A 115,343-nucleotide genomic window follows, 5' to 3' on the forward strand; every position below is an offset into this window, starting at 1 on the left:
TGTTTTTCGATAAAGACGGCAAGCTGTGGATGGTATACGGTTCGTATTCCGGCGGCATTTTCGTTATGCAGATGGACCCGGCAACTGGCAAGCCATTACCGAATCAGGGTTATGGTAAAAAGCTGATCGGCGGCAATCACAGCCGTATCGAAGGGGCGTATATGCTGTACAGTCCGCAAACAGATTATTACTACATGTTCTTGTCATTTGGCGGTCTGGATGCAGTTGGTGGTTACAATCTGCGCGTCGTTCGCTCGAAAACGCCGGATGGTCCATTTTACGATGCAGCAGGTAACGATATGACGAAGGTGAAAGCCGATCCGTCCAAGCCACTATTCGACGATGCTTCCATCGAGCCATATGGTGTGAAGATGATCGGCAATTACCAGTTTGAACGCCAGATTGGTGATCCCGGTACAGGCAGTGGAGCAGGTGCCGTCTCGCCGGGGCATAACTCTGCGTACTACGACGAGCAGACTGGACGCTATTTCCTCATATTCCATTCCCGTTTCCCAGGACGCGGTGAGGAGCATGAAGTACGTACCCATGAGATGTTTATGAACGCAGATGGCTGGCTAACGGTAGCACCATATCGCTATGCAGGCGAGCAGAATCCGCAGGCAAAGGTTCGTGCCAGTGAGATTGCGGGCGAGTACCAGTGGATTACGCAGGACAAACATATTAGTGCTGACATCCATAAGGCTGTATCGGCAACATTGAATGCGGACGGCACAATTACTGGCGACGTAACGGGAACGTGGAAGCTGCAAGGCAACAACACGGCGCTACTGAGTGTAGATGGAACGCTATATAATGGTGTCTTTTTACATGAAACCAACGCCGATTCTGGCAAAACCGTGCTTACACTAACCGCATTGTCCCGCGATGGGATAGGTGTATGGGGCAGTCAGCGCGAGGTGCAGAAGGACAAGCAGCTCGTCTCGGCGGTAGATGCGGATTTGAGTCTGGGCGAGACGGACGGTGTGTTTTACGATCTGGATCTGCCGCTTACAGGAACACGCGGTGTGCAGATTAGCTGGCATTCCAACAAGCCAGAGATCATTTCCGATACGGGCAAAGTTACTCGTCCGGCAGCAGGCAAAGGCAATGCCCGCGTCACCCTGATAGCCACCATTACCAAAAACGGTGCCAAAAAGAACAAAAACTTTAAAGTCACTGTATTGGAACAGGCGCGTGGACCGCTGCTGAGTCAATATACCTTCAATGAAGCCAGTGGCACAACCGTTGTCGATAGTACGTATAATCATTATGACGGTACGCTGATCAATGGTGTGACTCGTGCTGTATACGGCAAGTCCGGTGCAGGCATTACACTAGACGGCGTGGACGATTATGTACAGCTGCCGGGTACGATTACGGATGCAGAGGATTACACGTTTGCCAGCTGGGTCAAATGGGACGGCGGCGCCGCATGGCAGCGGATTCTGGATTTTGGTGATGGCATGAACGGATTTATGTTCTTGACTCCTTTTCAAGGAACCGGTGTGCAGTTTACGATTCACCGCAACAATACCGACCAGAGCATCATCACACCATCCGCGTTGCCAACCGGTCAATGGGTACATGTAGCAGTCACGCTGTCCGGCAATACGGGCAAGCTATATATTAACGGCAAGCTGGCAGGCAGCAATGACCAGATGACCTTCAATCCACATGATCTGATGACCCGCGAAGCATATCTAGGCAAAAGCCGCTTCGCTGCCGATGCGTATTTGAAAGGCAGTCTGGATGAAGTGAATATGTACAATCGCGCGCTGAGTGAGCAGGAGATTCAGGAGCTGGCGAAGTAAATGAGGGCATCAACATAATGTAGTCTGAACAGTTGTAGGCTCTTATGTTGTTCGTTGTACCGAAGAGATATACCTATTAAAAAAGAAGCATGTTCATCTCACTTGAGCATGCTTCTTTGCTATATCGCAAGCTACATCCTGCCAGCCCTCACCTTTGGTTTAAAATACTGCCAAAACTGCATAATAGACAGTACTCATCTCCGGTATCAGGTGGTATACTCAAGGTGCATGCCAGCAATATGAAACTTTTACATAACTACCCGCGTATTTCCCGGTATACCTGCACAGCACAGCAGTTCAAATTACGAACGAAAGAGGGTAAAACATGTCCAACTATCAAGACCCCTACGGTCAACAGGGCGATCCGAATGATGTACAGGCAAACAAAGTGATGGCGATTCTGGCGTATATTCTGTTCTTCGTCCCACTGCTTGCCGCTCGGAATTCACCGTTTGCGATGTATCATGCCAATCAAGGGCTAGTCCTGTTTCTTGTAGCATTGGCGGCGAACATCTTAGGAATGATTATTCCGTTTATTGGCACTATTTTGCAGTTTGCCATCTCCGTGTTTGTGCTTGTACTTATGATCATCGGTATTATCAATGCTGCGAATGGTGAACGCAAACCGCTTCCTTTCATCGGCACCATTCAACTGATCAAATAAACCGGTATTTCTTCCACTCTACATAATACTCCGGTTTGCCGAACGCACAAAAACAGCCTTCCTTTTCACAGGAAGGCTGTTTTGTTGTTGCATGGGATTGTTCTACAGCATGGATTTCCTAGATACCACTTGCTGTTAGCGTATTCTGGATTGAGCTGTTGGTTACTGTCCCAACTGCTGGAACTGATTCAGCAAACCGTTAATCTGATCGACAGTCTGGAAAATTTGCGAATTGTTCAGGTCGGCTACGGTCAGCTTTCCGGCTTGCACCTGATCGACCAGACTATTCACTTCTGTACCCAGTGTAGCGCTGTATGCAGACAGTTGCTGATGCAAATCTTGGGCAAAGGCGGGCGGTTCCAGCTGATTGAAGTTGTCGATCTGGCTCTGGGTATTCGCTAGTTGCTGAGACAGCTGTTCACGCGCTTGTGGATCGGTGAGCGCTTGCTCGGTCAGCTCCGGCAGATTCTGCGATAGATTCGATGTACTGTTGATATACGAAGTAACTTCACTAACATAGTTAACGGACTGGTTGACCTGATCTAGTGCAGAACAGCCTGACAGCAGACCAGCGAGCATAACAAGCATGAGCATGTATGTTTTCAATAGAGACACTCCTTGTTGAGGGAATACCTATATTACTGCGCAACACCGCATATGGTTTCAACAATTGCCTGTTCTGGGCGCTGGCAGATATGGTACAGTTACATACAGAGGAATCATCATCGGCAACGATGACGGATAGAAAGGAAGTAGAATATGGACAATCACGATGTACAAGCGCAGGAAATTGCCAGCTGGATGGTCGAGCATATTCGCGACCGCGGCATACTGCGGCAGGAAGAAGCGATTGATTATGTGCGAGAGCAGTACGGCGAGCAATTCCTGTTTACGAGCGATAGCGGTAACGTTTCGCTGGATAAAGAGATCAAAAAAGCATTTCGGAAAAAGCACGGTGGGCGCGTTGCCTGGGATCGGGACGGCTTTTTCTGGGCTTGGACGTAAGGCACGTACCATTTGAGATAAAAGGGTAAGCAACAGGATCATCATCCTACTATACACATGTACACAAATACGGGAGAAATGCGGCGTCGAATGACGGATTGCATTTCTCCCGTTTGCATAGGAAAGAGCTGCGTCGTGTTGAAGCAAGCAACAAATGTTATAGATGAAGTAGAGATGAGGCGGTGTTGTCGTGATCAGTAGAGACAGGCTGAATTGGCATCGCGGAAGACTGCTCTGGTTTGTCGGTCATCAGTCGCTGTAGATCGTCCAAATTCTCAATGCGCAGATTGTTGGTCGGTGTCGTCTGGCTATCATGCAAGCCCGGCAACTGATGATTCAGATATACATACATCGCCAGACTGCTGGCAATTAGAAATGACAATAGTCCGTAAATTAAAATTTGTTTTGGTTTCATTATGGATTCCCCACTTTTCGTCCACTCGTTGGTACCTGTTCAAGCAGGTACATTTCTCTATTAATGGAAGTGCCGGTACATTTTCTGCCAGAAAAATGACTGAAATTGAATTATTGTACAGGCATTGTATAGTATAATGGAAAGACAGCCTTTCACGGGCAGTAGCGCTTCAAGCGCGCAATCTCTCTCCTTTACACTATAAAAGCTGCCAGGCAAGCAAACAATGAAAGGAATCTGATGATTCTGTCATTGAGCCTTCGCCAGGAAGGCGCTATGCTGACATGGCAGTGTATTTGTTGTGGAATGAGAATCTACTGGAAAGTGAGCGATGATCCCATGCCGGACATTATTAAAGTGATTGTAGATACCGCCGGCCAGGAAGGCCATGGTTCTTTTATTTATTTGGAAACTCATAAACCGATTCTGATCGGACGTCATACAGGCAGCGCGCAGACGGATCTGCCGCTGTATAACCAGCTCGTATCCAAGCAGCATTGTGTGCTCAAGCGTATCCATAACGACATCTACGTCGAAGACCTCGGCAGCAAAAATGGCACCGAGCTGAACGGTCAGCGTCTGCAACCTTACCAGTCGCGCCGAATTGGGGATGGCGATCAGTTAACGCTGGTGAACGGATTGGTCACACTGCATCTGGAACGAGGTACTGATCTGGAAGAAACGCGCGAGTACCGAGTGAGCGATCTGCTGGAGCATGAAGTACGTCTGAACGATTATTTGCAAAATATTCAGGTAGGCGGCGACAGCATTACGCTATCCAAAAAGGAATATCAGTTGTTCAAGCTGCTGTACAATTGTCTGGATCATTTTGTGACTCGTGAGCAGATTGTACGCGAAGTCTGGCCGGAGCGTTGTGTCGATGATGCAGAGCTGGTCGGTGTGGACGAAGTGAACTCCTTGATCTATCGAACAAATAAAAAGCTGGGCGACCATTTTACGATTCGTTCGGTTTACAAAAAAGGGGTATATATGAAGAAGCAGGATCAGAGCGAAGCACTAGATCGCCATACTTCCTCCTAAGGAACGGAACAGCTATCAGAACATCGACGATTGCTGGATCGTGAGCATACGGCAAGCCATTCAAACATAAGGGGGATCACGATGACGCTATTGCTTTCCTTTTTGAAGAAATACAGGGTTGCGGCAATACTGGCGCTGCTCATGATGCTGATTGAGCTGACGCTGGAATTGCTGCAACCTTTTCTGATCTCCAAAATCATTGATGACGGCGTGAGTGAGCGCCATATTCCTACCGTTCTATTATGGGGCGGCATTCTGACCGGCGGAACGATTATTGCGTTTATCGCCGGTATTTTTAGCTCTTTTTATGCGGCATATGCTAGTCAGGGGCTAGGCTATGATCTGCGGGAGGCGTTGTATCGCAAGGTGCAGTCCTTTTCGTATAGTCTGTTCAATCGGTTTGCTACGTCATCGCTTATTACGAGATTGACGAACGATGTGACCATTTTGCAGGATATGCTGTTTATGGGGCTGCGCTTTATGCTGCGGATTCCACTGCTCGTCGTTGGCAGCAGCATTATGGCGCTAGTTGTTAACGTGAAGCTTGGACTGCTGCTCGTGGTAGGCATACCTGTGCTACTGGTTTTTGTAATCGCCATCATGAAGCGGGCAGCGATTTCGTTTGAAAAGGTACAGCGGCGATTGGACAAGGTCAACAATGTGATGCAGGAAAATCTGACCGGGATGCGGCTCATTCGTGTATTCGTGCGAAGACAGCATGAACGGAATCGATTTGAGCAGCAGAGCGGGGCACTGATGAATGATACAGTATCCGCGCTGCGGCTGACGGAGACGACGATGCCGTTTATTTTGTTCGTCATGAATGTCAGCATTATCGCTGTATTATGGTTTGGACATCGGGATATTCTGTCTGGTAGTACGTCAGTCGGTGAAGTGGTAGCGATTATTAACTATTCGATGCGTACGATGGGGGCGTTGTCGGCATTTTCGATGATCGTGGCGGCATTCTCGCGTGCGCGCGCTTCGGCAGGTCGGATGGATGAAGTGATGAGTTCCACGGAGGAGCAGGCAGGTCAGATGCTGGATATACAGCAGGAGGATGAGGGGGCAATAGCTTCCGATGTTCGTGCAGCAGTGCATCCAGACGCACATAACGGTAACGGGCAAGTTGATCAAACTGCTATGGCAATCGTTGATGATCCTGCGGCAATGGTACATATCGAGCCAGTCGTTGAAACCGTTCAGGAGCGCGACATGACAAGCGGTGCTGCACTGGAATTCCGGCATGTTCAATTCCGTTACCCTGATACTGACCGCGATATATTGAAGGATATTTCATTTACTGCCAACCGCGGTGTTACGACAGCGATTATGGGCGCGACCGGATCGGGCAAATCGTCGCTGATGCAGCTTATTATGCGACTGTATGAAGTGCAGCAAGGTCAGGTGCTGGTCAATCATCAGGATGTGAGCCAGATGAACGAAGTGTCTCTGCGTAGCATGATCGGTTATGTGCCGCAGGAAATTGTGCTATTTACCGGCACGATTCGCGACAATATCGCTTGGGGCAATGAACATGCCAGTTCCGAAGAGATTGAGCAGGCAGCGCGTATTGCCCAGATTCACGATACAATCCTTCATTTGCCGAACGGTTATAATACCCGGCTCGGTCAGCGCGGCGTGAATCTGTCAGGCGGGCAAAAGCAGCGCCTGTCCATCGCCCGCGCATTGGTGCGCAAGTCGAGCATTCTACTGCTAGATGACAGCACAAGTGCGCTGGATGTACGAACCGAAGCCCGCTTGTTAGAAGGGCTGGCAACCTTATCGTGTACGACCATTCTCATTACACAGAAGATTAGCTCTACGATACGCGCGGATAAAGTATTGCTGTTGCAGGATGGCAAACGGATCGCTGAAGGCGGTCATGAGCAGCTGTTACAGCATTCCGAATTGTACCGCCGCATTTACGCATCCCAGTTTGGAGAGGAGGAGTTGCAGCATGTGGAAGGCATTCATTGATCCGTTTCGCGTTGCTAGACCGCCAACGCTTGCTGCGCGCGAGCAGGAGGATACCCCGTCGTCAGACCATTCCGCTGTCACATCCAACAAGAAGCGTGCCAAGAACTGGCGCGGCACCTTATCTCGCATCTGGACGTATCTGGCAGAGCGTCGATTGAAGTTGTTTATGGTGCTGTTTATGGTACTGCTGACATCGGGTTTCACCCTGCTTGGTCCATATCTGGTTGGGATTGCGATTGACGATTTTCTGGAACGCGAAGGCGGTCAGCTATGGATCTGGTTTCTCGTCGGATTGGGTGTTGTGTATCTGTTGAATTCGATCACCTCATGGCTGCAAAATGTCTGGATGATCGAGATCGCGCAGGAAACGGTATATCGGATGCGCTCCGATCTGTTTGCCCATTTGCATCGACTGCCGATTCCGTTCTTCGGTAAACGCCAGCAAGGTGAGCTGATGAGCCGCGTTACGAACGATATTGAAAATGTAAGTGCGACACTCAATAGTTCGGCGATCCAGATTTTCTCCAGTGTGCTAACACTTGTCGGAACACTTGTTGTGATGCTATTGCTCAGTCCGCTGCTGACGCTGCTGACCTTTATCGTGGTGCCGCTGATGGCATTCGGTATGCGCTGGATTACGCGGCGTACCGGTCCACTGTTCCGTGAGCGGCAGCGCAATTTGGGTGAGCTGAATGGTTATATTGAAGAAACGCTGTCCGGCGAAAAGATTATTAAGGCGTTTGGACGCGAGCAGCAGGTAATCGACGAGTTTGCGGAACGCAATGATCGCATCCGCTTCTCCGGTTTCTGGGCGCAGACGATCTCTGGTCTCATTCCGAAGCTGATGAACGGATTGAACAATTTGAGCTTTGCGCTCATTGCCGGAGTTGGTGGCTTGTTAGCGATCAAAGGCAGTATCACGGTCGGCGTGATCGTCATTTTCGTGGAATATGCGCGTCAGTTTACCCGTCCGCTGAATGATCTGGCGAACCAGTGGAATACGCTGTTATCAGCGATTGCCGGGGCAGAGCGTGTATTCGAGATTATGGATGAAGATATTGAGGAAGCGGATGAGCAGCAGGCATCCGAAGTGACACAGATTACGGGCAAAGTAGAATTCCGCGATGTATCGTTTGCGTACGATACTGGTGAAGGCGGCGACACGTTGCAGCATATTTCATTCCAAGCGGAGCCGGGCGAGATGATTGCGCTGGTCGGACCGACTGGCGCAGGCAAGACGACACTCATTCAGCTCATTTCTCGCTTTTACGATGCGGATCAGGGGCAGGTTCTGATTGACGGACAGGATATTCGCAACTTGCGCCGTGCCAGTTTGCGGCAGCATATGGCGTTTGTCTTACAGGATTCGTTTCTATTTGAAGGTACGGTGATGGATAATATCCGTTATGGTCGATTGGAAGCGACGGATGATGAGGTGCGGCAGGCAGCCGAGCTAGCGAATGCACATTCGTTTATCCAGCGATTACCGGATGGATATGAACAAGTATTGAGCCGAGATGGCGGCGGTATCAGTCAGGGGCAGCGCCAATTGCTGACGATTGCTCGCGCGATGCTGGCTGATCCGGCGATTCTCGTACTGGATGAAGCGACCAGCAGTATCGACACAGTGACCGAGATTCGGATTCAGGAAGGATTGCAGCGGTTGATGGAAGGACGTACGAGCTTTGTAATCGCGCACCGACTGAATACGATCCGGTCAGCAGATCAGATTCTAGTATTGCAGGACGGGCAGATTCTGGAGCATGGATCGCATGATCAATTGCTGGAGCAGGGCGGCTTTTACAGTGAGTTGTTCCATAGTCAGTTGAAGGTGTCGTCTTGAGTCGCAATCCGATGTATAAAAAAGACCTTTTCCACTAACGGAAAAGGTCTTTTATGTATCCTGCGTAGGTTTCTGTTCTATTCATAGTTGCTTCTGCAAGACTGTTTTGTTGCTAACGTCGATGGAGAGATTAGCGTTTGCTCAGATCTAGTGGATGGTACGGTGGTGGTTGTACAGATGGCGCGTTAGTCTCTCTCTGACGCGTGGACTGCGGATTGTTACGAATCCTTTCCAGCTGCTGCAAAATCTCCTGTTCCGTCTGCGTGTTCAATTGGCGAACCATACGCGGAATCATGAACAGATCAACCAAGATCCAGATAAACAGTGGCACTCCGGCAATACACATAATAGTCAGTCCCACAAACGTAACATTGCTAGATGGATCGAATCCCGAGCTAATAAGCAAGGTGAAATAGCCAAGCAGTGCGACAACAAACAAAACAAGCTGAGTGACAGCAGTGGCTGTCCGGCGCAAATAAAAACGATGCACACCAAGATGACCGCCGATCAACATGATGTAAGCTAGCGCAAGCGACTTTTCCCGGGGGCGCATTTCCGAGTTAAGCAGCATTAGCTCCTGTGGAGATAGTTCGTATCGTGTCAGCATCTCTTAGTAGTTATAATCCGATGAAATAGGCTTTTGAATTAGAATCTGATCAATAACATTGCTCTCTACATAAGCATTGCGCTCTTTCACCCATGTATGCAGCAAGAACGCATCCACGATCCACCATATCGATGTAACAATAGCGCCGACCAAAGTTAACGTCAGAATCAGTTGTGTAACGGCTGTACCAATTTTGCCCATGTAGAAGCGGTGTGCGCCGAATACACCTAGAAAATACCACAATACGTAAGCGACAACCATGTTCTTGCCGTACGTCTTCACTTCCGATTCCAACAACATCAGCTCGCGTGCGTCAAGCTGGCTTTTACGCTGGAGATTGTAATTCATACCCATAATACCTGTACCCCTCAATTCCTAAAAGTAGTAGTGTTTCCCAACAACAATCATATTTTAACAAGAATGTACATTTTAATCTACCGTATTATACGTGATATGGTAGGGCAGGTTTCTTTTTTGACATATAGAAATCGCCCGGCTTCAGCGGAAACCGGGCGATTTTACATTCATACATATATAGTACGCCAAATGATCAATTTTCGACGATAAACGTTTTGACAAAGGAGGGGCGTGGGAAGATGGACGGTTGCTGTACATCAATACCTTCCTCCGTATGACGCTTGCGGTGTGCATGACTGTATGCCTGCGATTCTTGCCACGCTTTGAACTGCTCCTCGCCATCCCACAGTGTCAAAATCACATACGTATCATCATCAAGCGGACGCAGCACACGAATGCCGACAAAGCCTGGTTCTTCCTCTACCTTACGCGCCCGATTCATAAACCGCTGCTCAAATGCAGAGCGACCATCCGCCGTTACCGGAATATGATTCAACACAGCAAAGCCACCACCGACAATGCCACTACTATCCAATACTTCATAGCTAAACGTATGCTCCGAGCGAATATCGACTGGCAAAATCTCGTCGATTTCCATCACATAGCGCGCATCGCCATCCTGATGCAGATGGATTACATCCGGTAAATGTGCTGCTTCTGGAAACTGCTCATGGATATTATGGGAGCTGATATACATGTACATGACATATTCCTCCAATAGGTTCGATACGATTCTGATAAAAACCTGATATTTGTACCTTAAAATAAATTTCACAGTTTATCAACGCAAAGGAACTGTTATTTACATAACCGGACTGCTGGTCTACTGAATCGTCTGTAAGTCATCTATCCAACACAACAGATATTATCTGCTCCAATACATTTATTTGAAAAGAGGTCATGGAGATGAAGCCACTTTTTCAGCCAGTCGGACAGTATATGGTACGCCTGCCCCTAAGCTCTGTTTCCAATGAGACAGATTCTATGAATAGGAGTGGAGCGGAGGAGCAATTGCAACAATGGTGCGGCGACCCGTTATTTCGCGAACAGATATTGATCGCTAGTCGCACATTGTATGACACGATGAATGTGTATATCAATCATCCAGAGAAGTTAAGTGGAAAAAAGAAGCGCAATTTTGTACAGGCGATGATGAAATATGCAGGACGGCGCGCTCATCGCACCACTCCGTTCGGTCTATTTACTGCTGTAGGTGTTGGGCAGTTTGAGGAGCACAACCAATGGACGTATGATCATCGTCACATCCGCAAATCGGCGCGCGTGGATCTGGAATGGTTATTTTTGTTAATCAAGCGTCTGGAGCAGGAGTGTAGTGTACAACTTGATTTTAAATTAAATCCAGCTTGTTATATCAAGGGAGATCGCGCGTACTTGCTGTATAGTCTGGACGGTCAGTCCGAAGATGTTCAGATTCGCGCGACGCCTGCCTTTCAGATTTTGTATGAGAATAGCCGGGCAGCGGCTTCCTTCCCTGCACTGGTGCAGACGTTGTTGAATTATTATCCCGATACATCGGCAGAACGCATCCAGCAGTATGTGCAGGAGATGGTCAATCAGGAGTTTCTCATTTCCAATCTGCGTCCTCCGCTGAATGTCAGTGATCAGTTTGCTTTTGCCATTCAACAAATGGAACGATGTCATCTGGATGCTGGAATCATTGCACAGCTTCAGCAGATTCAGCGTATGATCTGCGATTACAATGCGACGAAGCCGGGAGAAGGAGAAGCAGCCTATTTGCAGCTCGTAGATGCGATGCAGCATATCCAATCTTCATCCTCGCCGCTACAGATTGATACGAGCATGGATCATGACGAGCATACGTATTCGGGATTGGGTCTGAATCAGGAGCTAGCCGGGCAAATGGCACATCTGGCTTCTATGCTGGCTGCTGTAGCGATACCGCTTGAGCACAGACAAGGTTACTGGGAACAATACAAAAACAAATTTATCGAAGCATACGGCGTGGATCGCGAAGTCCCTTTGCTGGAAATGCTGGATACCGCTACTGGGATCGGGGCACCGTATTCGTATACTCATCCAGCGAATGATTATTTTGAGCAGATTCAGCCGGGTGAATATGTGACACCAGCATTCAAAAGTTTGCTGCTGCTCGATTATACGGAAGCGGTACAGAAGGGAATGCCGATCCAGTGGACGCGGCAGCATTTTGCAAAAGTTATCCATGCAGAGCCAGATCAAGGTGAAGTGCCGGTGTCGCTGGAATTGAACTTCCTGCTGCGTATGAGACAAGGGCAACCGCTGCTGTATTTGGGACCGAATATCGGTTCGAGACAGGCAGGCAAAACATTTGGACGATTTGCTCATCTATCGTCAGGCATGCATACGGTACTTACGCATATTCATGGTCATGAGCATAGAATACGCGGTCAGCAGGCAGAGCAGATGTGTGAACTTAGCTTTATTCCTCATCAGATTCGTTCTGGCAATGTGACGCGCAATGCCAGTGGACGCGCCAAGGAAATGGCTTTATTTACGAACAGTTCGCGCCGCACGGAAGATCAGGTAGGTATAGAGGATATCGGCATCGGTATACACGGCAATCGCTTTTATGCCCGACACCGAATAACGGGGGAGCTGCTCGTGTTTGGTGCGAACAATATGCTCAATCCGTTGATGACTACGAATGCGATTCGGTTTCTACAGGAAATGGAAGAGCATCGCCGCCGTAATTGGAGTTATTTTCCGTGGACAGACGTGTATAAAGCCTTCAAATATATACCGGAAATTCGCTATGAAGGTATTGTGCTGTCCGGTGAACAATGGCAGGTCAATCTGAATGATCTATATGAGCATGACAAGCCGGATGAGAATGAGTTTGCTGAACGATTTGAGCAATTCCGGCTACGATATCGTTTGCCGACAAGCTTTTATATTGCTAATTCGGATCATCGGCTGATCGTCGATACGCAGGATGAACGCTCCTTGCGCATGTTGTTCGCCGAGCTTCGCAAAGCGGGCAACCAGAATATTCAACTCGTCGCTCTGGAAGAAGGAGAACCGGCGATTCATGATGCGGAAGGACGCGGTTATGTTGCGGAAGTGGTCGTACCGCTCGTACGTATCGCAGAAGAGCAGCCGCAGTTCATTCAGCAGAAATTGTGCAGTATGGAGCTGGAACAGCAACGGTTGAAGATGCCGCTGGACGACTGGTTATACATCAAGTTGTATGGCAAACAGGCAAGAGAGGAAGAGCTGATTGCATTTGAGCTGCTGGACTTCTGCCGCGAACTGTCTGCCCATCTGCCGGTTCAGCATTTCTTTATGCGTTATATGGACCCCAAACCGCATCTCCGACTTCGGTTTGCCGCTGATTCCGCTACGTTGTTAACGATGTTACCGGATGTGCTGGATTGGTTGAAAGGGCTGAAGCAGCAAGGATTGATTGCGGATTATACGATCGCTTCGTATGATCGCGAATTGGAGCGTTATGGTGGTGTTGCTGCTATTCAAGCGGCAGAGCGACTGTTCGGTGCAGACAGCTTTGTCGTTGAATCGATATTACGCGGAAGACGCTTAAAACAGTTGAACATGGAGATAGACACGATTGCGATAATCTCCATCATTCGTCTGCTACAGCAATTGAATCTGAATCCGCAACAGCAGCTCGATATTCTGAGCCGTCAAGGTATGACGAATAGCGAATATCGTCAGGAATTTAAGCAGCAGGCAGCGTACTATACGGGGCTTTGCGATCCCGCGGATTACTGGCAGCGTCTCAGTGCAGAAGATGGAGGCAAGGAACTGCTAGATCTGCTTGCGCTTCGGGATGCACATGCGCACGAATATGCACACTATTTGCAGGGCGATATACCGCTGACTGCACATCCGGCTGATATGATCGGCAGCGTACTTCATCTGCATTGCAACCGTCTGCTCGGCACGGATCGCGAACAGGAACGCCGGGTGCTGGCATTGACGGCGCATACGCTTCATGCTCTGCATAGCCGCAATCGGGAAGGACATCTGTCATGGAAGTAAAAGAAACCTTTCGGCTGCATGATTTGTTGTTTACGCTACGCCAGCTTCCGCGAACGTTGCAGCTTGTATTTCGATTGGAAGGCAGACTGTTTACCGTCATTGCCGTACTTAGCTTGATTACGGGATTGGCACCGATTGCTACGCTGTATATTTCCCAAGAACTGATCAACTCTCTCGTGCATATCCAGTCAGGGCTTCAGCCGATCTTATGGCTGTTTGCCACGTATATCGTAGTCACCTTGATCTCGGAATTGATCTCGCAGACGATGGACTTTTACAATACGCGCTTTCAATTCAGTATGAATTACAAATTGAACTATATGATTATGGAGAAAAGTGGACGTCTGGCACTGGAGGACTTTGAGAATCCAGAAGTATACGATCGGTTGGAGCGCATCACGCGCGAGATTTCGTACAAACCGTTTCAGATTTTTCAGTCGTTTATTGCCATGATTACCGCTGCGGTCACATTAGTATCAGCGATTCTCTTCCTGATGACCTGGAATTGGTTTATCGCAGTACTGTTGCTGCTTGTGCCGGTATTGTCGCTGTTTTATTTTCTACGGATTGGTCAGCAGGAATTTTTCATCCAGTGGAAACGGACAGGCGAGGAACGTAGAGCGTGGTATCTGAATTACATTTTGACGCATGATTTCTCATTCAAAGAAGTGAAGCTTTATGGGTTGAAGGGGTATATTCTGGATCATTATTTGCGGATCAAACGCAAATTTTTGGAGCAGGATACCGCTGTGCTGCGGCGCAAGACGGCATTCAATATTATGTACGAGATCATTGTGCAGATCGTTGGTGCGGCTGTGATTCTGATGGCGATTCTGTCCGCTTATGCAGGTCGGATTATGGTCGGTAATGTGCTGAGCTGCATTCGTTCTGTCGGTATGGTGCAGAGCAATTCGCAGGCGATCATTAATCAGATCTATGCGATCTATAACAGCAATCTGTATATGAATCAGCTGTTTGAGTTTTTGGAATATCGGGAGGAAGTGATCCCTGAACATCTGCAAGCAGGTGAATATACGGAAGCTATCCATTCGATTGCAATTGAACATGTGAGCTTTGCCTATCCGGGCAGTGCACAGCGCAGTCTGGAGAATATTAGTCTTACGTTTCGGGCGGGTGAGCGAGTGGCGATTGTAGGGCCGAATGGTTCAGGCAAAAGCACACTGATCAAATTGCTATCCGGTTTATATCGCTTGCAGCACGGAAGTATTCAGATCAACGGTCATTCCATAGAGCATATTCATCCAGCTGACTACAGCAATCAACTGGCAGTATTGTTTCAGGATTATATGAAATACGAGATGACGCTTCAGGAAAATATAGGCTTCGGTCAGGTCAATCGTATGCACGATACGGATCAGATGAAATCTACGCTGGAGCGGATGCAGGCTCATTTTGTCAAAGAGCATGGTGATTACAATCTGAATATGCAGCTCGGATTATGGTTTGACGAAGGACGCCAGCTATCCGGTGGACAATGGCAAAAGATTGCACTTGCGCGCACGTATTTCCGCGACGCTTCGGTCTATATTTTGGATGAACCGAGTGCAGCGCTTGATCCTATCGCAGAAAAAGATACATTCGATACCTTTTTCCGACTGTCTCGGCAAAAGATCGGTATTTTTATCTCGCATCGGCTTATAGCCGCGCAACAGGCTCACCGGATTATCGTGATGGATCAGGGACGCATTGTAGGTGAAGGCGTGCATGAACAGCTATTGCGAGATTGTCCAGTATACCGGCAAATGTATGAATCGGAAAATTACGAGATCGATATGGGAGGCGAAGCCGAATGGAAACAAGTGCAATAAGTGCAACCGGCTTGCCGATCGTTGACCGGATCAAGCAGATCGCGCTAAATATGCAAGATTATGACCGCTTACTGGATGTGGTTACTCATCCGCATAATGATTTGCAGATTGGCAATGAACGCATAAGCCCATGGAATGTTACGTCATTGAGTCACGGGATTCCGGGCATCTGTATGTTATACGCTGAATTGCATGCTCATTTTCCAGAAGAAGGCTGGGATCAGAAAGGGCATCATTATTTATCCATTCTGGTGCAGCATATTGCCAGAGAAGGAATTCATAGCCCGTCTTTATTTTCAGGGGCTGCTGGCATTGGTCTGGCTACTGTCTGTTTATCGCAAAATGGGCAGTTGTACGGCAAGTTTATTCAGCGGATTCATGATTACTTGCTCGTTCACGTTCCTGTCATGCTGGACAATGCCAGAACAGGCGGTGTGCGTAGCGGAGATTATGATGTGATCGAAGGATTGAGCGGCATCGCTGCCTATCTGTTATGGTTCCGGCAAGATGAGCAGATTCGTCCATTGCTGGAACAGGTGGTCGATTATTTGATTGAACTGGCACAGCCGATCAGATGGGGGCACCAATCCATACCCGGCTGGCATATTCCAGCTGCTCATCAGTTTAGCGAGAGCGAGAGTCAACAATATCCAGACGGTAATTTCAATCTTGGTCTGTCTCACGGGATTCCGGGTCCACTGCTGGTCTTATGCAAAGCATGGCAGCAGGGCGTTCGGAGAGCGAACCAGCTCGAAGCGATCCGTGATATGGGAGCGTTCGTGATTCGATTTGCCAGTACGGATCAACAGGGTCATCTATTCTGGAAAGGCTGCATTGGCATGGATGAATTCCAACAGGGGAGAGCGCATGAGCAGACTGAATTTCGGCGTGATGCGTGGTGTTATGGCAGTCCCGGTGTATGTGTAGCACTTTGGCATGCGGGCGAGGTGCTGTCACGAGCGGAGTGGAAGCAACTGGCGCTGGATACATTTCAGCACACGCTGGAGGAGATCCATCATATCTATTCGCCAACCTTTTGCCATGGATTTGCGGGTATCGCCCAGATCGCGAGCCAATTCCAGCAATGGAGCGGATCGCCATTTATGCAGACGCATATTGATCGACTCAAACATACTATGATGGAACATGATAATCCACAATATGTATTTGGATTTTGCAATCTGGAGCATTTTGAGCATAGAGGCATGACTGCTGTGCAATATACCGGATTGCTGGACGGCACAACTGGAACCGCGCTGACATTGCTGCATCTGGAATTAGGGCAGCGTACACCGTGGCAACAGGCATTTTTGTTATAGGGAAAGGAAGTGGAAGTTTTAATTTTACCAATTTGGAAAAATATATAACTTAAATCCATATTCTGATAAAATCCTGATATTTGCCGTATACAATGAACTCATCCCAAAGAGAGGAGTGAGTATCATGGCAAAATTCGATGATTTCGATCTGGATCTGGTGAAAAACCCGCAGCAATCTTCGCTGCAAGTGGAGCCGCAATGGAAAAGCAAAAGTTTCTGTACACCGGGCTGTGTAACAGGTGTATTGCAAACATGTTTTATCCAAACTGCGACTTGCAACTGTCATATCAGTAAGTAATCAAACGGGCCGTATACATACGTACACTATAAATTCAGGGCACGGCCTGTGTATGAAATGATTGCAAGCGGGGGACGAGAGCTACCTTTAGGGTAAGCGGCGTGCTCCGCTTTTTTTATATGGATTGAGATCGGCTATTCATCAAGGAGGCGAAGAAATGAGATCAGTCAAAGTGATATCTTCCGTCGTTTGTATGCTGCTCGTTGTTGTATCTACGGGATGTCAGAGTCTGGATCAATTCAAGAAAAAGGTAATCACTGAAACGGAGAAAACAGCCAGCTATACGGTTGATCCCGATGTGGAGCTTGTGACTATGGCACAATTGATAGATGAAGGGCGTTCGGATTGCTTTGTATTTAACGGCGAGGTATATCAGATGCAGCATGAGGTGAAGTCGGATCAAGTCGGACGCGCACTGGGATCGGTAGGGGAAATGTATATGGTAGATCAATATGGCAAACGGTGGAGCAAGCAGGAGTTGAAGCAACCGTATGTCTATGCAAATCCGCAAGATGTTCGCGAAAAACATCCCCTGCAATATGGAGTCGTTTATCAGCTCAAGTCGACTTCAGCTCATTCTGATCAAGAATCGGTCATTATTCGTTTCAATCATCAATATATGCTAGCTATCAAATCTGAACTATAGAGGATGGATCATATGAGTGAATACATGTTGGAAACACACAAGATCTCCAAAACGTTCGGGCGTGAAATGGCTGTTGCCGATGTCAGTCTGCAAGTTCGTCGCAATAGCATATACGGTCTGCTCGGACCGAATGGCGCTGGCAAATCAACAACCCTCAAAATGCTGACGGGGTTGGTATCGCCCACTTCCGGTAACATTGTGTTTGATAATCATCCGTGGAGCCGCCGCGATCTGAGTTCCATTGGAGCGTTAATCGAATCGCCACCACTCTATGCGAACCTGACAGCGCGCGAGAATCTGAAAGTGCACAGCATTTTGTTAGGGCTAGATGATCAACGCATTACTGAAGTGCTGGATATGGTGACATTGAGCCATACGGGTCGTAAACGAGCAGGGCAATTTTCGATGGGGATGAAACAGCGACTCGGAATCGCGATCGCCTTACTCAATCATCCACAACTGCTTATTCTGGATGAACCGACCAACGGTCTGGACCCGATTGGCATTCAGGAGCTACGTGAATTGATTCGTTCATTTCCGCAAGCAGGCATGACGGTGATTTTATCCAGTCATATTTTGTCCGAAGTGGAGTTGATTGCTGATCATATCGGTATTATCAACAATGGCAAACTCGGATATCAGGGCGAGATTCACCCGGATGATGATCTGGAGCAGCTATTTATGGATGTTGTACAGGCAGATCGTATAACGGAAGGGGTGACAGGATGATTCGTTATGTGCGCGCAGAGCACCTCAAGTTCAAGAAGTCCTTTTCACGTAAATTGCTGCTGGTTGTGCCTATATTGGTGCTGCTATTTTCCTTTTTCATGAATCCGATGTATACGGTGACGAATACGTTTAACTGGTGGTCGATTTTCTTTCTACCGCTAGTTATTGCGTTGTTGAGCGGGTTGTCTCATCAGAAAGAGCAACGGTCGATCGGTTACAATCGTATCTTTTCGTTGCCAGTATCTCTGGCGAACGTGTGGTATGCCAAAGTGATCGTAATTGCAGGCTACACGCTGTGTATGTTGCTCTTTTTTGAATTGATATTGATGCTGTTTCAACTGGTTATGCCCATTGGAGGGCAATTGTCGAATACATTGCTGGCGGCAGGGTTGTTGTGGCTCGGAACGTTGTGGCAGATTCCATTGTGCTTATGGCTGGCACGCAAATGGGGGTTGGTCACTGCTCTGCTGGTGAACGCGGTAGGCGGAATTGGATTAGGTACGTATGTTGCGCCATTGCCGGTATGGTGGGTCAATCCGTGGAGCTGGTCGATTCGTATGATGTGCCCGACAATTGGTGTTCATCCGAATGGAGTACCGCTTGTTCCGGGCGATGCACTGTGGAATGTAGATGTGATTGCTATTGGAGTGCCGCTAGCGCTTGTTCTATTTGGGCTGATGCTCGTCTGGACGGGCAAGGTATTCGCAGGGGTGCCGCGTTCAGCTTCTATTGCAACGGAGGTGAGTTGAGATGATAGCGGTCTGGCGTTGTCTGCATGCGGACTGGTACAAAGTGAAACGCACGCCTTTTGTCTGGATGCATGTGGGCTTACCGCTGATCTGGACGATTGTCTATGTGCTGTATATGCAAGGGAGAACATACACGATGGTCAATGTGTATACAGGCTATATGGAAGTGCTAGGTGCGATGCTGCCTCTGCTATCGGGAATCATTTGCGGCATGGTCGCTATGCAAGAGGAACAGGCAGGTCATTTTCAAAATGTATTGACTCGTACTCGTATCAAAGAAACCGGGTATGCCAGCAAGCTGCTGCTCGTCTGGGGCTGTGGCAGTCTGTCGATTATTCTGTCGGTATTGTTACTTGGTTGCGGCATATCGCTGTCACTGGATATCGGTCAGGTGCCATATGCTACATTTCTGCTAGGTGCGGTCTATTTGTTGCTCACTAGTGCTATACTGTATGTAATCCAGTTATGGGTAAGTTTTACATTCGGTATCGGAGCGTCTATTTTGCTAGGCGGTTCGGGTACGTTGATTGCTGCTATTATGATTACCGGTCTGGGCGATCACATCTGGCACTACATTCCGTGGGCATGGGGCGTACGCATGACTGACAGTATCGCTTTGCTGCATATGGACACATTGACCGAAGCGGTGCAGTCTTATCTGAAACAGGATATGGCAACGGGATGGTTATGGGTGATTGCTGTCAGCATCGTGACTTTATTAGGCAGTCTGTTGTGGTTCCGTCATTGGGAAGGAAGCCGGACGTACGAGTGAGTAGAACTGGAGACCGATTACGAGGCAGGAGTGATGGTCGTGTTCAAAATACTGGCGATTGATGATGATCGCGATATTCTTGCGCTGATTTGTAATATTTTGCAGTTGGATCAGCATCTGGTCAGCGTTCGTGATCAGGTTCATCAACTGACGATTGAGGATGTGCAGGGATATGATTTGATTTTGCTTGATGTGATGATGCCGCAACTCAATGGATTTGATTTTTGCCATACGATTCGAGATGCGGTAGATTGTCCGATCTTATTTTTGACGGCACGTTCGGAAGAGGAAGCTATCGTACAAGGGCTGATGACCGGAGCCGATGATTATATTACGAAACCGTTTGGCGTGAAGGAATTGAGAGCGCGGGTGAATGCACATTTGCGGCGTGAGAAACGGGAGAAACGACCGTCTCGTCAGCAGATTGGTGCATTTACGTTTGATTTTGATCTCCGGCAAATCTGGATTGGCGATATGCAGCTACATGTGACCAAAAATGAATACAAAATATGCGAATGTCTGGCTCGCAATCGTCATCATGTGTTTACAAGGGAAGAGATTTACGAAGAAATCTACGGGATGGACGGCAATGCGCTATATTCGACCATTACTGAATTTATCCGGTCGATCCGTAAAAAATGCAAAGAACATGACAGGATGCCAATTACGACCGTCTGGGGTGTTGGATACCGGTGGGAATAAACATACATAAACGTAAAACAACCTTGCGCCGAGAATTGTTTAAATACTTGATTGCGCTGGGGCTTAGTTTTGTTCTGGTCATTGGTCTATATCTTGCACTCACCACCTTTGCCATTCGCGCTGGCTGGGTCTTCCCCGCCAATTACAACGAACAACTCATCAAGCAGGGAGAATCTATCATACGTGAAGCTCCAGAAGTTCGCGAAGATATGTTGCCGCTTGGCTCCAAATACGTCGTTCTGGATAAACAGAGCCATGCTGTATTGTATGGCAATATGGATGATGCGGAGACCAAGCTTGCGAGTCAACTCGTTAGCGGGCAATCCCCGGCGTATTACGGGCAGCAAGTGTATACGCTGATCGAGCGTCCCAACGACTACTGTGTACTGCTATCCGATCTGCGTCCGCAATTCAGCTCGCCCTATTTACGCAGTCATCTACCCAATTACGAATGGACAGGCAATGTGCTGCTGGGGCTATCGATCTTGAGCATCTCGTTTCTGGTTACGACGATCTTTGCCAGACGATTTCAAAATAGTCTGAAAACTTTAACCCGAATCACTCGTCATATTCAAAATCAAAATCTGGATTTTGCCGAGAAGAAATCGGGCATTAAGGAATTTGACGATGTGGCGCAGGCGCTAATCGAAATGAAGGATGCGTTGCAGCAATCGCTAGAAACGCAGTGGAAAATGGAACAGACCAAGCAGGAGCAGATTGCGGCGCTTGCTCATGATATCAAAATTCCAGTCACCATTATTCGCGGCAATGCCGAATTGCTCAGCTTATCAGAGCAAAATCAGGAACAGGATATGTACACCCGTTACATTCTGAATGCTAGTGACAAAATTGATCAGCATGTGCGCATTCTGATTATGATGTCGCGCACCGGCAGCAATTTGACCCTTCATAAGGAACATGTGGTGATTCAAGAGTGGTTGAAGGAACTGCTGAGCGATACTCGTGCATACGCAGGCTGTAAGCATATTCAGATTGAGCAGCAGGCGCAATGCACCGATATGGTAGTGCCGCTGGATAAGCAGCTATTTCACCGGGCATTGATGAATATTATTGCTAATGCACTGGATCATACACCAGAAGGTGCCAGCATGCACATCCATGTGCATTGTGATCGCCATGGATTAACGATGGTCATTACGGATAGCGGTCCAGGCTTCACACCCGAAGCACTGGAAAAGGCGACGGAACTCTTTTATAGAGGGGACAAAGGTAGAAATGCAGACGGTCATTACGGCATGGGACTGACCTTTGCCGAATATGTGATCAAGCTGCATCATGGATCGCTACAATTGCAAAACGATCTACAGGGCGGAGGCGGACAAGTAACGATTCGAATGCCCGGCATATCGGAACAAACGCCACCTACACCGACCGTCAATCATTGAGACGTGTAAGGCGCAGACATGATCGGTTGAAATAAACGACACCCTTCAGCTCCTTCTTAACGTATCTATATAGGAACACGATCGCTGTTGATTCAGCCGTGCTGGATTGACGTAATAGTATGTGGGATTGGGAAGTGTTGTGCTATACTATTGCACATCCGGCCACATGCAGGCCGACGTGGAGTGAAGCGCTGGAGGAGGAAACTTATGAATTCGAGGTATTTGGCGAGTATTTCGCTTGCGGTTATGGCAGCCGGTTTTATTGGGACGCTGTTTTTGCCGCAGACGACACTCGTTTTGCTGATTCAGGGCGGCTTTGAAGCCGGGCTGGTCGGCGGGATTGCCGATTGGTTTGCGGTGACCGCGTTGTTCCGGCATCCGCTTGGATTGCCGATCCCGCATACATCGTTGTTGACTCGCAATCGGGAGAAGATTATCCGCTCGCTCATCTCAGCGATGGAGAATGAACTGCTGAACAAAGAAAGTATTGAAAATAAACTGCAACAGTTCAAGCTGTTTCCGTTTGCATTGTCAGCCATTACCCGCCAGCTGGGCAAAAAGACCGTGCGGCGTGAGATTGTTAGTCTGGTGATCCCAACGGTACAGCGGTTAGACCTGGAGCCGATTGCTCGTTCGGTATCATCCGGGCTGGTCGATTATATGCACAAAGCTAATTTACAGGCGGCTGGCAACAAAGTGTTGACCCATCTGCTGAATGAGCGCTATGACGAGAAAACGCTCGATTATATGCTCAAGCAAGTGCACAGCTGGGCAGCACGTCCACAAAACCGCGACAAACTCGGCAAAATTGCACTGGAGCAGCTGGAGAACATCAATCTGGGCGGGTTCAAAGGCTTTGCCTTTCAGGCGTTCGCGGGCATGATTAATGAAGATACCGTAGGTGGTATTTTACAAAATGCTCTGATGTCTGCCGTCGATAACTTGCAGCGTTCAGATAATGAATATCGCGAATCACTGCTGCGTGAGCTGCGTATCCAGATGTTCCAAGTCGTCGATGATGAAGAGACATGGTTCAAAGTCAAACATTGGGCAGACGAAATGCTGCAAGGCGAAGCAGCGCAAGCGTTCATCATGGAGCGCCTTGAAGAGGTGCGCGGTATGGCAGTGAATATGCTGGAACGCGAACGCGATACCGGCGGCAAGCATCTGTTCAAAATGTACCGCTCGCTCATTCGTGAGTTAGGTCGTGACCCAGAGAAAGTACATGCGTGGGAGGAACGTCTGCGCAGCGGTATTATTAGCGCCGTCAGCCGCAACCATTATCGTCTCGGTCAACTGGTCAAAGAAAATCTGGATCAGATGGACAACGAGACATTGGTACACATGCTGGAGGAGAAGGTCGGTCAAGATTTGCAGTGGATTCGCGTCAATGGCGCACTCTGCGGCTTTATCGTCGGTCTGATTCTGTCAGCGATTCATCTGTTTTTGGTATAATATAGTTTTGATAAAGATAGCGTTATCGTTTTTAAAATGACTATGATAAAATTAGATTGCTTTTCATCTCAAATCAATAAAGAATGGAGTGATAGTATGGAATATAATTATATACCAACCACAGATAAGCGTCGTTATATCAGTGGACTGCATTCTTTAAATTTGGACGTTGGCGATAATACAAATAGCGATTGGCATTTTGCTAATTATTGGCTAATAAAAAATAAACCTATTGAATTATTTGGTGTTGGAAGTAAAGCAGACACTACACCTATATTTGGGAATCAAGGTGTGGAAAATCGTGCATATTCTCTACGTCGTTATGGTATTGAAGTAAGTAAGGTTTATATTGCCGATCATACTCGAGCTTTTGTTGATTTGGTATATCGTACCCTGAAATCTACAGGTCGTATCGGCTATGCTAAAGGAATGAAAGATGAAATATTTAATAATATTGAGCAAGTAAACCAAGTTTTTGACATGTTAGTCAAGTTGTTGCCTTATTTAAATGAAGATTCCAAGGAGGTTCTGGATGAGTGGTTATCTAGAGAATTTAGATCTTTCTATAAATCCAGAAAGTTTGGAGAAATACAAAGTTGAGCGAATACACGTCATCGGTAAAATTCTGGCTGCAATTAATAGTAGTAAGGACGCTGATAATTTTGCACTAAAAGGTGGTACAGGACTATTATTTTGTCATGGTTTAAACAGGTTTAGTGAAGACATCGATCTTGATGCTATAAGACCAGTAAACCTTATTAAGCTTATTGAAAACACCTTGAAAAATGAAGGTTTTACATGTTCTATTCGGGTTGCTAAGAATACAGAAACTGTAACCCGGTACATGATTAATTATGGCAGTGTTAGCGATCAACCGTACCCTTTAAAAATAGAAATAAGTTACCGTGAAAAAAAAATGTTATCTCGAGGAATATTCAAACCTATCTTTATCAAGGGTATTCGTACGTATTCCATGGATCATTTATTAAACACAAAGTTTGCTGCATTCTCGAATAGAGAAAAAGCTCGAGATTTTTATGATCTATCTTGGATGTTAGATCATCATCCGCAATTGTTTGATGCCCGTTTAGCTACTCAGCTTTTACAAATAATTGCGTATAAAGATCCTGATAGTTTAGAAGAACTTTTAAAAGAAGAATATATTAATGACCATATACTCACAAAAATTGATACTACGTCATTGGTTATTAATTTTATCGAAAAGCTTGAAGTTATTGCGTCTACTGATAATTCTGAAAAAAAGCATTAATCAAAGTTAATTTGGCTATGTATGAGGTAAAGCATTCTATCTTTGAATTTATGATAGAGTGCTTTACCTTTTACTATTTATTGATCCAAAATGGAAAAACCGCGGAATACGAGCGATTCGTATGGCTTCAATTGGGCAGGTTGTTGAGAGATCGCAGCGCGTGCCACATCGCGCGAATGATCGCCGTGTGTACATAAGATCAGCTCTGACGATTCGAGACGATCAATCAACTCCTGTGGCAATTGCAGCTCCGCTTCAGAGCGCGAGAAGTTCAAGATGATTAGCCAGTGCTCATCGTGCCATTCGCGTGTATAAGCGAAGATCTGATCGTGTTCGGACATGATGCAATCGTATTTGCCATATAACAAAGCCGAACTTTTGCGGCGGATATGGATTAGTTTACGGTACATAGTCAAGATCGAATCGGGATCATCTTCTTGCCGCTGGACGTTAATATATTCCTTGTTGGGATTCACCTGCATCCATGGCTTTTGCGCTGAGAAGTCGGCATATTGACTATCATCCCATTGCATCGGGGTGCGTGCATTATCGCGAGCTTTGGGGCGAATGCGCTTCATTACCTGTTCCGGGTCCTCGCCGTACTTGGTAGTCATTAGATCGTAATAGACGCGTGCCTGCTGTTCGGTCACATCATCAATCGTATGCAGATGAGACGCATTGGTCATACCAATCTCATCCCCTTGATAAATGTATGGTGTGCCGCGCAACGTCAATTGAAAAATGCCCAGCATTTTCGCAGATTCGACGCGGTAACGTCCTTCATCACCGAGATAGGCAACGAGACGAGGGTGATCGTGATTACTCAGATATGTGCCCATCCAGCCTTCCCCGTACAGATCTTTTTGCCACTTGGCGACAATTTCCTTTAACTCGTGCAGATCCCATGATTTGCTTTTCCACATGTCCTTCGGATCGTCGCAGATTTTGGATGCTTCGATCATCAAGACCATGTTCAGCTCTTCGCGCGCGGGGTGCGTGTATTCTTTCACTTCTTCCAGCGTTACGTCGGAAGCTTCGCCTGTTGTGAAGATATTATAATGGGAAAAGACTTCGGTATACATCTCATGCAAATATTCGTGAATATGCGGACCATTTTTATAAAACTCTGACGAGTTCGCCTGCATTTTTTCCGTATCGGTGGCAGGTGGGAAGCTGGTATCTTTGGAAATGGAATTGACCGCATCGATCCGGTAACCATCCATCCCCATATCCAGCCAGAAACGCATCGCTCTATGCATATCTTTGCGCACATTGGGATTATCCCAATTCAAATCCGGCTGTTTGATACCGTAGGAATGTAGATAATATTGTCCGGTTTGTTCATCCAGATGCCACATCGAATCGCCGAGAAACGATGTCCAATTGTTGGGCGGTCCGCCATCTGGTGCTGGATCACGCCAGAAATAATAGTCCCGGTACTTGTTATCACGCGAGGAACGAGATTCTTTGAACCACGGATGTTCATCTGAGGTATGGTTAATTACCAGATCCATAATCATGCGCATATTACGTTCATGCAGTTCGTGCAAGAGCTGCTTCCAATCATCCATCGTGCCGTATTCGGGATTGATGCCGTAATGATCGGTAATATCGTACCCATAATCGGCATTCGGAGACGGATAAACGGGAGGAAGCCAGATTATATCGATGCCCAGATCCTGAAGATAATCAAGCTTGGAGAGGATGCCCGGAATATCGCCGATGCCATCGTTGTTGCTGTCTTTGAAGCTGCGGGGGTATACTTCGTAAATAACACTTTCTTTCCAGAATTCGGGCTTCATGATTTTTTTCATAATCCTGCTCCTATCGGAAATAAATAGTATGACCGGATTGTATATGTGTACCGGGTATGCTGTGTAAAAGGAAGTTCCTGTTCTTTTTAATACCCGTAACTGGCTTGCCGAAATCCGGCAGTTATAAAAAGATGAATGTTTATTACTCATCAGTAATATGATGATCCAAGTGGAACATCAATATTTGCGCAATACGACAGATGCGAGCGATACGTAGCGGCAACTTTGCGGTTATATAATAGACAGATAGCATGGGAAGGATGATCATCATGGACAAACCGGAAGTACTACCATCCGGTCAGGGCTGGAAATGGTACCACTTGGATGACAGTCAGCATTTGATTGAGCATGAGGATTTTGACGAGCGAATCAATGCCTGGGCTTCGGAAAGTCTGCTGTGCAGGCATAATCATATATCGACTATTTCCTATGTAGATGGGCAAAATGCGATGAATGGCACGCTTATTGCGCGCTTGACGGACGAGCCGGGTGACGGCTGGATTTTCCATTATTACGTAGATGGAGATAGGCTAATCACCGTTGGCAATACCGATTGGCTGGAAAATAAGATTAGCGGTAGAGCGTGGGAAGAATATGTACTGGAACAAGGACAGCCGATCGAAGGATTTATTTTTGTGATCAATTCCTTCATTCGTGCCTTATTCGCGCGGATGGATGAGATCGAGCTGTATCTGATGAAGATTGAGAATCGGATGCAGGGCAACAATGGCAGTCGTTTGCTCAAAGAAATTATTGATCTGCGCAACCAGTTAACCCGCTGGAATCTACATACGATTGCGCTCAAGGAAATCGAGTATGCGATCGAGGAGACGTTTCCCGATACACACGACAATTCCAACACCTGCCGTATTATGCGCATCTATATGAATCGGATTCGAATGCTTCAGCAAAATTACGAGCATGAGATTGATTCCCTGCTCAAAGTCGATGACAATATCGGCAACTATCGCTCCAACATGATCATGCGTACATTGACTGTCTTCACCGTGCTGCTGACCCCGATGACCGCACTCGGCGCCATCTGGGGTATGAATTTCAAAAACATGCCGGAACTGGACTGGTCATGGGGCTATGCTGGAGCGCTCGGTCTGATCGCTATCACCACACTACTCACGTATGGATGGCTAAAACGAACCGGTCTGACCGACGACATTTTGCGCATTGATCTGAAGCAGGAAGAACATGACGATGACAAATGAATACGCATAGGATCCGCTTTGTCGCCAGTATTGTCACAAGCTGCGCAGTAGCGGATGGTACATGGCACAACAAAGGTTACCGTCTGTTATATGCGGTAGCCTTTGTTGTGCTTGTCTAGCCGATTCATGCTGATCCGTCGATCAGCGCCAAATGGAAGAAATGCGTGCTACTAGCGGTTTGCCTGGTGTGATCGGATAACGCGCCGTCAACCAACTGATCGTATTTAGGCGGGTACGCAATTTGATGAGGTCGGGAATCTTCCCATCATATACGCGGAACGATATAGCAAATTGCGGATTGCCCTCTGCATCGTGTTCGCCAAAGAAAAAGTCATAGAAATCCATATCATGACCTATTTCAGCACGCATGATTGGAAATAAGACATCCGTCATACTTTGACCGTACGCACCTTCATATCCTCGGTAGATGCCATCCTCCATATTCAGCGCGATCGAATAGTTGTATCCATTACGATACGATTCTCCTTGTGCCTGTGTGTCTGATGAGGCGGCGGGAGAACTTGAAGCGACAGGAGAATCGGATGATTGTACTGCTCCTTCCGCTGCGTGATCAGCAAGGGCGACAGGAACCGATACACCCCACAGCAACAACATACATATGGATACCATTAACCATCGAATCATGATAGACTCCTCCTTTGTGTGTTTGCAGAATAGATAGAAGCAAGCAAAGCGTCGCGCGCTTGAGGGGCATTCCTCCTTTCCTTAAATATGTTAAGATCATAAGTTATTTACTAAAATATGTATATATAAAATAATTATTCCATTTTAGGTTGAATAACAAATCCGTTTTGGTAAATGAATTGTTTCCATTTGTAACTTTCCGCAGGTTGTTCGCCGAATATAAACGGTGGTACCTTACAAGGTGTCCGGCGCACAAGCCGTACGACGAATGGCAGCGAAGCCCGCTATGTACTGGCAATACATACCGAGGTGGAACGCTGGGATGCACATCATCCGGTCTGCTGGTCTTCATCGCAAGGAAGGAACACCGTCATACATAGAGAGATGGTACGCCTGCATATGAACGACTAACATTCGCGAAACCAAGAATAGCGGAATATGGAAACAAGTTTGTAATCAGGGGACAAGGAGATGTCAAAGTGAAAAAGAAGCTAGGAACAGCATTACTTGCAACAGCATTAACCGTCAGCGGGGTTGTACATATCCCTTACGCGGTTGCGGCAACGCCAATCAAGATTGTGATCGATGGTGTACAGCTGAACACAGATCAACCTTCGGTGATGTCCGGCAGCCGTACGATGGTTCCGCTGCGTGGCGTATTTGAAGCGTTGAATGCTAATGTTGGCTGGAAGCAAAGCACACGCACCGTAACCGCCACCAAAAATGGCACCACCATTACATTGCCACTCGGCTCCAAAACAGCCGTAATCAATGGCAAAAATACATCGCTGGATGTACCGGCAAAAGTCATCAACGGTCGCACCATGGTGCCACTGCGTTTTGTCAGTGAAGCGCTAGGCAACAAAGTGGGCTGGAACAAATCCACCCAGACTGTAACGATCACCACCGGTAGCACAACGACTCCAACAACACCGACGACACCAACCGTCGACAGTGCGGTCATGCCTGTCGCTTACGTAAACGCAACCGTCATCGGTCAGCAGGGCAATGGCAGCGATCTGCAAGTCGTTTTCCCGGCTTCCACTAGCAAGACAGGCTTGAGCCAGTACCGCATTCTGGTGAGCAAAGCTTCCGATACAAGTTCCTTTACCCTGAGCCGTGCGCTGGCGGTGCCTGCGAGCAATTATCAGGCAGTACCGGCGGGCAGCAGTAGTAATTATACGATCACCCTCACGCCGCAAGCCAAAGATGTGAACGGCGAACTGATTCAGAAAAATGTCAGCTACCGCGTCTATGTTCTAGCGGTTGGCAATACCGGGTATATTAGCGCCATCACGACGGGGCAATCACTCGTCAATCTGGGTGCTACCGTATCCGCATCAGCAACACCAAGCAATGTGAAGCTGAGCGACGTGTCTGATTATAACGATGGTCGCGATCTGTCTGTATTTTTTGGCAAAGCGTCTAGTGAAACGAATGTTTCGGCATACCGTTTGTATATCGTGCGTACCGCCAGCGCCAGCACATTCAACACGTCCCAAGCTTCTGCTGTAAGCAGCGATAACTATACATTGGTAAGCAAGACAGGTTCCGATCAGACTGTACGTCTGAAAACGGCAACCACCGACACATCTGGCAAAACGATCCAGCAAGGCGTAGCGTACTCCGCATTTGTGATGGCGGTAAACAGCACTGGCGACGTACTCGGTCTGTCCGCAGTGTCTAACAGCATCACACTGGGCAATACGTCACCAACCGTCAGCATCAGCAAAGTCGCAGATGTTAGCAATCTGGGCGACGCTCGCGATATTCAACTGTCCTTTGACAAAATCGCTGACGAATCCAAAATTAGCGGATACCGTGTCTTCGTTGTTCGTAGCAAAGATTCCGGCAACTTCGATCTGGCAACAGCTAGTGGTCTGGCATCTAGCCGATATATGGATGTATCCAAAGACGGCTCCGATCATGTACTGATCCTGTCTTCTTCACTCAAAGACAACAACGGGGATGCAATCGCCAACAATGTAACGTACCGTGTATTCGTCATGAGCCGCGGAACAGGTTCCTACAGCGATGCACTGTCTGCCGCTTCATCCAGCATCACCCTGTCGTCCAGCAGCAAAACGGTCGGCACGACTAGCAGTGTAGCGTTGACCGACGTGAGCGACTATGGCGATGGACGCGATGCGCAGGTTACCTTTAACAAAGCGAGCGATGAGACGCTGGTGAGTCAGTACCGCGTAATGCTCGTCAAAGCGAGCAATGCCAGCAACTTTACCCAGACCAAAGCTCAGAATCTGTCCAGTTCCAACTACACATCGGTCACGAAAAATGGCTCCAACCGCACCGTGACATTCACCGCTGGTGCGCGTGATACCGATGGCGACACCATCAAAAACGGCGTCGCTTATCGCGCGTATGTGCTGACAGTCGGCACCGGCGATGCAGCAGATACGTATGCTCTGTCATCCAGCTCCAGCACCGTTACACTGGCAGGTAGCACTGCGGTGTCCGCCGTTACCGGTCTAACGGCGAGCGGCAGCAGCCCAAGCAGTGCCAAAGATATCACCGTTGCATTCACGCCTGCGAATGATACCGGTATCTCGGAATATCGCATCATTGCGGTGCGTACGGATCAAGCGGGATCATTCAATCTGGCAGCAGCGAACAATACCAGCTCTGCCAACTACACCCGTGTGAACAAAACCGCATCCAAAGTAACGCAAGCACTGACAGATAGCACCAAAGACTACAACGGCAACGCCCTTGTAAAAAATGTCAGCTATCGCGTCTATGTGTTGGCTGTAGCGGACGGTTCTACTCGTACAGTCAATGCGCTGTCCGGCGCGTCCAATGATTTTACTTTGACAGACAAAGCAGTTGCTGCACCGACAAGTGTGTCTGCCGATGCAATCAATAACGGTACGGCAATCCGCGTAAGTTTCTCCCGTCCGTCCGATACGACGGGAATTAACTCGTATGCGATCATGCTAGTGCCGTCTGCTAATGCTAATAGCTTCTCCTTGTCCGACGCGAACCGCGTAACCGCGCCGAACTACCAGACTGTAACTGGCTCGACGTACAGCGAATGGTCGTTCTCGCTGAGCAATACCGATTATAGCGGCAATGCGCTGCGTCAAGGTGTAGCGTACAAAGCATTTGTCGTATCGGTAGCCAACGGCAGTACCGCAACTGTAAACGCATTGTCACCAGCTTCCCGCGAAGCAACGATGCTGCAATAGGAAAACAATGCACTTGCTAGTTCCTATATGTACTATGAAAGCAGCTTGGATATGCTGCGTACGTTTTGCTTGTACTCTAATTTTCTACCCAGCCGATCATTTCCTGTACAGGGAGTGATCGGCTTTTGGTATACCTGCTCAAAGTGAGATCAGACCAAGACAGGTGAGCATACGACACTGATTTGACTTTTCATATCGGAAATTGGGTACAATACAGAGGTGCAAGCCGAAATCATGCCCGGTGTGGCGGAAACGAGGGAACAGCATGGAATATGTAAAATTGGGACGTACTGGTCTGGAAGTATCGCGTCTATGTCTTGGATGTATGAGTTACGGCGTACCGGAGCGTGGCACGCATCCGTGGACGATCGATGAGGAAGAGAGCCGTCCATTTATCCGGCAAGCATTGGAAATGGGCATCAACTTTTTCGATACGGCCAATGTGTATTCCGACGGAACGAGCGAGGAGATTGTCGGTCGTGCGCTCAAAGATTACGCGCATCGCGACGATGTGGTAATTGCGACCAAAGTACACGGCAAAATGCGCCCAGGACCGAATGGCGGTGGACTATCACGTAAAGTCATCCTGAGCGAGATCGACAACAGCCTGCGCCGCCTCGGAACGGACTATGTCGACCTGTATCAGATTCATCGCTGGGACGCGTTGACACCGATTGAAGAGACACTGGAAGCGCTGAACGATGTCGTTCGTGCTGGCAAAGCGCGTTATATCGGTGCTTCGTCTATGTACGCATGGCAATTTATGAAGGCGCTGGACATCTCCAAACGCAATGGCTGGGCGAGCTTCGTCTCCATGCAGAATCATGTGAATCTGCTATATCGGGAAGAAGAACGCGAGATGTTGCCGCTATGCCGGGAAGAAGGCATTGGCGTTATTCCGTGGAGCCCGCTGGCGCGCGGTCGTCTGACGCGTGACTGGAACGAGGAGACATCGCGCTCTGAGAGCGATGCTTTTGGCAAAACGTTATACAACGCATTTGAAGATGCCGACCGCCAGATTGTTGAGCGGGTCGCTGAGATTGCCAACGAACGCGGCGTACCACGGGCGCAGATTGCCCTAGCTTGGGTCATTCAGAAAAATCCAGTCACCGCGCCGATCATCGGAGCAACCAAGCTACACCATTTGGAAGATGCAGCCGCAGCGCTGGATATCAAGCTCACATCAGAGGAAATCGCCCGTCTGGAAGAACCGTACGTACCACATCCAGTGAGCGGATTCTAAATAGCAATGCTCCAATGATCGCTTGAGAAACGTACGGATCGTTTGACAAACGTACGAGATAGCATTAGGTGCATAACCGCATACCAAAGATATCGCTCGATAAAAGTGATTACGTAAATCGACTATATACATGGACTACAGCGAGTAGAAAATGGACGATATTCAATACAAAAGCTAGCCAACAAAATAGCCAGTCAACAAAAAACACCCTGCTCTCATGCAAACCGCTCTTAAAACGGTGAGCTGCAAGAAGCAGGGTGTTTTTATGATATCCCAACTACGATAACAAGCTACAATATCGTAGGTATAAGCTGCCAATATGAAGATGAGAGATGATCCACTTCGAATATGATCTACACGGAGCAACCAATCACCGTCTCTATGGTGTGCCATCATACATCTTATCCAAAAGAATTGCCGATGATCACACCTTCCACCAGCAAATGCGAGATTGCCTATCCTGCATCAGGCGATGCTATGAATGCTGCCTGCGGTGACGGTGCGATTTTTGCCAGAGCGTTTTGCCTGATACAGATACTGGTCGACCTGCTCAAACAACTGTTCTTTGCTAAGACCCGGCTCACAGCTATGCAAACCGACACTGACTGTTACCGTCTGGTTGTCCAGTTCCTTCCACTTCAGACCTGCCAGATGACTGCGGATATTCTCAACCAGTTCATATGCTTCATCAAATTGCTTGTCAAAGATAAGCAACGCGAATTCCTCACCGCCATAACGAGCAGCGATATCACTGGACGAAATATACTGCTGAATGACCTGTGCCACGATGCCAAGCACCATATCACCTACTCGGTGTCCATACGTATCATTGATTTGTTTGAAATTATCAATATCCAGCAGTGCCAGATGCAGCGTCACACCCTGACTGGCATAATCGTAGGCGGTCTCATAATAATCTTTGAACGATACCTGATTGTATAGATTGGTCAAGCCGTCGGTTTTGGACATCTTACTCATAATGGCATTATGGACGATCAATTCTTGCTTGGATTGCATCGTCTGATGCAGATTACTCAAAATCTCACTGCCGCTCGTCACAATAACATGAGCGACAAAGGTGCCTCCCATAATGAAGGCAGGAATAGAAACAACATCAAATGACGTTAAAAAAGTTTGGAAATGGGGATCGGCTAGATACAGAGCTGCAAATGCCACAATCTGAAGAATGGAAGAAATCCACAGCAATCGTCGTTTGAAGAAGATGACTGCCGAGAAGATGGGTATCAGACAGAGGGCGGTAATGATGCGTATGTCGTAGTTGAGATAAATGATCATCCATGTGATAAAGGTGCTGGTTAGAAACAGAGCATAGTACGAGTGTGACTGTCTTTTGCGCTGCACCCATTCCGCCCAGAGGATCATAGCCATCATACCAAGCGTCGGTACAATGAGAATGTGAACATAAAAGTGGTACGGAGTCGCCTCATAGTCCAAAAATAAAAAAGAACCCAGTTGGGCAATGAAGTGAATGAAGACGACAAACCAGTATGTACTGAGAAAATTGCGAATCCATTGATGCTGATTAATATGTTCCAGATGTGCAAAGATAGGGTTTGAGGATTTCATCATATCACCCGATTACCTCATTCGATAATTTACATAATCGTATAACTGTTATTATAAAACATACCGATAGCAGAATAGAAGGTAACGATTACCAGAATATACAAAATGAAAGGCTTCTATAGCTGCATTTGCCTAATGTTTTAAAATTTTTGTACAGATCGTGTCATTCCATACATAACAGTAGCTCAGACAGCATAATGAGGTCGTTGTGTAACAGTCTAACCGTTTCAAATGAATAATGGGTGTTAAATAACCGTTGTATTCCGAAAGGGAGGGGACTATTTTATGCCCACACAAAGTGTAGAGATTGAACATCATACGGTACACGTAAATGGTATTGATTTGCATGTAGCGCAGGCGGGACCGGAAGATGGACCGCTCGTTATTTTGCTGCATGGGTTTCCGGAGTTCTGGCATGGCTGGGTGCATCAGATTCCTGCGCTAACCGATGCAGGTTATCGCGTCTGGGCACCAGATCAGCGTGGATACAATCTAAGTGACAAGCCGGAAGGCGTCGATTCCTATCAGCTGGACATTCTGGCGGACGATATTGCCGCGTTAATTCAGTCATCCGGTCGAGAGCAGGTAGATATGGTTGCGCATGACTGGGGAGCTATCGTCCAGTGGCGTTTATCCGAACGATATCCGCAGTTGATTCGCCGACAGGTTATTATGAATGTACCGCATCCGGCGGTGATGATGGACTTCCTAAAAAGCAATCCGAAGCAAATTGCCAAAAGCGCATACGTCTTTTTCTTCCAGACTCCCATCGTACCGGAAAAGGCGATTGCAGCCTCGAACTGGAAGCGTCTCGCGGACATGTTGCAGGAATCGTCCAATGAGGGTGCTTTTACCGATGAAGAGTTGGAGTTGTACCGGGAAGCATGGTCACAGCCTGGTGCAGATACTGCCATGCTCAACTGGTATCGCGCATTGATGCAGAAGAAGCCGGATCTATCGAGTGAGGAATTGATCACTGTTCCGACACGTATGATCTGGGGCAGCAAGGATCATGCACTCAGTCGCGAAATGTCTGATCTGAGTATCCGCCGATGCGCGGATGGAGAACTGATTCATCTGGATCACTGTACACATTGGCTGCATCACGAAGATCCGCAGCGAGTGAACATGCTCATTTTGCAACATTTCCAATATGATTAAATCGAAGTGAAATCGAAAATGGATACCGGGATGGCAGAATCTTGCCGATTTCAGGTATCCGTTTTCATGCCTGCTAATTCGCTTAATGTCCGGTGTTGTGCGGTTTTTGGCAGCGTAATAAGAATATAGAGAGCGAACTTAAAATAAAATTACAGAAATTACCTTATAGACGTTGTGTTTATCGGCTAAATGGGTTATAATATGAATATCGAAATCGTGACCTGAACTCACCTATTGTAGAGGGTTATCATATAAGAAATGTAATAACCTTGTACAATATGTGATTTTTCATTTTATCGGATGTTTTTCTCTGAATAAAGAAAGTCATGTAAATTTAATTTTTTGGAGGTACCTCACATGCAAACAGGTACAGTAAAATGGTTCAACGCTGAAAAAGGTTTTGGTTTCATCGAAGTAGAAGGCGGTAACGATGTATTCGTTCACTTCTCCGCGATCCAAGGCGACGGTTTCAAAACTCTTGACGAAGGTCAACGTGTAGAATTCAACGTAGTTGAAGGCAACCGTGGACCACAAGCTGAGAACGTTGTAAAACTGTAATTTCAGCTTGAAAAGCGCCCTTAACGTAAGTTAGGGGCGTCTTTTTTATATTCCGGCAGTGCCGATGGGAAATGGTGTATGTCTCATATGTTGCCGTCCGGTCCGACGACGGACAAGATGGTTATTGAAACAGGAGCAAACAGCTCCGGAAGGAGACCTTCATGTATTATTCGCGTAAAAACCCGATGCAGGAAATTCCAAAGGAAATGACGGACGTATGGGAATGCAGTAAACCAGACTGCAATTCTTGGATGCGGCGTGCATTCGCCCTAGAGGATGAACCGGTGTGCGCAATATGCAAATCGCCTATGGTACACGGGCAAAAAGAATTGCCAGTGCTGGATTATGATGCCAAAGACAAATCGGCGAAAAAATAAGTGCCGACCATATAGCAGCTTCGGCTGCACTACATCGTTCGGATCAGGAATCCAGTATGTCCTGAAACGGGCGATTTTTTTTGCCCTTTTACACAAAATTTACCGAAATCACTTGGTGCAACCGTCCACGTATTGTATGATATAGGTTGTTCCAAACCGTTCTGCTTTGCATGCTGTGTATTGAACAGAAAAAGTGAACGATCCATCCTATATGAATAAGGTGAAGACTACTCATGAAACCCGTTGATTTGCAATATATGATGCCTGCCGAATGGGCACAGCATGAACGTACAATGCTGTCCTGGCCCGTGCAGGATTCGATGGTATATCCAGACGATTACGCCAATGTGTGCGCAGGCTACCAAGAGCTGGTGAGCGCCATTGCTGAATTTGAGCCAGTGACACTGGTCGTGAACCCGGAAGATTTGGAAAAGGTACAACCGCTGTTTGCCGGACAACAGGTAGACTTCCTGCCACTTGCGCATAACGATGCGTGGCTGCGCGATAACGGTCCAACCATCGTAGTGAATGCACAGGGCGAACGCGCTGGTATTAACTGGGGCTTTAACGCTTGGGGCGGCAAATATGAGCCGTGGGATCTGGACGATGCAGTCGCTCCAGCTGTGCTGAAGCATCTGAATCTGCGCCAGTTTGACGCACCACTCGTACTGGAAGGCGGCTCCATTCATGTGGATGGTGAAGGTACACTACTCACGACCGAAGAATGCCTGCTCAATACGAACCGCAACCCGGAGCTAAGCCGAGAGCAGATTGAGCAGCATGTCAAAGAGTATACCAATGTGCAGCAGATCATCTGGCTGAACCGCGGGCTGGCTGGCGACGAGACAGACGGTCATGTCGACAATGTGGCTTGTTTTGCTGCTCCGGGCAAAGTGATTTTGCAAGTGTGCAACGATCCGGCGGACGATAACTATGCTATTACGCAAGAGAATCTACGCATTCTTGGCGAAGCAACGGATGCACAGGGACGCAAGCTGGAAGTGATCCAGATTGAGCAGCCACCGCTAGTGATGCACGGTGAACAGCGTCTGACGCTGAGTTATCTTAACTTTTATTTTGTAAATGGCGGTATCATCCTGCCGATCTTCGGTGGCACTGCGGAACAAGCTGACCGTCAGGCAATCGAAGTACTGCAAGCAGCATTCCCGGATCGTCGTATTCGTACGATTAACGGTATGGCTGTCATCAAAGAAGGCGGCAACGTACACTGCACCACCCAACAAATTCCGACCGGACAATAATATACGGTTTCATTGATAAGACCAAGGATACCGATTAAGATACGTCATTGTATAAGAAGTAACGAAAGGATGATCCACACCGATGAGAAACGTAAAAGTAGCCGCGACGCAGATGAGCTGTTCGTGGGATATCGACGATAATATCCGTAAAGCCGACAAGCTGGTACGGGAAGCTGCCGCAGAAGGCGCACAAATTATTTTGCTGCAAGAGCTGTTTGAAACACCGTATTTCTGCCAAAAAGAAAAAGCTGAATATTATCAATACGCTACCGAACTGGAGCACAACAAAGCGATCCTTCATTTCCGCCAAGTTGCCAAAGAGCTTCAGGTCGTACTGCCGATCAGCTTTTATGAAAAGAAAAACTATGCTCGTTACAACTCGCTGGCAGTGATTGATGCCGACGGCGAGATTCTGGGCAAATATCGCAAAAGCCATATTCCGGATGGTCCGGGCTATGAAGAGAAATTTTATTTCAATCCGGGTGATACAGGCTTCCAAGTATGGGATACCAAATATGCCAAAATTGGCGTCGGCATCTGCTGGGATCAATGGTATCCAGAAGCTGCACGCTGCATGGCACTGATGGGCGCAGAGCTGCTGTTCTATCCGACAGCAATTGGCTCCGAGCCACAGGATGCAGGTATTGACTCCAAAGATCACTGGCAAGCGTGCATGCTCGGTCATGCTGGTGCGAACCTGATTCCAGTCATCGCATCCAACCGGATTGGCAAAGAAGAAGATGAGGATTCCTCAATCAACTTCTACGGTTCTTCATTTATCGCCGGACCACAAGGCAACAAGATCCAGGAAGCTGACCGCAGCAGTGAAGGCATCCTGACTGCTGAATTCGATCTGGATCAACTGGAAATCCAACGTCTGGAATGGGGCATCTTCCGCGACCGCCGTCCGGATCTGTACCAGATGATCGCGACATATGATGGAGAACGCCGTTTCAAGTAAGTTTATTTTGAAACAACTGTTATAAACAACAAGCAGTATACAATGATCCATATCAAACAGCGACATGGCGCAACGAACGGTAGCATCATATACCGAACGACGCCATGCCGCTGTTTTTTGTATATACAGCTATATCTTGCTTTTGCTCTACATAAAATAGGAGGGAATAACCGATATATTTGATATAGCAACAAAGCAACCAGTATGCCAAGGGATCGTATAGTATAGAAAGAAGGATTAGAAATAAAAAGTAGCAACAACGAAGTGTTACTACAATGAGCATACAAGCATAAATATAAGAGGAACATGATTATGCTGATGCGAAAAGCAAACGTGAATAGAAAGCAAATAAACCAAGTAGATACAAAAAGGAGACTTGCCTATGCAGCAATGGCTGGAAGTTCAAAGTGCCTCTATACAGACCATGACATCGTTTGTACAATCGTTTGATGAGTTATCGTTTGTGTTGATTGGGCTACTTGCACTTAGCCTGCTTGCTAGTATTATTTTTCTAACTATTAACATTCGGTCTTATGTACATAACCGGTTCCATCCGGAATCATATGGAAAATACGATATTTTGGAACTATATTTAATCAACAATAGCTGTAAGATGTATCATGAAAGTATTTTGGTTGGGCTGATGTCCCTGTACAATCGCGGACTGTTACGGATGTCCCTTAAATCTACATCTATTATGGAGATGAGAAAGCTTCGATTTACGCTGACCAACTCTTTTGATTATGACGAGTTAAGTGAAGATGAGCAGTATCTGATAGATTGGCTGTTTGACGATCCCAATAACGATGAGTTTCTTCTTGATTCCATTGCTGGACCTTCACCGAGTGAGAAGCGTAATAAATCACGGTTTCCTTTTTATAAAGAGCGGCTGGAAGAACTGAATGAGAACTGGGATGAATGGACAGACCTTGTATATGAGCAGCGGAATGTACAGGCATGGATGTGTAAGTCGAATTCTTTTAAATGGTATATTGTATCGTTTGGGATTTTGTCTTTAATGCTTTTCTTCGCGTTACTTATGAATGAATATGAGTTTATAACAGCTTGCGCTATAATGTGGTACAACATAGTTGTTATTTTTTTATCTCTTACAACTGCTTTCTTGCTGGATTGGAACAGATTCGTTTTGGTAGTTTATGCAGTATTACAATCTGCCTTTTGTTTGTTGTATTTAGGTCTGGATAATCCGAATACAATCCTCACTATTATTCTGATCTTTTGTTTCTCACTACTGGTGTGGTTACTGCCAGAGAATCGCAAAAAACTACAATACAAGCAGACTTTTCGTTTCAGACAATGTTTGATGAACAAAGCATATCAACCTTTCGATGATCCACAGCGTTTGGAATATCTGATTCAAGCAAGCATCATATTGGGATGCAGCCAGCAATTTATGAGCCGACACGAAGATTGGATTCAACAGCAGGCGAAGCAATATCGAGGGGTCCATTCCTTTCTGACATATGCGAAGTTGATGGTTCAGGCGGAACAGGAGCTGTTCGTCTTGTATGATATAGTCGAGAGATATAGGGGCAAACCGCACTCGGTTCTTCATCGGTCGCGTCCGATTAGGTATCAGACTGAGCCTGTTGTGTACGAATCTGATCATTGTTCCGTTACTGTGGAGTGTGAATTTGAAGTTAGCTACGAAACGGAATACGAGATCGAATATGTAGATCATACTAGAAAGCATACTGAGAAACGCGACAGTTCTGCACGTCGATTCAAAGATTACCTTAGCAGCGATTCGTACAGCAGCAGTAGCAGCTATAGTAGCGATAGCTCCAGCAGTGACAGTTCGAGCAGCAGTGACTCATCCTGTAGCGATAGTTCTTCGGATAGCTCTAGCAGTTCTAGCTCTAGTGATTGATACATGGATGCTGAACGATTGATCGTCTACAATATGGACATAGTATAGCGAGACGATGGATATTCGGGGAACTCTTTTTCCAGTGTTTAAGCGATTTTCCAAGACAGATACTTCTTCATTAGAGGTGTCTGTCTTTTTGTTATATCCAGCTATATCGCCACCTATAACATCCATTCCAACATATTATCTGTTCTCCGCTGCTCCATATCGGTTAATGGGTAAGTAGAGAAACAACGAGATTATGCAACCTAAGGAGGAACATTACTATGTTAAATCGCAATGTTACGTTAAAAGACGGAACTGTCCTTCCTGCGATTGGGCAGGGGACGTGGAATATGGGTGACGATGCTTCGCGCCGCCAAGATGAGATTGAGGCGCTACAGCGTGGATTGGATCTTGGTTTGAGTGTGATTGATACCGCCGAGATGTATGGGGAAGGACGCTCCGAATCGCTCGTTGGTGAAGCGATTCAAGGACGACGGGACGATACATTTCTCGTTTCCAAAGTGTATCCGCACAATGCAGGTGGCGAGCGGCTCATACACAGCTGTGAGCAAAGCTTGAAGCGACTCGGAACAGATTATTTGGATCTGTATTTGCTACATTGGCGTGGGCAGATTCCGCTGCATGAGACAGTGGAAGGCATGGAACGTTTGGTACGTGATGGCAAAATTCGCCGCTGGGGCGTATCCAATCTGGATGTGGATGATATGAATGCGCTGATCAATCTTCCGGACGGCAAACAATGCGCGGTTAATCAGGTGCTCTACCATCTCGGTTCACGCGGCATTGAATATGATCTACTATCATGGCAGGCAGAGCACCAGATTCCAGTGATGGCATATTCGCCATTGGCACAAGCTGGCTCGCTACGCCGTGAATTGATGAATCATCCCGTTGTACAGCAAGTGGCGGATGAAGTACATGCTCAGCCATTTCAGGTGATGCTGTCATGGTGTATTCGCAGCGGTCATGTACTCGCTATTCCCAAGGCTTCGTCGGCAGCGCATGTGGAGGACAACGCGGCAGCCGCTGCATTAGAGTTAAATGAAGCGCAAGTACAGCGATTGAGCGAGGCATTCCCCGCACCTGCTCATAAAGTGCCGCTGGATATCATTTGATCCTTAGGCATGCTTATGTCCATGATTCGTATTCTATGTATTCCTTTTCCATCTCGAATGAGAGTGTCTAACACATCATCCTATGAACCGTATCCAACAAGCGATACAACGAGCGATTCAGAGAGGCGGAACTACCATGCAGCATCATTATCTGTTTATTAGCAGTTGGACGATTGGTGCGCCGCGTGCCCAATTGTGGGATATGGCGAATGAGATTGAACGTATCGATTGCTGGAACAATGTCGTCTTTGACAAAGTAGAGCGTGGTGACGGTCCAGACGGCATTGGCGACGTATTCCAATGTACGTTTCAAACGAAAATGCTGTTCCGCCTGTCCATTCGTCTCAAGGTGGTTGATCGTCGCAAGCCGAATCAGTTCACGCTGGAGGTCGAAGGACCGCTTGCTGGTATCGGCACCTGCTACATGGAAGAAACAGAGGACGGGCAATCGACATTGCTGCGCTGTGAGTGGAAGGTGCGGCTGGATCATGGCGGGCTGCGTGCGTTCAATCCAGTACTGCGTCCCGTCTATATCTGGAGTCACGATCGGGTAATGGATGAAGGTGTGCAAGGCGTTGCTGCCAGTCTGGGTGCTACGGTATCGGATCGGCATCATGAAACGAAGGTCTACCGCGCGAATAGCAGACAAACATCCTGACCGATGGAGGATTGAACGAAGATGGGGAACTATCAGTTTACACATAGCTGGCGGCTGCAAACGACATCCCGCAAGGTCTGGGAAATGATTAGCGATTTTGAGAAGATTGACAACTGGGAAGGTGTGACCTTTTGCAAGGTGCATCAGTCAGCTCACCCGCATGGCATCGGCGATGGCTATCGGATGAATATTCGTACCCGGTTTGGTTATCGGCTGTCCTTTGATTTTATTGTTGTGGAGAAGCGAGAAGGCACGCTGATTCGGTTGGAAGCGTCCGGCGATCTGCATGGGCATGGTATTTTTCGATTGGAGCAAACTGGTGACTGGACGGTGCTGCACTATCACTGGGAAGTACAAACTCGCAAGCCGTGGATGAGAATCTGTGAGCCATGGCTCCGTCCTTTTTTTATCTGGAATCATAATCAGGTGATTTATCGTGGGATTCGCGGATTAAGCCGTCATCTCGGTTCACAGGTGGTGCAATAAATAGCGATAAACGCGGGTGGATCTATCCATTGCCTGTTTATTCCCCGTCCATTGGGGTAAATGTCAGATAGGTAACATTCACTCATTATATACAAGCATGATCTTCTATATGATTTTCACAATATTGAAGGAGGCGTATGATTATGACTGGGAAAAAAGCATTATGGACAACGATTGGATTGGGTGCGGCTTATCTGATGCGTAACAAGGGAGCACGTGACAAAGTGATCAGTCAGGTGCGTAATATCTCCAATTCGCTGCGTCAGCGTAGCAATACCACAACTAGTTCATCTGCACATAGTCCGGCAACAGGTACAACGACTACAGGCACGAATAACATTAGTCCGCCAGCACAATAAGGCAGACTTTAATCGCAACGGAAGCATTACAGGATAGGCATATAGCCGATCTGGATCTTTATAAGACATCGATTATGCATAGCCGCGTAATCGATGTTTTTTTATGGAAAGAAATGAATGCAATCGTACGATAAATTTGTCGGTATTCGGTGATTATACGATGTGTAATATGGTGAAATAACGAGCAGCCCATACATATGTATATTTTATTCTATATAGAAATGTCGCTATTCGGTTGTCTGTTTAAAGGGTAATTTGCAGTATATCATTCTTTTTATAAGAAAGCCGACGATGTGTTGTGCATATACGGGAATAAACGATTGTTATACACGATATGTATTCATGAAGATAACGATTTTCTATTGGAACATAAGCGATTAAGATGTATAGATGTAGATAAATGGCAAGTGGTGGTATTTGGGAGGGGAGCAACATGATTAACCAATCAGGGCATGATCCAATGCTATATGAGCATATGTACCGGACCGCTTCCATCGGCATGGCGGTGATTATACCGCAGGAAGAGACGTGGAGCAGCGTCAATCCTGCATTGTGTCAGCTGCTAGGCTATGATGAGTCCCAACTGCTGCAATCTGGAGAGCAGCAGTTGGTTGCTATAGACAGCGTATCCGGTGACTCCTATATGACAATCGCAGAGGAGACACGTCATGTACAGAGTGATATGTACTGTACGGAACGGCAATTTCGTCATGTGCAGGGACATGTGCTTCGTATCGGAATCGAAGTATCGGTTGTACGTGATTCGAATGGAGAAGAAACCGCGTACATTGCCCAATTTCATGAATTAAAAGCATTACAGGAGCAGGTGCGCATGTCGGCGTCGGATCGGGAGATTTACCGACTGATTACCGAAAATGCCAAAGACCTAGTGTCGTATAGCAGTCCCGAAGGCATGCTGCGGTATGTATCCGATTCCTTTTATACCGTACTTGGGTACAGACCGGAGGAGATGGTCGGGCAAAATCGGATGCAATTTTATCATCCAGACGATGCTGGTCATATGATCGCTAGCGGACAGGCATATTTGGATCAAGGCACGGTAACGCGTCGATTGAAGCACAAAAACGGACATTTTCTCTGGTTTGAGATTTCCTTTCAGGTTGTACGAGATGAAGATGGGCATATTATGCAGATTCTGGGCATCGGTCGCAATGTGAATGACCGCAAAAAGTACGAAGACAGTCTGCATGAAGCCCAGCGAATTGCCCGTATCGCTTCATGGGATTGGGATTTAATCGCTGGAACATTGAGTGCGAGTCAGGAGGCACAGGAACTATTTCCTTATATGTTCACGAGTCACAATAATGCTGCCAATCGTGTATACGAACTGGTGCATCCGTCAGATCGTGAGCAGCTAATGAATGCGCTGCGTCATTCTATCTCAACCCGTCATGCAGGCGAAGGGATCTATCGCATTGTATTACCGGATGAGACGACGCGATATTTACAATCCCACTGGAATGTTGATACGGATCATGAAGGACGTGCGATCCAGATTATCGGGATGACGCAGGATATTACGTCCCGTATTCAAATGGAAGAGCGGCTCAAAGAAAGTGAGAGGCAGTATCGCCTGATTTCGGAGCAATCGCTCGACTTTATTAGCCAGTTGTCGGTACAAGATGGAATCTATCTGTATTGTTCGCCAGCTTGTTATACCATTCTTGGTTACGCTCGCGAAGAACTGACAGGAATGCCGATTCAGGATTATGTGCATCCAGATGACTGGTCAGCGGTGCAACGTTATATGACGATCTATGCAGCGGAGGAACAACCGAAACCGGTTACGTATCGCCATCGTCACAAGTCTGGCGGATACGTGTGGTTAGAAGCATCCGGTCGTTTTATTGAAAATGAAGATGGACAAGTACAGCAGCTACTCAGCATTGCACGTGACATTCAGGAGCGCCGACATGCTTCGCAACTCATTCAGGAGAGCGAGCAGCGATATCGTTCGCTGTTTGACTATAATCCAGCAAGTGTATTCTCGTTCGATACACAGGGACGGTATACAACGATCAATGCAGAGATGGAAAATTTGGTCGGTCGTACTGAAGACGAGTTAATCGGTCGATCGTTTGAATGCTTTGTTGCACCGGAAAATGTCTATGATACGGTGGAGCATTTTGAACGAGCGCTGCAAGGAGAACCGCAATCGTATGAATCACAGGTTGTCGTCAAAAATGGTGACAATCGCTTCGTTAACGTCGTCAATTTACCGATTGTCGTCGATGATCAGATTGTCGGTGTGTATGGCATTGCAACCGATATTACGGAAATGAAGCGGCATCTGGAGCAGATTGAGAAGCTCAGTAACGAATATACGCTTATTTTGAATTCTGTATCCGAAGGTATCTTCGGTCTGGATAATGAAGGCTATACGACGTTTATTAATCCGGCGGCAACACGAATGTTAGGCTTCAGCACGTATGAGCTGGCAGGTAAACCGTTACTGGAGATGTTCCAGTTAACACATGCGGACGGCACTAGCTATTTGCCACAGGATCATCCGATTGAACAGGCGCTGCGAGAAGGTCATTCGTATGAAGAACAGGAAGCCGTATTTTTGCGCAAAGATGGCACTAGTGTCCTTGTTTCTTACCGCATTACGCCCATCTGGGATCGTGGTCAGCGGAAAGGGGCAGTTGTCGTATTTAACGATATTACGAACGAAAAGCAGATCATCCGTGCTAAGGAAATGGCGGAGCGCGCAGACCGTGCCAAGTCTGAGTTCTTAGCGATTATGAGTCATGAGATTCGTACCCCGATGAATGGCATTATCGGTATGACCGGGTTGCTGGCGGATACGGATCTGGATGAGGAGCAACGTAGCTATATCGATATTGTGCGCGATAGCAGTGACGCATTGCTGCATATTTTGAATGAGATTCTGGATTTTAGCCGGATCGAAGCAGGCAAAATGATGCTGGATCACGCACCGATTCATCTGGGTTCACTGCTGGATAGCGTGTTCGACCTGTTCGCTGCGCGAGCGGCAGAAAAAGGAATTGAGCTGACGTATCAAACCGCTGAGCAGGTGCCTACGACGATTATTGGAGACGCTTCACGGCTGCGGCAAGTGCTGGTCAATCTGATCAGCAATGCAATCAAATTTACGGATAGCGGCAGTGTCGCGCTATCGGTACGACAGCTGGAGCAGCGATCCAGCGAATGTGTGCTTGAATTTGAAGTGAGCGATACCGGGATTGGTATTTCTAGCGACAAGCAGAATCTGCTGTTCCAATCGTTCTCGCAGCTGCATCCATCCATCAACCGCAAATATGGCGGAACTGGATTAGGGCTGGCGATTTGTAAAAAGCTGATTGAGCTGATGGGTGGTTCGATCAGCGTAGATAGCGAAGAAGGGCGCGGAGCTACATTCCGCTTTATCTTGCCAGCGCAATATTTGCCGGAGGAATATACAGTGGAGCCACTTCCAGAGGAGAATGATGGCGAGATCAGACATGATGAACACGCAAATGGGAAATATGGACCGCTGCGTATTCTGATTGCCGAAGATCATCCGGTGAATCAGAAATTACTGCGTGAGATGCTGCGCAAGTATGGGTATAAGCCGGATATAGCCTATAACGGACATGAAGCTGTTGTAGCAGCACTCACGCGTCCGTATGATCTGATCTTCATGGATGTTCAGATGCCTGAATTGGATGGTATTGAAGCAACGCGGGAGATCCGAAGTCGTTTACGGCAACATGAACAACCAATTATCGTAGCAGCTACCGCATTTGCCCGCAATGCCGATAAGGAAATGTGTCTGAACGCAGGTATGCAAGACTTTATTAGTAAGCCGCTTCGATTGCAGGAAGTAGAACGTGTATTAAAGGAATGTGCTGTCCATCTTCACCAGCTTGAATAGAGGAGGAGTAGGATGAAACGCAAACTACTAATCACAGGTGCCAGTGGCGTTATCGGTAGTGTGCTGTATGCCGGATTGCGGCAAGTATACGATGTCGTAGCGACCGACATAGAAGCCGATGAACAAGCAGGTATTCAGCAACTGGATATTACGAATGCACAGCAAGTAGATCAGATCATGCCGGGGATCGATACGATTCTCCACATCGCTTGGAAAAAGGACGAAGACGACTTTCTCGGCGTGGCGCTTCCGGTTAACGTAGGCGGAGCTTATCATCTGTATGAGGCGGCAAGACAGCACCATGTAAGACGTGTGATCTTCGCCAGCTCCAATCATGCGACCGGATTTTATCGGGTAGGTGAAGAGGTGGATGTGCATGATCCATACCGCCCCGACAGCATTTACGGGTTAAGCAAATGTTATATCGAATTGCTCGGACGGTGGTATGCGGATCGGTACGGTTTGTCTTCCTTTAATGTGCGGATTGGTAATTTCCCGGGTGATGATCGTCCGCATTCCGAGCGTTCTATGCATATCTGGATCTCGGAACGCGATATGATCCAGCTGATACAGCGTTGTATTGAAGCGGAGGATGACCGCAAATATATGAATCTGTACGGCACTTCCGCCAATACAGACAATTATTACGATATCGCTTATTTGGAACAGGCGATTGGCTACAAACCGCAAGACAATGCCGCTGATATTCTGGCAGCCGAACATCGTCAGCGTGATGACTTGAAGCAGGATGAGACGATCTATCAAGGCGGACAACAGCCATAATCCCTTTTAAAAAAAAGAAAAAGCCTGTCATATCCTGCTACCATGCAGCGTATGACAGGCTTTCTTTGTATCGAACAATCCAACGAAGGATCGAACGAAAGATCGAACGAGGAATCGTTGGCTAGAGCTATCTAATGAGAGGGCTATTCAGCGATGTAGTTATCCAATAACGACATGATGAGGGACGGGACACTGAATTGCCATTGCTTGCAGTCATAACAGACCATAATGGAGTAAGTAGGCGAGGACATTCAGCGATTTATACTTTAAAACGCGAAACCGAATCGTTTAATTCTTCTGCCAAATGCGCGAGTGATTGAGAGGAGGCGGCAGTTTCTTCGGCAGCAGCGGCAGATTCCTGACTTGCAGCCGCGATCGATTCGACCGAGATCATGACTTCATTCGCTTGTGCGGATTCCTCTTCACAAGCGGCAGCGATCTCGCTGACTTTCATCGCGGAATCGTTGACCATTTGAATGATTTTTTGGAAAGCTTCGCCAGTTTCATCCGCCAGTTTATTATTCTGGGCAAACGAAGTAACGCTATCGCGCGTATTTTGCTGCATCACTTTGATAATGCCGGTAATCTGTTTGGTTGCATCCATGCTGCGCTCTGCCAGCTTGCGTACTTCGTCGGCAACGACAGCGAAGCCTTTCCCTTGTTCACCGGCGCGTGCGGCTTCAATCGCGGCATTCAATGCCAGTAGATTCGTCTGATCGGCAATCTCGTCGATGACATCGATAATCTCACCGATACGCTGCGAATCTTGTTCTAATCGGTGAATAGCGTCGTTCACATGCTGCATGCTGATCATTGCATCATTCAGAACTTGTCCACCTTGATGCGCCATACCGGCGGTATCGTTGGACAGTTCCGCAGCTTCGCTAGCACTACGAGCAACAGAGTTAATAGCAGACGACAAATCTTCGAACAGCTCGGTAATATTGCTGGCGGATTCCGCCTGATTGGAGCTTGTGTTGGCAATTTCTTCAGTGGTAGCAGAGATTTCTTGGGAGGATGCAGCGACGCTTTGCGCAGACATAGAGATTTGTGCGATCAGATTGCGCAGATTATCTGCCATTCGGTTAAAGGAATGAGCCAGACGTCCGACTTCATCTTTGCTGCGAATATCAGATTGACCACTCAGATCGCCATCTGCGAATTGGTCGATCAGTTTGGACAGGTTTTGGAGTGGTTTGGAGATCGTACGAGCGATTAGATAGCCGAGCAGAATGCTGAACAGAGTAATACCGACGAGAATAAGGATAGTCAGCTGACGGGTGGAGCTGTAGCTGGACATGGCATCATTGTTCGCCTGTCCGGCAAGCTGATCGTTGATGCTAATCAATTGATCAATATGATCAGAGGCGCCGTCACCAGCAGGCTTGAGTGTGTTATCTTTGAAATCAACAAATGTTGCGCGTGCTTCATCACCTTGTACTTGTGCCAGGCTCATTGCTTGATCCAACAAGGTAATGTACTGATTGTACGTATTGTCGAACTTGGCTAATTCTTGTTGCTCCGCTGCCGTTGTAGCGAGCGGGCGATATTTAGCCATATTGTCGCTAATGCTTTGCTTCAAGTCTTTGATTTTGCTCAAATACTCGGTGGTCACGGTAGCATCAGATGTATTGTTCAGATTCAGATCACGCATGTTGACACGGATACGCTGGTAATAAATTTGTACGCCCGATAGCGTCTGGATGGATACGAGGTTTTTGTTGTATACCATATCCGTTTGGGAATTGCTTTTTTGCAGGTTTTGCAAACTATATACGCCAAAGGCGATCATGATGGCGATGACGACGAGAAAAGCGGAAATAATCTTAGCCGATGTATTCCAGTTAAGGAACCATTTCATTGTAATACCCCCATTTTAATCCATAATATATAATATATTTCGTCATCCTACTCATTATGGTAATAGGGAAAAAGTAATAATTTTGATCAAATTTTGAAACTTTTTCTCGCTAAAGGATCAAAATGTGAAGATGAGGGCAAATTTTGAAGCGCGGTTTTGTTTCGCTTGCAAGGCAGAAGGGGATAAAAGGATAGATCGTTTTTCAATCAAACATCGGTTGTGCTGCATATAAAATGAAGTCCAAAGGAGAGAATATTATGCAAAATATCGTAGAAAACGAAAAAGGTCTTGTGATGGAAATTGATGGCGAACCTAAAGCGGAAATTGGCTTTGGCCCTTACGATGACAAGTCTCTCATTATTGATCATACATTTGTATCGGAAGAACTACGTGGTCAGCATGTAGGTGAGCAATTGGTCAAACGGGTTGTCGATATTGCGCGTGAACAGGGCAAGACGATCGTTCCGGCATGTTCGTACGCGCAGGCGCAATTCAAACGCCATGAAGAATATCACGATATTTGGCGCAAAGACAACTAAGCCGGACATGAACCGCAAAACGTTCAAACTGTTGTCACCAAAAGGCTTGGTTCGTGTCCAAAATTTAAAATATAATGTACATTGAGGATGCACCAGATCCTGAGTCTGAATTGTAAAGATGGGAGCAAACACATGGGCAAAGGGACACAAACAGGCAATTTGAAGCCGACAACCAATAAAAACTTTGCGGGATTGATCATTACGGTATCAGTTGTTGCCAATATTATTATTCTGCTATTGTTCTTCGCACCGGGAATTGGTTACAAAGGGACACTCGATTTTGACGTGACAATTATGCCGCGTATGAATGCGATTTTTAACAGCTTTACGTTTATTTTTTTGGTGGCGGCATTGATTGCCATATTGAAGAAAAATATCAAATTGCACCGTGGCTTCATTCTAGCAGCCTTCTCCAGTACGCTGCTGTTTCTGGTCACGTACTTGAGCTTCCACTATCTGTCGCCCGAAACGGCACGGTATGGCGGTCAGGGCATCATTCGTCCGATTTACTTTTTCATTCTGATTACGCACAGTTTCCTGGCGGCAGTTGTTGTACCGCTGGCACTGTTCGCACTCGTATGGGGCTGGACGATGCAAATCTCCAAACACAAAAAAATCGTTCGTTGGACGATGCCCATCTGGCTATATGTCAGCTTCACTGGCGTAATCGTCTATCTGATGATGGCACCTTACTATTAAGCATACAAGTAGCTTCGACGAGCGATAACTATATCGAAGCTGTATCAACAGCATACATTGGCACAAACAAAAACCCGCAGCGAGTCAGCTGCGGGTTTTTCATAATAGTAGGTAGAACGATGGGCAGAAGTGGAGTGGATTCTTTAGAATCTGTCCATAAGGCTCGCCCGGCTACGGTATGACATGCTATGCAAAAGAAGGAATCACGTAGCGTGTATCTATCTGTACAATCGTGATGATTATTATTTAATACCGTCTTTGTAGTTTTTAGTCCAATGTTTGTCGCCAACGTGCATGAAGTCTTCTACTGTTCTTTCCAGTGTTTCGATCAATTGTGCTTTGATCTCGGAAATTGTGTCACGGTATACGCGTTCTTCATTGCCATTGATTTTCTCGCCGTAGATTGCCAGGGAAGCATTATATTGACGGTGTTTTTCAACCAGTTCGTCGATCGATTGCAGGGCGTGTTCAACGTAACGTGTAATTCCTTGTTGATCTTGTGGAATCATTTCGCGCAGTTGCATTACTTTACTTTGGTTTGTCATGATCATTCACCTCGAAGTTTTAATTGTAAATTTACATTAGCATATTTTCACAAATTGTTCATTAAATTTAGCTTAAATATGTTGATTTTTTTATATCATTTTTTAGCTCTTGTGAAAATATACCCTTTCTACCTATATATAATCATGGTCAAAGTCAAAAATCACTTTGAACCTTGTTTACTGAAAATGATGTGTCTAATTTGTGACTTTAGTTGTGTGTAATACTATTTCGGCAGTACCATTTTCAAAATGTATAGCGTTTATAACTTTTGTCGCAAAAAATCGAATAATAGGAATTTATTCCTATGCTTATTGAACTATAAGTTATTTTGATGCTTGATTTCCTATGCATTAGAAAATAACATGGGAGCGTGTACATTGAGCGTAAACGAGGTAATAGTACATAACAGGTAGCCAATCGTTTTGCAGCGTGAAGCAGGGTTTCATTGTATGACAGGCGAAAGGTACACAGAGGATTCAACCCCGTATTGACAGCTGGCAGACGAAGCAAACGGTCATTGACCGGAATTATGGAGGTGGCATAGTGGAAGTCCATACGTTAAAACAGGTTGAGAAACTAGCATTGGAAAAGCATTACATCTACAAACAGAGCAAATTGCGCTACCTTTCCCGGTCCATGCTGGCAAGTATGTTTATTGGCTTCGGTGTAATTGTAGCCTTTAAAACAGGGAATTTCTTTTATGCGGTAGAATCACCAGCAGCGTATCCGATGGCGGCGCTCACGTTTGGTGCGGCGATCATCTTGATCTCGCTCGGCGGTGGGGATTTGTTTACAGGCGATACGTTCTATTACTCGTATGCCGCACTGGTGCATAAGCTGAAGTGGTTGCAGGTAGTCAGGCTATGGGTGACGAGTTATATTGGTAATATTCTTGGTGCCTGTGCATTTGCGTTATTGATTTACTTGACGGGATTGTACGCGGATCATTCGGTTAACGGGTTTCTGCTTGGGGTGGTTGAACACAAGATGGAAGCGCCCACGTCGCAGTTGTTCTTCCGGGCGATTTTGTGTAACTGGCTCGTCTGTCTGGCATTCTTCATCCCGATGGGATTGAAAAATGAAGTAGCCAAGCTATTCTGTATGATGCTGTTCGTATTCTGCTTCTTTATTTCCGGGTATGAACACAGTATCGCTAACATGTGTACATTTGCGATTGCGCTGGTAGTGGATCACCCCGCTACGATTAATTTTGCTGGCGTTGTTCACAATCTGGTGCCTGTTACCATTGGTAATCTGATTGGTGGCTCGGTATTCATGGCGATGATGTATTACTACGTCAACAAGCCGTTTATGAAAGACCCGGCTTATGGTGGTAGCGATGAACAACAACCGACAGAGCGTGAACTGCATTAAATCTAAATCGCGGACAATACAAAATGATAGTCAGATGCAAGGGATGGATCTATAGAAGGCTAAGGGACTGTCGTATATGTATTATCGGCAGTCCTTTTGTCTATGTTCATATGTCAGTTTTGACTATCTATCATTTATTTACAAAAAGATAAAAATATACCTTATTTTATTGTAAAACAGGACTTTTATATTAACGGAATGTAAAATTTCGACGAAATACAACTTTTTTTGTAGTTCTATAGTTTCATTATTCTTCTCGTTTGGGTACAATGGTATAGCACGTTATATTATTGTGAACGAAGGAGAATGACATAAATATATGAGTATCTATCAATTTTCGGCGAAGGCAATGAATGGCAAGGACATTTCGTTAGAGGATTATCGCGATAAGGTTGTTCTGATCGTCAATACAGCGAGTCAATGCGGATTCACCTTCCAGTATGAAGATTTGCAACGTCTGTATGAGCGCTATTCGGAAAAAGGTTTTGTGATTCTGGGCTTCCCATCCAACCAGTTTGCAGATCAAGAGCCGGACGGCAACGACCGTATCAATGCCTTTTGCACATTGAATTATGGTGTCTCCTTCCCGATGTTCCAAAAAGTCGATGTACGTGATCGCAATGCGCATCCACTGTTCACGTATCTGGCAGATAGCAAACCGTTTGAAGGATTTGATACGACGCACTCGGTTGCAAAAATCCTGTTGCCGCTGCTGCATGAGCGTCATCCAGAATATCTGCCGGGCAATTCGATCAAATGGAACTTTACCAAGTTCCTGATCGGTCGTGACGGAGCTGTCGTGAAGCGCTTTGAGTCGACAACCGATCCGTATGATATGGAACAAGATATCGAAGCATTGCTCTAATAGCAGTAATACGTATGAATCGTCCGATATATACAGCCTGAATATACATTCTTGATTGATATACTGCTACCGTTACATAAGGAAGCAGAGCAGGGTGAGCTTGTTATCCATCTTGCGTGTGCAAGTATCGGCTTGATATGGTTTGTACGTATCGAAATAAATAGTAAAATCCCGGTGTGAGGAGCACCGGGATTTTTGGCATACACACATTTCTATATGATGAGCAGTCCAATCAGAGGGTCAGTGAAGATAAGCTGATGGGACAGTCATACCGATCGTTAGTGCCGAGGATACAGCAAAGGATAGCGATACATGACTAGATTACATTGCGCTGGCGAACATGTTGATAACATCTTCTTTGGATGGCTGGATCGGGTTGGTTACACCGCACGCATCCTTCATCGCATTAGCAGCGAGTGTGTCGAAGTCGTCGCGTTTTACGCCCAGTTGTTCCAGACCAGCAGGAATACCGACGCGTACCGCCAGCTTCTCAATCGCTTGGATTGCCAGCTCAGCGCCTTGCTCTGGTTGACTCTCATCGACCGTTTCGCCCAGTGTACGAGCAATGATCGTCAGACGTGCAGCCGCAGCGGTTGCATTGTAGCGTTCTACATGTGGCAACAGGATCGCATTACACACGCCGTGTGGCAGATCGTAGAAGCCACCCAGTTGATGTGCCATTGCATGCACATAACCAAGACCCGCATTGTTAAATGCCATACCGGCGAGGAATTCCGCATACGCCATTTGCTCGCGAGCTTCTTCATCCTGTCCATTGTCGACAGCGCGTACCAGATAGTCGCGAATCAGCTCAATCGCTTTTAGCGCGCACGCATCGGTAATTGGTGTTGCATCGGTAGATACATATGCTTCGATGGAGTGAGTCAGCGCATCCATACCAGTAGCGGCAGTCAATGATTTTGGCATAGCCATCATCAGCTGTGGATCATTCACAGCGATGAGCGGTGTCGTGTGCTTGTCGACGATTGCCATTTTTACATGACGTACTTCATCGGTAATGATGCAGAACTTGGTCATTTCGCTGGCAGTACCAGCAGTAGTGTTGATCGCAACTAGTGGTGCAGCTGGTAACAGGGAGCGATCTACACCTTCGTAATCTTCGATCGTTCCATTATTCGTGGCAAGCAGCGCTACCCCTTTGGCGCAGTCATGTGGAGAACCGCCACCAAGGGAGATAATACAGTCGCATGCATGCTGACGATACAGTTCTAGCCCTTCGTTGACATTCGTAACGGTCGGATTCGGACGTGTGCCATTATAAATAACGGAAGCAATTCCTTCTTTGTCCAGCATATCCGTAACGGTAGCGGCAATGCCGATATCGACGAGTGGTTTATCCGTAACGATTAACGCTTTTTTGTATTGCAGCTTGCGAATTTCTTGTCCTGCGTCTTGCAGAGAACCGGAGCCCATCAGACTCATACCGGGCATTGTAAATTTAGTCGTACCTGCCATTGTGATCAACCTCGCTTATTGGAAGATGGAATCAATTGAGTTATAATCTCTGTGTTCAGTGTAAATCGCCAACGGTTATAGAAATATCGATTTCTGCGCAAAAATATACGTGGCTTCAGGAAGGTGAACGTATGGATCAGGCATTACGTTGTTTTGACCGGTATAACGAGCTTCAATATGGATATCAGACTGATCTGCTGCGCATTTTGTATTACGATCTGCCACAGGATTACAGCGAGACGTACGCTTCCTATGAATATCCGAAATTATGTACCATTTTGAATGGGCAAAAACATGTGCGTATCAACGGCACACAAGAGCAGTTTGTTTACGATAACAGCGAAATGGTGCTGCTACCTCCGCGCTCGCTCGTAGAGATGAAGATTCCTATGCCGACGCGCGCGCTTGTATTTGAGCTAAGTGACCAACTGGTGGAACGACTGCAAAGTACGGTAGAGGAAGAACTATCCACTTCGATCATTCTGGAGCAGAGTGGATTGCTGCGCTGCGGCATCGATCATCGTACTCACGAATTAAACGAGACGATCCAGCGTATCCGTCGCTATCTATGTTACGATGACAAAAGTAAACGTTTTCTCGTTGATCTGGCAGCACAGGAATTGACGTACCATCTGCTGCATATTCAAGGTGCTGAGCAAATCTTGCATCTGCGCAGCAATGATCCGGTACAACAAGCGATTCGTGAAATTAACGAGCAGATCGGTGAGATTCATCATGTGCGCGATCTGGCGAGTCATTACCAGATGTCCCATACGAATTTTACGAGCCGATTCAAAAAGTTAACCGGGCTAAGTCCGCGTGAATATATTACGAATCGCAAATTGGAAGAAGCCGAACGTCGACTGGAACGCTGTACAGTGACCGAGGTAGCGATGGATCTGCATTATGATAATATTTCTCATTTTATCGGACTGTTCAAAAAGAAATACGGCATGACACCGAAGCAATATCAATTGGAACTTCAACATCGACGTGTCATTCATCACCCCGCTGCTCCATCGACGGAATATAGCCTGCACTAACAGCAGCAAACACGGAATATACAAAAAGCATACAAAAAAACCGACTTCGCGATGATAGTCGGTTTTATTTCATACAAAAGCTTCCTGATGTACAGGATGTATGTGTGTAGGGATCAGATCTAGTAACGGCTACGAGCAACAGTGGCGCACTTTTTCATGTAAGCCAGTTTGCGGATGATTTCCTTTTGCCATTTCTGGTCGCCGATATGAACAGCCAGATTAAGCATATCCAAATAATCATCTATTTGAAGTGAAGTTTTCTGGGTCATTACGTTCATTGAGGTTCCGTCTCCTTTGTCATGCACCGATTGGCGCTGCATCTGGGTTGTGGTATATACCTGTATTGTTGATTCATCGGACATGTGGTAAACAATTATGTTATCGTAATATTATCAATCCGTTATCAATCAATCAGGAATGATAATCATTATCACATCTTCTTTCTCATTGTAAGCATACCGGTAGTGAAATGCAAATGATTTGACTATATTTCTTTAAATTTTTTTTAAAAAGTAATAGTTTGTTCACCTTTTCACAATATTTTTTGCAAGCAAAGGAGAATCGTATGTCCTATCAACGGATCAAATGGATGATTCTATTCCTGCCGACGGTAACGATCGGGTTATGGGAATATGTGCGTCATCAATGGTTAATGCCGTATCTATCAATGGAGGCAGGCAACTGGCTATCGCCGTTAATCATCTATATCGTCAGTATTACAGTGCTGCGCGGGCTGTTTCAAATGATGGAACATACGCGTGCTGCGCTAGATCAGGAACGAATTGCCAAAGGCAAGCTGGAAGAACGGCAACAGCTGGCGGGAGAATTGCATGATGGGGTAGCACAATCGCTATTTCTGCTCGGTGTGCGTCTGGATCAGGCACGCCGCCGATTTGATCAGCCACAGGTGGTGCAACTGTTGAACGATCTTAGTCGCACGGTCAGTGAGGCGAATCATGATGTGCGTCAGGCGATTGCTGATCTGAAGCAGGCGCCGCGTCAGGAGGGCGCGCAGACTTCGTCGTTGGAAGCGCGTATTCAGGCGATGGTGCCGCTTGCCGGGGTAAAGGTGGACGTGGACTGGCAATTAGAGGACGATATATTTTCCCCGTCAGAGCAGGCAGAGCTGCTTGCCTGTCTCCGGGAGGCGCTGCTCAATATTCACAAGCATGCTCGTGCACGTAGTGCCCGTATCGTCGGCATGATGAATGAGAGGGGTTGGCAGATTGCGGTGGAGGATGATGGTAGCGGGTATAACAGAGATGATCTGGAGCAGCCGGGACGGTTTGGATTGCGGATTACGGCAGAGCGTGCACAGCAGCGCGGGTGGACATTTGATTTTGAGCGGGTCGATGAACGGACAGTATTTGTATTGAGGGAGGGCAAGCATCATGGATAAGGTGCGAGTGTTGATTGTGGATGATCATGCGCATGCGCGTGAGGCGACGAGTGTTATTTTATCGGAAGATCCGTTGTTTGATATTGTCGGTACAGCGGCAAGTGGACAGGAAGCACTGGATTTTACAGAGAAATGGATGCCAGATCTGATCCTGATGGACATTTCGATGAAAGGTATGGATGGGCTGGAGACGACGCGACTGATCAAGCTGCGCTTTCCGTATGTGAAGATTATTATGATGACAGTATCGGATGATGCGGCGCATCTGTTCGAGGCGATCAAGCAAGGAGCACAGGGCTATCTGCTCAAAAGTTTGCCGCCATCGACATGGCTGGAATATTTGCGAAGTGTTGCTTCGGATCAGGAGGGCATGAGTCAGGAGATTGCGCTGCGGATTTTGCAGGAGTTTCCGTTTGGCAAGACGCGCAGCGATCCAGCGGCGGATACGCTAACCCGGCGGGAGCGGGAGATTCTGCAATGGGTATCGTCAGGCATGACCAATCGGGAGATTGCCGCCGAGCTGACAATTTCGGAGCAGACGGTGAAGAATCATCTCAAAAATATTTTGCAAAAATTACAGCTGGAGAATCGGGTACAGCTGACCCGGTATGCGATGGAGCAGGGATTGGCGTCCGATCGGCAGCATCGTCCATAATTCATTCAAATTTAAACGGAAAAGATGGATTTTATAGCCCCTTCTAGTCATTTTCAGATGCTGGTATTCTTTGTATCATACAATAGAGGTATGACCGAACGCTGACAATGGATGAGGAAGACGGCGGATTGGGCTATTTTCTATTCCATGTCCTGATTGGCATGTCACCAGTACAGGTAATAATGCAGCAGGACACGACTTCAATGATAAAGCAGGTGAGCAATCATTTCGGATTATACAACAATGGATACGTATGGTAACAGCAATAACAGGGAGCAGATGTCACTTGGCGCTGCACTGTGGCGCCGCTGGCGGGTGATTGCTACAGCACTGCTGGCAACGATGCTGCTGATGCTGAGTGTAGCTTTTCCACAGCAGGTATCGGCGCATGCGTCGGTGACACAATCTACACCAGCACAAAATGAAGTGCTCACTCAGTCGCCCAAGCAACTGAAGATCAAGTTCAACGAAGATATTCAGCGGGCGTATTATGGCATGACGTTGATGAATTCAGAAGGGCAGAGCATCGACGGTATTACGGCGCGGGTCGATGAGAATGACGGTACGACTATGCTAGCGGATGTATCGCAAACGTTACCAAGCGATGTGTACACCCTTTCTTGGAAAGCGATCTCTGGTGACGGGCATCCGGTGGAAGGCGTAATCATATTCCAGCTTGGCGATGGTGCAGGCAAATCGCTAAAGGAAGCGACGCAGGTGTCGCTGGATGACAGTAAACCACTCAGCCCGCTGCTCATTGTGGCACGCTGGCTGCAATATGCGGCGCAGGCGATTGTGCTTGGTTTGCTCTGTCTGTCGCTATTTCTCATGCCGCCAGCATATCGTCAGCAAATGGCATGGATGAACGAATCACGGTATCATCTACTGCTACTTGGTGGTGCGGTGCTAGCATTGATCGCGCTGGTGGCTCAGCTGCCGCTGCGTATATCATGGACAGCAGATGTACCGTTATCGGCAATTGGCGGTCAATTCAGCGATACGTTTAACGGAACGGTGTTTGGCAAGGTATGGATCTTGCAGACGATTGCTGCTGTTATCGTGCTGATCTGCGTACTGTTGCAATCGCTACGCAGATGGTCGCAGGGCATACGCAATCTGCTAGGGATGATCGCTTTTGCGCTGATAGCATTGGGATTGCTGGCAAAAGCGTTTGACGGTCATGCGTTTGCTGAGCAGTACGCGGTATTGGCGGTTGCGGCGGATTATATTCATCTCTTGTCCGCATTGATCTGGAGCGGTGCGCTACTGGCGCTAGCGTTATTCTTGCCGCGAATCGTGAACGGTATAGAGGGCGAGCAGCGCCGCATGCTGTATTGGGGCATCATTCGTCGATTCTCTTGGTGGGCGATTGCTTCGGTAGCTGCACTGCTGGTGACGGGGATGTATGGCAGCTTGTTGTATTTGCCAACATGGAGTGCCTTGTTTAATACGGGTTACGGTTTAACGTTATTGTCCAAAATGCTGCTGTTTCTCGTAATGGTAGCGTTTGGCGGCATGAACTATGTGAAGGGGCGCAAGCAGGAAGGCGAGATCGGCAAAGATATGGTTTGGGAAGTGCTGACCGGCTTCGTCATTCTGGTGCTGGCAGCGATCCTCGTTCATCTGTCACCGTACGCCGCACCACTTGGTAATAGCGGAACGCCGCGCGGCGTTCAAACGCAGGTGCAGCAGGTGGACGGTTATGATATTAGCCTGAAGGTGCCGCCGAGTCGAATGGGGATGAATACCTTTACCGTGACGGTGAAGGATCAGCAGGGCAAGCCAGTAGATGTGGAGCAGATTATACTCCAATTGCAGCATCTCGATATGGCGATGGCACCGACCAATATTACGATTACTGCCAAGAATGGCAAAGATGGCGTATATGAAACGCAGGGCATGATCAGCATGAACGGGAGCTGGCAAGTCGATATGCGTATTTTGACAAAATCGCTGAACGCGGTAGAAACGAAATTTACGCTAAAAGTACCGGGCTCTTGATGAAGATGCAAATATTTTACTATAGACGACAAAGGGGAATTGTACAGATGAAAAAGAACACGTTATGGACAAAAATGATAACGACCGGTGCAGCGGTTACCTTCGCAGGTATGTTAGTATTTAGCGGAATTGCCAGTGCGCACGTAACGGTGAAGCCAGCAACCTCCGCTACTGGCGCATGGGAAACGTATACGCTCAAAGTGCCTTCGGAAAAAGACATTCCAACAACCAAAGTGACACTGAAAGTGCCAGAAAACCTGTCCTTCAAGCAATATCAGCCTGTTCCGGGCTGGAAAGTAACCACTGAGAAGAATGATGCTGGTGAAATCTCCACCGTTACTTGGGAAGCGGAGAGCGGCGGCATTGAAGATGGTCAATTCCAGCAATTCGTCTTTGTCGGTCAGAATCCAGAGCAGGACAGCGATCTTGCTTGGGATGCATATCAGTATTACAGTGATGGCAGTATTGTAGAATGGACGGGTGCAGAGGGTAGCGATTCCCCGCACTCCATCACTGTAGTTAGCAAAGATGGCGCAACTGCCGCTGCACCAGCGGATCACGGTCATGACAGTGCAGGTACATCCGGTACAGAAACAACACCGGAAGATGCCACAGCAACAACTGGTACGGAAACGACAACTGACAATAGTGCCGCAGGCAGCGAGAATGCGGCTACCGGCACTACAGCGACAGATAGCACAACCGCTGGTACGATGACAGGTACAGCTGCTCCAGCAGCCAATACTGGTCTGCAAACTGCAACGCTCGTCATTGCCATCGTGGCATTGATTGCCGCAGTGGGTGCATGGGTAACAGCAGCGCGTAAACGTCGCGGCTAACTCACTGTGATTGTCGATGCGTCGATCACTACGTATTTCGCGATTATTTTAGCGTCTATCGTATAACCGATGAAAATATGCAGACTTCATACTGTAGATTCGGATGCATAGTATACAAATCGTGATATTGTGAACAAAAGTTGCATACGTAAAAATGAACAAAGCCTGACATCAGATCGGAGATTACCTCTGAATCAAGATGTCAGGTTTTTTCGTTTACATATTGATTCCGCTTACATGAATGAAATAGCTACTGAACAAAATGATTTATCACATCTGTAATGAATGTTTATAACTTTTTTCGAATTTTTTTGTAAAAAAACCTCACATATCTATTGCGCAGACAAGAATCCATTTCCTATAATCAATTAAACGAAAATATCGTTAATAGGTCTAAAATTAGGGGGAAGGTCAGTGAGTGGATTAAATGGTGCAACAGCAAAGCAGCAGTCGGGGAATACGGGGTTGTTTGGAATGGTGGAACGGATCGGTAACAAGATTCCGAATCCATTTTTGTTATTTGTATATCTCATCGTCATTCTGATGTTGGCAACGGCAGTGCTGTCATGGCTGCATATTTCCGTAACCGATCCGACTAATGGCGAGCAGGTTACCGTCAAAAACCTGCTGAGCAAAGAAGGCATTCAGTGGATTCTACCCAATATTATCGCCAATTTTAGCGGCTTTAAGCCTCTTGGCTCTATTCTCGCACTCGTGTTAGGTGCTGGTCTTGCCGAGAAAGTTGGATTGCTGCAAGCGTTGATGCTAAAAATGGCATCCCGCGTCAGTGCCCGCTATGCCAGCTATATGGTGCTGTTTATCGCTTTCTTCAGTCATGTGTCCTCCGATGCGGCGCTTGTCATTATGCCTCCGCTCGGCGCACTGATCTTCCTCGCTGTTGGGCGTCATCCGGTGGCTGGGCTGATGGCGGCAATCGCTGGGGTTGGTTCCGGGTTTACCGCGAATCTGTTAATTGTAACGACGGATGTGTTGCTGTCAGGTATTAGTACCGAAGCTGCGGCTGCGATCAATCCGGCGGCAACGGTCAGCGTACTGGATAACTGGTTCTTTATGGCAGCTTCAGTAATCGTGCTGACGATTACGGGCGGGATTATCACTGACAAGTTTGTTGAACCAAGATTGCCTGCGTATCACCCGTCTGACGGTGATGGCGATCATCAGCTGGAAACTCTCACACCGCAGCAGAACAAAGGTCTGATCGTCAGCGGTATTGCAGTACTGGTTTCGCTGATTGTGCTAGCGCTCATGATTCTGCCGTCCAATGCCATTTTGCGTGATCCAGAGCTGGGCACGATTGTGCCATCGCCGTTCATGTCGGGCATTGTGCCGATCATTATTTTCCTATTCTTCGTCGCCGCGATTGCATACGGGCTGGCAACACGCCAGATTACGAATCAAAATGATCTGCCACGTCTGTTGACCGATCCGATGAAAGGCATGGCAGGCTTTATCGTAATGGTGTTCCCGCTGGCACAGTTTGTCGCTTTCTTCAATTGGAGCAATATGGGCAAGTTTATGGCGCTCGGTCTGACTGATCTGCTGGAAAAGACAAATATGACGGGTGTACCTGCCTTCCTCGGTCTGATGTTCCTGTCCGCTCTGCTCTGTATGTTCATTGCCAGCGGTTCGGCAATCTGGTCGATTCTGGCACCGGTATTCGTACCGATGTTTATGCTGCTCGGGTATCATCCGGCATTTGCACAGATGATCTTCCGCGTGGCGGACTCGTCCGTCATTCCATTTGCTCCGATGTCACCGTTTCTGCCACTGTTCCTCGGCTTCTTGCAGCGATATCGGAAAGATGCAAAGCTAGGTACGTATTACTCTCTAGTGCTGCCATATCCGATTGTCTTTCTCATCGTCTGGTCGCTGCTGCTGGTCGTCTGGTATATACTGGGATTACCGATTGGACCGGGTGTATATCCGAAGTTGGAAGGCTAACTCATAGCGTACACATAAATATCTGTTCGAACACGTGAAGGACGGAAGGCGAATACTGGATAAATATTGGCTTTGCCGCTTATCGATCGGACTGGATGTTGTTATTCGTCATGCAAGCTCTGTTTGATCTTGTATTCACTCTATTTTGTGCCTTTAGCTATAGAAACGATTGTGTAAACAAACATGAGCGTATTACCTCATCGTTATCCGCGTCGCCCGGTACGTTTTCGTTCGCCGGGTGGTGCGATCTTACCTACAACCATCACAGGAGATGAACAACATGTTGGATATTATTGAAATGCGTCGCGATCTACATCGACACCCTGAGCTTGGATTTACCGAATTCCGTACCGCCACTATTGTCGTAGAGACGTTGCAGTCGCTTGGCTACGAGGTCATTTACGGTCGTGATGCGATTGATGGACCTTCGCGTCGTGGCTTGCCGTCCGAAGAAGTGTTAGATCATGCCTATGAGCGTGCGATCAAGAACGGAGCAAATCCGCAGATTGCGGAGCAGATGAAAGGCGGCTATACGGGCGTAGTCGGTATTTTGCGTGGCAGTGAGCCAGGACCAACGCTGGCGTTTCGTTTTGATATGGATGCATTGCCGATCAAGGAAAGTACAGATCAGCAACATGTGCCACAGGCGGAAGGATTTATTTCGCAATTTAACGGCAATATGCATGCGTGCGCGCATGATGGACATACTACTATCGGTCTGGGCGTTGCTGAAGCGCTCTCCAAGCAGAAGCTAAAAGGCACGATCAAGCTAATTTTCCAGCCTGCCGAGGAAGGTGTGCGCGGCGCATATGCGATGGTCGAAAAAGGAATGCTGGACGATGTAGATTATCTGTTCTGCGCCCATCTTGGCTGCGATGTGCCAACAGGGCAGGTGCATGGTGGAACACAAGGATATCTGGCAACAACGAAGCTGGCAGTACAATTCCACGGTGTTGCATCCCACGCAGGCGCTGACCCGGAAAAAGGCAACAATGCACTGCTTGGTGCAGCGACGGCACTGCTGAATATTCATGCAATTCCACGTTTCAGCACAGGCGATACTCGAATCAATGTTGGTGTATTGGAAGGCGGAACCGCCGCCAACATTATCCCTGAGCATGCACGTATGATCGTGGAAACACGCTCGGAATCGGAAGAAACCAACCGTGATCTGGAACAGCGGGTACGCCGCATTATCGAACATAGCGCCGGTATGCACGAGCTGACCTATGAAATTGAAGTTGCCGGTGGAGCCATTCCGATCACTTGCGATCCAGACATGGTAGAGCTGGCAAATGAAGCTGCGCGGGATGCCGCAGGCGTACACACTGTACCGGAGCAGATGGCATATTCAACCGGTAGTGAGGACGCAAGCTATATGGTACGCCGCGTACAGGAACACGGCGGCAAAGCGACCTATATGATCGTTGGTGCCAGCAATCCGGTGCCACATCATCATCCACGCTTTGATATTGAAGAGGAAAGTCTGCATATCGGTATCGACGTATTTCGCCGAATTGCAAAGCGCTTGCTGCAAGCGGAATAATGATATGAGTGGGCTAATATGTCGGGATCTACGTAAACCGACGAATGCGATCGGTGCAGTCTTCTTTTGTGCAGGGAACTTGGTATAATGGATATGATACGCCGGTGGCAGACCGGGCATATCTTTTATCACAAGCAAGGGTCTGTATGTGCATAAGCAGTGACAGACACTGAACATAAAGAGACTGGCGGAGGAGAGTATGATGACATACCGTTTCGGGGTAATCGGCCCGCAGCCTTCCGTGGAGCATATTTTGGAGATTACCGCATCCATGGGGGAAGATGTACAGTTTATTCCTTACATTTATAATCACCCGCAGGAAATACCGGACATTCTGGAACGTAACCGGACAGGTCTGAAAGGCTGGTTTTTCTCCGGTCCAATTCCGTTATCGGTGGCACAGCCGTATTTGCGCAAAGAGGAGCTAGCGGTGTATTGCAAGCCTGCTGGTTCTGCGCTGTACAAGGCGATGGTACAGATGATGAACGGTCAGGATGTGCGCAGCAAGCCGTATTCGATCGATATGATTCGCTCGGAGGATCTCGATTTGCATGAATCGTTTGCCGAGCTGGGCATTGCGATGGACGGGTTGCCAGTGCGGATTTTTGATGGGACGGAAGAGCCGAACGATATTGTGCAGTTTCATCTGGACTTATGGAAAAATGGCAAAAGTGCCGCGGCGCTGACGTGTATGCATTTTATTTATAGCGAGCTGCAAAAGCACGGCATGCCGGTATACCGGTTAATGATTACGCGTCAGGATATTCGTCAGGCGGCGCAGCTGCTCATTCAGCAGGCGCGCAGTTCGTATTTTAAAGATACGCAGATTGGTATGCAGATTGTGGAAGCAGATCTGCTCGGAGCTAGCGCGCGCAGTAATGGCAGCCGATATTCTGTCCAGTATGCCGAGCTGAAAATGCAGCAGCGGATCTTACAGCTGTGCGAGCGATTGGACGGTATTATGGTGCACAACGGTGTGGGCAGCTACCAGATCATTAGCACGCGCGGCGCGATTGAGCGCGAATTGGTGCGGCTACGCCAGACGGTAGAGCGGATGGAGCTGGAATCGGATGTGCAAATGTCGGTCGGTATCGGGTATGGCGATACGGCATTTACCGCCAGCAATCATGCGATGCGTGCGCTTCAGCACGCTCGTCACAACCGCCAGCAGTTACTCGTTATCGTGCAGGATAATGGCGATATTCGCGAGATCGACAAAGAGGAAGGCGAATGGAGCTATGCCTCACGCTCGCTGGATTCGGAATTGCTGGAGCGATTGAATGAAGCGAATATTAGCGTCAAAACATATCGCAAAATCGAAGCGTTAACCCGTCATATGAATTGGGACGGATTCACGACCACCCAGCTTGCTCAGCATTTGTCGATGACGATTCGCAACGCCCAGCGCATTATGAGCAGTCTGTGCCAGATTGATCTTGCCGAGATTGATGGCGAGGAACAGCAATCGGTACGGGGACGACCGCGCAAAATTTATCGTTTGCGCAGGGAGCGTTAGGATCATACATGTCGGTAGGGTTGCACAGTATAGTTTCGGCAATGAAGGGATGAGCAACGGTGAATAAACGTTCGAAGGTATGGAGTATAGGCATAAAAATATACTATGTAGTCATGGCGCTTGCTGTCGTGGCACTTGTTACGGGCAAAGAACGCTGGTTGGAGCAAGGTGCCGCGGGTGCGCAAGCGGGCGGACTCTTTTACGGAATTGTGATTGTCGGAATCTTGATCATTGTACCGGCACTGATCCTGCTCTGGTTCTGGCTGCGTCGCTGGATGGAAAGTCATGGGGTGGAGCGTCAGTTGCGATTGATTCTGCTCGTGGTGACGGTGCCGATGATGCTGGTGATCGGCTATATGCTAGAACTGGTCTTTATTATGGTATTTATCGGACTGGGAGGGAGTTAACGGATGACAGATACGCAGGCAATTCGCCAGGCGATTGAGGCAAGAGGGCAGAGGTTGACGGACATCAGCGATCAGATCTGGGAATATGCAGAGACGCGTTTTCAGGAACAGCGTTCGGCGGAATTGCTGTGTCTGGCGCTGGAGGATGAAGGATTTGCTGTGAAACGTGGTGTTGGTGGGCTGGAAACGGCGTTCATCGGCACATTTGGCAGTGGGAAGCCAGTGATTGCGCTGCTCGGCGAATATGATGCATTATCCGGTTTGAGTCAGCAAGCAGGCACGGCGGTACAACAGCCGGTGGAGTCGGGCGGCAATGGGCATGGATGCGGGCATAATCTGCTCGGTACAGGCGCGCTGGGAGCGGCATTTGCGCTCAAGCAGCTGATGCAGGAGCAGGGCTTGTCCGGTACGGTGCGGTATTACGGCTGCCCGGCAGAGGAGGGCGGTTCCGGCAAAACCTTTATGGCGCGTGCCGGGTTGTTCGATGATGTGGACAGTGCGGTCACTTGGCATCCGTTTGATTATCATAGTGTGATGTCGGTATATACGCTGGCAAATTATCAGTATTATTACAAATTCAAAGGACGCAGTGCTCATGCTGCTGCCGCTCCGCATCTCGGTCGCAGTGCGCTGGACGCGGTGGAGCTGATGAATATGGGTGTCAACTATTTGCGCGAGCATATCGTTCAGGAAGCGCGTATTCATTATGCGATTACCGATACGGGCGGACGCTCGCCCAATGTGGTACAAAGTCAGGCAGAGGTGCTATACCTGATCCGTGCTCCACATGTTAGTCAGGCGGCGGAGATTGTGGAGCGGGTGCATGATGTAGCACGCGGCGCGGCGCTGATGACAGGTACGGAAGTGGAGATTGTTTTTGACAAAGCATGTTCTGAGATTGTGCCAAGTCGTACGCTGGAGCAAGTCATGCTGGAACAGTTCTCGCAATTTCCGGTGCCAGAGCATACGGACGACGAGATCGCGCTGGCACAGGCGGTACGTGATACGCTGACTGAGCAGGAAAAGCAGGTGTCATGGCAATTACCAGCTTCACAGCGCAATCTGGCAATAGCTAACGAAGTGCTGCCTTATCAGCATGGGCAGATGCTATACGGCTCGACCGATGTGTCAGATGTGAGCTGGATTACGCCGACGGTGCAATGTACAACTGCTTGCTTTGCGAACAGTACCGCTGCGCATAGTTGGCAATGGGTGACATTAGGCAAAACGCCGATTGCGCACAAAGGCATGCTGTACGCATCGCAGATTATGGCAGCGACCGCGCTGGAGCTGGTAAAACGTCCAGAGTTGCTGGAAGATGCTCGCAGAGAATTGGATGAGCGTTTACAAGGACGAGCATATGAGTGCCCGATTCCAGCGGATGTACAGCCTGCGTTAGTGAGATAGAGGACAGTAGGATGTTCAGACGGATCATTGAGATTCAGATAATGGCTGTAAACGATATGCAACAAGGCGCTTCCTGAGATGCAGGGAGCGCCTTGTTTGCGTTAAATAGCTGGAATGATGTATGCAATTTGTGAAGGGAGATTGCATTTATAAATGTGGAATCAACTCTTTTAGCTCATTCTCAGCATCTGCGCGTGTGTGATCAGCGATCCATTGGTTGAGACTTTTACCTGCTTTGCTGGCGGCAATCGCCATTAATCGGTGCTGAGTGGGACTGATTCGTAACATTAAGTTTCCCGAGTACGGCTTATCTGGTTCTTCGCCACGCTCTGCGCAAAAGTCTAGATAATCATCAACCGATTCCTGAAACGCCTGTTTAAGTTCGTCAACAGATAATGCTTGAAACGTAATCACATCTTTGATGTTAATGACTTCTCCGTGCAAGATTTCCTGTTCATCATCAAATTCAACTTTGCCAATATAACCTTTATACTCCAGCATCGGGCTTTACACCTGCCTCTATTAAAAATCGTCTTACGGATTTGACCGCGCCTTTGTCTGTTTCTTTTTGTGGATGAGGACGATGAAATACGGCACGTCTATCATTCAAAAAGATACGAACTCGAGATCCATTACCTTCACTTATTTCTGCGCCACACGCAGATAAGAGTGATTCGATATTAGACCAAGGAATATTGGAGCGTACAGGATCATCGAAAATAGCTTGTAATGTTTGCTGCTGTTTATTGTTCATGATACGTAGTACCACCTTTTGATATCATCCTTTGATACTATTTTAAGCAAATTTGTTGATATATTCAATATCAAAATAAAAAAGACAGCATCATTCGATGCTGTCTACATGCACAACCGGAATATTGATATTCATCCCCGGCGTATTCCCAGGTAACGGATTGTCGCCCAGTCCATAGTCCGGTTCAAATTGCTCATCTGGCATCGTATTGCCGTCATTGTCGCTATTACTACCATCGCCGATATCGCCGTTTCCATCTGGTGTGGATTGATTTCCATCCGATCCATTGCCATTCCCAGACAAACCGGAATCCGTAGGAGTAAATGATTCATATTCTCCGTTGAACTGCCCGTACACGGTAAACGTTCCCGTCTCAAACGAAAGATCGCCTGTTAACCGTACATATGTGCCGCCCTCATTCACAATCGCGCCCGCATCATCCACCGATATAATATTGCCTGTAAAACGAATCGGTTGATTCAGATGCGCGCCGATCTCGGAGACAGCAACGTCGGTATACTGTTCGCTGTCCATCTGGCTGTCGGTTTTGCTGTACGTTCCATTCTCATCAGGCGTATATATATCCACCTGTCCTACATTGCCGCCGACTGGCTGATGCACGATAATGCTACGATCTGGTTGCACTTCATAGCTGGCTCCGGCAAAGGAGGCTACCGCCTTCAAGCCAGCGCCGGTTACTGCATAGAGCGAGAACAGAGGACTGCCTTCCACACCAGATTCGGACTGAACGACCACAATCGGTTGCTCGGTCGTGCTCAATTGCGTATCAACCGCCAGCGCTTGAATCTGAGCTGACGTCTGCCCGATCTCCCCAGACCAGACGCTGGCATTGCCGTCATTGTCCATTTTGCCGAAGAAGAGCTTGTTGTTCTGATCTGTCGCTACCACATAGACCGGGAAGATACCGCCATTCGTACCGCCAGTGACATGCTGATAGGCAACCGATGTATTACTGCCTTGTAAAATAGTGACCGGTTCGTCAATGGCCCATGCCAGCTTGGTGCGGGCGATATTTTGCGTCATATCGCCAAGCGGTGTCAGCGCATTGTACAGATCCAATGCCTGCTGAAATTGCTTGTTGGTCGTCATGGTGAATGCCTGCTCCTGCAACGAGGATACTTCATTGTCAATTGTCGTCAGTACAGAAGACGACGACAGATTGAGCTGTTGTGCCGCTGAGCGGAAGCTAACCGCATGACTGACAAAACGCTCCGCTTGCCTAGAAGCGATATCCTTGGCGATGACCGATTGCGCGCCGTCTTCGGCAAGTGTGGTCACCCAGCGGGCGCCAGTATATTGATGCTGCTGATACGCCTGCCATGTTTGAGACGCATTGGTCAGAAAAGCGTTAAAGTCCCCCGCTGATGCTAGACGCTTAAGCTTGGTCGTGTCATAGCTCTCAAACAACTTGCGCAGCTGATTGGATTGTACCGCTGCTTGTTGGCTGGCAGTAACATTGGTAGAAGTTACATTGCTGGCATTGCCGTCGTTTATTCCGGTTACAGAGTCCGATTTTGACCAGTAAGCGGCAGGGATGCGCAGCAGATTCCATTTGGCGGATTCGTCGCTGTAATTGCGATTGTCCAGATTGCTTTGCAGCGCCGTCTCCAATCGTGTACGAAACTCGCTGAAGCCCTGCTTCCATAACTGCTCCATGCCATATTGCTTTGTGATTTTGCTATATTCATTGCTGTACTTGTCGTTCAGCTCTGCCTGCTGCTGTTGCTGCTGTGTCCATTCCGCATACACATCCATATACGTATCAAACTGGTTGAGATCCAGCGCCGCTTGCAAACGGCTCGCCGTATTAGACACGGTATCACTCCATGCACTGATGGGCGCTAGCTCCTGTAAACGGGATTGAACATGCTGCTCCTCATACTCCAGATATCGATTCTCCTGTGCCTGACGGTAAAAGGACTCTGCCTGTATCCAGTTTTGCTGCTCATAATATTGGTCTGCCGTCTGTACCCAGTTAATTTTGTGATAGACGCCGATTCCTTTGAACACAAGCAACACCACACCAACTGCGCAGCAGCACAATAGCAGATTGCGCAGCGCGAACCAGCGAAATACGGTTCTCATGACCGTTGCGCTCCTGTCGTTTGACCGCCAAAGGTCGTATCAGACGCATACAGCTCCATACGGATGCTATCCAGATCCTGTGCCAGCGCATCTGCCAGCAGTTCCGAATCGCTATGCACAATCCGATACAGCCGCACAAAGCGCTCCTTGGGCAAATGACGAGCATATCGGCGGATAAAGCCCGGATACAGCGCGATATAACGCTTCATGCGCACCATCGCAGAAGTGACGCTAATCAAAATATTCCAGCCCTGCTCCATCTGCAATATTTTCGGTTCATGGGCAATGATATAGCGGATCGCTTTGTCCTTGATAATATCGCGCTTGAGCCGTGCTACCTCGCCAATATATTCCGCTACCAAAGGGTCAAAGTCGCGCGTGATCAGCGACTCCAGCTCCAGATCCATATCGCTGCGCAATCGGAAATTTTGCAGCAAGGATAGCAGGGCAAGCCGCAGTCGGTCATTATGCACAACTACTGCTGTCTGGCGCAAAATATGATATCCTTCGACTTCTTCGCCATCCCGCACTAGCTCTACGCCGACTCGCTGATCTTCTACCAATCCGTCGTAAATGGCAGTTCGCTCTTGCCAAAATAAGCGACTCAATTGTCGCAATGTCGCGCGCTCACGAAAACGTCGCTGCACGATGATCAGTGCCGCTAGTATCATAACGCCGCCCCCTGCACATAATGCAATCAAAGTCGTGGTCGGTGCAGCCACAATAGCGCCAATCACTAGAATGATCGTCAACAAAATATCGTTCAGCATGCGGCGTCCCGTCAGACGGCGCGCTTGCTCCATCACAGGCACCAGTCTCGATTTGCCACAATCTGGACAGCTGTCACCCGGTAAAATGGTGAATCGTCCGCACTTGCGGCAGACGCGCAGTCGATCGTATTTGCGCCGACTTTGCTCCAGTGTCGGCAATTGTACCGCTTGTTTGGTTGTACTCATGTATGGCATCACTCTCTACATTATATTTAAAATCATTTGCCCTGCTTGTGATTGACTGCATCCAGTAGCAATTGTTCCAGTTCCTGCTCGTCAGGCGTTTTTTTGCGCCGAATTGCGTATAGTAACAACCGGCTACCAACAAAAAGAAACGCAGCGCCTATACATACGTATGCAAGTATATCCATAATCCAATCCTTTCCTGTTGATCCGGTATCGGCTATGCGTTTGCCTGTTTGGGTGGTCGGATGCAGAGGATGCGAAGATCGCTTCGTGACATCCGGCGTTTGGGCAAGGACTGTGTAGTGTAATGAACAGTAATTTACCCGGCACCGTTAAGCAGAATCTGCCGATTGCGAAGTTTGTATTCTATTTTATGCCAAAATTGATGCCGGAATAAAGGGAGCGATGGTGCATATTCAACTTTTAGCCGATAGTCCAGCCCTTTTCCCCGTCTTAAGGTGGGGAAAAAATTGCATATTATAAGCTATAATGATATCCGTTCCTTGTATAGGCAAGCCAGTCAGGCACATGTGCTGCCTATAAGGATACATCGGATTGGCTTGTTCGCGATGTAAGATCAGGTTTTGGAATTCGGGAAGATATGGATTATTATGGATATTGTGGTGAAAGTGGTATCAAATTTTTCACTTTATGTTTTTTAAGGCATGTTAAGGTGAATTTAACCGGCGTTTAATCCTGATCCGCTACAATGTGAGATCATGGCCGTAGTCCTGCCAGCCACGAACTAACATTTTACCTTGAGCAAAGGAGTAGAATGATGCCCGTACGAAAATGGAATTTCATGCATATACTGCTGGCAGTTATGCTCAGTGTGACCTTGCTGCCGGGAACCCTGTTTGCCGCTGCGACAACAGGAAGCAGCAATACGAACAATGGTAATACCGCGCCAATTGATGCAGTGCTGCTATTGGACACCAGTTCTTCGATGAAGAACAGTGACCCTAACAAGCTGGGGAACGAAGCAATGAAGCTGTTTATCGATATGCTGCCGACGCAGGGTGATCGCGTAGGTGTCGTCGCTTATACCGATCAAATTGAGCGGGAAAAAGCATTGACGAGCATCGCCTCGGCAGACAGCAAATCTGGATTAAAAACATTTATCGATGATCTGAACCGTGGACCGTATACCGACATTTCAGTCGGGATGAGTGAAGCGGTCAATATTTTGCAGGATGGTGCCCAGCAGGGCAATGAGCCGATGATTGTACTGTTCGCCGATGGGAATAACGAGCTGAACAGCAATGGCGGCAAAAGCAATAGCGAAGCCGATCAGCAATTGCAAGCTGCTGTCGACAAAGCCAAACAGCTTGGCTATCCGGTTTATACAGTGGGTCTGAATGCGGACGGCAAGCTCAATCAGCAGGCACTGGCGAACATCGCCAGCGAAACGGGCGGTAAATCTTTTGTAACTAGTTCCGCCGATGAACTGCCGCAGATTTTGAGCGATATTTTCGCTGCACATCAGCAGGTCAATGTCGTACCAGTTGATTCGATTACTGGTAATGGACAATTTCAGGATGTGAAGATCAACATCCCGAACCAGAGTGTCAAAGAAGCAAATATCTCGATCATGTCCTCTCAGCAGGTCGAAGTGAAGCTGGTCGATCCAGACGGCAAAGCAGTAGCCGTACCATCTGATCAAGCGACATTATCTACTTCCAAAAGCTACTCGCTCGTCAAACTGCTGAATCCGAAGCAGGGAGATTGGACATTGCAAGTGAAAGGTGTCGATCGCGATAAGATCGATATTAACCTGATTTTCAATTACAGTCTGGAGCTGGCGCTGAACCCTATCGAGGACAAAGCTTATAGCAAAGGCGATACCATCGATATCTCCGCTTATCTCGCTAGCAACGGGCAAAAGCTGACCGATGCTTCGCAGGTAGGCAGCATGAAGGCTGTACTCAATGTGACAGATCTGGACAACAATGCAACAAGTCAGGTTCCGCTCAATACGAACGGTACGGAGTTTACCGGTGCATTTGAAGTGCCAGACAATCATCGTTACCAGTTGGTTGTACGCGCCGAGGAGCAAAGCTTTTACCGTGAAACATCGCCGGTAACGGTAGATGCAAGCGGCGGCGGTGCTAGCGATGGCAAAGTTGCTGGTCTGAGCATCATGAACTGGATTATCCTTGTAGTCGTTCTGTTGCTGCTAGCTGTCGGCATCTGGTTCCTGCTCAAATGGCTAAAACAGAAAAATCGCGGCTTTGTCGGTCAGATGGTGATCGAGATCCGCGACGAGAATACAGGCGAGAAATCGTATCCGCAGTACAAAAAGTTAACTACGTTCCGTGGCAAATTCAATCTGCACCAGTTGCTGCAACTGGCGCCTGAACTCAAAGAAACGGAACAGATCGTCTTCACACCGGGTAATAACGATCGTCTGGTCATCCGCAATCAAGCGGAAAGCGGCATCGAGAAATCCGGTCGTGCGATCGACGCCTCCAGAGGCTACGAGCTGAAGAGCGGTGATCGTCTGACGATTGCACTTCGTCAGGTGGACAAAACGATTTTGTTAGAATACTTGAATTGACCTATATGCAAACCTATGCGGCGGACTCGGTATCTACCGGTCAGCCGCAACACATCATGGAATACAGAGAGAAATGAAACGGATGTCTGCCAGCGGATCATGCGGTTCGTCTGGCGAGTCCATTTAGTACCAGATCATAATTCAACATGTATACACACCATACTATGAAGGTTACAAGGGGGATCATCCATGAAACCAATTGTTAGAGAACACATTCAACAGCTCGACGTATCGCTCGGTGGCGGTATTGTCAGTGAAAAAATACGCGTCGATACGATCGACAATCCGATTCTGATCATCGGTCTGGGCGGTACAGGTATCGATGCCCTGCTGCGACTGAAATATCAGATCAACCGTCGCTTCCGTCTGCCGGAAGACCCGGTAACGAAGAAAAAGCAAGAGAAGCCCGATAACGTCGAATTCCTTGCTTTTGAAACGAACGAACAAGATCGCAACAAAAAATACAAAGGCGTTGGTCTCGACCCGCATAACGAATTCGTGCTGCTGTCCAACCCAGAGATCGGCGGTTTGTTGCAAAATCGCAGTCTGCTGGAGCCGTATATTACGGAATGGCTGTCCCCGGAAATGAGCATCACCGATGGTATGAACGGTGCAGCCGGGGTACGCCAAGCAGGACGTCTGCTGTTATTCACCAAGATCAATCAAGTCGTACAGAGCATCGATAAAAAGATCAAAACGCTGTCCGTCGGTACGAACAAAAAGCTGATGGTCTTCCTGCTCACCGGTCTGTCCGGCGGTACAGGCAGCGGTTCGTTCCTTGATATCTCGTATATTGTTCGCGGGATTGTGGAGCGTGACTTCGGCTCTGCTGGTATCGACCGTCTGAACATGCTCGGCTATCTGTTCACGCCTGACGTCAACCTGTCCAACAAGAGTCTGAGCGAGCATACCCGCGAATATATTCGCAAAAACGGTTATGCCGCCCTGAAAGAGCTGGATTACTGGATGAATGTCGATGCACGTGGCGAACGGTTCAAGCAGCAGTATGGCAATATTTTGAATGTCAATTCGCCGCTGCCACCGTTTAATCTGTGTCATCTGATCTCGGCAACGAATACAGAAGGCAAGCTGCTGGAAAATGCGTATGACTACTGCATGAATGTAACGGCTGAAAATATTACGAACTTTATGGCGAGTGAGGAAAAGGCGTCTGGCGAGGAATTTGCGATTCATGACTATATTAGCAATATCCGTACCAATATCGCTCAGATGAACCGTGCGTATCCTGCTAACTATGAATACAACATCATCGGTGCATCGTCTGCGGTACTGCCGATTGAAGAAATGACGACGTATCTGGCATATCGTCTGTTCCAGAAGATGGACAAAATGTTCGACAAAGCACCGGATCAGGAAGCAGTAGAGAATTTTGCCCGCAAACTGGGCGTCGATCTGGACACGATGACCAAAACGTTCGAATCTCGTGTGCCGGAACCATTGCCGGGCTTTGAAAATAGCGAACGCCTCAGCTACAACAATGTGGTGAAAATGCAGGCGGTTAGCATGGATACTGAGCTGGAGCAAACGTTCCTGACTCGTGCACGCGAGGAATATATCAAAGCGAAGCAGCAACTACCGGGCGAGATTGTCGGTCAATTTTCCGATCAGATTCGCCGCATGTTCCTGCATCCTGAGCAAGGTCCATTCTATGTATCGCGTATGCTGTACACGGAAAAAGGTTTCTCCTTGCTGAAAATGTTGCTCTCGTATATTGAAACATTACGCGAAAGCCAAACTCGCATTCCGCGCGATATCGAATCGGCGGCAGAATACGCCAATGATCGTCTGGGCGACGCGAAAAGCGCGTTCGTTTCCAAAGACAAAAAGAAAAATGTATATATTGAAGCGAAGATCGACGAGTACTGGTTGCGTGCCGATGTTGAACGTACGCAGCAAATGATCGAGTTTTACGAAGATCTGTATCAACTGCTGAACCGTGAAAATAACCGTATTTATGGCGTGTTCACGGAAGTGCTAAATGCACTTAGCTCGATTTTCGAGAAAAATGGAGAGCTGCTCACCAGCGGCAACGAACAGGAAGATCATCGCGGTAACAAAACGTACTATTGGAATCTTGTTAGCGTGCCGGACATCTCCAAAGCGGTCAGCGATATTATGGATAGCAAGGACGGCGACGATCTGATTCGCGACTTCTCCACGCAATTGCTGGATCATTCCGATCAGTGGGTCAAAGAAAACGAAGTTGATATCGTACGCTCTATCTCCGACTTCCTGAGCGACAAATTCGGTGACCTGATCACCCGTTCTATGGAAGACTTCTTAGTGATGAAATACGGTGAAGACGAGCCGATTGAGAAATTCGTCGAGCGTCAAATTGCCAGCCGTCTGGATGACGATGCTGTGCCAGTATTCCATCTGAGTAACAGTGCGGGCAATTTGCACTTCCCGTCGTGGGGCTTTGTGTCTGTACCAGTACAAGCGCCAAGCATTCTGCGCGGAATTCGCAACTACCAGAACAACGCGATTGGCAAATCGCATTTTACAATTAAAGAAAGTCAGGTGAAAAACCGGATCTTCTGGCTGAATACACGCAACGGGGTGCCGCTGTTTGTGTATACACCGCTGAAAGTATATGAGGAAAACTACGAACGCACTATTCTGGATCGCGAAGGTGTCGGTCGACATCTGGTCATGAGTGAGAAGGAAAACTGGACATACTTGCCATCTCCGATTCCAGAACGTTCATGGGGCGATACGTATGTGAATACGCGTGTACAATCGTACAATGCGCGCATTCGTGCCGATTTTAACCGTGCTCGCGCATTGCAAATTATCGTTGAGAAGGATGTAGATCAGAATACGAGCAGCCGGTTTGCTGTGCGCTTCAGTCAGCCGTTCGATTTGGAAGCGGTGCTGAGTGCTTACGATCTGCGTCTGGATGCATCCCGTCCGAATCTGGGCGAGGTGAAGCGAGCGCTGGCGGAACTGCGTCGTCTGCTGAGTGAAGGGCTGCCTGCGGAATCGACCAAAGATATTTTCAACAGCTATAACGAGGAGCTTGCGTCCGATAACCTGATCCGCTCGCCGAAAATGATATCTCGTCTGCGCGAGGAACTGGGCAAATACGATGCATTGCAAGCGAAGATCAGCGAGCTGGAAAGTCTGCTCGGTCGTCACGAAGGCGAAGAGAAGCTGATCGACCAATTCGTCCAAGCGCTGTACACCGATACAATCACCAAAAAAGGTGCCTTGTTCGTATACGACCGCGACGAGGAAGAAGAAGCATGGGAACCGTTCGTCAATCTGATGAAAACGAAAAATGTAGTGGAATTCGAAATCTTCGAACATTTCCGCAAATTGGATGAGAAAAGCCGTGCCGTGCTGATGCGTAAAGCGGATCGCCGCGACAACGAGCTGACCGGTTCCGAGGATGTAACGCCACTGCTGAACAAGCTGGATGAATTGTATGAGACGTATCTGGAAGCACGGGATCGTCTGGAATATGAGCGCGTGGAACTGGTCAACGGTGATGAAGCATACCAGTTCTACAAACAAATGGTTTCCAAATTAAACGATTTGCGCCGGAAGCTGAAATAAGATGAAGGAACGGCTGACACCATTTGCGGAAGCTTACGCTGCCGCCGGGGAGAAGACAGCCGGACAGGGAGACGGGCGGAGCAGTATTCACTACCCCGCCGTTTTCCTGTTTGTCGGGGACGGTCTTCAACAGGCGGCAGAACATATCCGCAGCGTGAATGCGCAAAAATGGGATAACGGAGCTGGTGTGATGTATGTGGAGGTGCAGTCGGAAGTGGCGGCATCTTCCTCCGTTCACCGGGAGGAGCATCCACAGCAGCTCATTACGTACTTATCTTCGCCAGATGCTACACATTCAAGCGCGCAACATAGGCGTCCAGACTGGGCAAAGCATTTTCGGGAAGAGAGCAAGCATTTACTGGAATTGAATAAAACGTTTCGTCAGGCGTCGCACCGATTGGCGGATTTTGGACGATTGTATTCGTCCTTTGACCGTTTGCATCTGTCGGTTATTACGCGTGTGGAAGATCCCATGAATATTCTGGTGCCGGAGATTGCATTGCTGGCGCGTTCCATCTTGGGTCAGTCGTTCAAGTCGGTGCAAATGGATCTGTATGTACTGGTGCATGAAGGTGAGCAGGAGAATAACTTTGCGTATGCCAGCTCGACTGGCGTTGCCTTTTTGCAGGAAGTGGAGCAGATGCAGCGCGACGATTACAGTCTGAGCGCACCGCTACAGCGTACCGAGGATGGTCTGGCAGTGATGGTGCAGCATGTAGCAGCGCCACTGTTTGAGCTGGCGTATATTTTATCCGACCGGAACGAGCGCGGGGTGTCCGTCAATGGCGGCATTAGTAGCAATTACGATATAATTTGCCGCATCAGCTTGCTGAAAAATCGGCAGCGTGTCGATACAGGGAGTGACTCGTCATCCTACGGCTCGGATTATAACAATACGGCGTTTCGCAACAATATTCGCAATGCGGACGGTAGTCAGGGACTTGTATCGGCAGGGTTTGCGCGGGTACGGCGACCGGATGAGGCGATTGCGCTGACCGTATTGGAGCATTTCTTCCTCGGATTGGTGCAGCGAATGAAGCAGGAGCCGGATCTTGGCGTTGCTGAGCGTGAACGGCTGCTCGGTATGGACGAGCCGACGATGGATGCACGCTTGGAGCAGCTCATTCCAGACGAAGGTCGCTTGGAGGATATGAATAGCCTAATGACCCGCTCGGTCAGCTTCTCCTCGCTACGCTCAATGAGTCTAAGGGAGGCGGAATACGCGCTGTTTGAACAGGGTGGGGATGCCTTTTTCGCGGACAATTACGAGCAGGAAACAATGAGAAGATTGGAACGCTGGAATGCGGAATCAGAGTTTCGCACGATAGTTGCCGAGCGCATGAAGGGGCGCAGAGATGTGCACTTTTACCAATTGGCGGCATGGAGTGACGAGAATCATTCGGACAGCATCTGGACGGTGCTGCACAATCGGATTCGCGATTTGAATATTGCGATTGAACAAGCGCAGCAGGATTTGGAGAGCTGGTATGGCAGTCGTGCGGACGATCTGACGTTTCAAAAGCTGCCTTTTATGGACAAGCACAATGTGCGCAGTCTCACGCGCGCGCTCATCCAGACGATCTATCCGCATAAGCTGTATATTTTAACATTACAAACAAGATTGAAGCTGTATCGTCGCTGGGAAGAGCAATTAACCGCACTGCATCGCGGCAGTCGGGTACTCGTACACCAGATGGACGAGTTGGCGCTGGAGCTGAACCGTGCCGCCGTAGCTAGCGTACGTTCTGCCGACGATTATATCGGTCAAAATATCGCCGATTACTACAGCAGATTAACGGCAGACGTGATGGCAGATATGGAAGAAAAACGCGGCGAATATGTCTTTTTTGAAGAACGTAGCGTGGGCGATGTCATGGCTTTACTGCAAAAGGGATCAGACGTGCTGCTGGATCGCTTGATCACCATCTGCCGTCAAGACCTGCTGCCATCGCCGATCCTGTCGCAACCCTTTGAACAAGAACTGCTCAGCCGTGCCAACGTCACCATCGACTACAACAACAAACAGGCTTTGTCGCAGGAAGACCTGTTCAAAGAGCTATACCGAACACTCGAAGACCGCGCCACCATCCATATCCGGCTGCTCGACTACACACACAAGCACCGGTACGAGGAAAAATACATGTTCGGCAACGCCAACGGCGAATTCGTCCGCTACGCCACCGGCGTCGACCACACGACCCGTATCTACAAAACCGGCTTCATCCACGAAGACCGCACCAGCGGCGTCGAAAAACTGAATCTCATGGGAGGCTTCACCATCGAAGACCTCATGTACTACCGCAACGGCAAAACGTATTACGATACGTATCTAGCCAACGGCTACACATTCCACGCGGATGGGAAATAAGATTTTGATCTTTATATATCATGCCCACCCACAACATGTCTTAAATCTCGAACTTGGCTGTATGCACGGAGCGAAGGGAAGGGAATTTGGGCTAAGGACGACTTATAGCGTTTGGTAATATAAACGCGGGGTTCAATGAAAAGTGGTTTTTGCGAAAAGCAAAATACCTTACCTTTTCTGCGCGAGAATCTACATTCACTCCCAATTCGTAGATTCTCGTGGCTCCACCAGAGTCCGTGCCCAAATCCCTTCCCGAAGCGGTATAGTGCATCCCAGCCACACTAAGAGTTTAAGGCTATCTATCAAACGAAAGGGGTTGAAGCCACAGATGCAGCGCAAGATCAACTGGCTTCTCGTATTGTTCAGCCTCATCGGAGGCGCACTCGGCTTTATTTTTAGCGAGTGGTTGTTGCACGCGTATCTCGACCGGATGCCGCGCATTCTGCTTATGGGATTGTATTTTGGCATCATCAGCTTGATGATCGGTATATTCTGCTTGCTAGCAGAGATGATCTCGCCAGTGCTGAACGGAGCTTCCTGGCGGCAACGGTATGCCGATATCTCATGGAAGTTGCTCGTTCCAGCAACACTGGTCGTTATGTTCGTCGGCGGTCTTGCATCACAAGCATTGTATCAGCTGGATTTCAACGGCGCGCGTACAGTTAAGGACGTGGTTGTAGTCGTCGATAATTCCGGTAGTATGTTACAAACAGACCCGCAAAATCTTCGCTATCAAGCTGTCAAAAATCTGGTGTCATCCATGGATAACGATATGCGCGTAGGTATTATTGAATTTAGTGGAGAAGCACGTGTAGCGCTGCCGCTTACTACTTTGGATGCTGCTTCAAGACAACAGGTCGCTAGTGTGGTCGATGGGTTAAATGTGAGTGCAGGTGGAACAAATTTCACAGCGGCTCTCAGTACATCTATCCAACAAATCACTCAGCAAGAACAGGATGATCGCGGTGTGACCGTCATTATGCTATCTGATGGTTATAGCGATCTGGATATGTCCGCATTACAGCCTTATCAGGAACGTGGCATTGTGATTAACACGGTCGGCTTGAGTCTGGCAAATGACGGTGGGCAAAATTTGCTGACCGAAATTGCTTCAGAAACAGATGGTCAATATTATGGCGTAGCACAAGCAACCGATCTCACACAAACGTTCCAGCAAATTTACGACACGTTAGACAAACGAACCCTCGTCACAGAGCGTAGCGAACCGTTTAACAGCAACCTGTACTACCAGATCCTCCACGTTGTATTGATCGCTCTCATCGGAGCATTGATGGGCGTTGGTTGGGGACTAATGTTCGACAATCGCTTTCTGGCGCGCAGTTTTGGCGTCGGCGGCGGGGTTGGCGGATTGCTAGCAGGCTTATTGTTGGAATGGGGTATTGGTAAAACAGACTGGTCGTGGACAGATGCAGTGATTCGTTTCTTGGCGATTATGATATTGGCGCTGGTATTCACATTGTTCACGCTGGTCATTCCAATCGGTGAGAATAATAAGCGTCTGATTCGCCGCAATGAAACACCACCGCCACCAACGAGTAGCTCTGGTTCTCCACGTCGCCGTCGTCCAGGTGATAGCGGTCGTACGTTTCAGCGATAAATGATCTCTTGATTCATACAGATCACATACAACAGGCATATACTAATACAGATACTATATATTCAGGGGCGGGAGTGATTCCTGCCCTGCCGTTGTATCTATAGCAGAAATCATAAGGAATAGGCTGGGTATACAGTCTATTCTAGTTTAAAATAAAAAGGAGCATAGCTAGCGACAGGCGGTATCACGATAGAAACGTATACAAAGCCCAATTGCAGCGACGATTGCTACGATATCGTATGTCTTTATTTTGATCATATAGGCGAGAACAAGTATGCCAGTTACGTGATGAGCATACATACCGTCGTGACTATCATACAGGTGCAGAGGAAGGAGAGGGTGTGATGCGTTATCTGGATGCAAAGTCGGAGGATGAGCAGGTGATCCACGGATTAACGGCGCAGGCGGAGGAAGGCTGGTGTATATTACGCTGGTTATGGCCTCGGGGCGCGGAGGCAGTATATATCGAGAAGCTGAACAGCAGCGGAGAAGGCGATGACGGTACATCGTTGGCTACTACTCCTGCCACTGGAGTAAAGGCAGTCATCGCAAATGATCCTCTCTCCGGCTCTGCTTCTGTCGACCCTGCCAATCTCAAGCTGTACACACGCGAAGAATACAAAGCAACCAACGGCTACCGCGACCGCATCGATCATTTTGGCAAAATCGCTTATCGTGTACATCTGGTCACCGAGCAACAAGGCGAAACGCTGCTTGTGCGCCAGCATGATGATCGTAACGTAGTCGAACTAAGCGCAGGCAAAGCCCAAATTCGCTACACGATCCGCCAGCAGTCCAGCTGGTTCAGCAAACGCAAAACAGTACGCATCGACGTACACGCCGAAGTACCAGTCGAACGCGATGTGCTCTGTTATGTAAAAAAAGATGGCGGCTATCCAGCCAACCGTGACGACGGCATTGTGTATCCATTTGCCGAGCCGTTTCGCGCCGGACGCAATGAGCTACCGGCGATTGAAATTGGCAAAAACGAATATGTGCGTCTGTTTTTTACCGATGGACGTAAGTATGGACACATGTACGAATTAATTTTGGAGTAGGGGGAAGATGGGGGATATGAAAATCTTCGATTGGTTTAAACGCAAACCGGAAGCGGAACCCAGACCATTATTTTACGATATTGTATGCCCGTATTGCTTTAACAAATTTACGCCAGACGAGGTAGAGTTCCGGGCGAGTCATCATCGTGAGGATGACGAAGATTATGCGCTGCGCGAAGATGCGCGTCTGAACCGCTACCGTGCCCGCTTCGGTCTGGATACGGTGCAGGATATGGAAGCGGTGCTGCGTCCGCAGGATGTGCCAGAAGAGCATCGGATCTATTCCGATGAGGTGCTTGTTGGATTAAATGACCGCTACGGTGAGGTGACTCGTCGTCGTCTCTGCCCGCATTGCCATAATGAATTGCCAGTGACGGCGGGCAAGGTGCCGAGCAATATTATCTCCATCGTCGGTGCGTCTCAGGTCGGCAAGTCGGTCTATATGACCGCGCTCATTCATACGCTGCAAAATTCCACGGCAGATCATTTTGATGCTGCTTGTATGCCACTGACGACGGAGATCAGCCGCAAGTTCCGTATGAATTATGAGGAGCCGCTGTTTGAACGTGGCGATCTGCTCGCTTCTACACAAAAGGAACGGATGCAGGAACCGTTTATTTTCCAATTTGTATTCAAGGATGAGAGCAAGCCACCGCTGACACTTGTATTTTTTGATGTCGCTGGTGAAGGTATGGTCGATCAGGATTATCTGGGACTGCACGGTCAGCATATTAAGAACTCGTCCGGTATTCTGTTTATGGTCGATCCGCTGCAAATTCGTTCCATCCGCGACCGCATTCGATTGAAGCTGGGTGATACGCGCGGTGAATGGGTGTCCCGGTATGACGAACCGCGTGATGTGGTGCTAACGCTGTTTAGCGATTTTATCGCCCATCAGGAAGACAGCAAGACGGATATTCCGACGGCGGTTGTATTAACGAAGAGTGATATGCTGGAATCGCTACGCGGCGATGATGGCGAATATATCAAATCCAACAGCAATATTTTCCACAATGTAGTACATCGTGATCACTTTGATCTGGATGAATTTGAAAATATTGACGGAGAGATTCGCCGCTTTATTGAGCGTGTGGATCGTCCGTTCAAAGGCACGATGGATGTGTATTTCAAGGATACTGCCTATTTTGCCGTGTCTGCACTGGGCAGCAATCCGGTGGAGCAAAAGCTGCAAAGCGTGGTCAGCCCGATTCGGGTGGATGAACCGTTTGTATGGCTGATGTACAAATTGAAGTATATCGAAGGGAGACGACAGGCTTGAGTATGGTTTCTGACGCTCGTATTCAGCAACAGCTGTATACACGCGAGAAAAGCGGAATATTCCGCACGACGGAAGGCTATGACACGATTGCGCGTTCTCCCGGGCTGGACCCGTCTTTGATCAAAAAGGCGATCCATCCGCTGTGCGGCTACGATGCACCGGCAGAATTGCAGGCGAAAGCGGAAAAGGATGCGTCGCTGTATCCGTCTGCCCTGCAACTGGTACGTCTGGAAAATCGCGATATCGTGCTGGGACAGAGCGTATACGTGCCGACTGATTTTACCGGTCTGCGCAGTGCCTTTTTTACACATAACTATATCATTCCGTCCGCGCTGGGCGAGGATTGGGTACATCATTACGACCGCTGGCTGAATGCTTCGTTTGTCGATCATTACGATCTGGAGCAGGGTAGCGAATTGCCGGAGCTGGATGAATTTCCTGTGCGTTCTGCTGGGCAAAATGCTCTAGCGGGCGACAGTGCATCTGGGAATTCTTCCACATCGCTATCGCCAGCGCCGCACATGCAATCCATTCCGCCGCGTGCCTTGCTGGATCAATTGCAGATTGACGATGGTATGTTCCGGCAATTGCTTGGCGCAGTCATGTCGGCGATTCATCGTCACCGGAAAGTATACATTTCGCTTAATGTGCCGATTGCGCAGTTGTCGGATTATGCGCGGCAGCTGACGAGTGTAATCATGCTGGCGCTGCCCTATGCGTTTCGGCGCAGGCTTGGCTTTACGACGTATGCCAAAGAACCGGAAAGTCGCAAAGGCATGCAGTTGCTGTTTGTGGAAAGCGGTTCGATTCGCGCGGGAGATCGCAATATCGAGCGGGATTATATTTTCGATCTGAACAGTGGACGTATTCAGGCGGCACAGGCAGGACGTGCCGGTCAGCTGTACATCGATTGGGTGTGTCAGCATCTGGATCAGCCAGCATTGCTGCGCGAATTGCAGCAGTTTGCCGATCAGGGGCAGGCAGGATTGGATGCGGCTGAAGAAGCATTGCCTGATCCGGCGCAATACGATGAATGGACATTGCTATTCCGGGTGGAAAAAGGCGATCTTCATCTGTATGCCGAACAGCGCCCACTCGTACTACAAACACTGCTGCGTCATCTGCGTCCAGCAGGCGCGCTGACAGCGGCAATGCGGCTGAACGATCTGTTCTTGGCATGTTTTGACCGCGAATTTGATGCGGTGCGTGATGGTCAGGTGCCAGATGTGGCGATTGCGGAAGTGTTTGCCGAATATTATGGAATTGATCCGCAGCATACCGGACGTAAAATTTTGGAGTATTTTATCCGGGCGATTCGCAATGCGCTCTCTTCCGGGCAAGTGGCGGAAAGTCATGCGTTGTATGCGATGATGGAACGTCAGCCGCCGCTGTATGAAGCGTTTATCTCGGTGGTCGGCAGTCAGCCGGGCTTGGCAACTGTGCTGTTGACTCCGCTCATTGATCGCAAATTCCAGCAGGCGCAATCGGTAGAGGAAGTGATTACGCTGGCAGCGGAGTGGGGCAGCAAGTACCCGCAGCTACTCGATATGGACGATTACTGCAACCGTGCCGGACAGTCGTTTATGGAAGCCTTGCGGCGCAGCCCAGATTTGTTGCTGGCAACCAGCAATGTCTTCAAGCAGCTGGAGCGATTGGAATCTGATCAACAGCCAGAGATGAACAGTGCTGCATGGGTGCAATCCGGTCTCGGTGACGATATGCGCGCGTCAGCAGAGCGATTGCTGCTTAGCGAACTAGACTTGAAAAGTCTTACCCGCAGCCGTCTGCTACAGGCAGATTTCCTATCGTATCCGCTACCAAGTGATGAGCAGCCAGAGCGTGCGGAACGCCGATTGATTGGCAAGAAGCGGGCGCTGCAACTGCTGCATTTCTGGTTCTCCGGTAGCGGCGATGAGACGAATGAAGATGTGCTACAGGAAATGGACAACCTGCCTGTCGCCGAAAAGGATATTATGCAGCAGCTTGGTCGCGCTTGGATTGGCGAAGATATTCGCAATGGTCAATTTGAGCGTTTACCTGCCGCTTTTGCTTATAGTGCCAAGCCCAATGATATCGATTATGCGGCGCTGGTCGAGGAAGTACGGCGTCATTCGCCAGATGAGCAGAACATTTATCGTTTCTTCAACTGGTCGGAAGGACGCGCTGCTTTTATGGTGGGCGAAGATGTGTTGGATCGTCCGCGTGCGTCAGTAGGTGAGCGTTCCGGCACTCGTAAGGGTAATGAACGAATAAAGGGTCGCACAAGTGGCCCCCGATTTGTGCCTGCGTATGAAACAGCGATTCTGGCTTACTTCCGCAAGCACGATCGTGAAGCATTCCGTCGTGGTTCGCTGGCAAAAGATAACTGGCCGCAGAACAAGCCTGCCCTGACCGCTGTGTACACGCGCGCACGGGACGAGCTGGCAACACCATTTCAGAAATGGATGCGCCGTAACCGCAGTCGTTTGCCGATGTTGATGGGTGTCTTGGTTGTATTCATTGTGGGCATTGTCGGTCTATCGATCTATTTTGCCCATATCTTTGGCGGTTCGGAACCTGTGGTCACTGCACCGACGACACCGGAGCAGCAAGCACCTGCTATCAATCCGAACGACCTGCCGAATGTGCTAGTTACGTTGTCCGGTACGAATGGCGAGGATAGCGATGCCGATACGTCCACCGATTCGACGACTAGCGATTCTTCATCGTCGAGCGATTCTGCTGATAGTGCTACTACTGGAGCCGCTACAACCGGGCAGACTGCTACAGGCTCGGACAGCAACATCGTGACCGCTGCTGCATCCGGTACGAGCAGTACGGGTTCGTCCAATAGCAGCAGCTCCACCGATGGTGCTACATCCGGCAGCACTTCTACACCAGATAGCAAGAGCACTGCCGCATCCGAGCGTCTGGTATTCCATTTTAAAACGATGGAGCCATGCACTGCGTTTCAACCGAAAAAGGCAACCCTGTATCTGAGCGGCAAGCAGGATGTTCATTATGAAAAGCTGGACGTACAATCTTCCTGCGCTTCCAGTACAGATACTTCTGGTACAATGAATAATGGAAATACAGGAGAGCAAAGTAGTAGCACATCCGATCGTACAGATACTTCTGCGACTGGTGCGACTTCCGATACAAGCACGTCCAGTACGGACAGCACCGATGCCGAAGCAACTGGCAGTAAGGAATCGACTGCCACTGGTTCGGATACGTCCAGTAGCTCATCTACGTCAGGAGATGACAGTACATCTGGGGAATCAGAGCCATCTACATCGGCAGAAACAGAAGCACCTTCATCGCTCACATTGACACCGGAGCAGATGCAGCAGGTGTATCCGTATGAAGTCAGCCTTGCGTTGCCTGCGGATACCGACGTATCGCTGCTAGACAGCATCACTATTAATGGACAAACCTATATCATTACCACAATTACGACGACTTCTTGATCGTAATTCATGTATACCTTCCATACGTTTGTCCGTTTGATGAAGGACGCAGGTAAGCCCGCTTTTTCATGCAGTTCCGTGCAGAAAAGCGGGCTTTTGCCTTAGGAAGATTCATTGCTCCAGACCATTCCAACAGTCGGCAGGAACCGTTTATCAAAGGAGTGCATCATGAAGGATAAGGACACTACACAACACACATATGTAATCGGTGTGCTGATCGGCTGGCAAATTGAATCAGAATTGCTAGTTGCCTGCGCGCTGGCGGCGGCAAGTCATAAGGCAGAACTATTTTACTTTTATCCCTCTGGCGTGGACGAACAGCGGCAGATGATTCGCGGACGTACGATGCGAGATGGAGAATGGGTGAAGGACGAGTTTCCGTATCCTGACGTGATCTACGACCGGATGCGCCGCCGCGGTTTGAAAGGGTATGAGGATGTGTATCGCCAATTGGAGCATATTCCGCTCACTCATAGTCTGCGAGGGAGATCGATTCGCAAGCTGATGACGTATCGCCTGCTCAAAAAGGATGAACAGCTGCGCAAGTATTTGATCCCGTTCATGACCCTGCGTAATGCAGAGACAGCGCTGGAATTCATGATCCAGCATCAGCAGACGATTTTGAAATCCGATTCCGGTGCATCTGCACGCGGCATCTATACGGTGGAGTATCGCGACGATGTATTCGAAGTATCTGATCAAAAGTACATTCACCGATTGACCCGCGACAAGATGGCAGAGCTAATCGAATTTTTGATCCCACAGCGCTATTGTTTGCAAAAGCTGGTGCGTAGCGTCACACCGCAGGGCTTTCCCTTTCATATTCGTGTGCACATGAGCAAAGATGGCAAGGGGCGCTGGATCGTTGCCTTCTGCTCTACGTCCATATCGATGCAACCAGAGCGCAAGGTCACGAATAGTGAGCATACATTTCGCGTGATCCCGATGTGGAAAACCTTTCTCAAGCATCATCTGGGCGAAGAACCGGGCGGAGAATTGGATCGCCGCATCGAAACATATGGCATCCAGCTGGCAAAATATATGCAGCAGCAACTAGGCGATGGATTTCACGAGATTGGGCTGGATATTGGCTTGGACGAACAGAATCGGATTTGCCTGTTTGAAGCAGGTATCGGCTTACCGTCTACCATCTTTCATTATGTGGAAATGGTGCGTCCGGCGATTGCTTACAGCTTGCTGCTGGCACGCCGTCATCGAGAAGAGGAACAGGAGCAATAACGTGTAGAGCAGAATAGTCAAAGGGAGAGCTGATCATGCCGAAACCATCTCATGCGGAACAACATACGTCCTGTGAAGTGTTGATTGTGGGAGCGGGACCGACGGGATTGACGCTGGCAATCGAACTGGCGCGCCGGGGCATCCATTGTCGCATTATCGATCAAGCTGATGAGCCTTCGCGGTACAGCAAAGCACTGGGCGTTATGGCACGCACATTGGAGCTGCTGGAGCAAGCGGGGCTGGCGGAAGAATTCACTGCTCGTGGACTACCGATTGAACAGGTCAGCATCTATGGTGGCAAAAAACAACTGGCGGATGTACCTTTCGGTCAGCGCATCGCCAGCAAATATCCGTATGTGCTCATGTTGCCGCAAAACGAAACGGAAGAAATTTTGCTGCAACGGTTGCAGCAGCTCGGCGTGCAGGTAGAGCGCAGTACGACGTTGACGGCGCTTCAGCCGTATGATGCGACAGCCAACGAGACGCAGCACACGGACAACTCGTCAGTGGTGACTTCGGCGGCAACTCATACAGCAGACGTTGACAGCGCGCAGCTGGCAAGCCGAACAGCACTGCCGCATTTTGTCTCCGGCAGCCGAATACAGGTGAGTGCTGCATCGTCTACCGGGCAACATGGCAAACCGTCTACCTATCGTTTGACTGCGACCATTGTGCAGAATGCCTCCTCTGATTCAGCTGTCACCTCCCATATTCATGCAGGCTGGGTCGTTGGATGCGACGGCGCGCATAGCACGGTGCGTCATCTGTTGCGCATGTCGTTCAAAGGAACTTCGATTACGCAGGATTTTGCGCTTGCTGATGTGATGGTATCTGGTCAGATTGCGCATGACCGCTTGCAGATTTATTTGCATCAGGGACGAATCGCTGCCTTTTTCCCGATGAAAAGTGGTCGTCATCGCGTCATTGTCGCTTCGCCAGTTCAGTCGCAGCATCAGGCAGAGGACAAGGATGGCACGGGGAAAGCACGGCAGATTTCGTTGGAAGAAGTGCAGCAGGTGTTGGATGAATGTACGAGCGGGCAGTTTACCGTGTCAGACCCGATCTGGATGACGCGCTTCTCGGTCAATCAGCGCAAGGTCGAGCATTATCGCTCAGGTGCAGCTCTGCTGGCAGGAGATGCGGCGCATATTCATTCTCCGGTCGGCGGACAGGGTATGAATACAGGCATGCAGGATGCGTTTAATCTGGGCTGGAAGCTGGCGCTGGTCTGTCAGGGACGAGCGGATGAGATGCTGCTGGACAGCTACGAAGAAGAGCGCGAGCCGGTAGCCCGCTCATTGCTGCGTTGGACTGGCGTATTTACTCGGCTCGCGATCAATCGGTTTCCACTGCTGGCAGCGGCGCGCAATACAGTAGCACCGTTGTTATCGTCGCGCAGCATCGTACAGCGTCTGATGGCGCGTGCGATTTCGGAAACGGATATTCATTATCGGCATAGCGAACTCGTGCTACGCGGGGAGAATTGGCGACATGGTATGGTCGCGCCCGGCGATCGTGCGCCGGATGCAGGAGCAGGGTTGGACTGGTGGGATAACCGCAAGCATTTGCTGCTCGTGTTCCCTGAAGCGTCGCCACAATTGCCATCTCCAGCGAATCCTGAGTTATGGGACGAGGATGAGCGCACTCGTATTCCGCTGCTCATTCGGATTGGTGACAGCTGGCGGTCGGTGACGGAGATCGTGAATATTTTGCCGGATCAGCCGTTAATGGTGCCCCAGCCGCAGCCTGCTCATTTTCGTCAGGATTCCGGTTCCGTATTACGCAAGCTATACGGGATGGAGCAAGGCGGGTATGTGATGGTACGCCCGGATGGATATATCGGCTTTGCGGGTAGCTTGAAGGACGAAATGGAATTAATTGGATGGGTGTATCGATTATTCCGTATCCCATCTGCGGTGAAATAAAAAAAACACCATATGCAACACATGCCCCGAACGCTGCTGCCGCACTATTGTGAGACTTTCACGATAGAACTGGCAAGCAGCGTATTTGTTAAAAATCACGAAAATATGTTCGTTCCCTATACCAATCGCCCAAAGGCATCATGTATAATTGGATATTATGTTGACCGACGGATGACCGGAAACGGTCGTATTGTGATATCCACCAATAACGTATTGCGCATAGATGATTACGCACGCAGAAAGGCCAGGTTCTACCATGACGCTATCTTCTCCGGTATCCTTTACAGATAAATCATATATTGCCCTGCTGAGCTTCGAGGAAGACCGAGGCTTTTTCCTGCATATTTCCTATGGCAGTCTGGTGATGGAAATGGACAAGGCGCTGGAGATCCAGCAGCTGGTAACTGGACGTGTACTGGAAGGCGATGAACGCTGGCAGGTGAGCGCTTCGGGACATACCGAATGTCTGCTCAGCACTGAAGAAGCGGGCAAACTATACGCCCGTTTGCTGCGTATGCTGCCGGGTACGCTAGAGATGGACGACGGTGTGCCAGTACAAGCGTACTGGGATAAGCATGCTGCCGCTGTGCTGGCAGGGCATGGGGAAGCCACGTCTGCTGTCCTGTATGAAGCACCGGAATGGCAGGATACGTTTATAGACAATCTGGATGGTGTGCCGGATATGAATCAGCATGAAGGTGACGAGCAAGGAATACACATCGAGCCAGGATGGCGCAAGCAATCGTCAGGTTCGGATATTCCCGAATCTGATACAACTGTATCCGCTGGAATATTGGTGAATACGCCGCTGCGTAGCCAGCTTGCACGGCAGATTCCGGCAGATTGGCAGACGACGGGAAGTAGAGCAGATCACCAGCACACGGAAGCAATGACAACAGACTTTTTGCCAGAACAATCGTATATTCCGTATAACGACGAGTTTGTCGCCGATGTGCATCAGGAAGTGAATTGGATTCTGGAAGGGCAAAGAGAATCCAGAAACGGGATCGGACAGGTGATGGCGGTGCCGATGATTCAGATTGGCGGTGTTCGCTATCCAGCGGTGGAATTGTCGCGGCGATTACATGCTGCCGGGCGCTACATTGCGCTGGATGACGGTGGACAGGTCGAGATCGATCTGCTGCGCGAAATCGGACTTGGACCGATGGGACGGATGGCAGACGGTACGCCACTGGATCGTCATAGCAAACTGACGCCGCAGGAGATTATCCAGCGCGGTTCGGAGCGATTGCGTGGACCGTGGTCGACGATGCTGTTACCCGGTTTGGAATTGCCTAGTGACGATGGCGAGCGCAGCTTGACGGCGCACTTTGACTTTCTATGTCAGTGGGGATTGTCCGGTGGGATACTCGGCGGTGTGATGCACCATGCCGACGATCTGGGCGAGTTTCTGTCTGAATGGTTACGTCGTGAGCCGGATTGTCGTATCGGTCTGATTGGGAAAAAGACACAGCTTACTGCTCTGCGCAAGCTGTGGTCGGATCTGCTGGAACCGTATTGGCAGGATGCATCCGCGCCAGTAGTCAAAAGCAAAAGCGCTGCATCGCCCCGTCCGCTAATCGCTGTGCCAGTCAGCATGCTGACTCAGCGCGCTGCGGTACTGCCGGGCGGCGTCGATATCGTCATATATCTCGAACCGGATGAGATGACCGCTGATGTAACCAGCAAAATGTACCGCGCTCTAAACCGAATTCAGGCGCGAGTGCGACTGTCGGTCTTTGCCAAAGGACAATTGCTGGACGAGCCGCATATGCGTACCGCCCAGACGAGTTTACTCAAGTTATTTCATTCGGTCGTACGCGAATACGCGATTGCAGATCCGCAGCATCCGCTGACCGCGCTGCCCCCGGTTTTTGAAATGGAGCCGAAGCGAGCCGCTCAACCTGGTTTGCCGCAGCTTGCCCGCGCTGGTGGGTTTGCCGAGATTCAGCTAGGCGATGAGGACAAAGGCATGTCCATTCCGCTGCGTCCGACGGTAGATCATGACGAGCGCACAAGCCCGATGCAAAGCAACAGCTACACCGAACGCAGTCACAGTCACTATAATGAACAAACTAGCTCCAATGAACATGAGCTGGATCATCATATGATGGATCACGACAGCCCATCTGTAGAGGATCATCGCCCACGCGAAGTGCTGAACAATATACAACCAAACGATAAGGCAGAACGAATGGAGGGCTTGTTGCAGGAGCTATCCAGACAGGGCATCCATATTCAGCGTCCTCCTGCCTTTGCCACATCGGAATCGCTGGATAGGGAAGAGACATCGGCACATATGGAATACGGCGAAGAACATATTCCATATGATGGTGCCGAGCTGGAAATGTCGCCAGAGCAACAGCGCCGCAGCAATTTGTATATTCCACCAGTGCAGCAGCAACGCGCGCTGAACTGGGAAGTAGCAAGTGGCGACTGGACGAAGCCATCTACCGAATCTAACCGTCAAAATGATACCAGTCAGCACGATGATCATGTAGGCGAGAACAGCCACAATCCATGGGAATCGTCCGTATCGCTACCATCTGCTTCCCCCGGCATGCCAATCATGCTGTCCAAAACGGAAGGACGCACGTATGCCATTCCACCAGCAGAACAAGCGCCGTTGCCGTCGCAATCATCCTTTGCCAACATGGACAACGATTCTGATGACATCACAGACTGGCGCGCTGACCATGACAATGAGCTGACTATTGAATTGGAGCCATTGCATCAGGAGGGCTTATCGACCTACGCTTCGCAAGGACAGCCTTTGTCGGCAACCGAGGATGCGCAGGATCGTAGTCGCTCGATGTCGGCGATCCAGAGTGCGGAATATATTTTCGCCTGTCGGGCGCATGATATGGTAGAGCAGGTAGAGGACGAAGCGGAGTTTGTACCGTTTATGAGCTATTGGCCGACCTATGAGAGCATGACGTGGCGGCAGAAGAAATGGTACTTTTACTGGCGCAACGAAGTACGGAATGAACGCTATCCGACGACTGATCTGTCATACATTTTCCTGCTCTGTTACGAGATTATTAACGGCGCAGGCTGGCAGGAGCCGCTGGATGGTCATCATCTGCTGATGAATCTGTGGCGTCAGTATCGTCGTCGTTTTCATAAAATGGATCGGTATCTGCCACAGTGGATTATCGACTTCTCGCAAGTCCACAGTCTGAACGAATCGCTGCTGGAGCTGCTGCTGGAAACGCCGCGCCATGTGTCGCAGGAGCTGGTCGATCTGGAGTGGGAGCGCATTTGGAGTGCATCGCCGATTCAGTTGCCTTTTGCATTGCTGCCGCAGCTGCTAGATTATGATCTGGAGCGTAGCCGTTTCTATGCCGAGCAGGGCGGCGATGTGATGCGTCAATATATTCCGAAAGTACTGGCGGCGATTGATGCTTTTCTGGATAAACAGCAGGGAACACGCTTGATCCAGCTATTCCGTCCGCCTGTCTATCGCGAAAATGAACGGTATCTGTTCCGCAGTGCCGTTTACGATGCTTCACGCTATGGACGCACTAGTCTGGTGCGCCGTTTGCCGCTAAGTGAGCACAAGCCGCTGCGCGAATTTCTAACTGGTATTGTCAAAATGACCGAAAACGAACTGCGCCGCCACTTGAATGTGAACGGACGACTGCGCATCAACCCGCCGGTGGAGCCGGAGATTGCGCGTCTGATTGAGCGCTATGTTCGCCGTGCGTTTACACCAGTCGAGGAATTGCCAGCACCGCGCCGGGTGGAGATCAACGCCGATCTGCTGGAGCAGTTGCAAGCAGACTCCGCTGTCGTGCGCGATATGTTAACGCTACGTCAGGAAGAACTGGATGTGATCCAGCAGGAAGCGAGCGAAGAAGCACAACGTCAACAATGGGCATCTACGCTTGCAACGTCTCATAACGAGCCAGACCATACTGCTGAACTGGATATGAACGATACGAACGAGAAGAGCGATACGAATGATACAGATCCTATGTATGATGATCTGACAAGCTGGATCTCCACCGGCTCCGAGCATGACGATCCCGACTGGACGCAGATACAGGAGCAGGAGGAGCCGGCAACAGATGCGGAGTCGGTATCCGACACTGATTCGGTATCCGATCCCGATTCTGTACGTGATACCGAGTCTGTAGATAATATACACAGCAACACCGCCATCTCTACAACCGCAACGTTGGGCAATATAAGTGAACTGGATGAAGAATGGCAGGATTGCCTGAATGCTTTACAGCCGCAGCATATTCAATTGCTAGCGGCGATGCTGAATGGCGCCGATGAACACGCACAGCAAGTCGTCGCTGGACGCTACAATACGATGGCGGCGCTGCTGGCGGACGAGATCAACGATCTGGCGATGGATCATATCGGCGATCTGCTGTTAGATAACGGCGAAATGATGGAAGAATACCGATCCATACTGGATGCAATCATCATGAGGTGAACTGGAAATGAATGAAGTGAAAATACCAAAACGCATCACGACCGCACTGGTCAACTCGTTTGCTGCCGGGGTCGTTCCGCGCATCGGGCTGGAACATGTGGCGGTCGGTCGCAAATACGAGATTGAATCCATTTTACGCGAGCTGGACAATGTTGCCGATGGCGGTGCGGCGTTCAAGCTGATCACCGGTCGGTACGGTAGCGGGAAAAGCTTTTTGCTGCAAATGATTCGCAACTATGCGATGGATCGCGGCTTTGTCGTTGCTGATGGCGATCTGTCACCTGAACGTCGTCTCACGGGGGCGAAGGGACAGGGGCTGGCAACATACCGCGAGCTGATGATCAATTTGTCTACCCGCACCCGTCCTGACGGCGGCGCACTGGAATCGATGCTGCAAAAGTGGATCTCCAATCTGCAATTGCAGGTAATGGAGGAACAAGGCGTTACTGCGGATGATCCGTCCATCGGCATCGAGGTACAGCGCCGCATTCATACGGTAACTGGCGAGATGGAGGGCTGGGTACACGGCTTTGATTTTGCCAAAGTATTGTCTGCGTACTGGCAGGGCATTCGTCTGAACGAAGATGCGCTCAAGCAGTCTGCGCTGCGCTGGCTGCGCGGTGAATACCAGACCCGTACTGAAGCGCGGCGCGAGCTGAATGTGAGCGTCATTATCGACGATGACGGCTGGTACGATTATATGAAGCTGTGGGCGGAATTTGCTGCTCGTATCGGCTACAAAGGATTGCTGCTGTTCGTCGACGAAGGTGTCAATCTGTACAAAATCTCCAACAGCGTCTCCCGTCAGAGCAATTATGAAAAGCTACTGACCATCTTCAACGATACGATGCAGGGTAAAGCTGGTCATCTCGGCGTCTTCGTTGGCGGCACGCCGCAGTTTGTCGAAGACCCACGCCGTGGATTGTACAGCTATGAAGCGCTGCGTTCCCGATTGGCAGAGAGCCGATTCGGTAGCAGCGGTACGAAGAATTTTGCTGGCCCGGTCATTCGCTTGGAGATGTTGTCTCATGAAGAAATTCTGCTTATGCTGCAAAAGCTGCGCGATATTCACTGCCAGCATTACAAATACGACAGTGTGCTTCAGCAGGCGCAGCTTGTTTCCTTTATGCAAACGGCGGTATCGCGACTAGGCGCGGATGAATTGCTGACTCCGCGCGAGGTGGTGCGTGATTTTGTCGATCTGCTGAATACACTGCATTTCAACGAAGAATTGACGTTTGACCATCTGCTGGGCGAGTTAGCATCGGCGCCAGCGGCGTCATCGAACAGTTATAGCGCAGATGATGAAGACCGTCCGGCAAAAGCGGGCGGCGCGCAGTCGACTTCTGCACGGGCGAACGGAGCTGCACCGAAGCAGCCGGATGATGTGGATGACTTCTTGGCGGAGTTTGACCTGTGAGCGGGCATCCGTTTTACCGGATGGCGCCGTTTATTCAGGAATACATTTATCGTAGCGGCTGGAAAGAATTGCGTGAGGCACAGGTGGAAGCGTGCCGGGTACTGCTGGATACGCCCCATCATCTGCTGATCGCATCAGGTACAGCCTCGGGCAAAACGGAAGCTGCCTTTTTTCCCGCGCTAACCGCATTATATGAACAACCGTCCAAATCGGTGGGCATTCTGTATATCGGGCCGCTCAAAGCGCTGATTAACGACCAGTATGAGCGGCTTAAAGGCGTACTGCGGGATGCCGACATTCCGGTCTGGCACTGGCATGGAGATGTGCCGCAATCGCATAAGACGAAGCTGGTACAGAATCCATCTGGCATTTTGCAGATTACACCGGAATCGCTGGAAGGGCTGCTCATGAACAAGCCGAATTCGATTCCAGCGCTGTTCGGCGATCTGCGCTATATTGTCGTTGATGAAGTGCATGCTTTTATGGGTGTAGATCGCGGGGTGCAGGTGTTGTCGCAATTGTCGCGTATTCAGCGCATGGCTGGTTGTCGTCCGCAGCGAATCGGTTTGTCCGCGACGCTGAGCGATTACGAGAGTGCCTGTGAATGGCTGTCTTCGGATACCGGGCAGCCGGTAGAGATCGTATCGCCGCAAGGCTCGCGCAAACTGCGCATTAGCGTAGAGCATTTCTCGTTTCCCGATGCACGCAATGAAGAACAGGCGCAGCAGCTTGAATATGCACAGCAGGCATATCACAATTTCATTTACGACCAGACGCATCATAAGAAAGCGTTGATCTTCACCAACAGCCGCTCGGATGCTGAATATTTGACACTGGAAATGCGTAAAGTTGCTGCTCATCGGCAGGAACCGGATATTTTCCATGTGCATCACGGCAGTATCTCGGCGATGCTGCGTGAAGAAGCGGAAGCGGCACTACGCGAAGGCTACGGGCCAGCTGTAGCAGCGGCGACGCTGACATTGGAGCTTGGGATTGATCTGGGCGAACTAGAACGTGTCATTCAGCTGGGCGCTCCGTATTCTTGTTCCAGCTTTGTCCAGCGGCTTGGTCGCTCCGGGCGACGTGAAGGAGCCGTCTCGGAAATGATCTTCGTTTGTCCAGAGGAAGAGGATGAGCAAGCGCAATTACCTGCTCGGATGCCATGGATGATGCTACGAGCGATTGCGGTCATTGAGCTATATGTACGCGACCGCTGGGTCGAGCCGTTCAGCGCGCGCAAGCTGCCGATTGGCATTCTATATCACCAGACGATGAGTACGCTCAAAAGTATGGGCGAAGCCGAGCCTGCCGAGCTGGCGCGTGCGGTAATGACATTGCCACCGTTTCGGCATTTTACAGTGGAACAGTATCAGCAATTTTTGCGGTATCTGTTGCAGCTGGATCATATTCAGCAGACGGAGGAAGGTACGCTGATTATCGGCATGGCGGGCGAGAAGATCGTTAACAACTTCCGCTTCTACGCCGTGTTCAAGGATGACGAAGAGCATGCCGTTTACAATGGTTCAGAGGAAATTGGTTCGATTACGACTGTGCCGCCGCCGGGCTACTGCTTCTCGCTGGCAGGTAAGCTGTGGAAAGTAGAGGAGATCGATAGCCGTCATAAGGCGGTCTACGTCAAATCTTCTAAAGGCAAAGTCGATACGCTCTGGCTTGGTGCAGGCGGCGACGTCGACACCCGCGTGATGCAAAAGATCCGCGAGATTCTTGCTTCCACCGATCTCTACTCGTATCTGGCACCTAACGCTGCTTCCCGACTGGAGCGCGCACGGCGGCTTGCACGGGAAACTGGATTACTGGATGAGATCGTTATTCCGGCGGGTGGCGATTCGTGCTTTGTGTTGCCGTGGCTGGGTAGTAAGCCGTTTCGTACACTGGAGCGGATGCTCAAGCACAATCTTGCTGAACGACTCGGACTGCGCGCTGTCACGCCGATGGAGCCGTATTATTTTGTCGTCTCAGGCAAGGCGGATGCGGCAGAGCTGCTAGCTGAGATGATCGCCGAATGCAAACATATCGATTATCCTGAGCAACTGCTGGGTGAGGAAGAAGCACCGTATCTCGGCAAATACGATGAATTTATCCAGCCTGGACTGGTGCGGCAAGCATTTGCAGCTGACGGTTTGGATCTGGACGGATTGCGGGATGGACTACTGAATATCCAGAAAATACAAATTAATTTGAATCCGCCATCCGATAAAGAAGCTAGAGAGTCGTAATCTCTGGCTTCTTTTCCTATTTCCATCGTGAGTGTATCGCTTCTTAGATGCAGAAACACATATGACAATATACGAATACACAAAGTTGACAAAGCACATTTTCTTAAATATAATCTACTTATTAAAAGTAAGTAATAAACCAATAGAGCGAACACTACTACAAATAAAGGTACTGTAATCGCGGTGGGAAGGAGAAGCCGATGAGTTTGCATGCAGAAGTAATTATTGCGGGAGCGGGTCCCGGCGGTGCGCTGCTCGGGTATTTGCTCGCAGCTAGCGGAGTGTCCGTGATTTTGCTAGAACGGCATAGTCATATGGATAAAGAATTTCGCGGGGAGCATCTGAACGCACAGGGAGAACGTATTTTGAAGGAGCACGGACTGTACAAGCGCGTACAGGAGGCGGGATTGCTGCTGATGGAGCGTGTGGAATATTTTCAACAAGGGCGCATCATCAAGACGATCTTGCCCGGTCCGGGTGAACGACATACCGGTATCCATGTTCCGCAAAAAAACCTGCTGCATGTACTGATCGGCGAATCTCTTCGATTCCCGAATTACAGACTGATGATGGATACAACGGTCACCGAGCTGCTACACGATGAGCAAAGTGGAGCCGTCAACGGCGTCAAAGTACGCCATCAAGGGGAAGAACAGACCATACACAGTCAACTGGTCATCGGCGCGGATGGACGTTACTCTACCGTGCGCAAGCTGGCAGGCATTGGCACGCGTATTCTCAAGCACGGCTTTGACCTGCTGTGGGCGCGCATTCCTGCACCGACAGGCTGGCCTGCCACTGTACGGATGGCGCTTGCCAATGATTCGCAGCTGGCGTTATTCAGCCAGCAGGGTGGATATATTCAGGTCGGCTGGAATATTCAGCAGGACAGCTATCGTAAGCTGCGCAAACAGCCAGTAGAGCCATTTGCACGCGCACTTGTCGAGGCATTTCCAGAACTAGCACAAACCGTGGAGAAGCATATCCGCACATGGGATGATTTTGTGCTGCTTCAAGTGCAGAGTTGTGTGTGCGATACATGGGTACAGCCCGGACTGGTCATTATGGGCGATGCGGCACATACGTTCAGCCCAACTGGCGCCATCGGCGTGAATAGCGCTATGCAGGATGCCCACATATTGGCTCCGCTGCTGCTGGATGCGCTGCGGTCGGGTGACACCGGACTGGAAACACTGCGCCAGTTTGAACAATTGCGCCGTCAGGAGACAACTGCCGAGCTGGATAGCCAGTTTGCCAAAGAATCCAGCTTCAGCGGCAATTTCCCAGCATATCAACCGTAAAGTAGCATCAGGCGAAGTCATCGCTTTTCAACATGTTGAGTACCAACTATAGAGATGATACGCATTCACATCATGGACAGTCAGAGGACACAAGACGGGATGAAGCGGAATGAATGCAGCCGGTTCATCATCCAATTTTGAATATAACACGTATCTATCGTTGACAGAGATACACAACCGGAGGTAATTCATAATGATTAATCCCAAAATAGCAGATGCCCTCAAAGATCGTATACAAATTGTACCCAGTGGTGAAAAATCCATCTATCTAGTCGGCCCGATTCGTCTGCCAGTCAATCTGGATGGCGAGACGGTCGTCTTCCAGTGGTATTGCTGGTTGCGCTGTGACAATATGCCGGGCGCAGAATGCGGCAACCCGAATGTTGATCATGCGGCAATTATCGAGATGCTATCCTCGTCCAATCTGGCGGAAGCACAGCAATCGAGCGTACTCGTATATGGCGACTTCCAAGGTTCCGCCGATGCGCTGATTCGCATGCATAGTATTTGTCACACCGGCGATATTTTCGGTAGTAAACGTTGTGACTGTGGCTACCAGCTGAAGCAGTCGATGAAAATGATCGTTGCTCATGGCACCGGCGCATTGTTCTATCTGGCAAATCATGAAGGACGCGGCATCGGTCTGTTCAGCAAAGCGATGGCATACGTGCTGCAAGAGCAAGGTCTGGATACAGTAGAAGCGAATCTGGAGCTGGGCTTTGAAGACGATATGCGTAACTATGACGATGCGATTGCCGTACTCGGTCAACTGCGTCAACAACCGGTAACGCTGATCACCAACAACCCGCGCAAGCTAGACGCCTTGCAGCGCTCCGGTGCAGTCGTAAGCGGTCGTGTGCCGCTGTGGGGAGATATCTCCGAATTTAACGAAAAATATCTGAAAACAAAAGTGAATCGTTCCGGTCACTTGGGCAGCGGACCACTGACCAATGCAGCGGGCGATTAAGCTGTTGTTGAATGAGTCATAACAGCAATAAAGCAGATGCAGCAGGCAGTCGGGAATACAAATCCGGGCTGCCTTTTTGCATTATGCCCAGATTTGTATTAAAATTGCCAAAAGCTAAAATTTGAAATATCGGCGACTGAAAACAGAACGTTGTACAGCATATCCAGCGATGAGGATAGAAGCGCAATCGCGATATACCCGATCGTTTATAGAATTATGTAACTTTATAATGTAAAGTACGTGTAAATCTGATATGGTAGAAATAGGAATCGTTTGGTAAAATTCGTAGACAGAGCAAGCTATGCAGACTGCCTTAGAATAGAAAGATATAGAGACGTACAAATAAGCAGCTGTTCCTTTTACAGATCGCGGCAGGAGGTGAGTTTCTTGGAAAGTCTTAAATTAATGGAAGAGTGCATCGAACAGGAGCGCCGAGAACTTAATGAGATGGTGCAATTCTATGACCTACAAGACCACCGCGTATTGGACCAGTCGAGACGAGTAGACTCCATACTTAATCAGTACAATCATTTGAAGCAGGCACTTTTGGGTACTCGCAGTTCAATCGTAGGGTCTTCATAACCAAACGGGAAAGACAGCGGAATATGTAGCAAGCGACAGGGACGTAACATAAGATTCCACTATACAGATACACAATCATTCTACTCATTCCAGCCTCCGTGCCTAGCGGGGGCTTTTTTATATGTATAGGGAATGATGTGGAACGTAGCAGCTGTATCCGTAGCAATCGTATCTGTGCAAGCAAAAATAACCGCCTGCCAACCATGAGGTATGGTTGACGGGCGGTTGTTGGTTGTATTTAGCTTTGGGCTACATCGTAGCAGCCTAAGATTAGAAGTTAAAATTGTCCGGGTCTGGGCCAGTACGCTCGTTTTTGTTGAGCGCGTTCAGCTGGTCGATCTCATCAGTCGTCAGCTGGAAGTCGAAAATGTTAGCATTATCGACAACACGTTCTTCTTTTACAGAGCGAGTCAGAACGACAACACCTTTATCCAGTACCCAGCGCAGTAACACTTGTGCAGGGCTTTTGCCGTATTTATCAGCGATGGATTTGACGGTTTCGTTATCGAACAGTTTACCGCGAGCGAGCGGGGACCAGGCTTCGACTTGAATGCCTTTTTGCGCGCTGTAGTCCAGCAGTTCGTTTTGCGTGAGCAGTGGGTGGAATTCCACCTGATTGACCGCTGGTACGACTTCGGCATCTGCCAGCAGATCGTCCAGATGATGTGGTTGGAAGTTACTTACGCCGATTGCACGGATGCGACCTTCTTTGTACAGCTTTTCCATCGCACGCCAGGAATCTTTGTACTTGCCTTTCACTGGCCAGTGAATGAGGTACAGATCCAGCACATCCAGACCGAGCTTGTTCATTGTATCGTCAAACGCTGCTAGCGTAGATTCGTAACCTTGATCGCCGTTCCACAGTTTGGATGTCACGAACAGTTGGTCGCGCGGTACGCCGGATTCGCGGATTGCTTTGCCGACGCTTTCCTCGTTTTTGTAGGCTGCGGCGGTATCGATCAGTACATAACCTGCATTGATCGCAGCAGTTACGGATTTGGTTGCGTCTTCGCCTTCTTCGACTTGCCATACGCCCAGACCGAACCATGGGATTTCCACACCATTGTTCAGTTTGACGGTTGTTTTGATATCTGTTGTCATTCGTGATTCCTCCTTCAAGGGTGCTTTTGGCTTCCTTATAGAACATACCCTAATCTGAGCGTGTTAATCGGGATTCGCTGGAAAAATTACTGTTTTTGAATCGGTATCTACCACTACGGAAAGGAATAAGGGGACAGGCTCCAGTGGAAAGAGGAGAATCGACGGAATGAGAGATACTTGTCGATTTTCCTTTCTCCAAGGTCGCCGTTTCCCCTTATTTCCTTTCCAGCGTTGCGAGCAGCATGGGATACAATGTATTAGTTTATGGATGGATGACAAGACTGGTGTAGGGATTGGAGCAGAGCTTGCAGGTTTTGTTTTAACGTAAGGTCTGTGATGATGCCTTCTTTGGATAGCTTTAAGGTGATGTGCGGGATGGTTAGGGTCGTTGTGTCTGATAGTTGGGCGTTGATCATTTGTAAGGTGAGCAGTAGGGAGGCGTTGGCATAGTTGCCGCCCAGTGGCGATGGAGAGGCTGTGATGACGGCGGTCGGTTTGTTGACAAATTCACCGGACGATACGATCCAGTCGAGGGCATTTTTGAGTGCGCCGGGTACGCCATTGCCGTATTCAGGCGAGCAGATCAGAACGCCGTGAGCTTGGCTGAGCTGTGTTCTAAGAGTTTGGACAGATTGAGGTGCTTGATCGGTATCGAGGTCTGGATTGAAATGGGGGAGGTCGCCGAGACCGGTGTAGGTGGTGAAGTTCAGATAGTCTGGGGCAAGATTGATGATAGCGTTCATTAGCGTTGTATTGGAGGAAGACTGGCGCAAGCTTCCTGAGATGGCGAGTATGTTCGTTGTAGGATGCATAGGATGATTCATGGTGGATGTCCTCTTTTCTATAATTGGGATATTGGAATCGGGATATGTAGTAATGTTGTGACTGGTATACAGCGGAGCGACTACCTTTAGTATAGAGCAGTGTGGAGTGATGGCGGATGAAGATTGGATGTATCCTTTGTATGCAAGGGGATGTGATGGGGAACATAGAGTAAGCAGTCTGGAAGTATAGCTGCGGCAAGATGAATAGGAGTGGAAGATCGAAACGGAATAGAAAATAGAAACAAAATAAAAATAAAAATAAAAAACGGAGCGGCAACCGTATGTGGCTGCTGCTCCGTTCCATGATGAGAATGACGATCATCCGATGATTCCACAATCAGATAGTGTGATGTTTGGATTGGTAGGAGTAGCCAATGAATGTTTGAAGCTACTCCACATGAATCTCGGTGTCTTTGGTAGCGGTAGGGTAGATATAGCCTTTGCTGCCTGCTCCTAGACCAGTATAGAGCAGAGTAGCCGCGGCAGCGACGAGTAGCAGCAGTGGAATCGTCCAGCTGTTGGAGACGTCGTGCAGGATACCGAATAGGGTAGGACCGCAGGCGGCTAACAGGTAGCCGACGGATTGTGCCATACCGGAGATTTCGGTTGCTTGTTCCGGTGTCTGGGTACGCAGGTTGAAGAACATCATCGACAGGCTGAAGGCAGCCGCACCGGCGATACCGATCAGGATCAGGCAGACAGCGATAATGCCGATATGCCCGCTACCGAAGATGATACCGAGCAGACCGATCAGGTACATAGCGACCGTTCCGGCGACGAGCAATCGTTGGGTCGCAAGACGCGCCGCCAAAATCGGGATAATAAAGTTAAAAGGCAGCATCGAGAATTGCATCAATGACAGCATGTAGCCGGATTGTATGCGCGATAAGCCTTGTTCTTGCAGAATATCCGGCAACCACGCAATCGAGACGTAGAAGATCATCGACTGCATGCCCATGAAAAAGGTGATTTTCCACGCCAGCGGCGATTTCCACACGCTATGACCCGAAGTATGCGAGCGCGTGGCGAGACGAGCCACTTTGTTGTGACGCAACTGGGTGAGCCAGAACAGCAGCGCTCCGGTCGCCAGTACTGTCCATGTGAGCAGCGATCCTTTCCAGCCTAGCCCGGCATTCAACGCCAGTGGCAGGCTAATTGCCGATGCCAGCGCAGCAAATACATTACTGCAAATCGAATAAATACTCGTCATCAGCCCGATCCGATGTGGGAATTCACGCTTGATCAGACCCGGTAAAATGACGTTGATCACAGCAATCGCCAGACCTGTCAGAAAGGTACCAGTGACCAAGATCCCCAGTCCACCAAACGGACGCATCCAGCCGCCGATCATCATGACGATCATCGAGAAGAAAATGATCTTTTCCATGCCGTAATTGCCAGCCAGCTTGGCGACAAAAGGAGATAATAATGCAAACGCCAGTAGCGGAATAGTCGTCAGAAAGCCCGCCATCGTATTGGAAATGGGGAAATCAACACGAATCAGATCCAGTAGTGGACTAAGCCCGGTAATCGGACTACGCATCGTACAAGAAACAAACAGAATACAAAACAGCAAAAACGCCGGATTCCGCAACGGTGCAGACTGACCGGGTATAGCAAGGGTACGCTTCATTGCTTGAAATCTCCTTCAGTCATAATGGTTTTGAAATAATGAATATAATCGTCCACGATTGCCGCCGCCTGCTGTTCATCCTGCTGGCGAATAGCGTTGATCAGATTGTGATGCCCGGTATGATCGTTGTCGGTCGTCAGCTCGGTCGTGCTCATGATCGACATTTGAATCCGTTCAAACATATGATTGTATAGATCGACCAGCAGCGGATTGTACGATGCCGCGATAATCGTATGATGCAGCTGCATATCGACCTCAACGAATGCTTCGATCTCGCCAGCATGTGTATGCTGCAAGCAGAGGGCGGAATAATGCTCCATCTGTTGTAGATCGTCCTCTGTGCGGCGCTGGCATGCGAGAATGACTGCTTCGCGATCCAGCGCATGTCGGACTTCCAGAATCTCGATGATGCTAGAATTACCGATCCGTTTTTGCAATACCGAGCCGAGCGGACTGGCGGCGATGACAAACGTACCGTCTCCCTGACGCGTGGCTAGCAGACCGATATGCACTAAGGCGCGAATCCCTTCACGCAGCGTATTGCGGCTGACGCCAAACTGCTCCATCAATTCCGCTTCTTTTGGAATGCGCATACCGACGGTCCATACGCCGCTGCGAATCTGTTCTTCCAGCCGTTCGCACAGCTGCTCGACCAGCGATTTCTTTTCCAATTTATCAAACATATGCTTCACCGCATTTCTGAATATATAGATTGCCAGTTATCATCAATAATCATTTTGAATGTAAAGGTAGGATGATTGGTCTATTGGACATTTTAAGGGATGATGCTGGATTTGTCTATATATGACATGAAAAAGACATCACGTAAATACGAAAAAATGACCTAAATTTCCTTTTAATAAAAATTTTACATAAAAGAGGAATTTGATAGATAAAAGAGGAATATGATCAATAGAGAATCGCATTTTCCCGCATGGACGGGTACAGGAGGAATGTTCATTGAATTACACTATTCGCAAAAGATGGGTTGCTACGCTGATGACTGCTGTTCTGACAGTCGCTACATTGCTGGGATTTATCCCCCAACAGCAGGTGCAAGCAGCAACAGCACTCACCGTAGCACAGGCGATCCAATCGCAAAGTGCAGGCACGATTACGGTAACCGGTATTATCGTTGGGCACGCCAGTGGTTCGCAAACCGCGAATTTCAAAAGTCCATTTGCGAATGATTTTAACGTGTTGCTGGCAGACAGCAGCAGCGAAACCAGCACATCCAAATTGCTGGATGTTCAATTGCCAACATCGTTCCGTTCCCAATACGGTCTGCAAACGAACCCGGGACTGATCGGCACAACGATTACGGTTACAGGCACAGCCGGTACATACAACAACTTTGCGGGTGTAAAGAACCCGACTGCCATCACGACAGGCGGCAGTACAACCCCAACCCCTCCACCAACCGAACCCGGCACGACACTGCCTAACGGTACAGGCAAAAAAGTACTGTTCGACAATACCCATGCCCAAACAGCGGGTGCAGCCGACTGGGTAATTGACGGCGGATTCTCCGACTTTGCAAGTGGTCTGCGTGCAGACGGCTTCACAGTCGCTTCGCTGGAACGCTCGATTCCTTACACATTTGGCGAGCAAGCGATCACGTACGACAAGCTGAAAGGTTATGACGTATTCGTCATCGCCGAGCCGAACGTACCGTTCAAAACAAGCGAACAGGCAGCGATGCTGCAATACGTCAAAGGCGGCGGTAGCATCTTCTTCATCGGTGACCACTACAACGCTGACCGTAACAAAAACCGCTGGGATGGTTCCGAAGCGATCAACGGATACCGCCGCGGCGCTTACAACAATCCGACACTAGGCATGACAACTGAAGAAGCCGCTTCTCCGGCAATGCAAAATGTAACTGGCTCTGACTGGCTGGGCAGCAACTTCGGTATTCGTTTCCGTTACAATGCGCTGGGTGATGCTAACGCAACGGACATCGTTGCTTCCTCGCAAGCATTCGGCATTACTGCTGGTGTTAGCTCGGTAGCGATGCACGCTGGTTCCACACTCGCCATTCTGGACCCGAATAAAGCAAAAGGGATCGTTTATATCCCATCTGGCATGTCCAAATGGGGCAATGCTGTCGATCAGGGGGTATACAATGGCGGCGGACGCGCAGAAGGTCCTTACGCGGCTGTATCCAAGCTCGGTGCAGGGAAAGCAGCATTTATCGGCGATTCCTCACCAGTAGAAGACGCTTCGCCGAAGTACAAACGCGAAGAAACCGGTCAAACGAAAACGACCTACGATGGCTACAAAGAAGTGAACGATGCTACCCTGCTCGTGAACACCGTACGCTGGTTGGCTGTCAAAGAAAGCTATACCGATCTGACACAAGTAAGCGGTCTGACACTGGACAGCAAAACATCGTTGCTGTCGATCGAGAACCCTGCTACATCGACGGAGCCGCAAGCTGAACCTTGGGCTGCTCCATCCGCAGGATACAAATGGTATGATCCAAAAACATTCAAATCCGGTTCTTATGGCTATGTAGCTCAATAATGACCTGATCCCTGATCCCCACTGAACAGCAAGCTAAAACAAAGCAACCAAGCGATACTCCAAACCAAACAGCCCCTATGTCTCCCATATCGTCATGGGTACATAGGGGCTGTTTCCTTATTCACATGCTTACATCAAAAATGTGCCGATGACGAACGAGATGCCGATAATGACCGAGCGCAGCAAACGCGCCAGCGCCATATTGCCGTTCTGAATTTGCTCGCACAGCTTTGTTTTCGGCGTGATCAGGTCAAAGATCATATACACCAGACACAGAATCACGATCCCGACCGCTGACCAGATGATCACATCCAGCCAATTGTCCGAACTGATCGACACCAGCCCGACGATAATACACAATCCGAGCAGCTTACTGCCCATATACATGCCAGCCGCTTCATTTCCTGCGGCGATCTCCTTGTTATCATCGTACCGGGTCAAACGGCTGAATACATAATACCCCACCAGCAAAATGACAAATAAAATCACCAGCCCAATTCCTACATGCCCCAGATCCGCTACAAAATTTCTCAACACAGTTCCTCCTTAATAAATGAATACCATCTCTTTGTTCTATCCTATCGAGTCCTGCTGCTATACTTACGGCAAAATTGCCGCTGCACAATAACATGCCAGATTGTCCGTAACCTTGCCACCAATCCGTGGCAACAGACCAGCAAATTGTCCGCCGATCACAAAGGCACCCGTCAACAAATACCCGTCAAAATCGCCTTCCACCGTCTGCGCACACACTGGCTCCATCGGTTGCATCTGCTGGTAAATCTGCAATTGCTGCTCATAATAAGCAGCGATAGCGGCGGCGGCTTCGTCCTCTGCTATGTCGGTAGGATCGGAATCGGAAGCACCAGCTGAAGGCACCTGCGTTTCTGTGATCGTCTGTTCTTGTGGCGAAGAATCTACAGTCTCCGCTACAGATTCTCCCTGCAACTGCGGTTGATGTATGAGCTTCGTGCCCTGACCTTCGCGTCCAAAGAACCCTTTTGACACATATGGAATATCCGCCAGTATAAACGGTTCAGGTGTAAAATAAGTCGGCAGCATATACCGCTCAATCCACTGACATTCTTCTTCTGTAAACAACGTAAAGCCGATCTGCTCCGCCATCTGGTCGTTACGTTCATATAGCGACCAGAGCGTAGCTAGAAAGCCTTTGCTCTGGGTGATCATATGCTGTACCGGATTGATCAGTCCAAGCTTGCCATCCGCTACCAGATGCAGCAAGTCCTCGCCCACCGTACGTCCGCTGTCTTCCTCGCGATCTTCCACTAGGTATTCAAGTGGATACAGACGGTATAACAGCTCAATCTTCTGTTGTTCATAAAAGAGTCCGTCACCCGGCACAATGCGCAATTGCTCCAGCGGCACGTATACCGCGTCAATGCCTGCTCGCTTGCATTGTTCCAACAGATAGAGTGTATTCATCCGATCCTCATCATGCCAGTCGTAGCTAGTCATATACAGGATACCGCCAAGTCCGCGCTGCCGATAATCGTATACCGCAGACAGGAACATCTCACGAATACATTCATTCATTTGCGCAGAGGCAGGTCGTAAATCCGGCGCATATTGCAGCAGCTTTCCTTCCAAATACGCGACTTCTGGAATGCCGCTAGGCGTATCAGTGTTATTTTCAATACATTTCATATCGCCGTTCGGGCTGATGATCCAGTCCAATCGGGTGATGCCGTCCCAATCGATCTGCTCTGTTGCTAGCGCAGCGAGTAGAGGATGCAGACCAAGCTGATGAATCAGATATGGCTCTGGCAAATGCTGCTGGACGAAGCGTAGCGTTTTGCGGTATAGCTGATGCAAGCGCTGTGAACCAAGTGCAAGCTGCTCATATTCATGTGAGGTGTACAGCGTTAAGGCGGACAAGCAATATGGCTTGTCGTACATGATGTGATACGGTACGACCTCTGCCACTTCACCGCTAAATAACACCTCACGCGATAGTTGCAAATTACGGGTTTGCCGCATAAAATCAGCCTCCAAAGAACGAATGGCTAGAGCCGGAGCTACCAAAACCGCTGTGCGAGCTGGACGTGCTTTTTTTGTAAGAATGGGAGCTATAGTAGCCACCGCCGGAGCTGTAATAATAATCTTCATCCTGACAGTCAAATGGCTTGCCTGCACTGTCATACTGACAATACTGATCTTTGTCGCCGCAGCCGGTGAGAGCAACCGGTACGATCAGCATGAGCGAGAAGGCGGTCATTTTGGCTTTGTTGGCGGCACTGCCTGTCGCTTTGCTAGATGACTCCGACGATTCGCTACTAGGTACCTGTGAAGACGAGGAGATGTTGGTATCGCTGTTCATTACAAATCCACTCCTCTCATGAAAATCATGACTTTTTGCCGATCGGCATCTAGTGCCGTATACAGCAGTTCATACGTATATCCCTGTTCGACCCGATAATGATCCAGCAGCAGGCGCGCAATATCCAGTGTGGACATAAACGAAGAATAAGAGGCACGGCGCATAAAATCACGCCCGTCCCAGATCCAGAATTCCGGCTCCAGTCGCGATGGATAATCCTTTTGCCCGGCGATGACACGACCGAGACTTTCTTGATACGGCTCCGGTAACTCCTGAGCAAATGGACGCGCATACACGACATGCCGCTGATCGTCCTGCGTTTCATGCGAAATATGTACCCAGATGCGATGATTCAGCTTGACCGCATCTACCAGCTTGTGCAGAAATAACTCATCCTGCGGCAGTGATGGATACTCGTGAATCAATCCTTGCTCGCGTTGTTGTCGTTCCGACCACTCTATGTATTGTAGTGGGTAATACATCTTGTCATGCTCACTCCTTTTGAATACTTGCTATTTGCAATACTTCCATGTTTACGAAGCATCTCGCATAAAGATGCAATATTCCCATTTTTCGATAAAAATGTGCATTTGGCAATACTATTCTGGCAAATTCGGACTTCCTATACAGAGGAAAGGGAGGAAGGTCATGATACGGGCTAGTAAATGAGTAGGCATTGTTGGTAATCCAGCCATAGACGACTGTATAATAGGGGCAAGCATTATCGTTTCTAGTATGTATGCGACGAAGCATATCATGCTTTCCTTGGATAAACGTCTGCCACTTTTGTATTGCACAGGGAGGTAAGACCGTATGAATAAACGCGCGAATGCGCTGCAATCTCGTCTGCATCGGACGGGACGATACAATACAGACAATCGCCGCCGTGAATGGTGGTGGATCGCGGGGCTGTTAGTCGCCGGTCTGCTGGTTCGACTCTGGCTTGGAGGACGTTATCCCGGGTTTATGGACGACCAGAATCTATTCGTGCAATGGATGAACGATGTGAGGCAATATGGAATGGGAACCGTCTATATGCACAATCATGGAATCAACTACCCGCCAATTTTCTTGGCGCTGATGAGCATCTATGCGGCAGTCCTACATCTGTTCGGCATACAGGCAACCGCAGGTACGCTGTCGTATAAAGGAATTCTGATCGTACTGGACCTGCTATCTTTTATCGCTGTAGCGATCTGGGCACGCGGCAAAGCTGGAGTCATCGCCCGCCCGCTGCTGCTGGCACTGTTCGCGCTCAATCCCGTGCTAATCGTCGATGGCGCCATCTGGGGGCAGGTCGATATACTGAACGGCATGCTGATGACCGGCTCATTGCTGCTCATCTTGTCCGCTCCACTGATCGCGGGCATCCTGTTCGCGCTCGCACTGCTAACCAAATTTCAAGCAATCGTCATCGCGCCTGTATTCGGCTGGTACATGCTGCGAACATTATGGAAAAGACAACTGCGTCCCTTGCTGCTATTCCTTGCTGGTGCCTTGCTGCCGCTACTGCTCACGGCTCTATATTTCGCCCTATACGGCGGATTCACAGCGATGATTCGAGGGGCGTACCTGAGTGCAGTCGGCATGTACAAGCAAGTAACCTTGAATGCCTTCAACATCTGGTACTATCTGGTCGGTACAGCGCCCGATACAAGCGACACGATCAAGCTGTGGAACGTAATCTCGCTTCGTAATATCGGTTTTGTATTATTACTGCTGGCAGTGCTATATACCGGCTGGTATATAGGGAGACGGCGTACCCTGAATACCGCCACCATGCTCAAAGCCGGCGCCTGGATCTCCTTCGCCTTCTTCATGCTACCAACCGAGATTCACGAGCGTTACAGCGTCCCCGCACTGATCATGCTGCTGCTGATCACCTTGCTGGATCGCCGCTGGATACCACTCGCGCTACTACTCAGCGTCACCATCACCTATAACCTGTGGGCAGTCATGACCAGCTACCTACCACCGACCCCAGGCATCATCGTATCCTGCATCCACGTCGTCGCATTGCTCTGGATGGCATGGCTCATCCTGCAAGACCTACGCACCCAACATCAACATCGCAATCCCCAAAACCATTCAACAAACCCAGACCATCCACAGCCAACCAATACAAACAACACCTAATTACAATGCAAACATTGCAACCCAGTACCACCATCCATTCCATACAACTACCCGTTAAATACCAATCAAACAAAAAGAAGTCGCTCCCCCGAGCAGACTTCTTTTTTACTACATATCACGATCTTTATATTACGATTTTCTTAGTCATTCCAACTATCTACACCTGCCCTCCCCCCAAAAGAGTACCGGACGAGGTACGGAACGGAGGGGATGGAACAATGCCGGACGTCCGACTTTGAAGCCCGGATGTCGACCGCATTCACCCATTCCTGACATCCGGGCTTCACCGGAGGCGCCGGCATGTTCCATCCCCGGAGTGTTCCCCCTCTCCCGAAAAATTTTAAATTCTTTATTTGACAGTATCCGCTTTCAGATTCTATGATATTAAACGGTTGTTTGAAAAACTTGTTCCAGCAACGTTACAGCAACTAAATTTTAACAAATGTACAGACAGTCCATTGCTACATGGCGTCACAAGGAGGATACATGAAAAGCGCGTTTCAAGCATTTATGAAATTGCCCACGACCAAAGTCGGAATTATGACGGCAATTCTGTTCCAACTCATCTTCACCGTCGTATGGATGACCGGCTATCAGGGCATTACCGATCGTCTGCAAAATCTGAGCGTAGCGGTAGTCAACGAAGACCCTACTTACGGACAGCAGATTATCGAAGGATTGCAAGGCAAATTGCCTGTACAAGTGAAAAGCGGACTGACCCTCGATCAGGCAAAGCAGCAATTGCAGGATCGCGAGGTGCAGATGATTATCCAGATTCCGTCCGATTTTGGTACATCGGTGCAATCGGCGAATCCAGCACAATTGCATTATCTTATTAACGAATTCAATCCAGTCATGATCAAGAATATGATGACCAATATCGCCGATCAAGTAACGGCGAGCGTGAACAAGGTTGCGATTCAGAGCGGCTTGACTGGCGTATTCTCCGGTTCCGGTCAGGCATCGGCAGAACAAGCGCAGGCGACCGCAGCTATGCTGGCGCAGCGTGTCGTATCGGATATTCAATCTGTGAATCCGGTGCAGGGCATGAACAACCAGATGGTGCCAATGATGATGGTTCTTGCTTCGTATGTGGGCGCGATGATCATGGGACAGAATTTTCAAATCTCATCCAAAGCGATGGCAAGCCGCTTCGGACGCTGGCAGCGCATGTCGGTACGTCTGCTCGTTACCGCTGCGTCAGCAGTCGTTGTATCGCTGATCGGTACTTCGCTGGTGGCGTTGTTTGGTGGACAGTTAGGACATGGCTTCTTCGCCTTGTGGGGCTTCCAGGCGCTGTTCCTGCTGACCTTTATGTTCGTAGCGCAGATGTTCCTGTTTGTATTCGATATGGCGGGTATGCTGTTCAACATCCTGATTCTGTCGGTGCAGCTGGTATCGTCCGGGGCGATGATGCCGCGTGAGCTGTTGCCGGAATTTTACCATGTACTGGGCAGTGCCTTCCCAGCGACGTACGCGGTACAAGGCTTGATGAACATTCTGTTTGGTGGCAATGGTACGGGAGCGGCTTGTCTGGCGCTAGTACTGATCTTTGCCGTGGCGCTGATCATCATCGTTGTATCGACGTATTTCCGCCGCGACCGCATGCCGGTATCGCCTACAGTAGCGGCAGCCGAGTCTTGATGCTAAGATAAGAGAAGCGAGTCTGGAAATGATTGGTGAATCAGAACGAAACAGGTCTGTGTGTTGTTTCCGGCTGTAAGCAATTTGAAGCAGGGAAGTGAAGGGGACTTTGGTAAAACAAGGCGAAGATCATGTGAAACTGCGGATTTTGCAGGCGGCACGCAAACTGGCGGCAGCCAGAGGCTTTGAAGCGACGACCATCCGCGAGATCTGCCGGGAGGCGAATGCGAATATTTCGCTCGTTTCCTACTATTATGGGGGCAAGGAGCATCTGTTTGAAGCGATGCTGCAACAGTTTATTCCGTTTCCACTCTTTTCTGAACATATTCGGCAGGAGCAGCTGGACCCGGTTAACGGGTTGGCGCGCTTGATTGAGCGACTGTTCGATTTTGGTCAGCAAGACCCGGAGATTTCGCATATTTTGCATCAGGAGTTTGCACTTCGTTCAGAGCGAATTGCGACGATTCAGCAGTATACGTTCCCGGCATGGGAACTGCTGCGACAATATTTAAAAGAAGGTCGAGAACAAGGCGTGTTTCAGTTCTATTCGCTCGACCAGACGTTTTTGCAAGTGATGGGGAGTATTCTGTTCGGCAGTAATACCGCCAAATCGTTTCCATTTATTCCGCTGCTCGATCAGGAGCAACCGAATCGACAGCAGCAGCTGGATGAACTACAACGATATGTATTGTACGGTATCGGCTATCGCGAACAATCGCCATCATAACAAACAGATAGATACACATAAGGATGATCTGAACACGCGGAGAGAAGCGGTACAGGTCATCCTTTTTGCATATATGAAGCCATGACCAAAGATATACACATATAAACGTATTTCCTTATGTTCACATTAATTTTACATAAAATAGGAGAATTTAATGATTCATACGACCTATATTCTGGTTACTGCATATTAGGTTTAGAAATCGACCTGCTTCTCATACACAGTCATAAGGTAGGCAAATATTCATATCGTCGTACACGTAAATACGTATAACAAGCATTTGTAAACATGGGTT

The 115,343-nt window shown here is 48.7% G+C and carries 92 protein-coding genes (1 of these 92 cut by a window edge); 67 read left to right on the top strand and 25 right to left on the bottom strand.

The features are described 5' to 3' along the window. Together ACDE64_RS01210 and ACDE64_RS01215 are read left to right on the top strand one after the other, a co-directional pair. On the top strand, window positions 1-1,811 hold the 3' portion of the coding sequence (locus ACDE64_RS01210; protein ID WP_411348724.1) for a LamG-like jellyroll fold domain-containing protein. It extends 724 nt beyond the left edge of the window; 1,811 of the gene's 2,535 nt are visible here — the last part of the coding sequence; its start codon lies beyond the left edge, outside the window; it ends in the stop codon at window positions 1,809-1,811. Between the two features lie 325 nt (window positions 1,812-2,136). After that, window positions 2,137-2,475, top strand: coding sequence for a DUF4870 domain-containing protein (locus ACDE64_RS01215; RefSeq protein ID WP_411348725.1), 339 nt, complete (start codon window positions 2,137-2,139; stop codon window positions 2,473-2,475). 162 nt (window positions 2,476-2,637) lie between these two features. Here ACDE64_RS01215 and ACDE64_RS01220 read toward each other — a convergent pair whose 3' ends face one another. After that, window positions 2,638-3,081: a DUF6376 family protein gene (locus ACDE64_RS01220; protein ID WP_411348726.1), complete on the bottom strand. Its 444-nt coding sequence runs from the start codon at window positions 3,079-3,081 to the stop codon at window positions 2,638-2,640. Between the two features lie 153 nt (window positions 3,082-3,234). Between ACDE64_RS01220 and ACDE64_RS01225 the strand changes: the two genes are divergently transcribed. Next, window positions 3,235-3,480 (top strand): DUF6953 family protein, encoded by a 246-nt coding sequence (locus tag ACDE64_RS01225; RefSeq protein ID WP_411344740.1) that lies wholly within the window; start codon window positions 3,235-3,237, stop codon window positions 3,478-3,480. Between the two features lie 157 nt (window positions 3,481-3,637). On the opposite strand, the gene ACDE64_RS01230 is transcribed toward ACDE64_RS01225, so the two are convergent. Next, on the bottom strand, window positions 3,638-3,895 hold the full coding sequence (locus tag ACDE64_RS01230) for a hypothetical protein (protein WP_411348727.1): 258 nt from the start codon (window positions 3,893-3,895) through the stop codon (window positions 3,638-3,640). A gap of 273 nt (window positions 3,896-4,168) precedes the next feature. Between ACDE64_RS01230 and ACDE64_RS01235 the strand changes: the two genes are divergently transcribed. The 3 genes from ACDE64_RS01235 (at window position 4,169) to ACDE64_RS01245 (ending at window position 8,756) form a co-directional block, all read left to right on the top strand. Continuing rightward, on the top strand, window positions 4,169-4,933 hold the full coding sequence (locus ACDE64_RS01235; RefSeq protein ID WP_411344742.1) for an FHA domain-containing protein: 765 nt from the start codon (window positions 4,169-4,171) through the stop codon (window positions 4,931-4,933). Between the two features lie 81 nt (window positions 4,934-5,014). Then, window positions 5,015-6,913: an ABC transporter ATP-binding protein gene (locus tag ACDE64_RS01240; protein ID WP_411348728.1), complete on the top strand. Its 1,899-nt coding sequence runs from the start codon at window positions 5,015-5,017 to the stop codon at window positions 6,911-6,913. Next, the gene (locus tag ACDE64_RS01245) at window positions 6,894-8,756 is read left to right on the top strand and encodes an ABC transporter ATP-binding protein (RefSeq protein WP_411348729.1); all 1,863 of its coding nucleotides are present in this window, start codon (window positions 6,894-6,896) and stop codon (window positions 8,754-8,756) included. Before ACDE64_RS01240 ends, ACDE64_RS01245 begins: the two co-directional genes overlap by 20 nt. A gap of 130 nt (window positions 8,757-8,886) precedes the next feature. Here ACDE64_RS01245 and ACDE64_RS01250 read toward each other — a convergent pair whose 3' ends face one another. From ACDE64_RS01250 to ACDE64_RS01260, 3 genes are all read right to left on the bottom strand, one after another. Beyond that, complete coding sequence (locus tag ACDE64_RS01250; protein WP_411348730.1) at window positions 8,887-9,327, bottom strand: TM2 domain-containing protein; 441 nt, start codon at window positions 9,325-9,327, stop codon at window positions 8,887-8,889. A 39-nt stretch (window positions 9,328-9,366) separates the two neighbouring features. Further along, window positions 9,367-9,717 (bottom strand): TM2 domain-containing protein, encoded by a 351-nt coding sequence (locus ACDE64_RS01255; protein ID WP_411344746.1) that lies wholly within the window; start codon window positions 9,715-9,717, stop codon window positions 9,367-9,369. 196 nt (window positions 9,718-9,913) lie between these two features. Further along, window positions 9,914-10,423, bottom strand: a complete 510-nt coding sequence (locus ACDE64_RS01260) for an antibiotic biosynthesis monooxygenase family protein (RefSeq protein WP_411348731.1) — start codon at window positions 10,421-10,423, stop codon at window positions 9,914-9,916. A 203-nt stretch (window positions 10,424-10,626) separates the two neighbouring features. Here ACDE64_RS01260 and ACDE64_RS01265 point away from each other — a divergent pair, with 203 nt between their 5' ends. The 13 genes from ACDE64_RS01265 (at window position 10,627) to ACDE64_RS01325 (ending at window position 24,915) form a co-directional block, all read left to right on the top strand. Next, on the top strand, window positions 10,627-13,740 hold the full coding sequence (locus ACDE64_RS01265) for a lantibiotic dehydratase (RefSeq protein WP_411348732.1): 3,114 nt from the start codon (window positions 10,627-10,629) through the stop codon (window positions 13,738-13,740). Further along, complete coding sequence (locus tag ACDE64_RS01270; RefSeq protein ID WP_411348733.1) at window positions 13,731-15,569, top strand: ABC transporter ATP-binding protein; 1,839 nt, start codon at window positions 13,731-13,733, stop codon at window positions 15,567-15,569. Before ACDE64_RS01265 ends, ACDE64_RS01270 begins: the two co-directional genes overlap by 10 nt. Then, window positions 15,551-16,888: a lanthionine synthetase C family protein gene (locus ACDE64_RS01275; protein ID WP_411348734.1), complete on the top strand. Its 1,338-nt coding sequence runs from the start codon at window positions 15,551-15,553 to the stop codon at window positions 16,886-16,888. The genes ACDE64_RS01270 and ACDE64_RS01275 overlap by 19 nt, the downstream gene beginning before the upstream one ends. Window positions 16,889-17,012: 124 nt before the next feature. Next, on the top strand, window positions 17,013-17,186 hold the full coding sequence (locus ACDE64_RS01280) for a gallidermin/nisin family lantibiotic (RefSeq protein ID WP_188774481.1): 174 nt from the start codon (window positions 17,013-17,015) through the stop codon (window positions 17,184-17,186). A 157-nt stretch (window positions 17,187-17,343) separates the two neighbouring features. Further along, window positions 17,344-17,832 (top strand): NisI/SpaI family lantibiotic immunity lipoprotein, encoded by a 489-nt coding sequence (locus ACDE64_RS01285; protein WP_411348735.1) that lies wholly within the window; start codon window positions 17,344-17,346, stop codon window positions 17,830-17,832. Window positions 17,833-17,844: 12 nt separating this feature from the next. Next, entirely contained in the window at window positions 17,845-18,561 is a 717-nt protein-coding gene (locus tag ACDE64_RS01290) for a lantibiotic protection ABC transporter ATP-binding protein (RefSeq protein ID WP_411348736.1), read from the top strand. Next, window positions 18,558-19,310, top strand: coding sequence for a lantibiotic immunity ABC transporter MutE/EpiE family permease subunit (locus ACDE64_RS01295; protein WP_411348737.1), 753 nt, complete (start codon window positions 18,558-18,560; stop codon window positions 19,308-19,310). Before ACDE64_RS01290 ends, ACDE64_RS01295 begins: the two co-directional genes overlap by 4 nt. Window position 19,311: 1 nt before the next feature. Further along, window positions 19,312-20,082, top strand: a complete 771-nt coding sequence (locus tag ACDE64_RS01300) for a lantibiotic immunity ABC transporter MutG family permease subunit (protein ID WP_411348738.1) — start codon at window positions 19,312-19,314, stop codon at window positions 20,080-20,082. A gap of 39 nt (window positions 20,083-20,121) precedes the next feature. Then, window positions 20,122-20,784: a response regulator transcription factor gene (locus tag ACDE64_RS01305; RefSeq protein ID WP_411348739.1), complete on the top strand. Its 663-nt coding sequence runs from the start codon at window positions 20,122-20,124 to the stop codon at window positions 20,782-20,784. After that, on the top strand, window positions 20,775-22,190 hold the full coding sequence (locus ACDE64_RS01310) for a sensor histidine kinase (protein WP_411348740.1): 1,416 nt from the start codon (window positions 20,775-20,777) through the stop codon (window positions 22,188-22,190). The genes ACDE64_RS01305 and ACDE64_RS01310 overlap by 10 nt, the downstream gene beginning before the upstream one ends. A 207-nt stretch (window positions 22,191-22,397) precedes the next feature. After that, window positions 22,398-23,645, top strand: coding sequence for a DUF445 domain-containing protein (locus ACDE64_RS01315; protein ID WP_411348741.1), 1,248 nt, complete (start codon window positions 22,398-22,400; stop codon window positions 23,643-23,645). A 96-nt stretch (window positions 23,646-23,741) separates the two neighbouring features. Beyond that, window positions 23,742-24,245 carry a hypothetical protein gene (locus ACDE64_RS01320; RefSeq protein WP_411344758.1) on the top strand — a complete coding sequence of 168 codons (504 nt, stop codon included), beginning with the start codon at window positions 23,742-23,744 and terminating at the stop codon, window positions 24,243-24,245. After that, window positions 24,178-24,915: a nucleotidyl transferase AbiEii/AbiGii toxin family protein gene (locus ACDE64_RS01325; RefSeq protein WP_411344759.1), complete on the top strand. Its 738-nt coding sequence runs from the start codon at window positions 24,178-24,180 to the stop codon at window positions 24,913-24,915. Before ACDE64_RS01320 ends, ACDE64_RS01325 begins: the two co-directional genes overlap by 68 nt. 77 nt (window positions 24,916-24,992) lie before the next feature. On the opposite strand, the gene ACDE64_RS01330 is transcribed toward ACDE64_RS01325, so the two are convergent. Further along, a complete protein-coding gene (locus ACDE64_RS01330) occupies window positions 24,993-26,729 on the bottom strand; it encodes a glycoside hydrolase family 13 protein (protein WP_411348742.1) in 1,737 nt (578 codons plus the stop codon). A gap of 269 nt (window positions 26,730-26,998) precedes the next feature. Between ACDE64_RS01330 and ACDE64_RS01335 the strand changes: the two genes are divergently transcribed. Further along, the gene (locus ACDE64_RS01335; protein ID WP_411348743.1) at window positions 26,999-27,949 is read left to right on the top strand and encodes a CorA family divalent cation transporter; all 951 of its coding nucleotides are present in this window, start codon (window positions 26,999-27,001) and stop codon (window positions 27,947-27,949) included. Between the two features lie 141 nt (window positions 27,950-28,090). Here ACDE64_RS01335 and ACDE64_RS01340 read toward each other — a convergent pair whose 3' ends face one another. Further along, window positions 28,091-28,594 (bottom strand): hypothetical protein, encoded by a 504-nt coding sequence (locus tag ACDE64_RS01340; protein WP_411348744.1) that lies wholly within the window; start codon window positions 28,592-28,594, stop codon window positions 28,091-28,093. 479 nt (window positions 28,595-29,073) lie between these two features. Here ACDE64_RS01340 and ACDE64_RS01345 point away from each other — a divergent pair, with 479 nt between their 5' ends. Both ACDE64_RS01345 and ACDE64_RS01350 read left to right on the top strand, forming a co-directional pair. Beyond that, the gene (locus ACDE64_RS01345) at window positions 29,074-31,797 is read left to right on the top strand and encodes a stalk domain-containing protein (protein ID WP_411348745.1); all 2,724 of its coding nucleotides are present in this window, start codon (window positions 29,074-29,076) and stop codon (window positions 31,795-31,797) included. 265 nt (window positions 31,798-32,062) lie between these two features. Beyond that, window positions 32,063-33,040 carry an aldo/keto reductase gene (locus ACDE64_RS01350; RefSeq protein ID WP_411348746.1) on the top strand — a complete coding sequence of 326 codons (978 nt, stop codon included), beginning with the start codon at window positions 32,063-32,065 and terminating at the stop codon, window positions 33,038-33,040. A 465-nt stretch (window positions 33,041-33,505) separates the two neighbouring features. Here ACDE64_RS01350 and ACDE64_RS01355 read toward each other — a convergent pair whose 3' ends face one another. Continuing rightward, entirely contained in the window at window positions 33,506-34,630 is a 1,125-nt protein-coding gene (locus tag ACDE64_RS01355; protein ID WP_411348747.1) for a diguanylate cyclase, read from the bottom strand. Window positions 34,631-34,912: 282 nt separating this feature from the next. Between ACDE64_RS01355 and ACDE64_RS01360 the strand changes: the two genes are divergently transcribed. The 12 genes from ACDE64_RS01360 (at window position 34,913) to ACDE64_RS01415 (ending at window position 48,142) form a co-directional block, all read left to right on the top strand. Continuing rightward, window positions 34,913-35,788, top strand: a complete 876-nt coding sequence (locus ACDE64_RS01360) for an alpha/beta fold hydrolase (protein ID WP_411348748.1) — start codon at window positions 34,913-34,915, stop codon at window positions 35,786-35,788. A gap of 357 nt (window positions 35,789-36,145) precedes the next feature. Further along, window positions 36,146-36,346 carry a cold-shock protein gene (locus tag ACDE64_RS01365; protein WP_017813974.1) on the top strand — a complete coding sequence of 67 codons (201 nt, stop codon included), beginning with the start codon at window positions 36,146-36,148 and terminating at the stop codon, window positions 36,344-36,346. A 161-nt stretch (window positions 36,347-36,507) separates the two neighbouring features. Then, the gene (locus tag ACDE64_RS01370) at window positions 36,508-36,723 is read left to right on the top strand and encodes a cold-shock protein (RefSeq protein WP_411344767.1); all 216 of its coding nucleotides are present in this window, start codon (window positions 36,508-36,510) and stop codon (window positions 36,721-36,723) included. Window positions 36,724-36,956: 233 nt separating this feature from the next. Continuing rightward, window positions 36,957-37,985, top strand: a complete 1,029-nt coding sequence (locus tag ACDE64_RS01375; protein WP_411348749.1) for an agmatine deiminase family protein — start codon at window positions 36,957-36,959, stop codon at window positions 37,983-37,985. Between the two features lie 82 nt (window positions 37,986-38,067). Further along, window positions 38,068-38,946, top strand: a complete 879-nt coding sequence (aguB, locus tag ACDE64_RS01380; protein ID WP_411348750.1) for an N-carbamoylputrescine amidase — start codon at window positions 38,068-38,070, stop codon at window positions 38,944-38,946. Window positions 38,947-39,328: 382 nt separating this feature from the next. Continuing rightward, entirely contained in the window at window positions 39,329-40,837 is a 1,509-nt protein-coding gene (locus tag ACDE64_RS01385) for a hypothetical protein (protein WP_411348751.1), read from the top strand. 266 nt (window positions 40,838-41,103) lie between these two features. Then, on the top strand, window positions 41,104-41,958 hold the full coding sequence (locus tag ACDE64_RS01390; protein WP_411348752.1) for an aldo/keto reductase: 855 nt from the start codon (window positions 41,104-41,106) through the stop codon (window positions 41,956-41,958). A 136-nt stretch (window positions 41,959-42,094) separates the two neighbouring features. After that, window positions 42,095-42,616, top strand: coding sequence for a hypothetical protein (locus ACDE64_RS01395; protein WP_411348753.1), 522 nt, complete (start codon window positions 42,095-42,097; stop codon window positions 42,614-42,616). Window positions 42,617-42,637: 21 nt separating this feature from the next. Further along, entirely contained in the window at window positions 42,638-43,102 is a 465-nt protein-coding gene (locus ACDE64_RS01400; protein WP_411344773.1) for a hypothetical protein, read from the top strand. A gap of 143 nt (window positions 43,103-43,245) precedes the next feature. Then, window positions 43,246-43,461: a hypothetical protein gene (locus ACDE64_RS01405; RefSeq protein ID WP_411348754.1), complete on the top strand. Its 216-nt coding sequence runs from the start codon at window positions 43,246-43,248 to the stop codon at window positions 43,459-43,461. 433 nt (window positions 43,462-43,894) lie between these two features. Next, on the top strand, window positions 43,895-47,359 hold the full coding sequence (locus ACDE64_RS01410) for a PAS domain S-box protein (protein ID WP_411348755.1): 3,465 nt from the start codon (window positions 43,895-43,897) through the stop codon (window positions 47,357-47,359). A 12-nt stretch (window positions 47,360-47,371) separates the two neighbouring features. Beyond that, window positions 47,372-48,142: an NAD-dependent epimerase/dehydratase family protein gene (locus ACDE64_RS01415; protein ID WP_411348756.1), complete on the top strand. Its 771-nt coding sequence runs from the start codon at window positions 47,372-47,374 to the stop codon at window positions 48,140-48,142. Between the two features lie 259 nt (window positions 48,143-48,401). Here the strand turns inward: ACDE64_RS01415 and ACDE64_RS01420 are convergent, their stop codons facing one another. Further along, a complete protein-coding gene (locus ACDE64_RS01420; RefSeq protein WP_411348757.1) occupies window positions 48,402-50,003 on the bottom strand; it encodes a methyl-accepting chemotaxis protein in 1,602 nt (533 codons plus the stop codon). A gap of 257 nt (window positions 50,004-50,260) precedes the next feature. On the opposite strand from ACDE64_RS01420, the gene ACDE64_RS01425 reads away from it, so the two are divergent. Together ACDE64_RS01425 and ACDE64_RS01430 are read left to right on the top strand one after the other, a co-directional pair. Continuing rightward, entirely contained in the window at window positions 50,261-50,542 is a 282-nt protein-coding gene (locus ACDE64_RS01425; protein ID WP_411344778.1) for a GNAT family N-acetyltransferase, read from the top strand. A gap of 132 nt (window positions 50,543-50,674) precedes the next feature. Then, window positions 50,675-51,241 carry a DUF420 domain-containing protein gene (locus ACDE64_RS01430; protein WP_411344779.1) on the top strand — a complete coding sequence of 189 codons (567 nt, stop codon included), beginning with the start codon at window positions 50,675-50,677 and terminating at the stop codon, window positions 51,239-51,241. A gap of 242 nt (window positions 51,242-51,483) precedes the next feature. Here the strand turns inward: ACDE64_RS01430 and ACDE64_RS01435 are convergent, their stop codons facing one another. Next, complete coding sequence (locus ACDE64_RS01435; RefSeq protein WP_411344780.1) at window positions 51,484-51,786, bottom strand: hypothetical protein; 303 nt, start codon at window positions 51,784-51,786, stop codon at window positions 51,484-51,486. A 544-nt stretch (window positions 51,787-52,330) separates the two neighbouring features. On the opposite strand from ACDE64_RS01435, the gene ACDE64_RS01440 reads away from it, so the two are divergent. Together ACDE64_RS01440 and ACDE64_RS01445 are read left to right on the top strand one after the other, a co-directional pair. Further along, complete coding sequence (locus tag ACDE64_RS01440; protein ID WP_411348758.1) at window positions 52,331-53,161, top strand: formate/nitrite transporter family protein; 831 nt, start codon at window positions 52,331-52,333, stop codon at window positions 53,159-53,161. Between the two features lie 319 nt (window positions 53,162-53,480). Next, window positions 53,481-54,026: a glutathione peroxidase gene (locus ACDE64_RS01445; protein ID WP_411344782.1), complete on the top strand. Its 546-nt coding sequence runs from the start codon at window positions 53,481-53,483 to the stop codon at window positions 54,024-54,026. A gap of 321 nt (window positions 54,027-54,347) precedes the next feature. Here ACDE64_RS01445 and ACDE64_RS01450 read toward each other — a convergent pair whose 3' ends face one another. After that, entirely contained in the window at window positions 54,348-55,502 is a 1,155-nt protein-coding gene (locus tag ACDE64_RS01450; RefSeq protein WP_411344783.1) for an iron-containing alcohol dehydrogenase, read from the bottom strand. Window positions 55,503-55,633: 131 nt separating this feature from the next. On the opposite strand from ACDE64_RS01450, the gene ACDE64_RS01455 reads away from it, so the two are divergent. After that, window positions 55,634-56,545, top strand: a complete 912-nt coding sequence (locus tag ACDE64_RS01455; RefSeq protein ID WP_411344784.1) for an AraC family transcriptional regulator — start codon at window positions 55,634-55,636, stop codon at window positions 56,543-56,545. 119 nt (window positions 56,546-56,664) lie between these two features. On the opposite strand, the gene ACDE64_RS01460 is transcribed toward ACDE64_RS01455, so the two are convergent. Continuing rightward, window positions 56,665-56,823, bottom strand: a complete 159-nt coding sequence (locus ACDE64_RS01460; RefSeq protein WP_411344785.1) for a hypothetical protein — start codon at window positions 56,821-56,823, stop codon at window positions 56,665-56,667. A 287-nt stretch (window positions 56,824-57,110) separates the two neighbouring features. Here ACDE64_RS01460 and ACDE64_RS01465 point away from each other — a divergent pair, with 287 nt between their 5' ends. The 9 genes from ACDE64_RS01465 (at window position 57,111) to ACDE64_RS01505 (ending at window position 68,277) form a co-directional block, all read left to right on the top strand. Further along, the gene (locus ACDE64_RS01465) at window positions 57,111-57,944 is read left to right on the top strand and encodes a sensor histidine kinase (protein WP_411348759.1); all 834 of its coding nucleotides are present in this window, start codon (window positions 57,111-57,113) and stop codon (window positions 57,942-57,944) included. Next, a complete protein-coding gene (locus tag ACDE64_RS01470) occupies window positions 57,937-58,599 on the top strand; it encodes a response regulator (protein WP_411348760.1) in 663 nt (220 codons plus the stop codon). Before ACDE64_RS01465 ends, ACDE64_RS01470 begins: the two co-directional genes overlap by 8 nt. Window positions 58,600-58,842: 243 nt before the next feature. Then, entirely contained in the window at window positions 58,843-60,600 is a 1,758-nt protein-coding gene (locus tag ACDE64_RS01475; RefSeq protein WP_411348761.1) for a copper resistance CopC/CopD family protein, read from the top strand. Window positions 60,601-60,647: 47 nt separating this feature from the next. After that, entirely contained in the window at window positions 60,648-61,439 is a 792-nt protein-coding gene (locus tag ACDE64_RS01480; RefSeq protein ID WP_411344789.1) for a YcnI family protein, read from the top strand. Window positions 61,440-61,853: 414 nt separating this feature from the next. After that, window positions 61,854-63,401: a p-aminobenzoyl-glutamate transporter gene (gene abgT, locus ACDE64_RS01485; protein WP_411344790.1), complete on the top strand. Its 1,548-nt coding sequence runs from the start codon at window positions 61,854-61,856 to the stop codon at window positions 63,399-63,401. Between the two features lie 280 nt (window positions 63,402-63,681). Continuing rightward, complete coding sequence (locus ACDE64_RS01490; RefSeq protein WP_411348762.1) at window positions 63,682-64,947, top strand: amidohydrolase; 1,266 nt, start codon at window positions 63,682-63,684, stop codon at window positions 64,945-64,947. Between the two features lie 199 nt (window positions 64,948-65,146). Continuing rightward, window positions 65,147-66,463 (top strand): GTP cyclohydrolase IIa, encoded by a 1,317-nt coding sequence (locus tag ACDE64_RS01495; protein WP_411348763.1) that lies wholly within the window; start codon window positions 65,147-65,149, stop codon window positions 66,461-66,463. 59 nt (window positions 66,464-66,522) lie between these two features. Next, complete coding sequence (locus ACDE64_RS01500) at window positions 66,523-66,870, top strand: hypothetical protein (protein WP_411348764.1); 348 nt, start codon at window positions 66,523-66,525, stop codon at window positions 66,868-66,870. Between the two features lie 3 nt (window positions 66,871-66,873). After that, the gene (locus ACDE64_RS01505; protein ID WP_411348765.1) at window positions 66,874-68,277 is read left to right on the top strand and encodes a M20 family metallopeptidase; all 1,404 of its coding nucleotides are present in this window, start codon (window positions 66,874-66,876) and stop codon (window positions 68,275-68,277) included. Between the two features lie 147 nt (window positions 68,278-68,424). Here ACDE64_RS01505 and ACDE64_RS01510 read toward each other — a convergent pair whose 3' ends face one another. From ACDE64_RS01510 to ACDE64_RS01530, 5 genes are all read right to left on the bottom strand, one after another. Continuing rightward, a complete protein-coding gene (locus tag ACDE64_RS01510) occupies window positions 68,425-68,778 on the bottom strand; it encodes a type II toxin-antitoxin system HicB family antitoxin (RefSeq protein ID WP_411344795.1) in 354 nt (117 codons plus the stop codon). Then, complete coding sequence (locus tag ACDE64_RS01515) at window positions 68,765-69,031, bottom strand: type II toxin-antitoxin system HicA family toxin (protein ID WP_411344796.1); 267 nt, start codon at window positions 69,029-69,031, stop codon at window positions 68,765-68,767. Before ACDE64_RS01515 ends, ACDE64_RS01510 begins: the two co-directional genes overlap by 14 nt. A 90-nt stretch (window positions 69,032-69,121) precedes the next feature. Beyond that, window positions 69,122-71,137, bottom strand: a complete 2,016-nt coding sequence (locus tag ACDE64_RS01520) for a hypothetical protein (RefSeq protein ID WP_411348766.1) — start codon at window positions 71,135-71,137, stop codon at window positions 69,122-69,124. Then, window positions 71,134-72,093, bottom strand: a complete 960-nt coding sequence (locus ACDE64_RS01525) for a hypothetical protein (protein WP_411348767.1) — start codon at window positions 72,091-72,093, stop codon at window positions 71,134-71,136. The genes ACDE64_RS01520 and ACDE64_RS01525 overlap by 4 nt, the downstream gene beginning before the upstream one ends. Before the next feature lie 32 nt (window positions 72,094-72,125). After that, on the bottom strand, window positions 72,126-72,278 hold the full coding sequence (locus ACDE64_RS01530) for a hypothetical protein (protein ID WP_411344799.1): 153 nt from the start codon (window positions 72,276-72,278) through the stop codon (window positions 72,126-72,128). A 590-nt stretch (window positions 72,279-72,868) separates the two neighbouring features. Here ACDE64_RS01530 and ACDE64_RS01535 point away from each other — a divergent pair. From ACDE64_RS01535 to ACDE64_RS01605, 15 genes are all read left to right on the top strand, one after another. Further along, window positions 72,869-74,650 carry a vWA domain-containing protein gene (locus ACDE64_RS01535; RefSeq protein ID WP_411348768.1) on the top strand — a complete coding sequence of 594 codons (1,782 nt, stop codon included), beginning with the start codon at window positions 72,869-72,871 and terminating at the stop codon, window positions 74,648-74,650. 189 nt (window positions 74,651-74,839) lie between these two features. Next, window positions 74,840-78,229 (top strand): tubulin-like doman-containing protein, encoded by a 3,390-nt coding sequence (locus tag ACDE64_RS01540; protein ID WP_411348769.1) that lies wholly within the window; start codon window positions 74,840-74,842, stop codon window positions 78,227-78,229. Between the two features lies 1 nt (window position 78,230). Next, window positions 78,231-80,597: a transcription initiation factor TFIID gene (locus ACDE64_RS01545; RefSeq protein ID WP_411348770.1), complete on the top strand. Its 2,367-nt coding sequence runs from the start codon at window positions 78,231-78,233 to the stop codon at window positions 80,595-80,597. A 328-nt stretch (window positions 80,598-80,925) separates the two neighbouring features. Continuing rightward, window positions 80,926-82,215, top strand: a complete 1,290-nt coding sequence (locus tag ACDE64_RS01550; protein ID WP_411348771.1) for a vWA domain-containing protein — start codon at window positions 80,926-80,928, stop codon at window positions 82,213-82,215. A gap of 344 nt (window positions 82,216-82,559) precedes the next feature. Continuing rightward, a complete protein-coding gene (locus tag ACDE64_RS01555; protein WP_411348772.1) occupies window positions 82,560-83,273 on the top strand; it encodes a beta-mannanase in 714 nt (237 codons plus the stop codon). A 16-nt stretch (window positions 83,274-83,289) separates the two neighbouring features. Beyond that, the gene (locus ACDE64_RS01560) at window positions 83,290-84,552 is read left to right on the top strand and encodes a TRAFAC clade GTPase domain-containing protein (protein ID WP_411350206.1); all 1,263 of its coding nucleotides are present in this window, start codon (window positions 83,290-83,292) and stop codon (window positions 84,550-84,552) included. 2 nt (window positions 84,553-84,554) lie between these two features. Next, the gene (locus ACDE64_RS01565) at window positions 84,555-88,001 is read left to right on the top strand and encodes a hypothetical protein (protein WP_411350207.1); all 3,447 of its coding nucleotides are present in this window, start codon (window positions 84,555-84,557) and stop codon (window positions 87,999-88,001) included. Window positions 88,002-88,169: 168 nt separating this feature from the next. Further along, window positions 88,170-89,240 (top strand): YheC/YheD family protein, encoded by a 1,071-nt coding sequence (locus tag ACDE64_RS01570; RefSeq protein ID WP_411344805.1) that lies wholly within the window; start codon window positions 88,170-88,172, stop codon window positions 89,238-89,240. A gap of 35 nt (window positions 89,241-89,275) precedes the next feature. After that, window positions 89,276-91,165, top strand: coding sequence for an FAD-dependent monooxygenase (locus tag ACDE64_RS01575; protein WP_411348773.1), 1,890 nt, complete (start codon window positions 89,276-89,278; stop codon window positions 91,163-91,165). Between the two features lie 256 nt (window positions 91,166-91,421). Then, the gene (locus ACDE64_RS01580) at window positions 91,422-95,612 is read left to right on the top strand and encodes a TerB N-terminal domain-containing protein (protein WP_411348774.1); all 4,191 of its coding nucleotides are present in this window, start codon (window positions 91,422-91,424) and stop codon (window positions 95,610-95,612) included. Window positions 95,613-95,619: 7 nt separating this feature from the next. Then, window positions 95,620-97,032: an ATP-binding protein gene (locus tag ACDE64_RS01585; RefSeq protein ID WP_411348775.1), complete on the top strand. Its 1,413-nt coding sequence runs from the start codon at window positions 95,620-95,622 to the stop codon at window positions 97,030-97,032. Further along, window positions 97,029-99,269 carry a DEAD/DEAH box helicase gene (locus tag ACDE64_RS01590; RefSeq protein ID WP_411348776.1) on the top strand — a complete coding sequence of 747 codons (2,241 nt, stop codon included), beginning with the start codon at window positions 97,029-97,031 and terminating at the stop codon, window positions 99,267-99,269. The genes ACDE64_RS01585 and ACDE64_RS01590 overlap by 4 nt, the downstream gene beginning before the upstream one ends. 200 nt (window positions 99,270-99,469) lie before the next feature. Continuing rightward, window positions 99,470-100,570, top strand: a complete 1,101-nt coding sequence (locus ACDE64_RS01595; protein WP_411348777.1) for an FAD-dependent monooxygenase — start codon at window positions 99,470-99,472, stop codon at window positions 100,568-100,570. A 193-nt stretch (window positions 100,571-100,763) separates the two neighbouring features. Beyond that, window positions 100,764-101,537, top strand: coding sequence for a GTP cyclohydrolase II (locus ACDE64_RS01600; protein ID WP_411348778.1), 774 nt, complete (start codon window positions 100,764-100,766; stop codon window positions 101,535-101,537). Between the two features lie 405 nt (window positions 101,538-101,942). Then, window positions 101,943-102,119 carry a Spo0E family sporulation regulatory protein-aspartic acid phosphatase gene (locus tag ACDE64_RS01605; protein ID WP_411346664.1) on the top strand — a complete coding sequence of 59 codons (177 nt, stop codon included), beginning with the start codon at window positions 101,943-101,945 and terminating at the stop codon, window positions 102,117-102,119. A 270-nt stretch (window positions 102,120-102,389) separates the two neighbouring features. Here ACDE64_RS01605 and ACDE64_RS01610 read toward each other — a convergent pair whose 3' ends face one another. The 4 genes from ACDE64_RS01610 to ACDE64_RS01625 all read right to left on the bottom strand — a co-directional run bounded on the left by ACDE64_RS01610 (window position 102,390) and on the right by ACDE64_RS01625 (window position 106,360). After that, on the bottom strand, window positions 102,390-103,220 hold the full coding sequence (locus ACDE64_RS01610; RefSeq protein ID WP_411344812.1) for an aldo/keto reductase: 831 nt from the start codon (window positions 103,218-103,220) through the stop codon (window positions 102,390-102,392). Between the two features lie 257 nt (window positions 103,221-103,477). Beyond that, the gene (locus tag ACDE64_RS01615; protein WP_411348779.1) at window positions 103,478-104,044 is read right to left on the bottom strand and encodes an NADPH-dependent FMN reductase; all 567 of its coding nucleotides are present in this window, start codon (window positions 104,042-104,044) and stop codon (window positions 103,478-103,480) included. A 388-nt stretch (window positions 104,045-104,432) separates the two neighbouring features. Continuing rightward, a complete protein-coding gene (locus ACDE64_RS01620; RefSeq protein WP_411348780.1) occupies window positions 104,433-105,677 on the bottom strand; it encodes a CynX/NimT family MFS transporter in 1,245 nt (414 codons plus the stop codon). Further along, window positions 105,674-106,360 carry a FadR/GntR family transcriptional regulator gene (locus tag ACDE64_RS01625; protein ID WP_411348781.1) on the bottom strand — a complete coding sequence of 229 codons (687 nt, stop codon included), beginning with the start codon at window positions 106,358-106,360 and terminating at the stop codon, window positions 105,674-105,676. The genes ACDE64_RS01620 and ACDE64_RS01625 overlap by 4 nt, the downstream gene beginning before the upstream one ends. 316 nt (window positions 106,361-106,676) lie before the next feature. On the opposite strand from ACDE64_RS01625, the gene ACDE64_RS01630 reads away from it, so the two are divergent. Next, the gene (locus tag ACDE64_RS01630) at window positions 106,677-108,203 is read left to right on the top strand and encodes a DUF6359 domain-containing protein (protein WP_411346665.1); all 1,527 of its coding nucleotides are present in this window, start codon (window positions 106,677-106,679) and stop codon (window positions 108,201-108,203) included. A gap of 129 nt (window positions 108,204-108,332) precedes the next feature. On the opposite strand, the gene ACDE64_RS01635 is transcribed toward ACDE64_RS01630, so the two are convergent. The 4 genes from ACDE64_RS01635 to ACDE64_RS01650 form a co-directional block, all read right to left on the bottom strand. Continuing rightward, window positions 108,333-108,737 carry a DUF350 domain-containing protein gene (locus ACDE64_RS01635; protein ID WP_411348782.1) on the bottom strand — a complete coding sequence of 135 codons (405 nt, stop codon included), beginning with the start codon at window positions 108,735-108,737 and terminating at the stop codon, window positions 108,333-108,335. Between the two features lie 66 nt (window positions 108,738-108,803). Then, window positions 108,804-110,201, bottom strand: a complete 1,398-nt coding sequence (locus tag ACDE64_RS01640; protein WP_411348783.1) for a glutathionylspermidine synthase family protein — start codon at window positions 110,199-110,201, stop codon at window positions 108,804-108,806. 4 nt (window positions 110,202-110,205) lie between these two features. Further along, the gene (locus tag ACDE64_RS01645; protein WP_411348784.1) at window positions 110,206-110,541 is read right to left on the bottom strand and encodes a hypothetical protein; all 336 of its coding nucleotides are present in this window, start codon (window positions 110,539-110,541) and stop codon (window positions 110,206-110,208) included. After that, entirely contained in the window at window positions 110,541-111,023 is a 483-nt protein-coding gene (locus tag ACDE64_RS01650) for a hypothetical protein (protein WP_411348785.1), read from the bottom strand. Before ACDE64_RS01650 ends, ACDE64_RS01645 begins: the two co-directional genes overlap by 1 nt. 331 nt (window positions 111,024-111,354) lie before the next feature. Between ACDE64_RS01650 and ACDE64_RS01655 the strand changes: the two genes are divergently transcribed. The 3 genes from ACDE64_RS01655 to ACDE64_RS01665 all read left to right on the top strand — a co-directional run bounded on the left by ACDE64_RS01655 (window position 111,355) and on the right by ACDE64_RS01665 (window position 115,048). Continuing rightward, a complete protein-coding gene (locus ACDE64_RS01655; RefSeq protein ID WP_411348786.1) occupies window positions 111,355-112,677 on the top strand; it encodes a hypothetical protein in 1,323 nt (440 codons plus the stop codon). A 486-nt stretch (window positions 112,678-113,163) separates the two neighbouring features. After that, window positions 113,164-114,321: a YhgE/Pip domain-containing protein gene (locus ACDE64_RS01660; RefSeq protein ID WP_411348787.1), complete on the top strand. Its 1,158-nt coding sequence runs from the start codon at window positions 113,164-113,166 to the stop codon at window positions 114,319-114,321. 109 nt (window positions 114,322-114,430) lie between these two features. Then, on the top strand, window positions 114,431-115,048 hold the full coding sequence (locus tag ACDE64_RS01665; protein WP_411344822.1) for a TetR/AcrR family transcriptional regulator: 618 nt from the start codon (window positions 114,431-114,433) through the stop codon (window positions 115,046-115,048). The last annotated feature ends 295 nt before the right edge of the window (window positions 115,049-115,343 follow it).

The organism is Paenibacillus sp. WLX2291 (assembly GCF_046603665.1).
Taxonomy (GTDB): domain Bacteria; phylum Bacillota; class Bacilli; order Paenibacillales; family Paenibacillaceae; genus Saccharibacillus.

Excerpts from the sequence above, each read along its gene's own strand:
- ACDE64_RS01240 (WP_411348728.1), top strand. The coding sequence starts at position 5,015 with ATGACGCTATTGCTTTCCTTTTTGAAGAAATACAGGGTTGCGGCAATA.
- ACDE64_RS01475 (WP_411348761.1), top strand. The coding sequence starts at position 58,843 with ATGGATACGTATGGTAACAGCAATAACAGGGAGCAGATGTCACTTGGC.
- ACDE64_RS01420 (WP_411348757.1), bottom strand. The coding sequence starts at position 50,003 with ATGAAATGGTTCCTTAACTGGAATACATCGGCTAAGATTATTTCCGCT.
- ACDE64_RS01480 (WP_411344789.1), top strand. The coding sequence starts at position 60,648 with ATGAAAAAGAACACGTTATGGACAAAAATGATAACGACCGGTGCAGCG.
- ACDE64_RS01640 (WP_411348783.1), bottom strand. The coding sequence starts at position 110,201 with ATGCGGCAAACCCGTAATTTGCAACTATCGCGTGAGGTGTTATTTAGC.
- ACDE64_RS01570 (WP_411344805.1), top strand. The coding sequence starts at position 88,170 with ATGAAGGATAAGGACACTACACAACACACATATGTAATCGGTGTGCTG.
- ACDE64_RS01375 (WP_411348749.1), top strand. The coding sequence starts at position 36,957 with ATGAAACCCGTTGATTTGCAATATATGATGCCTGCCGAATGGGCACAG.
- ACDE64_RS01230 (WP_411348727.1), bottom strand. The coding sequence starts at position 3,895 with ATGAAACCAAAACAAATTTTAATTTACGGACTATTGTCATTTCTAATT.
- ACDE64_RS01655 (WP_411348786.1), top strand. The coding sequence starts at position 111,355 with ATGAATAAACGCGCGAATGCGCTGCAATCTCGTCTGCATCGGACGGGA.
- ACDE64_RS01455 (WP_411344784.1), top strand. The coding sequence starts at position 55,634 with ATGGATCAGGCATTACGTTGTTTTGACCGGTATAACGAGCTTCAATAT.
- ACDE64_RS01260 (WP_411348731.1), bottom strand. The coding sequence starts at position 10,423 with ATGTACATGTATATCAGCTCCCATAATATCCATGAGCAGTTTCCAGAA.
- ACDE64_RS01450 (WP_411344783.1), bottom strand. The coding sequence starts at position 55,502 with ATGGCAGGTACGACTAAATTTACAATGCCCGGTATGAGTCTGATGGGC.
- ACDE64_RS01415 (WP_411348756.1), top strand. The coding sequence starts at position 47,372 with ATGAAACGCAAACTACTAATCACAGGTGCCAGTGGCGTTATCGGTAGT.
- ACDE64_RS01330 (WP_411348742.1), bottom strand. The coding sequence starts at position 26,729 with ATGAAAAAAATCATGAAGCCCGAATTCTGGAAAGAAAGTGTTATTTAC.
- ACDE64_RS01365 (WP_017813974.1), top strand. The coding sequence starts at position 36,146 with ATGCAAACAGGTACAGTAAAATGGTTCAACGCTGAAAAAGGTTTTGGT.
- ACDE64_RS01295 (WP_411348737.1), top strand. The coding sequence starts at position 18,558 with ATGATTCGTTATGTGCGCGCAGAGCACCTCAAGTTCAAGAAGTCCTTT.
- ACDE64_RS01505 (WP_411348765.1), top strand. The coding sequence starts at position 66,874 with ATGACAGATACGCAGGCAATTCGCCAGGCGATTGAGGCAAGAGGGCAG.
- ACDE64_RS01575 (WP_411348773.1), top strand. The coding sequence starts at position 89,276 with ATGCCGAAACCATCTCATGCGGAACAACATACGTCCTGTGAAGTGTTG.
- ACDE64_RS01510 (WP_411344795.1), bottom strand. The coding sequence starts at position 68,778 with ATGCTGGAGTATAAAGGTTATATTGGCAAAGTTGAATTTGATGATGAA.
- ACDE64_RS01400 (WP_411344773.1), top strand. The coding sequence starts at position 42,638 with ATGGGGAACTATCAGTTTACACATAGCTGGCGGCTGCAAACGACATCC.
- ACDE64_RS01555 (WP_411348772.1), top strand. The coding sequence starts at position 82,560 with ATGCGTTATCTGGATGCAAAGTCGGAGGATGAGCAGGTGATCCACGGA.
- ACDE64_RS01275 (WP_411348734.1), top strand. The coding sequence starts at position 15,551 with ATGGAAACAAGTGCAATAAGTGCAACCGGCTTGCCGATCGTTGACCGG.
- ACDE64_RS01435 (WP_411344780.1), bottom strand. The coding sequence starts at position 51,786 with ATGACAAACCAAAGTAAAGTAATGCAACTGCGCGAAATGATTCCACAA.
- ACDE64_RS01515 (WP_411344796.1), bottom strand. The coding sequence starts at position 69,031 with ATGAACAATAAACAGCAGCAAACATTACAAGCTATTTTCGATGATCCT.
- ACDE64_RS01535 (WP_411348768.1), top strand. The coding sequence starts at position 72,869 with ATGATGCCCGTACGAAAATGGAATTTCATGCATATACTGCTGGCAGTT.
- ACDE64_RS01610 (WP_411344812.1), bottom strand. The coding sequence starts at position 103,220 with ATGACAACAGATATCAAAACAACCGTCAAACTGAACAATGGTGTGGAA.
- ACDE64_RS01615 (WP_411348779.1), bottom strand. The coding sequence starts at position 104,044 with ATGAATCATCCTATGCATCCTACAACGAACATACTCGCCATCTCAGGA.
- ACDE64_RS01430 (WP_411344779.1), top strand. The coding sequence starts at position 50,675 with ATGGGCAAAGGGACACAAACAGGCAATTTGAAGCCGACAACCAATAAA.
- ACDE64_RS01315 (WP_411348741.1), top strand. The coding sequence starts at position 22,398 with ATGAATTCGAGGTATTTGGCGAGTATTTCGCTTGCGGTTATGGCAGCC.
- ACDE64_RS01465 (WP_411348759.1), top strand. The coding sequence starts at position 57,111 with ATGTCCTATCAACGGATCAAATGGATGATTCTATTCCTGCCGACGGTA.
- ACDE64_RS01425 (WP_411344778.1), top strand. The coding sequence starts at position 50,261 with ATGCAAAATATCGTAGAAAACGAAAAAGGTCTTGTGATGGAAATTGAT.
- ACDE64_RS01660 (WP_411348787.1), top strand. The coding sequence starts at position 113,164 with ATGAAAAGCGCGTTTCAAGCATTTATGAAATTGCCCACGACCAAAGTC.
- ACDE64_RS01550 (WP_411348771.1), top strand. The coding sequence starts at position 80,926 with ATGCAGCGCAAGATCAACTGGCTTCTCGTATTGTTCAGCCTCATCGGA.
- ACDE64_RS01265 (WP_411348732.1), top strand. The coding sequence starts at position 10,627 with ATGAAGCCACTTTTTCAGCCAGTCGGACAGTATATGGTACGCCTGCCC.
- ACDE64_RS01300 (WP_411348738.1), top strand. The coding sequence starts at position 19,312 with ATGATAGCGGTCTGGCGTTGTCTGCATGCGGACTGGTACAAAGTGAAA.
- ACDE64_RS01585 (WP_411348775.1), top strand. The coding sequence starts at position 95,620 with ATGAATGAAGTGAAAATACCAAAACGCATCACGACCGCACTGGTCAAC.
- ACDE64_RS01545 (WP_411348770.1), top strand. The coding sequence starts at position 78,231 with ATGAAGGAACGGCTGACACCATTTGCGGAAGCTTACGCTGCCGCCGGG.
- ACDE64_RS01215 (WP_411348725.1), top strand. The coding sequence starts at position 2,137 with ATGTCCAACTATCAAGACCCCTACGGTCAACAGGGCGATCCGAATGAT.
- ACDE64_RS01390 (WP_411348752.1), top strand. The coding sequence starts at position 41,104 with ATGTTAAATCGCAATGTTACGTTAAAAGACGGAACTGTCCTTCCTGCG.
- ACDE64_RS01625 (WP_411348781.1), bottom strand. The coding sequence starts at position 106,360 with ATGTTTGATAAATTGGAAAAGAAATCGCTGGTCGAGCAGCTGTGCGAA.
- ACDE64_RS01340 (WP_411348744.1), bottom strand. The coding sequence starts at position 28,594 with ATGATTCGATGGTTAATGGTATCCATATGTATGTTGTTGCTGTGGGGT.
- ACDE64_RS01410 (WP_411348755.1), top strand. The coding sequence starts at position 43,895 with ATGATTAACCAATCAGGGCATGATCCAATGCTATATGAGCATATGTAC.
- ACDE64_RS01605 (WP_411346664.1), top strand. The coding sequence starts at position 101,943 with ATGGAAGAGTGCATCGAACAGGAGCGCCGAGAACTTAATGAGATGGTG.
- ACDE64_RS01445 (WP_411344782.1), top strand. The coding sequence starts at position 53,481 with ATGAGTATCTATCAATTTTCGGCGAAGGCAATGAATGGCAAGGACATT.
- ACDE64_RS01290 (WP_411348736.1), top strand. The coding sequence starts at position 17,845 with ATGAGTGAATACATGTTGGAAACACACAAGATCTCCAAAACGTTCGGG.
- ACDE64_RS01360 (WP_411348748.1), top strand. The coding sequence starts at position 34,913 with ATGCCCACACAAAGTGTAGAGATTGAACATCATACGGTACACGTAAAT.
- ACDE64_RS01255 (WP_411344746.1), bottom strand. The coding sequence starts at position 9,717 with ATGGGTATGAATTACAATCTCCAGCGTAAAAGCCAGCTTGACGCACGC.
- ACDE64_RS01645 (WP_411348784.1), bottom strand. The coding sequence starts at position 110,541 with ATGAACAGCGATACCAACATCTCCTCGTCTTCACAGGTACCTAGTAGC.
- ACDE64_RS01320 (WP_411344758.1), top strand. The coding sequence starts at position 23,742 with ATGGAATATAATTATATACCAACCACAGATAAGCGTCGTTATATCAGT.
- ACDE64_RS01355 (WP_411348747.1), bottom strand. The coding sequence starts at position 34,630 with ATGATGAAATCCTCAAACCCTATCTTTGCACATCTGGAACATATTAAT.
- ACDE64_RS01600 (WP_411348778.1), top strand. The coding sequence starts at position 100,764 with ATGATTAATCCCAAAATAGCAGATGCCCTCAAAGATCGTATACAAATT.
- ACDE64_RS01460 (WP_411344785.1), bottom strand. The coding sequence starts at position 56,823 with ATGAACGTAATGACCCAGAAAACTTCACTTCAAATAGATGATTATTTG.
- ACDE64_RS01565 (WP_411350207.1), top strand. The coding sequence starts at position 84,555 with ATGGTTTCTGACGCTCGTATTCAGCAACAGCTGTATACACGCGAGAAA.
- ACDE64_RS01580 (WP_411348774.1), top strand. The coding sequence starts at position 91,422 with ATGACGCTATCTTCTCCGGTATCCTTTACAGATAAATCATATATTGCC.
- ACDE64_RS01405 (WP_411348754.1), top strand. The coding sequence starts at position 43,246 with ATGACTGGGAAAAAAGCATTATGGACAACGATTGGATTGGGTGCGGCT.
- ACDE64_RS01520 (WP_411348766.1), bottom strand. The coding sequence starts at position 71,137 with ATGAGAACCGTATTTCGCTGGTTCGCGCTGCGCAATCTGCTATTGTGC.
- ACDE64_RS01280 (WP_188774481.1), top strand. The coding sequence starts at position 17,013 with ATGGCAAAATTCGATGATTTCGATCTGGATCTGGTGAAAAACCCGCAG.
- ACDE64_RS01530 (WP_411344799.1), bottom strand. The coding sequence starts at position 72,278 with ATGGATATACTTGCATACGTATGTATAGGCGCTGCGTTTCTTTTTGTT.
- ACDE64_RS01245 (WP_411348729.1), top strand. The coding sequence starts at position 6,894 with ATGTGGAAGGCATTCATTGATCCGTTTCGCGTTGCTAGACCGCCAACG.
- ACDE64_RS01470 (WP_411348760.1), top strand. The coding sequence starts at position 57,937 with ATGGATAAGGTGCGAGTGTTGATTGTGGATGATCATGCGCATGCGCGT.
- ACDE64_RS01250 (WP_411348730.1), bottom strand. The coding sequence starts at position 9,327 with ATGCTGCTTAACTCGGAAATGCGCCCCCGGGAAAAGTCGCTTGCGCTA.
- ACDE64_RS01490 (WP_411348762.1), top strand. The coding sequence starts at position 63,682 with ATGTTGGATATTATTGAAATGCGTCGCGATCTACATCGACACCCTGAG.
- ACDE64_RS01270 (WP_411348733.1), top strand. The coding sequence starts at position 13,731 with ATGGAAGTAAAAGAAACCTTTCGGCTGCATGATTTGTTGTTTACGCTA.
- ACDE64_RS01350 (WP_411348746.1), top strand. The coding sequence starts at position 32,063 with ATGGAATATGTAAAATTGGGACGTACTGGTCTGGAAGTATCGCGTCTA.
- ACDE64_RS01595 (WP_411348777.1), top strand. The coding sequence starts at position 99,470 with ATGAGTTTGCATGCAGAAGTAATTATTGCGGGAGCGGGTCCCGGCGGT.
- ACDE64_RS01335 (WP_411348743.1), top strand. The coding sequence starts at position 26,999 with ATGGACAAACCGGAAGTACTACCATCCGGTCAGGGCTGGAAATGGTAC.
- ACDE64_RS01395 (WP_411348753.1), top strand. The coding sequence starts at position 42,095 with ATGCAGCATCATTATCTGTTTATTAGCAGTTGGACGATTGGTGCGCCG.
- ACDE64_RS01620 (WP_411348780.1), bottom strand. The coding sequence starts at position 105,677 with ATGAAGCGTACCCTTGCTATACCCGGTCAGTCTGCACCGTTGCGGAAT.
- ACDE64_RS01285 (WP_411348735.1), top strand. The coding sequence starts at position 17,344 with ATGAGATCAGTCAAAGTGATATCTTCCGTCGTTTGTATGCTGCTCGTT.
- ACDE64_RS01495 (WP_411348763.1), top strand. The coding sequence starts at position 65,147 with ATGATGACATACCGTTTCGGGGTAATCGGCCCGCAGCCTTCCGTGGAG.
- ACDE64_RS01235 (WP_411344742.1), top strand. The coding sequence starts at position 4,169 with ATGCTGACATGGCAGTGTATTTGTTGTGGAATGAGAATCTACTGGAAA.
- ACDE64_RS01540 (WP_411348769.1), top strand. The coding sequence starts at position 74,840 with ATGAAACCAATTGTTAGAGAACACATTCAACAGCTCGACGTATCGCTC.
- ACDE64_RS01650 (WP_411348785.1), bottom strand. The coding sequence starts at position 111,023 with ATGTATTACCCACTACAATACATAGAGTGGTCGGAACGACAACAACGC.
- ACDE64_RS01325 (WP_411344759.1), top strand. The coding sequence starts at position 24,178 with ATGAGTGGTTATCTAGAGAATTTAGATCTTTCTATAAATCCAGAAAGT.
- ACDE64_RS01385 (WP_411348751.1), top strand. The coding sequence starts at position 39,329 with ATGCAGCAATGGCTGGAAGTTCAAAGTGCCTCTATACAGACCATGACA.
- aguB (WP_411348750.1), top strand. The coding sequence starts at position 38,068 with ATGAGAAACGTAAAAGTAGCCGCGACGCAGATGAGCTGTTCGTGGGAT.
- ACDE64_RS01225 (WP_411344740.1), top strand. The coding sequence starts at position 3,235 with ATGGACAATCACGATGTACAAGCGCAGGAAATTGCCAGCTGGATGGTC.
- ACDE64_RS01525 (WP_411348767.1), bottom strand. The coding sequence starts at position 72,093 with ATGAGTACAACCAAACAAGCGGTACAATTGCCGACACTGGAGCAAAGT.
- ACDE64_RS01560 (WP_411350206.1), top strand. The coding sequence starts at position 83,290 with ATGAAAATCTTCGATTGGTTTAAACGCAAACCGGAAGCGGAACCCAGA.
- ACDE64_RS01370 (WP_411344767.1), top strand. The coding sequence starts at position 36,508 with ATGTATTATTCGCGTAAAAACCCGATGCAGGAAATTCCAAAGGAAATG.
- ACDE64_RS01630 (WP_411346665.1), top strand. The coding sequence starts at position 106,677 with ATGACTGCTGTTCTGACAGTCGCTACATTGCTGGGATTTATCCCCCAA.